The organism is Mesorhizobium monacense (assembly GCF_056781675.1).
In genome coordinates, this window is sequence record NZ_CM165567.1 from 4,671,975 (window position 1) to 4,787,317 (window position 115,343).

Below are 115,343 nucleotides of genomic sequence, written 5' to 3' on the forward strand. Positions count from 1 at the left end.
ATTACAGACCTCTCGCGCAACACAGGTCTGTTCGTGATCGCCCGACACTCGACTTTCGCATACAAAGGAAAGTCAATCGACGTTCGGTTGATCGCACGCGATCTTGGAGTGCGGTATATTCTGGAGGGCAGCGCTCGACGCTCCGCAGGCCGGGTGCGGGTCAACGTTCAATTGATCGATGCAACCGAAGGAGGTCACCTGTGGGCCGAACGGTTTGATAGGGGGCTTGAGGATATTTTTGCTGTCCAGGATGAAGTGACGGGGCGCATCGTCCAGGAACTCGCGGGGCGTCTCGCTCCACGGCCGGAACGAAACCGACCAAAGGATATTTTGGCCTACGACCTCTGTGTGCGAGCCAGAAGCCTGATTGAGTTCAATGCCGGATCTCCGGCAGCCCGCGAGGCAAGTTTGATCGCGTGGCAGGCCACTGTTGTCGATCCCGGATATGCCGAGGCCTATCGATTGTTAGCATTCGCGCTCTGGCAAGCTTGGGCATTCGCGATCGAGCCGAAAGAGCCATCGAGATCGATTGCGCTGGAGATGGCTTCCCGAGCCGTGCAACTCGATCCGGATGACGCCGCAAACCGGTGGGTGCTCGGTTATCTTTTTGCACATGAGGGAAAATGGGTTGAATCGGAATCGGAATTCTCGGCTGCTCTAGCAATCGATCCGAACCACGCCGACGCTCTGGTCCTCTACTCTGAGACGCTTTCCTTCGACGGTCGTCCTCTTGAGGCTATAGAACTTTTGAAGCGCGCCCTGCGTGTCAATCCGCATCCAGCAGCGTGGTACTACTGGGAGTATGGTTTGGCTTACTACGCCGCGCGCCAGTACGAGCTCGCCTTGGAGATGCTGACTGTCCCCTCGACCTACGCAACTGCCTCCCGACGTGTTTTAGCAGCAACCCTTGCGCAACTTGGGAGAACGGAAGAAGCGAAACGCGAGGCGGCGCAGTTCATGGCCGATAACCCAAAATTCACCATCAGCCACTGGGCGGCGAGCCAGCCTGCACGTGACGAGACAATCGTGCAGCATTTCGTCGAGGGGTATCGCAAGGCCGAACTCGCCGAATAGATATGGTCGGCCCAATCAGCAGTCCTTGTATCCATTCGAGCGTCATGCGTGCCTCGGCGTTTTGTCCCGCCGGCGACAAGCTGATGCGCAGCGCCAGCGCCTGGATGATCTCCCGACAATGCGAGGTCTGCGCCGATTGCTCGACGAAACATTTCCGTGCGGCCTGGAATGCTCAGGATCGGAGGCGCGAAGACCGAGATCGCCTTTGGGTGAACCTTGAAATGGGCCGGTGTCGAGGTGACGATCTCACCATCGGTGTTGACCGGCATCGGCTTCTCCGTCTCGATGTCGAACTCGACGCACCTGGCCGTGCGTACCTCACGCCAGGCGCCATGCGTTCCAGAACGGAACGAGCGGAGCATGAGCGCCAGCTTCCAGAGATTCGTCATTTCCAAGCTATAGAGATCGAGATGTCCGTCATCGATCTCGGCCGTCTCTTCCACAACGTTGCCGCCGCCGTAGTGCCGACCGTTTCCAACCGCGATCTGGTAGGTTTCGGCTTCGATCGCCGCGCCTTTCTCGGTAATCTTCGCGTGAAACCTGGCGGCCCGCGTCAACACTTTCATCGCCGCCAGCGCATAGCCAAGCCTGCCGAAACGCTTCTTCAGAGCGGGGTCCAGACTCTGTGCCAGTTCGGTGCTGAGTCCGATACTCGCGACGTTGAAAAAGGCATGACCATTAACCGTGCCGACATCGATCAGCCGGGTTTGGCCTCGCGCGATCACATCGGCGGCCTGCAGGAGATCCATCGGAATATTGAGTGTGCGAGCGAGGTCATTCGCCGTTCCCATAGGAACGATGCCCATCGGCAGGCCGCTTTCCATTACCGCCATCGCCGCCGACGATACCGAACCATCGCCACCGCACACAACCACAAGATCGGCCGTATGGCGTAAGCGAACGATGTCACGAGCGATCTCAGGCAACGCCTCGAACGTCTCGACGGTGACGGAAAGCCGACCTCCCTCCAGCCGCTCCACAACTGGCGCGATCAGCTCCTGGCCGCGCCGCGCCTTGGGATTGAGGAGCAGCAATGCGCGCCTTTTATCTAATTTGCTCATTCAAAGATCGGTCCGATGGTTCATGGGCTCAACGCACATAAGGTGGCTGCTTCCAGATTGCGACCGCAACCGACGCGTTTGACCCCATCCGGACACACCAGCGCCACGCAGGCTTGCTCCGCCGAGTGGGTAGTGAGATAGGCGCACGACCTCCATACTGGGTATAAGCAGGAGCTTTCCCGAGCGGCACTGGTCATCTCGCACAGTTCAAAGCGCTAGGAGGATTGTCAGGAGATGGCGGCCGACGGCATCCGCGGTGACCTTGTCTCCGCCGCGACATCACGAATGTCGGTGGTTGCGGGGACGCGACGTCTGATCACACGGAACGCAAGGCGCGCGATGCTAACAAGAACGGATAGCCGTCGACATCACGAGAGCGATCAACCAGCGTGAGGAAAGCGCGACCAGATGAAGCGACGGGCGAATTTGCGGATCGCCCGGTGAGAAGCAATCGCCAAATGGCTAAGGAAGGCGCCTTAGCTCCCATTCCTGCAGGTCGCACGGGCCGTGGGCAAGGTGCGGGCAAAGCGTGGGCAAAGCCAAAATTTTGTAAATAAAATCAATGGTCATGGTGGACCCGGAGGGCAGCGTTTTCTACACAAAATCAATATGTTAGCGGCTGTTTCGCCAACCCATATCTCTCGTATGATCTCGTATGGTCTGGCGAACCCGATAACAACAATGACTCCGCTTGAATGTCAGCTCCGCGCTTTTCCGGCTTCTCGAAAGCGGACATCGCAGGATCCATCACCAACGTCGTACTCGCGCGCCATCAACGGACATTGATCGATGGAACCCACGGGCATTGCCCTCACAGCCAAAAGACGAGCCTATGTCCTGACCAGAGCAAGCCGGCGATCCAAAACGATGCGCTCTTTAGTCGGGAAGGCCAGCCTTGCGGTAGCCTTCGACGAAGCGCTGGAGCACTTCCTCGTTGTCGAATGGCTGGGATGTTGCCCAGTGCCTGATGCGGAAATGGGGATCGCTCATCATGAAGAATTCCGCCTCCTGACGGGCTTCATCCAGGCGCCCGAGCTGCGCGAGGGCTGCCGCCAGCATGCGCCGCGACGTGGTGCGGTAGGTTTCCGGCTTGCGTAAGGCGTCGACCGCGGATTGATAGTCGCCGAGCGCATAATAGGCTTGGCCTGCCATCCAATAGTACCATCCCGGTGGGCGCGGATTGAGCCGCAACGCCCGCTTCACGAATTCGACGCCCTTGACCGCGTCGCCCCTCAGGGTGATGAGATCCGAGCGCACCGCCCAGGCATCGGCATGATTGGGATCGAGCTTGAAGGTCGCCTCGAACTCGGCATCCGATTCCGCGAAACGCCGTTCGTGACCAAGTATGATGCCCAGCCCCCAGCGGTTCCCGGCATCGTTAGGGTCGAGCGCAACTGCCCGCTGCGCTTCCGCGAGCGAGCGAGGCTGGTTGGTTTCTTTCGGCTCGTTCCAGAACAGCCAGCCGAGCCAAAGATTGAGGGCCAGCCAGCAATGTGCTTCGGCATAGTCGGGATCGAGTCCGATCGCCTTTTCCAGGAGCATGCGTGCTTCCCGCGCGCCTAACCCGGTCTGAAAACTGACGCCGCGGGCTCGCACGCAGAGGTCATAGGCTTCGAGACTCGTCGGCCGTTTGCGCACCGGCTGTCCGGCCAATCGGCCGACAAGGGCTTCGACGATCTTGGCCGTGACCTCGTCCTGCACTGCAAAGATATCCTCGAGGCTGCTGTCGTAGCGCTCGGCCCAGATATGATCGCCGCCGATCGCGTCGATCAGCTGCGCATTGATGCGCACACGCCCCGCGGCGCGCCGGGCGCTGCCTTCAACCACATAGCGCACCCCAAGATCACGCGCGACCAAACGCACATCGACCGACCGCCCCTTGTAAGCAAAGGTTGAGTTGCGCGCGATGACGAAGAGGCCGGCTGAGCGAGACAGGTCGGTGATCAGGTCTTCGGTCAAGCCGTCGACAAAGGTTTCCTGCACCGGATCGTTGCTCATGTTGGTGAAAGGCAAGACCGCGATCGAGGGCTTGTCGGGCAATTCGAGCGATGCCAGTCGGCCGACCGGAGCGGCTCTCGTAACATGCAGGTTCACGCGATAGCAGTATATCGGCTCGGCTATATTCTTCACCCGCTGCTCGCCCATGGGCTCGAACGCAAACGCCAGCTTCTGCCTGACCTCCTTGGACACCTTCTCCGAAACGCAGATGCCACCGGGCTCGGCGAGTTGTTGGAGACGCGACGCCACGTTCACGCCCTCGCCATAGCGATCGTCCCCTTCGACGATCACTTCTCCAAGGTTGATTCCGATCCGGACTTCGAAGCGCTGATCTTCGGCGACGCTCGCGTTACGCTCCGCCATGCCGCGCTGAAGCGTGACCGCGCATTCGACCGCATCCACCACGCTGCCGAACTCCGCCAGCAGGCCGTCTCCCATCAGCTTGAAGATTCGCCCGTGTCGCGTCGCGATTTCCGGGTCGAACAGCTCTTTGCGGCCACGTTTCAGCCGGTCGAAGGTGCCCGCTTCATCCGCCTCCATGAGCGCCGAGTACCCGACAACATCGATGGCAAGGATGGCAGCGAGCTTCCGCTCCATGTTGAGCCTCGGTCAAGATACGCGACACGCAAGCCGCAGGTCTGAGGCAGGCAGGACCGGCGCCTCCGGCCTTACCGGCCTATGATACCACAGATCACGCCTCTTGAGACTATGGCTCGCGCGACGCCCCAGCTCTCCTGCCGCAGCGCCGCTGACGCGCGTCCGACCGCCTTCGATGTCGATGCGGCCCGCGGACACGCATTTGCGGTTCGCGAGGGCCTCGATGCCACCTGTTCCTATGACGACTACAAGGCGATGATCAGTGGAGAGTTGACTCGCGAGGACAGGATAGACGCCGTCGCCATCTGTACGCCGAATTTCACGCACTTCCCCATCAGCAAGGCGTTCTTGGAAGCGGGCTTTGACGTCATTTGCGAAAAGCCGCTGACGGCGACCCTGGAAGACGCCATCGCACTAGAAAAGCTGGTGCGCGACACCGACAGGTTATGGGCGCGACCTACACGTATTCGGGTTATCCGATGGTGCATGAAGCACGGCACATGGTCGCCACCGGTCAACTCGGAAAGATCCGGACCATCCAGGTCGAATATCCGCTTGAGTGGATGGCGACTGCGATCGAGACAGAGGGCAACGTCCAGGCAGGTTGGCGTACCGATCCCAAAAAGAACGGCAGAGGTGGCTCGATCGGCGACATCGGCACGCATGCCTACCACCTTGCGGGGTCCGTCTCTGGAATTAAGCTCGAGTCGCTTACTGCAGATCTCGCCACGTTCGTTCAAGGGCGGGCGCTCGATGACAACGCGCATGTGATGCTTCGCTATCAAGATGGCGCCCGCGGTCTTGCGATACAAATTTAGTCGCCAAAAGGTAAAATTTCGCAACAAATTCAATAACTTAACTGAACGACGATGGTACCGTTGGCTGGGATCGCTTGCGGCCCTATGCTACTGTTTCTATTTGCTTTTTCCGGTTACGAGGACCGATTTGTATCACAATAGGTATCACAATACGTAGCACGTTTACTGCTGCTTCGTGGGCGCAACCAGAGGTACGCGGTCGAAGCCGCCGCTATATAGTGACATCCTCATGCAATGCCGACTCTGCGCGCGATCCTGCTTCTTTCCGCCGCGGAGTTGAACGCCCTCTTGTCCAAAAATGAAACTGGCGGGCCCGGAGGGCGTGGTAAATATATTGATTTCATTAGATTTTTCGTGGGCCAAAATCAGAAATCTTCCCGTATCGTTCCGTATGCTCCCGCGACGCCATACAGTCCAGTCTAGCTAACCTCGTTTGCGAACGTTCGGAGCCATGCTCGAGAATGACCGCATTGAGGCCGGAAGCAGAAGGTCGAGTTTTGCGCGGCCCGGGACGAAAGCGGATACCTATAGGTGGCGCAGCTCCGGACGTTTTTCTCTGGTCACGGCTTGGCGGAACCGCTTTCAGGAAAAAAGGCACTGCCTGCTGGCTAGCGCTATCCGGGAAAATATCAGTGATACGGCCCTCTGAGATTCAATTTTTCAACCCCAAGGCAAAAGCGATTGATCAACCGAACAAGCTCCCCGCCTTGTTCAGCGATGACCTTGCCGCGCTGCTCTGCCAGCGCGATTGAAAGAGCCTTCCACAGCTGGGCCTGGCGCTCACTAAGATAGGCAAGTTCAGTACATTGCTCTGCGGTCAATTTCCTGAGGTCGCGTGCCGTAACCGGTCCGATGCCGGGAGGGGTCGTCGCCCCAAGGGAAAGATAGCCCGGCGGCACGGTGCCTTTCGCATTCGCCACCGATTTGCGGCAGATGACATCGAACAGCTGGTCGACAGCCTGTTTGGCGCCGGCAACGCGCGAAGGATGGTCGGTATCGGCCGCGGCGTGCGGCAAGAGTTCAAGTTTGTCGCCATGCCTTTCGACGAGGTCGAGATAGGGCAGCATCGGGCCCGACAGACGCCCGGTCGATGCATCGCTAAAGAGATCGGCATCGATGGCGGCATGGCGCACCTGCCCTGTATCCAGGGCGTCGCCCAGAGCCGCTACGTCGACAAGCTCGCCACGATCGCAATTGACCAACACCGCGCCCTTGTTTATGCGGGAGAGGACATCCCCGCCGATAAGCCCGGCATTGGCGTAGCGGCCGGTTTGCGCATCCTGCTTGCCCAGGCCGACATGGACGCTCAGCACATCGGCGCCTTCAGCCGCATACTCGAGGTCCCCCGCAAAGGCGAAACCCTCGGCTTCCACCCAGTCGCGGTGCCGCGGCCTTGCGTGGATCACTACGCACATGCCGAAGGCGCGGGCGAGCTTGGCGACCTCGCGGCCAATATTGCCGTAGCCGATGACGGCAATCGTCTTGCCTTCGAGCTTCTCGGTCGGAAAATCGCGCAGCTCCCTGCCGGTGTCGAAGGCGCCGCGCGCCACCCGCTCGTGAAGCGTGTCGACCGGAAGATCCGGCAGCACTTTCAGAATCGCCTTCATCACCATCTGCGCCGTGGCGCGGCTGTTGATGCCGGGCGTGTTCATCAGCACCGCGGTGCCGCCCTCGCCACTGCCGCCGCCCCAGGAGCGCGAGCCCATATTGCCGGTGCCGGCGCCGATCCGCACGCCGGCCAGCGGAAAGACGGTTTCTGCGGGCAGGAAAGTCGCGGCGGCGATGACGGCGTCGTAGCGTCCATCGCCGGCGGCTTCGATCAGCTCTTCGCGCGTGCTGAGGTCCGGCTGGTAAAAGAAATGCACCTGGCCATGTTCGAGGTCCGCTTTGTCTCCAAGCGCGGATAGGTGAAAGCGGCCGCCCTTGGCCTCGATATGGGCGCGCACTTCGCTTGGATCAGGCTTGCCGTCAGGTCCGAAGCGCAGGCCGACCAGATCGCAGATCAGCACGGCGTAGACGCTTTGCGGATCGATCGGCTCCGCGGCCTGTGCGCTGGTGTTTGCGGTCACGTCGTTTCCCTCATGCAAGAACGGCAGGCCCGCTGCAGCAGGCTGTCCTGAATAATCAGAACCTATCCGCCCGGAAAGGCGTCAGATCGATCGCCGGCGGCAAACCAGCGGCAAGCTGCGACACGATCTTGCCGGTGACGGCGCCGCCAATGAGGCCCTGATGGCCGTGGCCGAAGGCGTAGATAACGTTCTTAGCCCGCGACGCCCGGTCGATGACCGGAATGCTGTCGGGGGTTCCCGGCCGATGGCCCATCCAGCGCGTGACCTCACCGACCTCCAGCCTCCTGAACATCGGCCTGGCCTGCTTCAGCAGAACATCCGCCCGGTTCATGTCGGCGGGCGCCGTCAGGCCGGCGAATTCGACATTGCCGGCGATCCGCAGGCCGTCTTCCATCGGCGAGGCGACGAACTTGCGGTCGGCCGAAATGGTCTGGATGCGCAGGCCGGTATCGGCCCCCTTGACCATGATGTGGTAGCCACGCTCGCTCTCCAGCGGAATGCGGTCGCCAAGCTTGCGGGCGAGATCGCCCGACCAGGCGCCGGCGCACAGCACCACGGTTTCGACCGGCATCCGCCCGCCGCCTTCCAGCCGCAGCGCCGAGGGACCATTGGCCGCCATGTCGAAGCCGATCACTTTCGCCCTGATGAAGCGCGCACCCTGGCGTGCCGCATGTTCGGCAAGCCTGGTGACAAGCCGGCCGGGATTGGGACACTGCCCCTGTTCGGGCAGATAGACCGCGCTCTTGAAGATCGGCGCCAGAGCCGGTTCGAGCTGGCGGATTTCGTCGGCATCGAGGATGTCGACCTTGACGCCATGCTCGCGCCGCAGCCCGAGGCCATAGGCGCCTTTCGTCGGGCCATCAGCCGTTTCGTGCACGAAGAGCTGCCCACGTTTCTGCAACAGATCCTCGCAGCCGGCGGCCTTGATCAGCGGCTCGTAGCACTCGAATGTGTAGCGGTGCAGCGAGCGCATCGCCGTCGATATCGCCTCGACGCGCGGCTTGCGGCTGGCGGCGAGGAAGCGCAGCAGCCAGGGCAGCGCGTGCGGCAGATAGGCGAGCCGCACGATCAACGGACCTTCCGGATCCATCAGCCATTTCGGCACGTTGCGAAGCACGCCCGGCATCGCGTTCGGGATGCAGGATCCCGGGCAGATGCCGCCGGCATTGCCGAAGGAGCACTGCTCCTCCGATCCCGGCAAAGCCGGATCGACCACCTCGACGGCAAAACCGTGCTCAAGCAGATAGTTCGCGGTGCAGACGCCAATGATGCCGGCGCCGATGACCGTCACCTTGCCGCGCGACGTGCCTGTCGATGTCATGGCGATCGATCCGTTGTACCAATCAGGGCGCGATCGCGCTCGGCGTGCCGGCGCGGAAGGCCGGCAGCGAACGTGCCACCATCTGCTGCAGCATGCGGAAGTCGGAGAGGTAAGCCATGAAGCGATAGCCCAGCTTGCGCATGTCGACGCCATAGGCGACCGAGCCGCAATGGATGCCGGGAATGACGCCGGCTTCCTTGCACTTGGCGGCGATGTATTCGATCGCCTCGTAGACCGCCGGATAGCGCGGATCGAAACCGGGCGCCTCGCCCATGGTGACCGCAAGGTCCGAAGGGCCGACGAAGATCGCGTCGAGGTTCGGCGTCTTCAGTATGTCTTCCAGGTTCTTCACCGCCTGCTCGCTCTCGATCATCGCCATGGTGATGATGGTGTCGTTGGCGTGCTGGAAATAGTCGGCGCCGGCATAGAGCGAGGCGCGCAGCGGGCCGACGCTGCGGCCGCCCTTGGGGAAGTAGCGGCAGGCCTTGACGAAGGCATCGGCTTCCTCGGCGGTGTTGACCATCGGGCAGATCACGCCATAGGCGCCGGCATCGAGCACCTTGCCGATGATCGCCGGATCATTCCACGGCACACGCACCATCGGCGTCGTGTCCGTCGTCGAGATCGCCTGCAGCATCGGCACCGCGTCGACATAGTCCGTCGCGCCATGCTGGAGGTCGACCGTCAGCGCGTCCCAGCCCTGCTGGGCCATCAGTTCCGCCGAGATCGACGACGGAATGCCGAGCCAGCCCGTCACCACTTCGCCGCCGGCGGCCCAGATATCCTTCACCTTGTTCTTGCGCATAGCCTTGAGGTCCTTTGCTATTGTCGGGAATTCAAAATCAGGTCCGCCGCCTTTTCAGCGATGGCGATGGTGGTGATGTTGGTGTTGGCGGCGATGATCGTGGGCATGATCGAGGCATCGACGACTCGCAGGCCCTGCACGCCGCGCACGCGGCACTCGGCGTCCAGCACCGCCAGCGGGTCGCTGTCGGCGCCCATCTTGCAGGTGCCCGAGACATGCCAGCCCGACCAGACGGATTGCTTGACCCAATCGGCAATCAGCTCTTCATTGCCGAGCATCGCCTGGATACGGTCGGTGGTGCCGAACTTGCGTTTGAGCAAGGTCTCGCGGAAGAACGGCGCGTAGTCGAAGAGGTAGGCCGCGGTCGCGGTCTTGACCCAGTTCGATGGCTTGCGGACGCTGAGCGCGCGCGCCTCGTCGCTGTAGCCGGCCAGGAACCAGGTGTTGACGTGCTGCTGGACATCGGGCGATTGCATGATCCTGCAGATGCGCCTGAAGCCGTCGACCAGGCGCATCAGGTCGCGGCCGTCGGAGGCCATGTTCAGATCGACGATCGGCTCATCGGTCTGCACAGCGGACTTCAACGCCACGGTGCCGCGCGAATAGGATTTGTTGACACAGACATTGAGCGCGCCCATCGCCTTGCCGAGCGGATGCCAGCCGGCGCGGTTGACCGGCATCAGAAGCATGTCGCCCGGATGGCAGCCGGCATAGTTGGAAGAGTATCTGACGCCCAGGAAGATGTGGCGCCGCTGACCGGGCTTGAGCCGCGCGGATTTCTTGAAATGCGCGCCGACGGCAATATGCGGATGATCGGTCAGGTTCTCGCCGACACCGGGGCGGTCGGCGACCACTTCGATGCCCAGCCGCTTCAGCTGTGCCGCCGGACCAATGCCGGCGCGAAGCAGGATGGCCGGCGAATGCAGGGCACCGGCTGATACGATGGTCTCGCCGGCGCTGTAGATCGTCGTGCGGCCAGCGATCGTCACCTCGACACCGGTGATGCGCGTTCCCTTGGTCACCAGTCTCTCAACGAAGGCATTGGCGAAGATGTGCAGGTTCTTGCGGGCGCGCACCTCGGCGTCGAGATAGCCGATCGCAGTCGACACGCGGCGATCGTTCTCGTTCGACAGTGGCAGCGGGAACGAGCCATCCTCGAAACTGCCATTGTAGTCCGGCCGATAGGGGTACTCGCTTTCCGTCTGCTTGAGCACGGATCTGGTGAAACCGGCCCAATCCTTTGGAAAGACGCGGCGGATCGGAATCCGGCCGGTCTTGTTGTGAAGCTCGCCATCGAAATCGAGGTCGCGCTCGAGCTTCTTGAGATAGGGCAGCATGCCGTCCCATCCCCAGCCGGGCAGGCCGAGACCTTCCCATTCATCATAGTCGTGCGGCAGGCCGCGCACGGCGAACTGGCCGTTGATGCTGGAGCCGCCGCCCATCACCTTGGCCTGTTCGAGCTTGGCCGTCTTGACCACTTGCGCATTCTGCTTGGGCGAGCGGTTGAAGACGCGCAGTTCCGTCCAATGGTATTTCGGGTCGAAATAGGAAAGGCCGGGATAGCTGTCGGCGATCACCTCCGGCACGTCGTCCGGAGGCGTGTCGGGCCCAGCTTCGAAAAGCGCCACTTGCTTGGTACCGTTTTCGGAAAGACGGCTGGCAAGCACGGCTCCGGCCGAGCCGCCACCGACGATGATGTAGTCGAATTGCATGTGCTTGCGCTCGCTCAGGCGTAATTGGCCCAGATGGCCTTCTGGCGCAGGAACGCCTCGATGCCGGCACGGCCCATGTCCTTGCCGAAACCGGAGCCCTTGTAGCCGCCGGCCGGATAGGTGAACTCCGGGCCGCGTCCGTGCTGGTTGATCCAGACCATGCCGGCGTCGATCGAATCCGCCGCCTTGAGCGCCTTCTTCAGATCCGTGGTGTGGACGCTGGCGGCGAGCCCGTAGACCGGATGCGCCGCCAAAGCGAGGCCTTCCTCGAGATCGGCAAAGGTGCGTACGGTCAGCACCGGACCAAAAAACTCATCCTTGAAACCGATATTGTCGTCGGAGACGTTTTCGAGAATCGTCGGCGCGAAGAAACTGCCTTCGTTGCGGCCCTCCAGCACCGTGCCGCCGGTGACCACCGAGGCGCCCTCACCGATGCTGGCACGGACCATCGTGTCGATGCGCTCGAGCTGCTTGCGACTGATGATCGGCGCGAAGGTCGTCGTCTCGTCCCAGGTCGGCCCGGCCTTGATCGCCTTGGTGCGAGCGATGACACGTTCGACAAGCTGATCGGCGATCTTGTCCTCGACGATCAGCCGCGAACCGGCCGTGCAGACCTGGCCGGCATTGTCCATGAAGGCCGCCGCGACGCGGCCGGCCACGACATCGATATCGCCAGCATCGGCCAGCACCAGCTGCGGGCTCTTGCCGCCAAGTTCGAGCGTAACGGGTTTGATGCCTGACTGGGCGGCCAGCGTCATGATGGCGACACCCGTCTGCGTCGAGCCGGTAAAGGAGATTTTCAGAATATTGGGATGGCGTACGATCGCCGCGCCCGTCGTGTGACCGTAACCATTGACGACATTGAACAGGCCTGCCGGAACCCCGGCCCTCGCCGCAAGCTCCGCCAGAGCCAGAAGGCTGTGCGGTGTCAGTTCCGAGGTCTTCATCACCACGGCATTGCCGGCGGCCAGCGCCGGGGCGAATTTCCAGGCCGCGGTGATCATCGGGAAATTCCAGGGAACGATCGCGCCGACAATGCCGTAGGGCTCATGCTTGACGATGCTGAGTGCATTCGCCTCGGTCGCGGTGACCGTGCCTTCGATCTTGTCGCAGAACTCGGCATAGTAGCGCACCACGCCGGCGGTACGCACCGCGTCGCGGGCAATCGTCATCGAGATCAGCCGGCTCGATCCCATCGCTTCCAGCTGACCGAGATAGGTCGCGTTCTCCTCGATCAGCGCCGCGAAACGCATCAGCACGGCGGCGCGGTCGCGTGGCGCGATCTTAGCCCAGCGGCTCTGCACCAGCGCCTTTTTGGCGGCATCGACGGTTTGCTGCACCGCCGCTTCGCCGCCATCGGTGATCATCCCCATGGGCTGGAGATCGGAGGGGCGGAGGACCTCGATCTCCGCGCCAGGCAGTTCAATGTACTGCCCGCCAATGTGATGGCCCCTGGGAATGGCGATTGTGGCTGGATCGAAACTCAGTGTCATTGATGTCTTCCTTTTGCGGCCAGCTCGAAAGGGGGGCGCATTCGACGATGTCCGCTTGACTGTTTTGCGTGAAGCGGCGTGCCGTCAGCACGCCTTCTCGGCTTCACGCGCCTCGAGGAACGGGCGAAGCAGATCCGCCAATTCATGAAAGCGTCCGACAAAACTCTTCAGACGCGGATGTTCGGGATGCAACAGCACCTTGGCCGGCGGCCCCTGCTCCGCCACCAGCCCCTGATCGAGAAACACCACCCGATCGGCGACCTCGAAGGCAAAGCCAAGCTCGTGGGTGACGATCACCATGGTCATGCCGCTCTTGGCCAGTTCGACCATCGCCTTCATCACTTCACCGACCAGTTCGGGATCAAGTGCGGAGGTGGGCTCGTCGAACAGCATCACCTTCGGCTGCATGGCCATGGCTCTCGCAATCGCGACGCGCTGCTGCTGGCCGCCGGAAAGCTGGCGCGGATATTTTTCAACATGCTGCGCCAGACCCATGACATCGAGAAGCTTCAGCGCCGTTTGACGCGCCTGCTCCTTCGGCTCCTTCTTGACGATGACCGGGCCTTCCATGACGTTTTCGAGCGCCGTCATGTGCGGGAAGAGATTGAACTGCTGGAAGACCATGCCGGTCTTGGAGCGGATGCGATTGACCTCCTGGGCCGGTATCTGGGCGCCCTTACCATCGGCCTGCCTGCTGAACAGCGTTTCGTCGTCGATGACGATGCTGCCGCTGGTCGGCACGTTGAGCAGGTTGATGCAGCGCAGCAGCGAGGTCTTGCCCGATCCGCTGGCGCCGATCAGCACGACCACCTCGCCTTCGACGACCGAGAGGTCGATGCCGTTCAGCACACGCTTGTCGCCGAACTTGAGGCAGATGCCGTCCAGCCGGAGGACAGGCTTTTCGTTCTTGTCTGTCACGGCGCTTGGTTCCCTGGCGCTCATTTCAGGCTCCCGCTCTTTTCGAGTTTCCGGGACAGCAGCGTCAGCGGCACCAGGATGATCAGGAAGATGACGCCGACAGCGGTGTAAACTTCCATCGGCCGGTAGGTGAAACTCGAGATATAGCTCGCCTGATAGAGAAGGTCCGGAACCGTTATCATCGACAGCAGCGTCGTGTTCTTCATCTGGATGATCGACTGGCCGGCCAGCGGCGGGATCATCTTGCGGAAGGCCTGCGGCAGGATAATGCGGCGCATGCGCTGGCCGTAGGACATGCCGATGGCGGTTGCCGCATCCGTCTGGCCGGGATCGACCGACTGGACGCCGGCGCGCAGGATTTCGGCGTAGAAGGAGCCGACGTAGCAACTGAGCCCGATGAAGCCGGCCCAGAATTTGGTGACATTGATGCCGGCGAAGATCGGGAAGGCGTAATAGACCCAGAGCAGCGTGACGAGCAGTGGAATGTTGCGGAAGAACTCGACATAGATCTGGCCGAGGATGACCAGCGGCTTGAACGTGCTTAGCTGTATAAGCCCGATGAACAGGCCGATTAGCATGCCCGCGCCGATCGTGATGACGGTGAAGTAGATCGTCATCAGGAGGCCCTGCCAAAGCAGCCCGATATTGTTGGTTATGACTGTATAGTCGAACATGGTGTCCTCACTGGTTCGATGCACGTCCAGTGGTGGCCTGACCGCCGCGCTTATGCGGCGGTCAGGCTGTTGCGATCAGAAGGAGAAGCCTGCCGGAAGGATCGACAGATCGATGCCGCGGGCTTCCCAGGAGCGGGCAAGCTTGCCCTGGGCGAGACCGAGCGAACGCTCCTGCAGGATCCAGTTGGTCAGGAAGTTGATGAAGCCTGCATTGCCGGGCTTGCGCGCAACCGCAAGCGTTGCCGGATTGCGCAGGATCGGCTCGGGAAGCGAGACATCGCCGATCTTCTGGTTGGTGATCTGCAGCGCATCGAAGATGGAGAACACGACACCATCGGCGCGGCCAGCCTGCAATTCCATCAGCGCCAGGCCGCGATCTTCCACCGGCGTGATCTTGGCCTTCGGCAACAGGGCCTCGGCGACGACCTGCATCGTGCTGCCCTTCTGCACGACGACGGTCTTGTCCGGCGAATTGAGTTCGGCCCAGGTCTTCACCGGCTTGCCGGGAGGCGTCAGCACGGCCCAGGCGTCGGTGAACAGCGGCTCCCACAGATAGTCGACGACGAGCCCACGCTTGGGGTTCGGATTGACGCCGATGGCGATGTCGATCTTGTTGGACTGGAAGTCGGCGGCCAGGTTGCCCCAGGTCGTCTCGACAGGCTCGAGCTTGACGCCGAGCTGGGTCGCGATCTCGCTGAGGAACTCGTAGTAGAAACCGCTCCACTGGCCCGTGGCCGGGTCCTTGATATAGCCCGGCTCCTCGCCGGTCATCACCGGCACCTTCAGCACGCCACTGCCGCGGATCTGTTCGATGACAGCGGATGGATTGTCGTCGGCCGAAGCCGCGATGGGTGCCGAGAGCAGGCCGAGGCCGATGGTCAAGGCGGCTATGAACGTACGAATAACAGTGAGTTTCATTTCATTCCCCTTTCTGCGTTATTGGTTGTTAGCGGCATAAAAATCCCTGCGAGAGAGGGTCGCTCTTCTCGAAGTAGATGGTCTGGGTCGAGGTGATGAAGGCAGCGCCTTCGATCTCGACAATCATTGCGTCCCGGCCTTCGACCTGGACGCGGCCTTGCAGGCGCGCCTCGAACGGAATGCCGAGGATGTTCCTGGCGTGGTAAGTCTGGTCGGGGCCGATCAGCCCCTTCTGCAGCAGATAAGTCAGCCGTGCAGAGGTCCCGGTACCACAGGGCGAGCGGTCGAACTTGTTCGATTCAAGGACAAGGAAATGCGTCGCCGAGTTTTCGCTGTCGGCATCGTAGAAAAGCACGCTTGGCGCGGCCGCACCCGCCAGCAGCGGGAGATCCTTCGTTGCGGCCTTGATCGCATCCTTGATCCTGGCGCCGGCCTGCATCAAGGAAGACGCGCTGTCGGGGACAAGCTTGAAACCAAGCGAAGCCGCATCGACCAGCGCGTACCACATGCCGGCATAGACGATTGCCGCATCGACGGTGCCGACGCCTTCAACGGCAACGCTCAGCCGTTCCAGCCCGACGTAGCTTGGAACATTGGCAATCCGCACCCGATCGAGCGAGCCGTCTTCGTTCCAGTTCAGATGAACCGTGACGATCCCGGCCGGCGTTTCCAGCGTAAAACTGCTGCCCGTCCCGGCACTGATCTGACCGGTGAAGGCCAGCGTCCTGGCAAAGCCGATCGTGCCGTGACCGCACATGTCGAGATAGACATAGGACGAGATGAAAAACGCGCCGTAGTCGGCGACATCCGAGGCAACCGGCACCAGGCCGACCATCGCCGCGTGACCACGCGGCTCGTGCAGCAGTGCCGGGCGAAGATGGTCAAAGTGCTGGCGGAAATGGTCCCGCTTCTCCCGCACGCTCGAACCGGGGAGCTTCGGGACGCCGCTCAGGATGACTCGCGTCGGGTGACCAGCCGTGTGGGAATCGATGACGCTGAACGCTGACGAGAAGGCAGACACGACCTAGCCCTCTCCGAAGGCATCGCGAATGCCAGCTCGCATGCTTTGCCAGATTTCCCGAATGAGGTGTTCGGTCATCGCCTTGGCGCTTTCGCCGTCGCCTTCGGCGATCGCGTCATAGATGCGGGCCGTGTCATCCAGGGACAGCTGGATGATCTTCGGATCTTTCTCGTAGGCATGATAGCGATACCGCAGGGCCTGCTTTTCGAGACCGCCGAGTAGGCGCGTCAGGGTCCTGTTCCCGGCCAGGCTGTAGGTCAGGAAGGAGCCGCGCACGTCGACGATGAAAAACTGCCGGGCATCGTTTCTGGACTGAGCCTCCTTCAACTCGGACAGCAGGATTTTGAACTCGGCTTTCTTTTCGATATCGGCGGATTCGGCGGCCTGTTTGGCGACCAGCCCTTCCAGCTCGATGCGGCAGGTATAGACCTCATCAAAGTCGCGCTGGGACATCGGCGAGACCCAGATGCCGCGCCTGGCCTCGCGCATCACCAGGCCATCGCGCTCGAGCAGCCGCAACGCCTCACGCACCGGCGACCGGCTGACACCATAGCGCTCGGCGACCATTTCCTCGGTCAATCGCTCCCGGGATTTGATGCGGCCGAAGATGATCTCCTCCTCCAGCATCTCGGCGAGATTCTCCGGGATGGCGACCGACAATTTTTGAATGCGCGCTAAAATCATGTCGACACCATACTGTATACAATGTACAGGTCAAGCCATCGCGGAAACATTCTTGTGACGTGCAATCCGCCGGCGGCCATTCCGCAGACCGCCCGGCTGTAAAAGGGCCAGGACATGTATCCAGAGACGATCGAGCTGCTGATCGACGGCGCGTGGTGCCAGGGATCAAACGGGAAGACCGAAGATTTGATCAATCCCGCCACCGAAGAGGTGCTGGCAACTGTGCCGCACGCCACGGAGGCCGATCTCGATCGTGCTCTTGCGGCCTCGGCCAAGGGCTTCAAGCTGTGGAAGAACATGACCGCGATGCAGCGCTGGGCGATCATGGACAAGGCCGCTGACCTGATTGAGCAGCGCAAGGAGACCATCGCTGGCGTACTGACGATGGAGAATGGCAAGGCGCTGGCCGAGGCCACCGGCGAGGTGCAGTTCGCCGCCGATGCGACCCGCTGGTACGCGGAAGAAGGCAAGCGCGCCTACGGACGCATCGTCCCTGCCCGGCTGCCCGGCGTGCGGCAGATGGTGTTCAAGGAGCCGGTCGGGCCGGTTGTCGCCTTTGCCGCCTGGAACTTTCCGGCCAGCAATGTCATCCGCAAGATCTCGGGCGCGCTCGGTGCTGGCTGCTCGATCATCCTGAAGCCGGCGGAAGAAACGCCCGGAACAGCAGTGGCCATCGCCCGCTGTTTCCAGGACGCCGGACTTCCAGCAGGCGTGCTCAACATCGTGTTCGGCGAGCCTGCCCGGGTCTCGTCTTATTTGATCGCCTCGCCGATCCCGAAGAAGGTCTCGCTGACCGGTTCGACCGCGGTTGGAAAGCTGTTGCAGAAGCAAGCCGCGGACACGCTGAAGCGCTGCACCATGGAGCTCGGCGGACATGCTCCCGTCATCGTCTATGAGGATGCCGACCTCGACAAGACACTCGATACGGTCGTCGCCTTCAAGTTCCGCAACGCCGGCCAGGTGTGCACCTCGCCGACCCGCTTTTATGTGCATGAGGCTGTCTACGACCGCTTCATCGACGGCTTTGCCGTCCGCGCCGAAAAGCTCAGGATTGGCGACGGTCTCGACAGCGCTGTGCAGATGGGACCGATGATCGCGCCACGGCGGCTGGATGCCATGGACGCTTTCGTCAGCGATGCAACGGCGAAAGGCGCGACTGTCGTCACCGGCGGCAAACGTGTCGGCAACAAAGGCTATTTCTATGCCCCGACATTGTTGAAAGACGTACCGGATACGGCGCGCATCATGTCCGAGGAGCCGTTCGGGCCAATCGCCCCGACGACAACCTTCTCGGCCTTCGACAACATGATCGAACGGGCAAACTCGCTGCCTTACGGGCTGGCCTCCTTTGTCTTCACCCGCAATCTCAGTCTTGCCCAAAAGACCGAAGCGGCACTGGAAGCCGGCATGGTCGGCGTCAACCACATGATGGTGTCGACACCGGAAACACCGTTCGGCGGCGTCAATGAATCCGGCTATGGCTCGGAGAGCGGTATCGAAGGCCTCGACGCCTATCTGCGGACGAAGTTCGTGACCGAGATGTAGAGTGCAGCAATCGATGGCAGTCCTCGGAAGCCCACCATAAATCAACGATATCAATGCGATGCACGGAGGTTCGCCAGTCTTTAGTTGGCTAACCAAGTACAAAAATACCGCTAAGTCATTGATAAATAACGATAATTGTGGGCCCGAGGGACGTCGTCTTTTCAACAAAATCAATCAGTTAGCGGGTGGTTCGCCCAACCATATCCTTCGTATGTTCTCGTATGGTCTGGCGAACCCAAGGACCAAGATGAAGACTAGTATTCCATCGACGCGGTGTCTCTTTCACCCCACAAAAGGGGTCGATGAACCTGTGTTGACCATAGGGTACGAGCGCGGCCGGTTTGGGGCCGGTAGCGGATGGTCTTACTCGGATACGAGAGGATAAAAAGCTGCCATACCGCCGCGATCACGCCATCGCGAAACGACGTCGCCGGCCGTTGCCATTAGGTAGATGGCGAGGGTCACCACCTGGCCGTCCCCGCCGGATCGGAAGAACAGCGATCGGGTCGTCCGATTACCCTACGTTCCTGAGCTGGAATTCTTTTGTAGGCACGCGGTTGTTGGTTCGGTCGGTCTCAGGTTCTTCACCACCCGGAATCGACCACTCTGTGCCGGTGCGATGTACACGTGCTGGCCGGGAACCATTTCAGCCGGACCGCCCGGTCCCTCGCTGATCCGAGCGCCCGGATAACGGCGTCGCGTTCCACCGTGCCAGCCTCATTGACGGCAGCTTCCCACATCTTGATTGCCCTGTAGTGGGCCGGTGCGGCCACTTCCCGCCGTTGACATGGCGCTGCCCGGGAACGGTCGCGGTAACGTCGCAAGAACTCGCGCCCAAAGGTGCTTCAGCGATTGAGCACAATGTAGATAGGTATATAATTAATCTGTTTCATTGCCGAGGTTCTATGAGCGAGCAAAATCGCTATTCCTGGCGAGAGCGCATGACGATCCTCGGCGATGTCGAGGCGGCATCCTTCCTTCCGTGGATCGAGCGTCACGCCGCCAAGCTCGGGCTCGCGCAGGCAATATGCGTTGCCGGTCCCGACCGCATCGAACTCGACATTGCCGGTCCGGCCGAGCTCATCGACATGATGGAGATGGGGTGCTCTCTTGGACCAATCGATGTCTGGGTCGAAGCCATCCGCCGGGCGCCGATCGAGAGCGAATCGGCCTAGTTTCCGGCCTGCGGCCTCTGCCGGCCAAAGGCACCATGCACCTTTTTTGGGCATTGTTGCCAGTGAGGAAATGTTGTGCAAACGTAACCCGGTCTATTAGCATATCCTTGACCGCGAAGCTGCGCGCGGGAAGATACTGGTGTTGTTTGAAAGTTGATGTATGCGGCCTTATCCTACCGGCTCATGGATGCCTATTGCCCTCTCTGCGGACTTGCCGGCGGGAACCGTAATGCCGGCGCAATCGCCAGCCGGACCAGTTGCCCTTTGGCGAAGCCGCTCCGGCCGTGCGGCGGCCTTTGCCGACAGATGCCCCCATCGCGGCATGCGCCTTTCCCACGGCTTCGTGCGCGGTGAGACCCTGTCCTGCATTTATCACGGCTGGAGCTATGCCCAGGAGGGAAACTGCCTGCGCATCCCGGCCCATCCGGGACTGACGCCGCCGGACACGATTCGTGTCGCGATGCAGCCAGTTGAGGACGGCGACGGTATCATATGGATTTCCGCTGGCGAACCCGCCGCCGGGCCGCCGCGGTTCGACGGCCTTGCCCCCCTGCGCTCGATGATGGCGGAAACGGACATCGCGGCGCTGGAGGCGGCCGCGGGCACGAAGTCCGGCGCAGGCCTGCTCGACTACACGCACAATGCCCAGACCGTCCAGCTGCTGCTTGCCCCCGAAGGGCAAGCGCGGACGCTGATGCATGTTCTGGTGGACGAAGACAGCAATCCGACCCAGCGTATCGCCGCGTCGAGGGCCGCCGAGGCGCTGCGACGGGCGGCCGAGCATATTTCGCGCAGCGGGATCGCCCAATGACCCGTAACGCGATGATCGACGAATGGTATCCGGTCGGCCTCGCCAGCCAGCTTGATGTGCATGGACGCAAGACGGCCCTGATGGGCGAGCCGATCGTGGTGAGGCGCGGCGAAGACGGAAACGCGAAGGTCACGGGCGGCAACGAACGCGCGCTGCCGGCCTGCATCCGCTATGGTCATGTCTGGTCATCGCTCGGTGATCCGCAAAAGCCGCTGTTTGCGATCCCCGAGGCCGATCAGCCCGGCCGCCGGCTCGTCGATGTCGGGGTGGTTCGCGTGCGCTGCTCGCCATTGCGCGCCGTGGAGAACTTCCTGGACATTGCTCATTTTCCGTTCGTCCATACCGATATATTGGGCTCCGAACCGCACACAGAGGTCCAGAACTACAAGGTCGAGATCCGGGAGGACGAAGACGAGGTTTGGGCGACCCAGGTGAAGTTCTACCAGCCGCAGGCCGCCAAATCGGCGGAAGGCGGCATAACGACGGAATATATGTATCGCGTGCCCGCGCCGACCTGCTCAATCCTCTACAAGACCTGCCCGCCGCGCCCGGGCGAATGGGACGTCATTACGCTTTTCGTGCAGCCGCTTGCCGAAGACCTGTGTAACGTGTGGCCATGGATGGCGCTGTTCGACGACGAGACGCCGATGACAGACCTGATCCATTTCCAGCAGACGATCTTTGTCCAGGACCGGTCGATCCTCGAAAACCAGATACCGGGGCTGCTGCCGCTCGACCCCGGCATGGAGATACCCACGCGAGCCGACCTGACTTCGGTTGCCTACCGGCGCTGGCTGAAGCGCCATGGCTACACCTACGGCGCGCAACTGGTGGCGCAATGAAGCTCTACGATTACGTGCTGTCGCCAAGCTGCTACAAGGTGCGCCTGATGGCCGCGCTGGCAGGAGTGAAGCTCAGCATCCGGCCCGTCGATTTTCATCCCGGCGCCGAGCATCGCGGTCCGGAACTCATGACACTAAATCCGGCGGGTTCGATCCCGATCCTCGAGGACGGCGACCTCGTCCTGACCGAATCTTCGGCCATGCTTGTCTACCTTGCCGCGACGGCGGCACCGCAATGGTTGGGCAACGATACTGCCATGCATGCGGCCCGCGTCCAGCAGTGGATTTCCTTCTCGCATCGGCTGACCGCAAGCCTGGGGGCGGCGCGCCTGCACGAGATGCTGCTGCGCCCGGGCAACATCGATGCCCTTCAGGGACAGGGAACGGTGGCCCTGCGCGAATTGGAAGCTGGTCTCGTCGAACAGAGTATCCGCGGCCAGCGCTTCCTCGCATTGGACCGGCCGACGGTCGCGGACATCGCCTGTTTTCCCTATGTGGCGCTGGCGCCCGACGGGGGCGTTTCGCTCGATCCCTATCCCGCGATCCGGCTCTGGTCGCGGGCGATCCGCGCCATCGAGGGTTTCATCGAGATGCCCGGCATCCATCGGCTGCACGAGCTCAAGCCCGAGCCCGTCCCTGAAGTAGGCGAGGCCTGACGTGGCGGGCTATTTGTTGAAGAACTGCGCCGCGGTGATCGTGGACGATGGCAACGGTCCGCGCATCCGCCGCAACGTCGACGTGTTGACCGACGGCGCGGCTGTACGGGCCATCGGCGAGGGCCTGGACAAGGGGGAACTGCCTGTCGGGACCGTCGCCCACGACTCCACCGGTTGGTTCGTCTATCCTGGCCTCGTCAACACCCATCACCACTTCTTCCAGTGTTTCGTGCGCAACCGCGCCGACCTGGACTGGACGAAGCTGTCGGTCATCGAATGGCTCGACCGCATCTATCCCATCTTTTCTCGGCTGAACGAGGAGTGCTTCTACCACGCATCGGTCACGGCCATGGCGGAGTTGATAAAGCACGGCTGCACCACGGCCTTCGACCATCAGTACTGCTTTCCGCGGCATGCCGGCAAAAGGCTCATCGACCGGCAGTTCGAGGCGGCCGAACTGCTTGGCATGCGCTTCCATGCCGGACGTGGCGGCAACACGCTGCCGAAGTCGGAAGGCTCGACTATTCCCGACGCCATGCTGGAAACGACGGACGAGTTCATCGCCGACTGCGCCCGGCTGATCGATACCTATCACGATGACGGTAGGTTCAGCATGCGCCAGGTCGTCGTCGCGCCGTGCCAGCCGGTCAACTGCTATCGCGAGACATTCGTGGAATCGGTCACACTGGCGCGCGACCGCAAGGTGCGCATGCACACCCATGTCGGCGAAGGCGAAAGCCCGGTGATGCAAGCCCGCCACGGCCTGCGCACGGTGGACTATTGCGCGGAGATAGGTTTCTGCGGGTCGGATGCCTTCTATGCCCATTGCTGGGAGCTGACCCATGACGAACTGCGCAAGTTGGCTGCCACCGGCACCGGCGTCGCGCACTGCCCGGAGCCGGTCTATCTCGTCGGCGCCGAAATCACCGACATACCGGCGATGTCGGCCCTCGGGCTCAGAGTGGGGCTGGGTTGCGACGGTGCAGCCTCGAATGACAATTCCAACCTGATGCACTGCATCCATTCCGCCTACATGCTGCAATGCCTGTCGGCGTCGACACGTGACCACCCGGTTCCGCCGCCTGGCGATTTTCTCGGCTATGCAACGACCGGGGGCGCGGCGCTGCTCGGGCGCAGCGACATCGGCAGGCTGTCGCTTGGCATGGCCGCCGACCTGTTCGCCATCGACACGCGACGCATGGACTATGTCGGCACGCGGCACGATCCGCTGAGCCTGCTGGCCAAGGTAGGCATCGGCGCGCCGACCGACATGACGATGATCAACGGCCGCATCGTCTGGGCACGGGGAGAGTTCCCGGGGCTCGACGAGGCAAGGTTGTTCGCGCAAGCCGAGGCGGCGCTCGCCACCGTGGAATTCTAGCAACCAAAACCAAAAGCAAGGGGAACCGACATGCTGACAAATCTTACCCGCAGAACATTGATGAAGGGTGCTGCCGCTACCGGGCTTGTCGCCGCGGTGGGCAGCCGCGTGCTCGCCGCCGACGGACCACTGGGCATCGTGCTGGTGGTCCCCTCGCCGGTTGGCGACGTTGGCTGGGGCCGTGCGCTGGCCGACGGGCTCGAGCCGGTCAAGGCGGCCTACGGCGACAAGGTGAAGGTCACCATCCTCGAAAACATTCAGGAAGGTCCCGACGCCGACCGCATCATGAACAAGGCGGTCGCGGACGGTAACAAGGTCCTCATCGCCGGCTCCTTCGGCTATCAGAACGGCGCCCTGCAGATCGCGCGCCGCAATCCCGACGTCACCGTGTTGCATGCTTCCGGTTTCGAGGTGGCGCCGAACTTCTCGCCCTTCGCGGCACAATACTCCCAGGGCACCTATCTGATGGGGATGGCGGCAGCCGCGCTTTCGAAGACCGGCAAGCTCGGCTCCGTTTCCGCCTTCGCCATTCCCGAACTGATCACATCAATCAACGCGTTCACACTGGGTGCGCAAGCCGTGAAGCCCGATGTCGAGGTTTCGATCGTATGGGTGAACTCCTGGTTCGACCCGGCCAAGGAGCAGGAAGCCGCCAAGGCGCTGCTGGCGCAGAAATGCGACGTCATCTTCTCCAACGCGCAGGACACGCCTTCGGTCGTTGCGGCTTGCGAGGAGGCCGGCATCCCCGCCTTCAACCTCAACTCGTCAATGAAGAAATACGCGCCCAAGACCTATCTCGGCTGCGTGGCGACCGATTGGTCGCCCTTCTTCAAAGCCTCGGTCGACGCCCACCTTGCCGGTACCTTCAAGGGCGCCAGCGCCTTCTTGGGTGTCGGCGACAAGGTCGTCGAAGTCGTCGACTGGAACCCGGGCATCCCGGCAGACATCATGACCAAGATCAAGGAAGTCGAAGCCAAGATCGCCGACGGCAGTTTCTCGCCCTTTGCCGGTCCGATCGCCAAGGCCGACGGAAGCGAAGGCGTCCCCGCCGGTAAGACGATGACCGTGGCCGAGATCGTCGCCATGGACTGGCATGTCAAGGGTGTCACCACGCCGCTGCCGAAATGACAATGACCGTCCCGCTGCTGTCGCTGCGCGGCATCTCCAAGAGCTACGGCCAGATCCATGCAAATCGAGACATCGATCTGGATGTGGCTCCGCGCTCGATCCATGCGATCCTCGGGGAAAACGGAGCGGGCAAGTCGACGCTGATGAAGCTGATCTACGGCGTCGAGCAGCCAGACGCGGGAACAGCGATCTGGAAAGGAGAGTCCCTTGCGCTCGCGTCCCCGGCGGATGCGAGGCGCAAGGGGATCGGCATGGTCTTCCAGCATTTCTCGTTGTTCGAGACGCTGACGGTTGTGGAGAACGTCCGGCTGGTCGTGCCCGGGAGGAAATCGGACCTTGCGCAAGGCATCCGCAAGCTCGGTCGCGACTTCGGCCTGGAGGTCGATCCGCTCGCTCATGTGCACGCGCTCTCGGTTGGAGAGCGGCAGCGGGTGGAAATCATCCGCTGCCTGATGACCGAACCGCAGCTCCTGATCCTCGACGAACCGACCTCCGTCCTGCCACCGCAATCGGTGGAGAAGCTTTTCGAGACATTGCGGCGGCTGCGCGACGGCGGCGTGTCCATTCTTTTCATCTCTCACAAGCTGGAGGAAATCCGCGCGGTATGCGACCGCGCGACCATCCTGCGCGGCGGTCGCATCACAGGAAATGTGGATCCCCGCGGCCACGACGCACACGACCTCGCCCGCATGATGATCGGCCGCGACATGCCGAAGCCCATGCCGGCTATTGCACATTCCGGCGGGGAAAAGCGCCTTGAAATCGTCGGCCTCGACCATCGGCCCGACGATCCCTTCGCCGCTGAGCTTTCCGACGTCAGCCTGACGGTCCGGGCGGGCGAGATTCTCGGAATCGCTGGCATCTCGGGCAACGGGCAGAGCGAGCTCGCCGCGCTAATCTCAGGCGAGACGATGCTGCCGCGCGAGAAGTCCGATCGCATCTACATGATGGGAAAGGATGTTGGCGCGCTCAATGCGGCGGCCCGCCGCCGGCTGGGCTTCGCTTTCGTTCCGGAGGAAAGGCTCGGCCGCGGCGCGGTGCCGGAAATGTCTCTCGTCCTCAACAGCCTCCTGACCGCCCATCCGTTCGGCTTGTTGAAACGCGGCCTTGTCGACACTGCCCGTGCCAAAGCCTTCACCGAGGACTGCATCCGGCAAAACGACGTGCGCACGCCCGGTTGCGAAGCGGAGGCCGGCGCGCTTTCGGGAGGCAATCTCCAGAAGTTCATCGTGGGACGCGAGATCATGCTGTCCCCTAAATTGCTGTTTGTCGCACAGCCCACCTGGGGCGTGGACGTCGGCGCCGCATCCGCCGTCCGCCAGCGCCTTGTCGCCCTGCGCAACGAAGGCATGGGCATCCTGGTCATCTCGGAGGAACTGGAGGAACTGTTCGAGCTTTGCGATGCGATCCAGGTGATCCATCAGGGCCGGCTGAGCCCGCCGCTGGTGACCCGCGACACCAGAGCCGAGGAGATCGGCCGATACATGATCGGCGCGCATTCGACCGCCGAAAAGGTTCCTGCATGAGCGCCCTGTCCCGGCCGTTCCTTCCCGTTCTGGTACGCCGGGAACACGCCTCGCTTGCAATCAAGCTGGTCGCCCCGCCAGCCGCGCTCGGCGTGGCGACGCTGCTCAATCTCGGGCTCTACCTCCTGATGGGCCGCGATCCGGTCGCCGTTTTCCAAGCGATGCTTCTGGAGCCCTTCCTGTCCTGGGCCTCGTTCTCGGAAGTCCTGCTCAAGATGGGGCCGCTGCTGCTGATTGCGCAGGGGCTTGCCATCGGCTTTCGCGCAAAGATCTTCAACATCGGCGCCGAGGGCCAGTTCATTCTCGGCGCAATCTTCGCGTCGGCCATTCCCATTTGGCTCCCGCAGGCAACCGGCCAGTGGATTTGGCCTGCGATGCTCGTCCTCGGCGCACTGGGCGGCGCGCTTTGGGCCTCGCTCACGGCGTTCTGGCGCGTGCGGCTCAACGCAAACGAGATTCTCGTATCACTCATGCTGGCGCTCGTTGCCGCGCAACTTCTCAACTATCTGCTTCTAGGCCCCTGGAAGGATCCGGCCGGCTTCAACTTCCCACAGTCGGTGATGTTCCAGTACGACGCGACGGTGCCGATCCTGATCCCCGGCACCCGCGTCAACGTCTCGCTGCTCATCGCCTTCGCGTTCTCCCTCGCGGCCTGGGTCTTCATGCAGAGGAGTTTCGCTGGCTACAAGCTGCAGGTCGGCGGCCTTGCTCCGCGCGCGGCCGCATACGCCGGCTTCAACGAAGGACGCGCGATCTGGCTTTCCCTCCTCATCGGTGGCTTCGCGGCGGGCCTCGCCGGGGCAGCGGAGGTGGCCGGGCCACTCGGCCAATTGCAGCGCTCCATCTCGACCGGTTACGGCTATGCCGCCATCATCGTTGCGTATCTCGGCGGCCTTCACCCGATAGGCATCATTTTTTCCGCGCTGCTCATGGCGGCCCTCTATATTGGCGGCGACAACGCCATGGTCTCGGCAAATCTGCCGGTCGCCGCGGTCCGGGTCTTTCAGGGCAGCCTGTTGCTCGCCTATCTCGTCGCGATTGCCTTCGTCCGATACCGGCTCGAACGGCGCCATGCTGCTCACGGAAGCACTCCATGAATGCCCTCGAGTTCATCGTCGCCGGAACGCTGGCGGCGGCCACGCCGTTCCTTTTGGCCGCGCTGGGCGAAATGGTGGCCGAGCGGGCCGGCGTCCTCAATCTCGGCGTAGAGGGAATGATGGCCATAGGGGCGGTCGTCGCCTTCATCATCGTCTATCACGGCGGCGGTCACCTCCTGGGTTTCCTCGCCGCGGGCCTCGCCAGCGCGGCTCTTTCCCTTGTCTTTGCCGTCATCGCGCTGGGGTTCCGCGCGAACCAGGTCGCAGTGGGACTCGCCATAGGCATACTCGGCCAAGGCCTCTCGGCACTGTTCGGCAAGAGCTATGAGAGCCTCACGGTCAAAGGCCTACCGAAGCTTTCATTGCCCTGGCTTTCAGATATCCCGGTCATCGGCGGCCTGTTCGCCCAGGACGTCATCGTGTGGCTCTCGCTGGCCGCGACCGTCGCCATCTGGGCGGTATTCGTCTACAGCAAGACCGGCCTTGTCGTGCGCGCCGTCGGCGAAAATCCCAAGGCGGCCTATGCGCTCGGCTATCCGGTAATCGCCGTGCGTTTCGCCGCCGTCGCTTTCGGCGGCGCGTTTGCAGGGTTCGCCGGTGCCTACGCGGCCGTGGTCTACACGCCGCTGTGGGCCGATGGCATGATTGCCGGGCGCGGTTGGATCGCGATCGCGCTCGTCGTCTTCGGCACCTGGCTCACCAGCCGTATCTTCCTCGGCGCCTGCCTCTTCGGCGCCGTCTCCCTGGCAAGCCTGGCGGCCCAGGCGACCGGACTGGACGTTTCCTCGCAACTTCTATCGAGCCTGCCTTATCTCGTGACAATCGTCGTGCTGGGCATCATTTCTTCGAACCGACGTCTGCTCAAGCTCAACGGCGTGGCATCGCTGGGAGAGCCTTTCGAACAATAGTGTCGCACGCCGCCCGGGCGGCAATAACCCGACATCTGAGCGCAGGCCGCACCGTCCCTGGGGCATGAAGGGCTGCACGCAATCCTCAAGACCATGCCTCGAAGCGGTTGGCAGCTAGGATATGGCAATCGTAAGCGTTGGGCGTTCGCAATCGAGCCAGGTTGTTGAGCGTTGTCAGATCAGCAATGACAACGTCAGCGGCAATCCATGTCGGCTTGCGGGTAATGAGGATTTCGAGTTCAGCGTCCGAAATGCGGCGCATTGTTGCCATTCGGTAGAAGATAAATGCGGTCAGCGAGTGGCTGGGTCAGCTTCTTGAATCAATTTGGGCGAACCGCTTCGTAACCCATTGACAAGTAACGATTATGTTAGTCGCTGAGGGACGTCGTCTTTTCAACAAAAACAATCAGTTAGCGGGTGGTTCGCCCAACCATACCCTTCGTATGTTCTCGTATGGTCTGGCGAACCCAAGGACAACGAGGAGGAATGAACCTCGTGCTGCGGCCATTGTCTGCACGATAGTTGTCCGGACAGATGACCATAGCGATTTGGCTGAACGGCTCTGTAAAAAGACGGTGTCCCTGTCCAGCGCCCTTAAATGCGTCGGCACACAAACCCGACCAGTGAAATAGCCGAGCCAGATTCTCGACATCTGGCCTTTGTCCCTGCGCCATGAGGATCAGTGTTGAAGCGCTGACTCCCGAAAGGTCAGCGACTTGCTTCCAGTTCAGTTTTCTATCCGACTTCTTTCGATCCAGCGCCTTCAAAAACGCCTGTGTGTTGAACTCAGATCGCGTCATCCAGTCCACTCCTTCAAACAAGGTATGAATCTATATCGAGACTCGAGCCCAACGCACGAAGACGAGCCGTATTGGAGAAAAAGACGCATCCTGTTTGCCTGCCCTCGACACTTTTGACGTAACCAAGCACCACGTCGTTCGTCGCGACTGCCTTCGAACCCCGGAAGTAAGGACTGTACAGCGGAGAGGACTCTCTTCGCCTTAGACGCCCAACGGTTCAAGCGAACGGCGAAGCTGCGCTTCCTGATCTGCCGATAGCTTTCTCAATGGGCTGCGAACATTTCCTGTTCCGTAGCCGCGCAGTTGCGCCGCTCGAAGTACCGACGGCGTATAGGGCGACCTCCAGATAACGAGCAACGAGGGCAACATGCGCTGCCAGAGCGCTAGCGCCTGTTCGTATTCCTTGCGGTCAACCAATTTATATAACTCGACCGCTTCGGAGGGCATGTAATTCGCACCACCCCATATGACTCCGCGTGCCCCGGCCATCAATGCGTAGAGCGTGGTGGTGTCGCAGCCATTGAGGACCGTTCCGCCTGTCTGCAGATACTCCTGGTGGACAGTAAAGTCCCCTGCACTGTCCTTGATGTAGTTGAAATTCTTCAACTGGCTCAGGCGCTCAAACAGCTGTGGTGAAACCGAAATACCGGTGGCCTGTGGGATGTTGTAGCCGACCAGGTCGATCCCTACTTCAGCATCGATTGCTTTGTAGAAGTCGAATATTCCCTGCTCATCACTCGGGCCCTCCAGGTAGGGCGGCAGAACCATCAATGCGTCGGCACCGACGGACTCCGCCTGACGCGACCTTCTGATGACTTCGTCCATATTCAAAGCGGAGGTCTGGCAAATGACGTTGCAGCGACCAGCTATTCGCCTTGCACCTACTTCGTAGAGGCGGTTGCACTCGGCCTCGGTAAGATAGGGATGTTGCCCGGTCCCTGCGCCAAGCACCAGCCCGTGAACACCTGCGGCGACGTACTTCTCGATCAGATCCTCGAAAATCGAATAGTTGATCGCACCATTCTCATCGAACGGTGTTTGCATTGCCAGATTTATGCCCTTCAGGTCCGCCATGATCTCTCTCGTTGTATCTAGACTTCAGCTCCGGCCTGTCGGAAACGGACCGCGGTTACGATTCGAACGCCCATCGCTGTGACAGGCTTGGGATAGGGCTTGCTGGGACTTGCGCGCGTCTTGAGGATGTCGACTACCGGCGACGATCGCCCCGACGCCAGATCGGCTATGGCCTTGCCGAAGGCAGTTCCTCGCGCGACGCCTGTGCCGTTGCAGAATGCGGCGCCGTAGACCTTCTCCGCCAACTCGCCGAAGACCATTCCACCATTTTGCGCGAGAGTAAGAAGGCCACCCCAACTGGCCTCGAAGCCGATCGAGGAGAGCTCCGGCCACCGCCGATCGAACGCGATCTGCTGCTGCACCCGAGCCTTCATCACGTCCTGCGTGGTGGTCTTGAAGTCCGTCGCATAGGAATAGACGTTGCGAAGGAAAAGCCGGTTGTCGATCGTGCGACGAACCGTCGTGCCGAAGCTGTTGGCTGGGATAAGCCCGTAGGCTCTCTTGTTCCCCACCTGCGAAAGCTCACTCTCGGTGAGCCGTCGTGTCATGCTCGCAAATGTGTACAGCGGTATGGCGCGGTTGTCGAAGAAACCGAACTTCGTCAGATAGCCTGACGCGCAGATGATGACCTTCGAAGCCCTGATTGTTCCGGCGGGCGTCTCGCAGATGTGCTTCGGCGCCCCGAACTGCACCGCCACGATGGGGGTGTTTTCGTGAACGGTGACGTTCGCGGGCAGGCGCCTTGTCGCATTCTGGAGATACTTCGCAGGCTGAACCAAGACGGTGCCGGGATGATGCAGGGCTTTGATGTAATGCTTGCTTCCTGTGATCGCCTGGATTTCGGGGGTCTCGACCCAGCTGTAGTTCTGCCCAAGCTTATCCAGCGCCTGCGAAAAGCGGTGCAGATCCTCCACACCGTGAGCGGTGGCCGCGCTGTGGTATTTTCCCTGCGCGTCCCAGTCGCAATCGACCCCATGCTCTTCGACAGCGCTTCGGATGTAGGCGATCCCGTCCAGGTTAACGAACAGCTCTTCCTTGTTCCCCTTGATGTCTTCGACGAAATCGAGCTTCCGAGGATTGTGCGCGAGATCGATGACGAAACCCATGCAACGTCCGGATGCATTGTTCCCAATGCGGCCGGCGTCTACCAGGACAACCGAAGACTGCGGGTTGAGTTCGGCAAATCGGCGGGCCGCGTGCAGCCCCATCCAGCCACCGCCAATCACGAGGCAATCACAAGCAATGTCGCCTTGCTGCGGCAGCAGCGCCAACTCCGGTCCGGCCGCAGTGTACCAGCCGGACACAGTCGGCTCGGGATGGGGTGGCTGAACGACTTTGCGCTTTTTCGTCATGGTTTGGTTGAACGAATTCACTGCCAACTCGCTGAGTTAAGGCGACCGATTACGAAGGCTTGGCAACAATCCGGGGTCGCGTTGTTTCCTCATCGAATAGACCAGTTGGCGGGCGTCTCGTAGACGGAAAAGATAGCATCTGATATAGACCTGCTTCATGTCAAAGCTTCGTAGCCTGGTTCCCTCGACGCATTCGCTCTTTGTCTTCGAAGCGGCTGCCCGCACCCTAAGTTTCAAAAGCGCAGCCAGTGAGCTCAACGTGACGCAACCGAGCGTCTCGCACTCGATCAAGTCGTTCGAGAAGCATTGCGGGACCGCGCTCTTTACCCGTGACAATCGAGGGGTGGAGCTGACGGAGGCTGGCAGGCAACTCTACGACGAAGTGCGCACGAGTTTCCGCCGTCTGGAACAGCGACTTGAGACCATCTCAGATCGCGGAACGAAGTACATCACTTTTGCTGCGTCGACATCTCTGGCAGCACATTGGCTAGCGCCTCAGCTCTATCATTTCCAGGAAGAGCATCCCGACGTTAAGATCAAGGTTGTCGCCACCGATCGGGATATCGAGCCCGATCACGAAGTGGACGTCACCGTATGGGTGCGGCCACGGGATTTTGACAGAACCAACAGTTGGTTCGTCTGCGACGAGATCATTTTCCCCGTCTGCTCCCCCGCATATCTTCTGGCGCACCCCGCTCCCCAGAGCGTCGATGAGCTGGTTCGACACCAGCTCATTCATTCGTCCGATGCCTTTCGCCGGCGAATGAGCTGGCCCGAATGGGTCGCGCTTGCAGGCGGAGATCCCAGCGAGACGAAACCGAATATTGTATTCAATGACTATCAGCTGACGCTTCAAGCAGCTCTTGCCGGCGAAGGAATCTCGCTGGGATGGTCCCTGACCGCCCAACACCTGCTCAAAAACCGCCTGCTGGTTCGGCCCATCGCGACCGAGATCAAGACCGACCGCGCCTTCTTCCTGTTGTCCAATGGCGATGCAGGCAAAAACAAGAGGTGCAAGGTACTTGTAGACTGGTTCCTCGCGCAGTCGCAGGAATTGCGCCCTTAGACAGCTACCGGCACCGCTGCCTCGGTTCGCGTACCCACCCCGCCGCGTCGCCTTTCGGGTGTCCCTACCAGGTAACGAGTGCCTGCGCAGTCGACCCAGGTATAAACTGAGTTTAACGCCAGCGAAACCTTTTACGAGTCCTCAGGGCGCTCACAGGACCCTACTATCAACGTCAATAAGCAGGGCCGCGTTCCGTAAGTGGACCGAGGAAAGTTCTGTCGACGGGGACCTTTTGCGCCCCTCTGGGAAAACACGATGATGGACACTGATACTCCCGTAATCCGACGCCGCGGAGGACGCGCGTCGGTGGTAGCTGCCCGGGAAGCAGAGAGGAGGCCTCGCGTCTCGACCATCAAGTACGGCATTCGGCCTGTGGAGGCCGTCACTGCTGAGCAGCTTGAGCGCATTCACCAGGCTTCGTTGGCGATCCTGCGCGAAATCGGAATCGAATTCCGGGATGAAACGGCGATCCGGCAATGGAAGGAGGCTGGCGCCGATGTCCAAGGCCAGCGCGTGCGCCTCGATGGCGAGATGCTGATGCATCTTATCTCGAAGGCGCCATCCCGCTTTGAGATGACCTCTCGCGATCCGTCACAGCGTTTCGAGATCGCGCCAGACACAATGACTTTCAGCGCCATGCAAGGCGCGCCAAACGTCCGGGATCTTGAGGGTGTGCGACGCGCATCCACGATCGAGGACCTCCGGAACATGAACCGGCTGACCCAGATGCTGCCTGGGTTCCATATCGCCGGCGGGTTCACCTGTGAGCCGACCGACATCGCCGTTCCATGGCGCCATCTGCACATCAACCATTCGAGTCTGGTGGAAACGAACATGCCGTTCTTCGGTCTGACGACCGGGAAGCAGCGAGCCGATGACTCGATCGCCATGGGACAGATCGTCCACGGCAAGGCCTTTATGGATCAGAACGCGGTGATGCTCGGTCACGTGTCGGGAAACTCACCGCTGGTCTGGGATTCGACCATGCTGGAAGGGCTACGCGCTTTCGTCGAGGCAAACCAGGTCGTCCTGCTGTCGCCGTTTGTGCTCGGCGCCGCAAACACTCCCGCTGACATCCCGGCCACAATCGCCCAGTTGAACGCCGAGGCACTCGCAGCGCTCGCCTACACCCAGTTGGTCAGGCCCGGCGCCAAAATGATCTATGGGCAATATTCAGTCTCGGTGTCGATGCGCAGCGGCGCCCCGATGTCCGGCATGCCCGAAGTCACCCTGATCAACGCCGTCATCGGCCAACTGGCAAGGCGGTATGGTTTGCCGTGGCGCACGACTGCATCCCAGTCGTCCGCCAAGACCTTTGATGCTCAGTCCGGATACGAGTCGGCGATTGCCTACATGTCGGGGGCGAGCGCATGCGCGAACCTGATGATGCATGCGGGCGGCTGGGACGAGGCCGGTCTCGTATGCTGCATGGGGAAGTTTGTCGCCGATGGCGAACAGAACCTGCTGATCGAAAAATACGCGCAGGGGATTTCGTTCGAGCATTTCGACGACGCTCTCAAGGCCGTGCGGCGCATCGGTCCCGGCGGCCACTATCTCGGAGATTCCTTCACGCTCAAGCGCTTCAAGGACGCATTCTTCGCGCCGGAGATTCTCGATTACCTCAGCTACGAGCAGTGGAAGGTCAAAGGCTCCAAGGATATGGCGCAGCGCTGCCGTGAGAAGGCGAAATCGATCATCGCGAGTTACGAGCAGCCGCATATGGATCCAGCCGTGCGCGAGGAACTCGATGCATTCGTGGCGCAACGCCAGGAGGAAATCTCGCCAAGCCTCGCCTAGGCATCCGCCCAAGAGCCCACGCGATCAATATCCGGGAACAACTAACAAGGGAGAAGAAAATGGGACTGTTCAGAAGCAATGGGAATCACGTTCCGGCTGCCATCGAACAGATGGCGAGCGACGTCAAAGCCGGACAAATGGACCGGCGCGAGTTTCTCGCGCTTGCGAGCACGTTCGGGGCCTCGGCTGCAATGGCCTACGGCTTGATTGGCGTAGCATTGCCCCAGCCCGCACGCGCCGCCGAGCCAAAGAAGGGCGGGACCCTGCGTGTGTCCATGCCCGTCAAGGCGCAGAAAGACCCACGTACCTATGACTGGGTGGAACTTGCCAACATTTCTCGCTGCTGGCTCGAGCCGCTGGTTCGCTACACACACGAATTCACGTTTGAACCTGTCCTGCTGGAAAGCTGGGAGGTCAATGACGAAGCCACCGAATATGTCTTCCATGTCCGAAAGGGTGTTACCTGGAACAATGGCGACGCTTTCGACGCCGATGACGTAGTCCTCAACATCACCCGCTGGTGCGAGAAGGGCGTCTCCGGCAATTCGATGGCCGCGCGCGTCGGAGGGCTGATCGATGCCAAGACCGGCAAGGCAAGAGATGGAGCTATCGTCAATGTCGATGACCATACCGTCAAGCTCAAGCTGAGCGAGCCGGACATCGCCATCATCGCGAACTTCACCGACTACCCCGGACTGATCGTCCATCGCAATTTCGATGCCGGCGGCGCTGACCCGGTCGCAAAGCCGATCGGAACGGGGGCATTCGAACTGGTATCCTATGCGGTTGGCAGCAAGGCTGAAGTCAAACGCCGCGAGAATGGCAAATGGTGGGGCGGCGAAGCTCTGCTGGATGGCGTGCAATTCATCGACTATGGCACCGACTTCCAGGCAACGGTGGCTGCCTTCGACTCCGGTGAGATCGACGTCAATATGGAGACGCCGGCTGACTTCATCGACATCCTGGACAAGATGGACGTGGTCAAATCGGAGGTCGCTACCGCAACAACTCTGGTGTGCCGCACCAACACGACCAACAAACCATATGACAACAAGAAGGTCCGTAACGCGCTGCAGATGGCGGTCGACAACAACACTATCCTTCAACTCGGCTATGCAGGACGGGGAACGGTCGGCGAAAACCATCATGTCAGCCCGATCCACCCGGAATATTTTGCCCTGCCTAAGAAAAGCCGGGACGTCGAGGGCGCGAAGAAACTCATTGCTGAATCCGGAAATGCCGACTTCGAGCACGAGCTGATTTCGATCGACGAAGACTGGCAGAAGAGCACCGGTGACGCCATTGCGGCGCAGCTTCGAGAGGCCGGCATCAAGGTCAAGCGCACGGTGCTTCCGGGTTCGACTTTCTGGAACGACTGGGCGAAGTATCCCTATTCGCTGACCGTCTGGTACATGCGGCCGCTCGGGGTTCAGGTCCTAGCGCTGGCTTATCGCACTGGCGAGGCTTGGAATGAGACTGCTTACGCAAACCCCGACTTCGATGCCAAGCTCAAAAAGGCGTTCTCGGTCAGCGACGCCGCCAAGCGGAAGGAACTGATGAAGGACATCGAAGATGTGCTTCAGGATTCTGGGGTCATCATCCAGCCGTTCTGGCAAAGCCTCTTCGGCCACATGAACAAAAAAGTTCAGAACTATGCAATCCACCAGACTTTCCAGATGGATTTGCAGAAAGTCTGGCTGGCAGCCTAGCAGACTCCCAAGGCTCCAACCGGAAGCCTGGTCGGTGCCCCATCGAGCATGGGGTGCCGACCTCCTTTGAACTATGCTTGAGGCGACCCAACATGGCCGACGACGAGATCATCCTTTCCGAGCTTTCCGACGACGAGTTGGTGCAGCAGATGCACGACGACCTCTATGACGGGTTGAAGGACGAGATCGAGCAAGGCACCAACATCCTGATTGAGCGCGGCTGGGTGCCTTACAATGTGCTGACCGAGGCGCTGGTCGAAGGCATGCGCATCGTCGGCGAGGATTTTCGCGACGGCATCCTGTTCGTTCCCGAGGTGCTGCTGTCGGCCAACGCCATGAAGGCCGGCATGTTCATCCTGCGCCCGTTGCTGGCCGCCACCGGCGCGCCGAAGCAGGGCAAGATGGTGATCGGCACCGTCAAGGGCGACATTCACGACATCGGCAAGAACCTCGTCGGCATGATGATGGAAGGCGCTGGCTTCGACGTCATCGATCTCGGCATCAACAATGCGGTCGAGAAATACATGGCAGCGATTGAAGAGCACCAGCCCGACATCATCGGCATGTCGGCGCTTTTGACCACGACCATGCCCTACATGAAGGTCGTCATCGACACGATGAAGGAAAAGGGCATCCGCGACGACTATGTCGTCCTCGTTGGCGGCGCGCCGCTCAACGAGGAATTCGGGAAGGCCGTCGGCGCCGATGCCTATTGCCGCGACGCCGCGGTGGCGGTCGAGACCGCCAAGGACTTCATGAAGCGCAAGCACAACGTCCGCGGTTGATAGCGGCGGTGTCCATCCTGCAAGACGCTGGTGCCAACGCCCCGCCCGATGTTGATGTCCGTCAACGAGGATGTATCACCTTATGAATGCGCCATTTTCAGCAGGAGACAGTTCGCGAATCGAGGGATGGGATCCCAGCCGGCAGGTAATCGACACTCACGACGTGTATCGCGTTGTCATTCTTGCACTTCCGGGATTTTCCCAGCTCGGCCTTTCATCCTTCGTTGATCCGCTTCGCCTGGCAAATTCGATCTCCGGACGATCCGCCTTCGAGTGGACGATTGCGAGCCCGGATGGCCAGCCAGTCGAATGCGCCAGCGGGTTCATCCTTTCGGTCGGCAGTAATTTTGCCGGCACTGAAGAAGGCATTCAGTCCCGCAAGGGACCAAGCATGGTCATCGTCTGCGCAGGCGAGCCGGTCCAAAAGCAGATGTCGACTTCCCTCACCAAGATTCTTCGGCTTTGTAAGCGGCACGGAGTTCCAATCGCGGCGTTGGGTACCGCGACTTGGCTGCTGGCGGAAAGTGGATTACTCGACGATACCGCTTGCACAATCCATTGGGACAAGAGGGCCGCCCTCTCGGAAAAGTTCGGCCGCCTCCAGGTTACCGACCAACTGTTCGTTCGCGATCCTCACCTCCTGACTTGCGCAGGAGAATTCGCGTCCTTCGACCTCGTTATGGAGCTGATCAGCGAGCGCCTTGGCAGAGACATCGCGTTGGCTGTCTGCCGACATACGACTGCCGGCCATTGGCGTCCCGCTTCAGATAGACAATCGACCGTCAATGCTGGTGAAACCGGCATCTGCAAGTCGCTTGCAGACGTCATTCAAATCATGGAGGAGCATATTGAGGATCCACTGCCGCTCCGCTACATCGCAAAATGCGTCGGCCGCTCTCAGCGTCAGATCGAACGGCTTTTCCAGCAGTCAACTACGTGGTCTCCCATGCGATTCTATCTGCATTTGAGACTTAGCCGCGCCAAGCGTCTCATCGAACCGACAGAATTGCCCGTTGTCGAGATTGCAATCGCATGCGGTTTCGCGTCGGCCTCGCATTTTTCAAAATGCTTCCGCCAGGCCTTCGGCCTCAATCCAAGCGCTTGTCGAGGCTGATAGCTTATAAGTCCAAGATGAATTGACCCGCCTTCAGCAGCGCGGAGTCCCGAGCCAACTCCAGCAATCCGGCAGTACACCGACGCATCTTCAGCAGTAGGAACCATCAATAATGTCGTCGTTTTCGGTCGCGAAGAACAAAATTGATCCGACGCGCCGGGCGACGGCGCTGAAGCCGGATGGAACCATAGACGAAAACGATCGGGTGGAGATCGGACCGACAGATGTCGCTTTCGCCGAGTGGGCAACGCTAGGCCTCATTTCTCCAAACCTGGAACGGATGAGGAAAACCCGTCTAGACCGCATCGTGCAGCAGCTGCGCCAACGGGATTACGCCGGCGTGCTTTGTTTCGATCCGCTGAACATTCGATATGCGAGCAATTCCTCGAACATGCATATCTGGATTATGCACAACCCGTCGCGAGCTGTGTTCGTGTCTGCTGATGGCTATGTCGTTCTCTGGGACTTTCACCGCTGCAGTCATCTCTCGACGTACCTGCCGGTCATCAACGAAATCCGTGACGGGGGGGCGGGCTTCTACTATTTCGTTGCCGGAGATGCCGAAGAAGCAATCGCCAAACAATTCGCAGGGCAGATCGATGAACTCATGCGACGCTGCGCTGGCAAGAACCGCCGTCTTGCCGTCGACAAGATCGAAATTCCCGGTCTGCGCGCGATGGAAGCAGTCGGTATCGAGGTCTGCAACGGCATGCAGCTCATGGAGCACGCTAGGGCCATCAAGGGTGTCGACGAGATCAACGCTATGCGCTGCTCGCTAGCCACATGCGAAATCGCTGTCGGCAAAATGCGCGAGCGTTTGCGACCCGGCATAGCGGAAACTGAATTGTGGTCCGTTCTTCATGCCGAAAACATTGCCCGCGGCGGCGAGTGGATCGAAACGCGCATTTTGACCTCCGGCCCACGCACGAACCCGTGGATGCAAGAGGCCGGTCCTCGACGCATAGTGCCAGGGGATCTGGTCGCCTTCGACACCGACATGGTCGGGCCTTATGGCATGTGTGCGGATTTTTCGCGCACTTGGTATTGCGGCGACGGCAAGCCAACCGACGAACAGCGAAGGCTACACGCCATCGCGTACGAGCACGTAATGACCAACATGGCCATGCTCAAACCTGGAGTATCATTCAACGAACTAACCGAGCGCGGCCACAAGCTCCCTGCCGAGTTCGTGGATCAGCGATATGGCGTCATGATGCATGGCATCGGTCTATGCGATGAGTATCCCGCGATCCTCTATCCTCAAGACTTTATCCCTGGAGCATTTGACTATGTTCTCGAGCCGGGGATGACGTTGTGCGTTGAGGCCTATATCGGTGCCGTTGGTGGCCGTGAAGGCGTGAAGCTCGAAGAGCAGGTTTTGATCACGGACAACGGTTTTGAAAACCTGACAAAATGCCCATTTGATCGAGCTTTGATGATCTAGGATTGTCCGGCTGTGCAACTGTTCGTCGATTAGCCGTTAGCCGCTTTTGGGGCAATCGCGACCGCCCCTCGGTAATTGCCGCTCTTGGGATCTGGCGTCAGTCGGCAATAGGTCCGAAATGAGGTGCAAAGCTGTGGCATGGAAAGGTCTCTGCGCTGTCCTGAGGAACGAAACCCGGATGGCCCGCTCCGCTGTTATCGACCATCTTCAGCCGTTGGAGATGCCGGACGAGATCGTGTGGCCGACGCGGCGCAGTAAGCGCCGCCTCGACTAGTCGTTCCCTAAACGAGAGATACGACCACAGCCACTTCCATAGCCTACCACGCGTAGGCCCCCGGAGCTTCGCCGCCGGGGCCTGGCCAAATTTCGTCCAGCCTCGTCAGCGTGTCCTTCGAGAGATTCAGCGAGGGTGCCTTCAAGTTCTCGCGGAGCTGAACCACCGCCCGGGGGCCGCTGATCACCGCACTGACAATGGGATTGTGAAGCAACCACGCGAGGGCCACGAGGGCCGGCGCTTCGCCCAGTTCATCGCAGAGGGCTTCATAGGCTTCCAGTTGCGGGCGCAGTTCCACGATCCGCGTTTGAAGGTGCGTCGACGAGCCGTGCCCTTGGGCGACGCCGCGGAGCACGCCGCCGAGCAGCCCAGCGCCGATCGGTCCATAGGGGATGAGCCCTACCCCGTAGTGACGAAGCGCCGGAATCACCTCAAGCTCAATGGTACGCTGCGCGAGGTTGTAGAGGCTCTGCTCGGAGGCCAATCCCATCAGATTGCGCGACGCGGCTGTGCACTGGGCGGTGGCGATGTCCCAGCCGGCGAAGTTGCTGCTGCCCACGTAGGTGACCTTGCCCTCGCGGATCAGCTGCTCCATCGCCTGCCAGATTTCCTCCCACGGCGTGGCCCGGTCGACGTGATGCATCTGGTAGAGATCGATGTGATCGGTCTTCAGCCGCCGCAAACTGGCTTCGCAGGCGCGTCGGATGTGATAGGCAGACAAGCGGCGATCGTTGGGACCAGTATCCATCGGCTGGTAGACCTTCGTCGCCAATACAATCCGGTTGCGCCGGCCGCCCTGCGCGAGCCAACGGCCGATGATCTCCTCGGAGATGCCGTAGCCTTTCTCCATTTCGGGCGATTGGGGGCCACCATAAACATCCGCCGTGTCGAAGAGATTGATGCCGGCGTCGAGAGCTTCGTCCATGATCGTGACACTGTCCGACTCATCGATCTGCCAACCGAATTCCATCGTGCCGAGGGCTATTCGGCTGACCTTGATGCCCGTCCGGCCTAGCTGAGTGTAATTCATCGCAAAACGCCTTAGATTTGTTTCAGGATAACGATTTCTGCTCCCGTGTTTGTTCTCGGGCGGGTTTGAAAAAGACAGTTTGCGCTATGCCCCAATAGCGTCGGTCTGCGACGTGCCGATGACCAGGTTGTGTGCCAAGCAGACCGTCTGCTTGTGGAACGAGACTGCCCCTCTCGTCGATCAACTATAGGATGCCGCCGGAGCGCCAAAGCAGGATTCTTCCGGAACAACCCCCAGGCCAGGCCCGCTCGGAAGCCTGATATGTCCCTCTTCAACAGATACACCGCTGCTCTCGTCATAGTGGCCTTCGATATATGGAGCCGCGATCCAGACGCCCTCGTTCAGGCGCGGACTGACAGTCGCACCGATGTGAACACAGGCGGCGGCGAGGATGTCACCACCCCATGCATCGTCGCAAGTGTGCGGCATTGATCGTGCCTCGCAAAGATCACGCACCGTCGCCATTGCATGCAGACCACCAATGCGGGTGACCTTCATCCCAAAGCCGTCACATACTCCCTCTCCAATCGCACGGATCACAGTGGAAAGGTCCTCGGTGTTTTCGTCGAGATACACAGCGTGGTGTAGTTGATTGCGGATGGCCTTGATCTCTTCGAACGTATTGCACGGCTGTTCCAGGATGAACGGAACATCGAGGCATTCGCGACTAAGCCGGAGCGCATCACGCGTCGTCAGCGATCGATTGGCATCGGCCGCGAGCCGGACGCGTCCCCCGACGCGCTCCCAGACCTTGCGCGCTACAGCGATGTCGATCTCGACCGGTCTGCCGCCAATCTTCATCTGGAGGCGTGGGTAGCCTTCCGCCACACGCTCGGCTGCAATACGTGCGGTCTCGTCTGGTTCTCCTATACCCAACGCGTAATATGAAGGAACCCGTTCGGTCACGGCGCCGCCAAGGAGGTCGGCGACGCGCATGCCGAACTGCTTGCCCATGATATCGTATGCCGCCATATCCACGGCTGCCTTTGCATATCGGTGGCCATTAAGGAGGCCATCCATCCGGCGTCGAAGGGATACTGGCTGAAGTGGGTCGGCTCCGATCAGTCCCTGAGCCATCTCATCCAGTGCAGCCCGTGCACCTTTTGCATGATGCGGCTGATAGGTCGGGCCCACGGGGCAGGTTTCGCCCCAACCGATGAGACCATTGTCGGTCACGATCTTAACGATCGTCGTATCGAGCGCATACACCTTGACGCCGCCCATTGTGTAGGGGCCGTTCTTGACCGGCAGATCATGCGCGAAGACGTGAACTTCCTTGATTTTCATGTTCGTTCCGATGTGAAGGTAATGTTTTTTCGCGAGGCAGAGCGTGCGAACGTCGAGTTAAGCGATCGGCCCAAGGCGGTCAGTGATTTGGGTATTGCTATTCCTCACGCGCTCTCCACTCTTTCCAACGGAAATAGAGGTTCGCGCCAATCTCGGCGAAAGGCGACGGTACGAGCTTCGATGGTTCTGGTTCAGCCATGAAATGCGCAGAGATGTTCGAGGGCCGGTTTAACAAGATATCCGCTGCGGCGATGCCGGTAAGCGTACTCCGCACCGTTCCCAGACCGTTGTCGCAGCAGGCCGAGAAAAGACCCGGCTCCAGTTCGCGCATCACCGAGACGCCGTTCCAGGTCAGGCAGAGGTGTCCGGCCCAACTGTATTCCATCGGAACATCGGCGATGGCAGGAAAGCGGTCGGCGAATTTTCGCCGATGAACCTTTGCCGCGCGGGCGACCGCAGCCTCCGACGCCACCATCCCAGGCAGATAGCTGGCGCAGGTCCGGGTGATGACGCGGTTTCCGCCCTGTGCGGTGTCGATGCGGCGCATCGTCGTACCCATCGGGTCGGACGGCGTAATGCCCCAACGAGGCTGCCCTCCCAGCCTGGAAAGGGCGTCAGCGTCGAGCTCGACAGTCATCGAGGCGTACAGGAAAACGTGCATGAGCTGTTTGCGTGCGAAGCCGAAGCTCTCAAGGTGCCCGTTGTTGGCAAGAATGACCTTCGCCGCGGTGACATGGCCATTGGGCGTTGTAAGTGCCCAATCCTGGTTCACTCTTGCGAGCTTTGAGACAGGGGATCCCTCAAACACGAACACGCCGTCGCGTCGAAGACCTGTACCAAGCGACCGGACATAGCCCGCCGGCTGGATCATCACTGTTCCGGGCGTGTAAAGGCCAGACGTGTAGTGGCGACTTCCCGTTACCTCATGCATAGCCTTGGCGTCGAGCATTTCACTGGCTTCGCCCAATTCGGTGAGGTGTTTGGCGTAGCTTGCGTTGAGGTTGCGCGCGGTCTCGCTGGCTGCTCCGTTGATTTTGCCCGCTGGATCGAAATAGGCAGGGTCGATTCCATACTCTTCGACGCACTCCTTCGCGAAGCGAATGGCCGCGCGATTCAGCGCGATCATTTTCTCGTCCTCCTCGACACCCTTTCCGGCATAGTCATCGGACTGCACATCGTGCGGCAGGTCGATCATGAAGCCGGAGTTGCGGCCGGAAGCACCTTCCGCGAGACCGCTGGCCTCAAGAACGGCGATACGAAGGTTCGGGTCTTGTTGGCGCAGGCGTTTGGCCGCTGAAAGACCGGCGAAGCCGCCGCCAACTATGGCGACATCGACACGAATGTTGCCTTCAAGGGGCGCAGAACAGGGTTGGGCCGGGAGGATGGCGTTCCAGGCCGCCGGCCCCCGTTGGACCGGCAGCCTTTCAGCCTTGTGGACGGTCACGCGACCGCCTCGTCTGCGTCATCGGTGAGATCAAGCCAGATGGTCTTGATTCTGGTGTACTGGTCGTGGGCGTGGATGCCGTTGTCGCGGCCGCCGAAGCCGGAAGACTTAAAGCCACCGAAGGGCGTTGTGATGTCACCCTCGCCGTAACTGTTGACGGTCACCGTACCCGCCCGGATCGCTCGCGCTCCTCGTATGGCTCGTTTCGCGTTCGATGTGTAGATCGACGCACACAGTCCGTACTCTGTGTCGTTCGCAAGTGTAATGGCCTCATCGAAGCTCTCGACAGTCAGCACCGTCAGGATCGGTCCGAAGATCTCTTCCCGCACGACCTTCGCGTCGCGGTCACTGACGTCCAGGATGGTGGGTTCCACGAACCCACCCTTGGCCTTTCCGCCGAGAAGGACCTTTTGGCCCTTCTCGAGATAGGAGCTGACTTTGTCGAAGTGTGACTTGGAAACCAGCGCACCCACCCGGTTCTCGGGATTCAGCGGATCGCCCATCGGCCACTCCCGGGCATGCGCGATGACCCGCTTGAGGAGTTCGTCCTTGATGCCGCGTTGAACGATGAGCCGCGACGAGGCAGAGCAGTTTTGCCCCATATTCCAGAACGCGCCGTTGACAATGTGGGCGGCGACACGATCGATATTCTCGGCGTCGTCCAGCACGACGGCCGGGTTCTTGCCGCCCATCTCCAATGTCACTTCCTTGAGATTCGACTCGGCCGAATAGCGCGGAAAGCGTCTTCCGGTCTCCGTGGAGCCCGTGAACGACACCATATCCACGTCCATGTGTCGCCCAAGCGGCTCCCCGACTTCGGAGCCAGCGCCCGGCAGCACGTTGAAGACGCCAGAAGGGATGCCCGCCTCCATCGCAAGCTCGGCGACACGCAGCGCGGTCAAGGTCGTTTCCTTGGCCGGCTTGACGATGATCGAGTTGCCGGCGGCGAGTGCCGGTCCGATCTTCCAGGCGAGCATCAGCAGCGGGAAATTCCAAGGCAGGACCAAGCCCACAACGCCGACAGGTTCGCGAACGATCATCGCGATGTGGTTGTCGGAGGCCGGCGCCACCTGATCGTAGATCTTGTCGATCAATTCCGCATGCCAGGCAAGGCAATGGATGGTTTCAGGGACATCGACGTTCTTGCAGTCGTAGATCGTCTTGCCACTGTCGAGGCTTTCCAAAACGGCCAGTTCATGGGCGTTGCGCTTCATGAGCTTGGTGAGACGGATGAGCGCGTCCTTGCGTGCCGACGGATGAAGGCGCGACCACCGGCCGTCCTCGAACGCGTCGCGTGCCTTTTGTACGGCAAAGTCGACGTCCTCGGGACCGCAGGAGGCAACCTTTGCCAGCACCTTGCCCGTGGCCGGGTTGGTCGTTTCGAATGTTTTCCCCGAGATTGCCGGTCTGAAGCTGCCGTCGATGAAAGCCTGTGTCGGAAACTCCAGCTTGGCGGCAATCGCTACATATTCGTCGTGTGTCAGAAGATTGCCCATGCTCATGCCTCCGCTTCAATTTCCGCAATCGTGCGCTTCAGGACCCGTACGACCTGTTCCAGTTGGCGCATGTCGTCCTTGTTCAATCCCCTTAGCGGTGGTCGTGGGGGGCCGGCATGGAACCCAGCCATTTCACAGCCGTACTTGATGCATTGAATGAATTTCCCACCCTGCTCCAGCACGCGCATCAGCGGCATTAGGGCGGACATGATCCGACGCCCTTTGGCAAAATTGCCCTCGAGCGCGCATGCGCGGTAAAGCGCGGCATGTTCCTTCGGCAGAAAGTTCGAACCCCCGCAGACCCAGCTGCGCGCTCCCCACGCAAAGAACTCCAGGGCCTGGTCGTCCATTCCGCAGGACATCTGGATGTGCGGGTAGTCGCGGGCGAGCAAATGCACCCGGTTGATATCGCCGGAGCTCTCCTTGATGGCGCAGAAATTGCGGCTGCGGGCGACGCGGTCAAGGAAATCCTCGCCCATGTTGATCCCCATGCGGCCCGGGTAATTGTAGAGCATGATCGGGAGGTCCGCCGCCCGGTCGATCGCCAAGGCATTCAGGGCGTTTTCGCGCTCCGTTGGCACCGAATAGGGCGGCGATCCTACGAGAATGGCCAAAGCGCCGATCTTGGCCGCCGTCTCGGCCATCAGGATCGAGTCCTGCACACGGATAGCGACGGTGCCTATGGTAAGAGACACGCGATCGCCAATGATTTCCTTCGCGAACTTGGCCATTTCGACGCGTTCGTCCATCGACTGCGCATAGTATTCGCCCGTCGACCCGCCCATCACGATGCCGTGCACACCTGATGCTATGAGGTGCTCGACGATTTTGACGAACGCGTCGCGATCAATTGAACCATCATTGCGATGTGGCGTGATGACGGGAGTGTATATCCCTTCGAATTTCATTAAATTCTCCTCAACCTATATTGTCAGGAACCCGTCCTAGCGGGACGAAAAAGCTTGCCGGCGAGACGAAACTTTCGACCTGAGCACGGGATAGCTCCCAGTGCACTATTGATAGCTTGGTGCAGCCCTCTGCGTCCCCCGCTTCGATAAGCTCTTCAGGCTGGGCATGAGAAATTGCACGCGCATCGGAAGTCCTGCGGGATGCTGTGGTTCTTCGCGTACATGACTCAGTGTCCGACAACGCCCAACGTATCTGCTTCGCCACTGCCTGCTTGCTTGCGGCCATAGAGAAGCGGCGCGATGTCGACACCGGAATCCTGCCAAGGCTTCGCGCTTCGCACGCAGATTGTGATCCAGTCTGACAAACGAGATCGACGGATATTGCACACCTTGATTCTATGGAGGGAGACAGGCCGACCTTGCCCCTTCGTTCGAGTCCCCTCAACCGCAAAAATATTGCTGTCGGATTACTTCAAGTAATCTGGCGTCACTGATCGGACGACACGGACAAAGCCGATCCTGATGGATCCAGCACCGTCAAATTGATCGTGCCCAAGACAGGAAGACGCCAAGCTCGGCGGGCGATATCACTGCACCCAGGAAGGATTGGTGCGTCGGGACTGCAGGCATTTTCATGTGCAATCTGAATACCTTAACAACTTAACCAAGGTGCGAGACATCTGCAGGCGCGCGTGTGAAAGGTTACTGGCCAGCCTTCAATGGTTTGATCTGCGTTCCCATAGCGACCCGAATTGGATCAAGGCGAGAATTCGAAGCCGTGGGGCCATCTGCACTTAAGTCAACACCCACGTGAGACTTTTGCAGTAGGTCAAATGGGCGGGTTGCAGCAAAGGTGCGCGCGGTCCGGCTGCGGCCCGCATTGTTATTCTTTTTTGGAGGCCTGCATGACCATTGAGGCGCAAGTCTCTCGAAGGGGAGGACGCGATGCGCGCCGAATTCGGACCGCGCCGAAAATGGAGATGCTGCTGACACTCCAGCATGGGCTACCCGGGGTCGAGCCCATCGATGCAAAGCAGGTAGGAAAAGAACATTTAAGGGAACAGGAATGAGTATCCAGGGTGAAGAACCCGTCATTCGATGCGATGGCGTCTGGAAGGTATTCGGAGCCAAGGCCAAGGAGGCGATCCGCGCCGTCAAGGCTGGAGAGCTGAACAAAGCTCAAATCCGCGACAAGCTCGACTGCGTGGTTGGGGTCAGTGACGCTACCTTCAGCGTCGGCCGCGGTGAGATATTCTGCATCATGGGACTGTCGGGATCGGGGAAGTCGACCCTGATCCGACACATCAACCGACTGATCGAGCCTACCGACGGCGCGATTTACATTGAAGGCCGCAACGTCAATGCCATGAGCGCGACGGAACTGCGTCGGATCCGCGCTGAAACCATCGGCATGGTTTTCCAAAACATGGCCTTGATGCCTCACCGCAACGTCCGGGACAACGTAGCGTTCGCGCTGGAGGTGAGAGGCGTCGCTGAAGACAAGCGCCGTGAAGTTGCCCTGCAGGCTATCGAGGCGGTGGAGCTCGCCGGGTGGGACCTCAAATACCCAGACGAGCTGTCCGGTGGCATGCAACAGCGCGTGGGCCTGGCGCGCGCCATAGCGGCCAATCCGTCGATCCTGCTGATGGACGAACCGTTTTCCGCGCTCGATCCGCTTATCCGCCACCAGTTGCAGGGCACCTTCATGGAGCTCTCCGCCGAACTCCACAAGACCACCGTGTTCATCACGCATGATCTGGCCGAGGCGATCCGCATCGGCGACCGCATCGCCATCATGAAGGACGGCGTTCTGGTGCAGATCGGAACGCCGGAGGAAATAGTCACAAACCCGGTGGACGACTACGTCGCGCAATTCGTCGGCGGCATCTCCAAACTCGATCTTGTCACCGCCGCCAAGGTGATGCTGCCACTTGAGCAGTACCGACACTCGAACGGCACGGCCGATACCACAAACTGGCCAGTCGCCCGGCCCGACGACAAGCTCAATACATTGGTAAACCTGTCTATCGGAACTGCCCATCCCATCCTGGTGAGAGACGGCGACGTCGTTGCCGGCGTCGTGACCAAGGACGCTTTGCTGCGGGGCATTCAAGGCCGGGACCACTCCGGCCCGGCTAAACGGGAGATCAATTGATGGCCGACGAAAAGACCTTCAACTGGCTAAATCCGTTCGAGAGCGTCGATCTGAAAATCGCTGATCATTCCGATGGCATAAAGCAGTGGGCGATCGACAACCGCGAAGCAATCCAGCCCTTCAAGATCTTTCTCGATGGTGTGATTCAAAGCATCGAACGAGCTTTCCAGGCGGTCCCGCCGCTCGTCATGCTCGCTATCATTGTGTTGATCGCCTGGCAGGCCGCGGGCCGCCGAACCGCCATCTACGTCGCGGTCGCTCTGACTGTCCTCGGGTTTCTCTCGCCAGAAGCATGGTCACTGGCGATGACGACGCTGGCCATTGTGATGGGTGCGGTGATCCTCTGCGTGATCATCGGGCTTCCTCTGGGAATCCTCGCCGGCAAGAGCAATCGTTTTGAAGCTGTCCTTCGGCCTCTCCTGGACACGATGCAGACCATTCCAGCGTTCGTCTACCTGGTTCCCGTCGTCATGCTTATCGGAATTGGCAATGTCTCGGGCGTCCTGGTCACGGTCATATTCGCGCTCGCTCCGTTGATAAGGCTCACTTCGCTCGGCATCCGCACGGTCAACCCAAGCGTCGTCGAAGCGGCCCGCGCGTTCGGTGCCTCACCGTCACAGATCATGTTCAAGGTCGAGCTGCCGATGGCCACTCCGACCATTTTCGCGGGCCTCAATCAGACCATCATGCTGTCGCTGTCGATGGTGGTCATCGCGTCGATGATTTCGGTCCGCGGCCTTGGCAACGAAGTGCTGCGCGCCATGGGACGACTCGATGCCGGAAAGGCCATCGTCGGCGGGCTTGGCATCGTGATCCTGGCGATCGTCCTCGACCGCATCACCCAAGGCCTGAATCAGTCGAGGCGCGAAAGAGGCCATCGCCACTGGTGGCAGAGCGGGCCTGTCGGGCTGATCGCCAACCTGTTCCACAAGCATGCCTGACGAGAACCAATTTCACACGCAACAAGGGAGAAAGCGCATGAAACTCTTATCTGTGACTACAGCGATCATCCTATCGCTTACCGCAAGTCCGCTCTTTGCCAAGGACAAGCCAGGCGAAGGCGTTACCGTGCGGCCAGTGATCCAGCCAGCGATCGAGGAAATGTTCCAGGCGCGGATCATATTCCGCGCACTGCAGGACCTGGGCTATACCGTTGCCGAACCGCAGGAGGTCATCGCCCAGACCGCGCATCTCGCCGTTGGCACCGGAGATGCCGATTTCTTCACCGATAGCTGGGATCAGCTGCATGCAGCGTTCTTCAAAGAAGCGGGTGGACCGGAGAAGATAAGCAAAGTGGGCACCTTGGTCGAAGGCGCCCTCCAGGGCTATCTGGTCGACAAGAAGAGCTACGACGCCGGGATCAAGAATCTGGGCGATCTCAAAGACCCCAAGATCGCTGCCATTTTCGACGAGGACGGCGATGGCAAGGCGGACCTCGCCGGCTGCGTGCCCGGCTGGGGATGCGAACGCGTGATCGAGCATCAATTGACCGAGTATAAGCTTCGGGACACGGTCACGCACAACCAAGGCGAATACAACGCGATCATCGCCGATACGATCGCACGTGCCAAGAACGGTAAGCCCGTCCTCTACTACACCTGGACGCCCTACTGGGTCTCGGGCGCACTGGTTCCAGGCAAGGACGTGGAATGGCTGAGCGTGCCTTACAGCTCTCTGCCGGATGGTGCCAAAGCGAACACCGAGTTCGATGGCAAGAATCTCGGCTTCGCGGTGGACAGCCTGCGGATTGTTGCTCGCAACGATTTCCTCAAGGACAACCCGGCGGCGGCCAAGCTGTTTGAACTCGCGAAGATCGACATCAAAGACATCTCGGCTGAGAACAAATTGATCGCTGACGGGGAAAAGAACTCCGCCGACATCGACAAACATGTGGACACCTGGATCGCGGCGCACCGCGATGCGTATGACGGCTGGCTCAAAGCGGCCCGCGAAACAGTGAAATGATTGTCCACAGCGGGGCGCGCCCCAAGCAGCGCCCCGCAACCTATTTTGCAGAGCATGTCAGCAACACGCCGGGCAGCAGGTCCTAAATTGAAACTGAGCAGGAAGAACTGATGAGCTATTTCAGGGGGAAGACCGCTCTAGTGACAGGTGCCGCCGGCGGCATCGGAGCGGCGATCGTCAAACAGCTAAGAGCTGAAGGCGTCAGGGTCGCCGTCGCAGATCGCGACGTGACGGGCGTGGACGCTGAGGCGCATCTGCCTGGCGACCTGCTTGATGCAAGCTATGCGGACAATTTGTCCGCAGCCGCATTTGCGGTACTGGGCGGCCTGGACATTTTGGTCAACAATGCGGGCGTGATCACGCGGGGCTCGGTAGCCAACACAACGGACGCCGACTGGGCCTTGTCGCTCGGTGTGAATGTAGAGGCCCCGTTTCGTGTGTGCCGGGGCGCCATCCCTATCATGGTCGATCGGGGCGGTGGCGCGATCGTTAACGTGTCTTCATGCTGGGGCGTTCGACCGGGTCCGAACCACGCCGTGTATTGCATGACGAAGGCTGCAATTGCCTCGTTGACCCAGTGCATGGGCATGGACCACGCCCATCAGAACATTCGGGTCAATGCCGTATGCCCCAACGAGGTCAACACGCCGATGCTTCGAACAGGCTTTATCAAACGCGGCTTCGACCCGGACACGGCCGTTGCCGAACTGGGAAAAACCGTTCCGATTGGCCGGATTGCGGAGCCGGACGATATTGCCGCGGTGGTCCTGTTTCTTGCCTCCGACGCCGCTCGCTACATGTGCGGCTCGCTGGTCGAGGTCAATGGTGGAAAGCCGGTCGGATGAAGAGGTTCGCGGACAAAGTCGCCCTTGTAACAGGCGGTCGCAGCGGTATCGGTCTGGCTATTGCACGCCGGTTACGAGACGAGGGGGCGCGGGTATTCACGGCACAACGTGGCGAGGACCAGGAGTTCGAAGGGATAGCCGTTGATTTCACCGACCCGTCCGCCGCGTCCGGCGCAGTGCAGTCAGTAGCCGACCGTGCCGGACGGCTCGACGTTTTGATAAACAATGCCGGCATGATGCAAGAAGCCCTCGTGGAGGACATGAGCCTCGAGGACTGGCAGCGGACGATATCGGTAAATCTGACAACACCATTTGCCATGATCAAGGCAGCACTTCCGCATCTGCGAGCGGTTGGCGGGACGATCGTCAATATTGGCTCGATCGAGGGGCTGGGCTCCAACCCGAAACACGCAGCCTATTGCGCTTCCAAGGCTGGAATTCACGGTCTGACCCGCGCGGTTGCGATCGACCACAGTGCCGAAGGTGTGCGATGCAATGCCGTGGCACCAGGGTGGATCGACACCGATCTGAATGTTGAGTTCATCGAAAGCATGCCCGATCCGGCAGGGTTCCGCCGCGATATCGGCAAAATTCATCCGGTAGGACGCACCGGAAAGCCCGAAGAGGTCGCAAGTCTGGTTGTCTGGTTGGCATCGGACGAATCGTCATTCGTGACAGGTCAGGTCTGGACCGTCGACGGCGGTCGAATGGCGAAGCTTAGCCTACCACAATGACCAGTCAGGTGGCGGAACGCGCACCGACTGCCGTCTTCCGGATTTTACCCCATAAGGATAACGAGCATGAACACAGTGGCAGCAAGATTGTCCCCATCAACCGGCATTCCAACGACGATGTCCGGCGTGGTGCTGACCGGACATGGCGGCTTCGACAAGCTGCAGTTCAAGACCGACCTCTTGGTTCCACAACCGGGACCGGGCGAAGTTCTCATAAAGGTCGCTGCGGCTGGCATCAACAACACCGACATCAACACCCGGATCGGCTGGTATTCCAAAGGCGTGAGGAGCGGCACGTCCGAAGGGGGCTCCTCCGGATTTGAATCGTCGGAGGATGACGACGCGAGTTGGACAGGCATGGCGTTGTCCTTCCCTCGCATTCAAGGCGCTGATTGCTGTGGCCACATCGTTTCTGTTGGAGAGGGTGTCGATGATGGGCGGATCGGCGAACGGGTGATCGTACGGAATTTGCTTCGAACCTATGTGGACTATCGACCTTGGGAATGCTGGACATTTGGATCCGAATGCGACGGCGCCTTCGCGCAATACGCGAAGGCGCCATCGCGTGAGACGTTCAAGGTCGACTGCGCCTGGAGCGACGTCGAATTGGCTGCGCTGCCTTGTGCCTATTCGACCGCCGAAGGCATGTTGCATCGGGCAGACGTGAGGGCCGGCGAGACCGTGCTCATTACGGGCGCGTCCGGCGGCGTCGGGTCCGCTGCGGTCCAATTGGCAAAGCGGCGTGGGGCCATCGTCATCGCGGTCGCAGGCCAAAGCAAGGCCGCCACCGTACGTGAACTCGGTGCTGATCACGTGGTGTCGCGTGGCGAGAGCCTCGTCGACGCCATAGGAAGGGATTCGGTCGACGTTGTCATCGACGTCGCGGCAGGCCCACAGTTTCCGCAGCTCTTGGATGTACTGAGGCGTGGCGGGCGCTATGCGGTCGCTGGTGCAATTGCCGGACCAATTGTCGAGCTTGATGTGCGCACGCTCTATCTCAAGGATCTGAGCTTCTTTGGCTGCACATTCCAGGAGGACATAGTCTTCGAAAACCTCGTGTCCTACGTCGAGAGCGGTGAAATCAGGTCGCACATCGGCAAGACCTATCCATTGGAAGACATCGTCCAGGCGCAGGAGGATTTTCTGTCCAAGAAGATCAGCGGCAAGCTTGTTCTCGTCATACCCAAGTCAAAGTGAAAAAAATGCGCGACCTGAAAATCCAGAAAATCGACGTCTTTCAAGTCAACCTCCCCTATTCTGGCGGCGTTTACCTCCTTTCGGGTGGACGAGAATACCGCAGCTTCGATGCGACGATCGTCCGCGTGACCACGAACAACGGCATCGAGGGATGGGGCGAAAGTACGCCATGGGGATCCACCTATGTCGCCGCCCACGCGCTTGGTGTCCGCTCAGGGATCGCTGAGATCGCTCCCAGTCTCATCGGTCTCGATCCGCGGCGAGTCGACCGCATCAACGAGGCCATGGACTTTGCGCTGGTCGGCCACGAACATGCCAAGACAGCTCTCGACATTGCCTGCTGGGACATCTTCGGAAAGTCAGTCGACATGCCAGTTTGCGAACTGCTGGGCGGCCGGACGAACGTCCGCATGCCGATCATCTCGTCGATCTATGTAGGCGATCCCGAGGAGATGCGGAGCCGTGTCGCGAAACACCGAGCGATGGGCTATATCGGGCACTCGGTGAAGGTCGGCGACGATCCGGCGATCGACGCTGAACGCATTGCGGCATCCATGGCTGACAAGAAACCAGGCGAATTCTTTCTCGTGGACGCTAATGGCGGCATGACGGTGGAGTCAGCCCTGAGAATGCTGCGATTGCTACCGCAAGGTCTCGACTTTGTCTTGGAGGCACCTTGCGCGACATGGCGCGAGTGTGTCTCGCTACGTCGAAGGACTGACGTTCCGATAATTTTCGATGAGCTCGCGACGAACGACGCGTCAATCGTCCAGATAATTGCCGACGATGCAGCAGACGGCATCGGCCTCAAGATTTCCAAGAATGGTGGTCTCACCAAGGGTCGTCGCCACAGAGACATCTGCCTCGCAGCGGGCTACACAGTCAGCGTTCAAGACACTGTAGGATCGGATATCGCGTTCGCGGGCATAGTGCACCTTGGACAGACCGTTCCTGAGAAGAATCTTCGATGCATTCTGGAATGTCGAGATATGGTGACAACAAAGGTGGCGGACGGCGACTTCGTTGTAACTGAAGGACGTGTCAGCGCGCCTGACTCACCTGGACTGGGCATTACGCCGCGCCTGGATGTCCTGGGCGCTCCAGTTGCAACTTATTCTTGATCGAACGGCGTAGGTCACGCCCGTTGCAAACACGTGCATGATAAGCATCGCGTTTTGCAACCACGGTGATTGAGGCCTCTGGCCAAGCGTTACAGCATCGCTCGCGCGATTGTCGCGCGCGGTTGCGCAAACAGCTGTTTGGTCGACAGCGACCAGGTAAGTTCGATGTGTTCCTGACATTTCGCGTGCAGGACGGTCATGCGGCGGCTGAGCTTCTCAACCTAGTCCCGGCCCGACCCAAGCCGGCACCATTGTCCGGCACTGCTGTGGCGAAAAGCCATTGATGATGCGGAAGCATTTGGCAAAATGCGACGCTGACAGAAACCCGCAGGCAACAGCAATGTCTATGATGGGCATGCGCGTGCCTTCGATCAGGCGCTTGGCGTGGTCGACCCTGATCCCGAGGTAGTGACGAGCCGGCGGTTGACCTACGTGGATTGCGAACAGGCGTTCAAGCTGCCGGCGGGAAATCCCAACCCGATCTGAAACGTCGCCCATCGACAGCGGAACTTCCACATTCTCTTCCATAATGCGCATCGCCATCGCCAGCTTGTCACTGACTCCAGCAAACGCCAGGCCTGAAGGACCCGTCTGCCGGTTCGAACCGGAGCGCTGGCCTTCCACCGTCGCATGACGGCACACTTCTTGGGCGATGAAGGCGCCCGCGTGACTTGCAATGAGATCTACCGCGAGGTCGAACGCCGCCAATTCACCACCGCATGTTGAATATTGGCCATCCCTGACGAACAGGGAATCACGGATGCGTGGCTTATGAAAAACCTCTGAGAAAGCCGCGAGCCGCGACCAATGAATGGTGCACCGGGTATCTCCGAGAAGCCCCGTCTGAGCGAGCAGCCACGTCGCCGTGCCGATCGCCGATATCGATACCCCTCGCCGCGCCACTAGCCGCAGGAACGAGTGCAACAGAGCCGTCAACTGCCTTTCGACCGGTTCGCCCGCCACGACGACGAGTTGGTTCAGCCTGCAACTGTGGGACCCGTCCGCTGTCAACTCCTCGAGTGTCACATCCACCGGTATCGAGATCCCGTTGGCGCCCACAACCGCTTGGCCGTCGACCCCCGCAATCCGCCAGCGGAAAAGAGGAAGCCGCGAAACCGTATTGGCTATGCGGAAGGGTTCGATATAGGCGTGAAGCGCCAGATGCGAAAATCCAGGCAACACAAGCACGGCAATGTCATGCGGCTTGCCCGACACCTGAAACGCAACGTCAGCGTGGACGAGGCTGCTTGTTTCGTGGATGCGGGGCGGAGCGTTCATCATCAACCATAGCTCGCTACCGGGGCGCCAAAGACGCCGGCTTCGGGCTTCACCCCGAGGCCTGCTCCCTGTGGAACCGCGATATGACCATTTTCTATGACGACAGGGTTCGTATTGTCGTAGTGCCCATCGATATATTCTTGCGCGATCCACGCCCCTTCAAAGCGACGTGGCTCGACCGTGGAAGCAAGATGAACGCAGGCGGCCGCGATAACGTCGCCGCCCCATGCATCGTCGCAGGTGTGCGGTAGCGACCGGATCGAACACATGTCGCGAGCGGTCATCATCTTGGTCAGACCGCCAAGACGCGTGACTTTGAAGCCAAAGCCATCGGCAATGCCCAATGAAATCGCCCGCAATACTGCATTCAGGTCCTCGGTGTTTTCGTCCAGATAGATGGGATGGGTAAACCTTCCCCGCAGAGCCGCGACCTCTTCCATGCTGTTGCAGGGCTGCTCGAACACACACGGGATGTTTTGGCAAAGCCGACTTAGTTGCAGGGCAGATGCTACGGACATGCCACGATTGCCGTCCACCACTATGCTTGCCTTGCGGCCCACAGCCTCCCAGACCTTATGCACGGTCGCTGCGTCCTTTTCCAGATTGCGACCACCAATCTTGATCTGGATACGCGGGTAGCCCGCCTTGACCTTGTCGGCCGCGATGCGCGCGGTTTCGTCCGGAGAGCCCACGATCGTGGAGTAGTAAGACGGCACGCGGTCCGTAAGCGCGCCGCCCAGCAGCGTCGACACCGGCACACCAAGACGCTGGCCGATGAGGTCGAGGAACGCTATGTCAAGCGCCGCCTTGGCATAGTTGTGTCCATTGAGTCTCTCATCCATCCGCTTGGCAAGATGTCGCGGCGACTGGGTCGGCTCTCCAATCAGGCCTGGCGCGATCTCAGCTATCGCCGCCCGAGCGCCTAGCGCGTGATGGGGTTGATAGACTGGTCCGACGGGGCAGGTTTCGCCCCATCCAGTGATGCCGTCATCCGTCACAACCTCGACAAGGGTGCTGTCCAAGGAGTGGACTTCGGTGCTCGCCATCTTATAGGCGCCACCCTTGGTGGGAAGCTGGACCGTGTAGACATTGATTCTATTGATGCGCATGGTGTCGCTCAATGATCTTCGTTGAGCGCATCGACAGCCGGGATCTCGCGCGAACGTCGATCGATATAAGCCCGCAGTTCTTCATCTTTGGCCTGGTCCAGCGTGGGCTCCTGGTATTCTCCCAAAAGATGTTTTGCGTGGTCGAGCGCCCTTTGCTTTATGTCCTTGGAGCCGTCGACCTTCCACTGCTCGATCGAATTGTTGTCGAAGAGCTTTGGTATGAAAAACGCGCGTTCGAAGTTGGCCTGGGTATGCGGGTGTCCGAGATAGTGGCCACCGGGTCCAACGTCACGGATGGCGGCCAAGGCCTCATCAAAATCATCCCAGTGGATGCCTTGGGTCATGCGATAGCCCATGGCACAAACCTCGGCATCGACGACGAACTTCGCGATGGAACAATGCATCCCGGCTTCGTTCCAGCCCGCCGAATGCCAGATGTAGTTGGCGCCCGACATCAGCACCGCCATCATTGTCATGGCGCTTTCGTAGCCGGCCTGAGCATCGAAAATCTTGGCGCCGCCAAGCAGGTTCGATGTGCGCCACGGGACGTTGTAGCGTCGCGCCATCTGACCGATCATGAAGTTCATCAGCGATATCTCGGGCGTTCCAGCCATCGGGGCGCCGGACTGCATGGATACCGTCGACAGGTAGTGCCCGTAGATGGCCGGGCAGCCCTTCCGGATTACTTGGGTGTAGGCGAGTGCGGACAGTGCCTCGGCATTCAGCTGGGCCACCGCAGCCGCCGTCGACGCGGGCGTGTTTGCGCCGCCCAGCACGAATGGCGAGCACAGCACTGGCTGGTTGCGCCGGCAGAACGCCCGCATGGCGCCGAGCATGACCTGGTCCCACACGAGCGGAGAATTGCCGTTGCAGTTTCCGGTCGTGACCGCATGCGTTTCCATGAAGCCTTTGCCAAAGAGAATCTCGCACATGTCGAGCACGTCCTCGGCGTTCTTGGGCGAGGTGGTCATGCCCATGAAAATCTTGTCGGAATGCTTCATCGACGAGTAGGTGATGTGCAGATGTCGGTGCGCTACGACGATATCCATCGGCTCGACGATGTGGTGCGCCGATGAGTGCAGCGCCGGCATCATGTGCGCCAGCTTGTGGAAGGTCCCCAAGTCCGCAATGGTCGGGCCGCGACGCACGTCGTCAAGATCGCGCATGTAAGGCGCGCCGGTCATCGGCACGAAGATCGAATTCGGACCGCCCAGCTGGACGTTTTTCGCCGGGTTGCGAGCGAAATACTCAATGTCGGGCGGGATTGTTTTGATCAGCTCCATCACCAACGCGCGATCCAGATAGACTCGCTCACCGCGAACGTCGGCCCCTGCTCTTTTCCAGTCCTCTAGAGCGATCGGGTCGCGGAACACCACCCCGACCTCTTCCAGGATCGCCAGCGACGCTTCGTGAATACGTTCAACCTGCTCTGCATCCATGGGCTCGATTACGGGTAGGCCGCGCTTGAGCGTCGGCAGCATCTCCACTTTGGGCGCGGTCCGAATAATTCGGCGCGCATCGCGTCCTCCCCTTCGAGAGATTTGCGCTTCAATGGTCATGCGGGCCTCCAAAAAGAACACGCGAGCCGCAGCCGGCCGCGCGCGACTATTGCTGCAACCCGCCGATTTGACCTACTGCAAAAGTCTCACGCGCGTGTTGACTTATGTGCGGACGTCCGTGACTTCGCCTCGTCGCTTACGATTGATCCAATCAGCATCATCGCGGCTCAATCACTGAAGGCCGGCCCGTAAATCATTCCCGCGCGCCCTCAGCAGAAGTCTCATCTTTGCTGAGTTGCAACGGTCGCCATATTCGGCATGAAAATGCCTGAAGTCCCGACAGAGCCAGCTTTCGGCAGATGCGATCTGGTGTATGCATGGCCGCGACCACAATGTCGTGCCGACGTCTCGCTTACGTCTTGCCGAAATCGCTACGGCGCTCGGTTTTGGAATACTTGGAGCCTAAGATGGTTCGCCGATATTATGACCTGCCCTCCCTGACAGCCCTCGCGATCTTCGAAGCATCCGCCAGGCACTTATCGTTCAAGCTGGCGGCGGGAGAGCTGAATGTGACTCCCGGGGCGGTCAGCAGACAGGTCAAGGCGGTCGAGGACGAACTTGGCGTCCAGCTGTTTGTAAGGCTGGGCTCAGGGGTGATCCTGACGAGTGCCGGCGAGGACCTTTATGGCGTTCTGGCGAGCGGCTTCTCGCGCGCAGCCGAAATTGTCCGCACCGTCAAACGCGGCGATCGCTCGAAGAACGTCACGCTCGCCTGTTCTGACGCCTTTGCTACAATGTGGCTGATACCGCGTATGCCCGATTTCTGGACACGCTACAGCGAGATCGCAGTCGATCATCTGATCTCCGACAATCCGCGAGACTACCGGAGGGCCGAGGTGGAGTTGCGCATCCGATACGGGTTCGGCTCTTGGCCTGACGAGAATGCCGAGCTTCTTTTCAGCGAAACCATCTATCCGGTCTGCGGCGCGGAGTTTGCCAAAGTGCATCGGGACGCGACGACAGCATCCTTGCCGGATCTTCCGTTGCTGCATGTTGACTGGGTTGATCCGAACTGGGCGGGCTGGGACGAGGTATTGCGTCGTGCGGCCGTGCCCCACGGTCCGAGCCGCGGCCGCCGTTTCGGCAAATTCTTTGTAGCCATGCAGGCGGCCCAGGCCGACCAGGGCGTTGCAGTAGGCTGGCATCACCTCGTGAAGTCACAGATCGAGGAAGGCAAACTGGTCAGGCTGACCGAACTCGAGCTCCCAGCGCCAGGCAGCTACTATCTAACCTGGAACGACAACCGCACGCTTTCGCCCGCTGCAGAAATCCTGCGAAGCTGGATACGAGAAATCGCTGCGCAGGAGCGAGACAGCTAGAGTTCTTGCGCCGCGAAGCGCTCCTCGTGCCGCCGTATTGCTCGCCGAACTTGGCGTCCTCGTCGCCAACCGGTCTCAGGCACGATCAGTTTGAGATGCCGGAATCCGTCAGGATCGGATGGTCCGTGCCGTCCGCACCGGTGACGCCAGATTACTACAAGTAATCCAACAGCAATATTATTGCAGTTGAGGAGGCTGGAACGAATGGGCCAAGGTCGGCCCGTCTCCCACCATCAAACAAGGTGTTCAATGTCCATAGATCTCGTTGCCCGACTGGACGACAAGTTGCGTGCGAAGCGCGAAAGCTTTGACAAGATCCCGGTGGTCGATATCGCGCCCCTTCTCGATGGCAGCAACAAGCAGGCGGTGGCGAAGCAGATACGTTGGGCGCTGTCGAACACTGGCTTCCTGTACGTCAAGAACCACGGCATCCCCCAGGAGTTCGTCGACTCCGTGTTCGATGTGAGTCGCCGGTTTTTTGATTTGCCCATGCCACAGAAGATGGAATTGCATGTATGCAAATCCGATGTGGCGCTGCGCGGATACATCGAGCCATTCGGGGAAAACACCGATCCAGGCAAGACGAAGGATCTCAAAGAATGCTTTGACATCGGCCCTGAACGCTCGACCCTGGAGGGTCCGTTTTTTGGCTCCAACCAGTGGCCCTCAGCCCTGCCCGAGTTTTCCGAGCTGACATACGCATACCATCAGAAAATGGTCGTCCTCGCGAAAACACTGTTGAAGGGCATCGCTCTCAGTCTGGACTTGGGAGAAAATCATTTCGAGAATCTGATGCGCGACCCCATCAGCATCCAGCGCCTTCTCCACTACCCTCCGCAGGGTGGCTATGTCGGGGAAAACATCATCGGTATCGGTGCGCACACCGACTATGGCAATCTGACCATCCTGGCGCAGGACGACGTGGGCGGTCTGCAGGTGATGAACCGAGACGGCGACTGGGTAGAGGGCACACCCATCCACGGCACCTTCGTCATCAATATTGGCGATCTGATCCAGCGGCTCACCAATGATGTCTATCTGGCGAATATGCATCGCGTGGTCAACACCACTGGGCGGGAGCGCTATTCGATCCCGTTCTTTATCGACGCTGATTTCGATGCAATCATAGAACCGCTGGCGTCCTGCGTCACGGATGGCAACCCGCGTCGCTATAAGCCGGTGACTTGTGGCGAGCACAAATTCGGGCGTTTCGCAGCAAGTTACGCCCACTTAGCCAAGGCATAGCGAGTGGTCGTGTGAAGCCGGCACACGACGTCCGCGAGCAAGAGACCAGCCTTTCAAGAGCTTTTGGCAAGCCAACTCGCAAAGAGCCGAGCTTTCGAACCTGCTCGCGGATGGATCTTCAGATAAAATGCCTTGGGTGAGGGAATATTGTCTGGCACCAGTGTGACCAGCCGTCCCTGTTCCATCAGGCTTTTGACCAATCCATCCCACCCCAGTACCGCCCCGATATCATCCTGGGCGGCTTGGAGGGCAATCATGTAGTTGTTCACGGAAAACCTGCGGCCCTTTGGGATGGTGTGTCCAAGCGCTTGAAACCAGTCCGGCCAGTTCGTCCAGTCGGTTTCCTCGTTGTTCGTATGAATCAAGGGTGCCTTGAGCAGATCCTCAACACGCCCAATGCTGTGCTCGGCGGCGAATTTTGGGGTCCCGAGCGCGACAATGCGATCTTGAAAGAGCTTGTGACACTCCTCCTGATTCTCCTGCTCATCCCCGTATTGAATACTTAGATCGCAGCGGATAGCTGTTCCAGGCACGTCGCTGACGATCTGTGAGACAGTGATGGTGGGATGGCTTTTCCAGAAGGTTGATATCTTTGGCGTAAGCCAAAGCGAACTGACGGCCGTCGTTGTCCGGATGGTCACGTCAGCGGTTTCCGGGCGATCGCGCATGTGAGTAACGGCGTCGGAAATCGTCTCAAGGCCGCGCTGCACCGCAACGAACAAGAACGCCCCTTTCTCGGTCAATGCGACACCGCGGCTCATGCGCAGGAACAGGCTGCATCCCAAGTCACCCTCAAGCGCCTTGATTTGGTGGCTGATAGCCGCGGGTGTCACGTTCAATTCCTGGGCGGCCTTCTTGAAACTCGCATTTCGGGCCCCGGCCTCGAAGCAGATGAGAGCGGTCACCGAGGAGAGATCGTACGGTCTTCTCATCAAAGCCTCTTTGGACCCGTCTTTTGGCTCATGGTTGGCACGGGCGGGGCGCAAGAGATTAGCTGAACTAAATCGTGCTGAAAATTACTGCTATTGCGAAAAAGGCGTTCAAGCAAGAAAAATACATCTCACATATGCACGCCATCTATGGAATTTCCGCATGAACGCCGCCTCGCCGTCCATCCAAGAGCTGCTAGCTCGCCGCGTTTCGGGCTATGCCCTTGAGCAGCCGTTTTACACATCGCCGGCGATTTACCAACTCGATCTCGAGCACATCTTCTACCAGGAATGGCTCTACGCGGCCCCAGCGTGCCAGCTAGCGAGATCTGGTAGCTACGTGACGATGCGCGTGGGTGCCTATGAGGTGGTCATCGTGCGCGCCCGCGATGGCGAAATCCGCGCCTTCCACAATTCCTGCCGCCATCGAGGCTCGATGATTTGCAAGGCGCGCGAAGGCCAGGTGGCCAAACTCGTCTGCCCCTATCACCAGTGGACCTATGAGCTTGACGGCAAGCTCATCTGGGCAAATGACATGGGGCGCGACTTCGACATGGCCAAACACGGCCTGAAGCCGGTGCATCTGCGCAATCTAGCCGGCATGATCTACGTCTGTCTGTCCGCAACGCCCCCCGACTTCGAACCGTTTGCCCACCTAGCCCTTCCCTACCTTGAGGTCCATGACCTCAACAATGCGAAGGTCGCGCATACGTCCACCATCATTGAGAAGGCCAACTGGAAGCTAGTGTGGGAGAACAACCGCGAATGCTACCACTGTAGCAGCAACCACCCGTCGCTGTGCCACTCCTTCTCGCTCGACCCGGAAGTGGCAGGCGTGTCTGCCGACGGATCAGTCTCGGCGACCCTTCAGGCGCATTTTGACCGCTGCGAAGCCTCAGGTGCCCCTGCGCAGTTCCGGCTTGGCGGCAACGGCCAGTTCCGTCTGGCGCGGATGCCGCTGCAACAGAAGGCCCTGAGCTACACGCTCGACGGCAAGGCTGCCGTTCGCAAGAATCTTGGCCAGGTTGCTCTGCCCGATGCAGGCACGCTGTTGAAGTTCCATTATCCGACGACCTGGAGCCACTTCCTGCCGGATCACTCCTTGACCTTCCGAGTCACGCCAATCAGCGCCATGGAAACCGAGGTCACCACCACCTGGCTCGTGAACAAAGATGCCGTCGAAGGGGTCGACTACGACCTCAAGCGCCTGACCGAAGTCTGGATTTCTACCAATGATGAAGACCGCGAGATCGTCGAGACCAACCAGCTGGGAATCCTTTCGCCAGCTTATACTCCTGGTCCCTATTCGCCCGGGCAGGAAAGTGGCGTGACGCAGTTTGTCGATTGGTATGCAGCCTGGCTTGGCCACACCCTTGCGCCGCTTCAAGTTGCAGCGGAATGATCCGATGAGCGCTTTCAATAAACTCGCCTTCTGGACCGACGCGGAAGCGTTGGAATGCGTCACCCGTACGCCGGAAGCGCCGAATGTCGTAACCTTCAGCTTTCAGAGTCCGTCCGGCGCGCTGTTCAATCATGAACCGGGACAGTTCGTCACGCTGGAATTGCCCGTTCCTGAGGGGCCGGTCTATCGCACATATACGATCTCCTCTTCGCCCTCGCGTCCGACTGCCCTGACCGTCACGGTCAAGGCGCAGGAAGGGTCCATCGGCACCAGATGGATGCTCGACAATTTGCGCAAAGGCGCGCGCATCAAGGCCATAGGGCCGACCGGGAAATTCTCGATTGTCCATCATCCGGTCCAGAAATACCTTTTCATCTCGGCCGGTTCAGGCATCACACCGATGGTGGCGATGACCACTTGGCTCTACGATTCCGGGCGCGAGCCGGACATTGTTTTCATCAACTGCGCGCGCCGCCCGTCTGACATCATTTTGCGCGACAGGATGGAACTCATGGCCTCGCGCATCATCGGCATCGATCTCAAATGGGTCGTCGAAGAGGCCGATCCCTTCCGGTCCTGGACCGGCTATCGGGGAATGTTCAACCAGATCATGCTGGGCCTGATGGCGCAGGATTATCTCGATCGCGAGGTGTTCTGCTGCGGGCCTGAGCCCTTCATGCGGGCCGTGCGCGAGGCGCTCGCCGGTCTCGGCTACGACATGAGTCGCTACCATCAGGAAAGCTTCGCGGCAGAGCCGGAGCGGGCGGAGGACGTTCCAGACGACGTGGTGCCGAACGAAGAGAACCAGGCTGAGATCATCTTCGCCTCGTCTGGTGTCACAGCGAAATGCGCCGAGACTGATACCCTTCTTGCAGCAGCGCGCGCTGCTGGTCTGGTGATCCCTTCAGGATGCTCGATGGGAATCTGCGGAACCTGCAAGGTCCTCAAGACCGAAGGGCAGGTGCACATGGTGCACAATGGCGGCATCACGGATGAGGACATCGCCGATGGCTATGTCCTTGCCTGCTGCTCTCGCCCGATCGGTCGTGTGACAGTCGCCGCATAGAAGCATTCGATCGTTCCTCGGTCCGGTGCATCTTCGCGGCGCTCCGCGATCAATCGAAGATGGATGGCGCTAAGGCGTCGATGAACAGTTCCATGGAGCTGCTGGAAAGTCGTTCAATGATGGGTCTGTTCCACCAGCAGCGCCCAGAAAGCGAAAAGCGGCGACTCCAGCGATCTCATCGTGTGCTTGATGCCTGGCGGATTGTAGAATGAACCGCCGATGCCCGGCGAAAACCAGTCGTTGTCAGCCTGCTTGAACTCGCCATGCGAGAGCACGAGGTAGGTTTCTTCCGGGGTATGTTCGTGGTCGGGATACCGGAGGTGAGGAGCCATCAAAGTGACGCCGAGCCACAGATCGTTTCTGTCCTCGATGCCACCCGGACCAAGGATCATGGCGTTGGCGTGACCGTCATGGAAATTGCTGCTGGCAGACTGGGCGGGATTTGATTTCGGCCGCCATTCGAGCAGCGGCTCGATCGCCTTGAAGCGTTCGATCAAGTTGCGGAGCGTGGACGGGATCGCTTCTTCTGCCAACGCCGAGCCAAGATAAGAGCAGACCGGCAAACGGCTCCCGGCCGTAGTCCTTTCCAACCCGGGAACCTCCGATTGGGCGAATAGTTGGATGATGGATCTGCGCGATCGCAGGTCGTGTGCGAACTGGTCGAAGGCCACGAACGCGGTGTCTACAAAATATTGCAGGGCGTCACTTCTGTTCATCTTGCAGCCCTTGTTGTGCGCGTCCGTTGCCGGACGTCAGATATCTTTCGCCAGTCGCAGTGCGTCGTAGATCGCAGCATGGGTGTTGCGAGCCGAAACAGCATCACCGATCCGGAAGAGCTGGAATTGGCCTTGCGGATTCCGCACCACCGACTGCGGTTGTCCGGCGATCAGCTCATCTTGCGAAATCTCGCCGTGATTGGTCGATTTCGGTTTCAGTTCGAAATAGATGTCGTCGAGCGGAATGGTGCCGTGGTTGACGACAACCTGGTCCACGACGCGCTGCCTGGATATGCCGCCGTAATCGCTGCCGACGTTTGCAATGAGCTGATTGCCATTTTTTTCAACAAACTCGAGCCGATAGGTAACGGTGAAGGTCACATCGAGTTTTTGAAGAGACCGCATGTAGGGCACGAGGTTCATCGCCATGACCTCGGGTGAGAACGACCGGTCCGGCGTCATGATCTCGACCTTCGCTCCCCCACCCGCGATGAATTCCGCGGCCTGGAGTGCCGCATGGTCGCCGGCGTCGTCGAAGATCAGGACATTGCTTCCCGGCTTTACGTCTCCTGAGATGATGTCCCATGAAGACACCACCAACTCGTTGCCCTTGGAAAGGACGTCGGTGTGCGCCACCCCGCCCGTCGCAATGATGACGACATCAGGATTTTCCGCCTCGATGATTTCCGCTTCCGCCCAGGCATTGAACTTGATGGTTACTCCATGTTTTTCGCACTGGGCAATGCGCCAATCGATGATACTCATCATCTCCTTGCGGCGCGGGCTCAGCGCTGTCAGGCGGATCTGCCCGCCAGGGTCGCTGGCGGCCTCGAAGACCACGACCTCGTGTCCCCGCTCGCCCGCCACGCGGGCGGCCTCGAGGCCAGCAGGACCTGCACCGACGATGACAATTTTCTTGCGGGTTTCTGCCTTGGGGACGATGTGCGGCATGGTCAGTTCGCGGCCGGTCGCGGCGTTGTGAATGCAGTACGCCGCCCCGCCCTGATAGATGCGGTCAAGGCAATAGTTGGCACCCACGCAGGGCCTGATTTCGTCTTCGCGCTTTTCGATGATCTTGCGCACGATGTGTGGGTCGGTCATGTGAGCGCGCGTCATGCCGATCATGTCGACCTTACCCGATGCAATGGCGTGACGCGCTGTCGCCACATCCGGTATTTTCGCGGCATGGAAGGTTGGGAAGTTGGTTGCCGCACGAATCTCGCCGGCAAAATCAAGGTGCGGCGCATTCGCCATTCCCTGAATCGGAATGACGTCCGTCAGCCCCGCATCGGTGTCGATATGGCCGCGGATCACGTTAAGGTAATCGATAAGGCCGCTTTCCTTGAGGCGTTTGGAGATCTCAATGCCCTCCGACTTGCCAGTGCCGCCGGGGAGACATTCGTCCGCCGTATAGCGGACGCCCAGGATGAAGTCCTCGCCGACCCTTGACCGGATCGCCTTCAAGACGTCCATGCAGAAGCGCATGCGATTATCAAGGGAACCACCATAAGGGCCGTCAAGATCGTTCGTGAGAGGCGACGTGAACTGTTCGAGCAGGTGGCCGTAGGCCTCGAGCTCGACGCCATCCATCCCGCCCGCCTTCATCCGCTCGGCGGCGTCCGCGAAGTCCTTGATGATGCGCTCGATATCCCAGTCTTCAATTTTCTTGGGAAACGCGCGATGTGAGGCTTCACGATGGTGAGACGGCGCCACAACGGGAAGCCAGTCGCCTTTGTCCCAGCGTGTACGCCGTCCAAGGTGGGTTAGCTGGATCATGATGGCGGCGCCCTCTTCGTGCACCGCATCGGTCATCTGCCTGATCCACGGCACGATCTCGTCCTTGTAGGCGAGCAGGTTGTTGAAAACCGGAGGACTGTCCTTCGAGACGGCCGCGGACCCGGCCGTCATCGTCATCGCCACACCGCCCTTTGCCCGTTCCACAGTATAGGCAAGATAGCGCTCCTTCGGCATCCCGTCCTCCGGATAAGCCGGCTCATGGGACGTCACGATGATGCGATTGCGCAGGGTCAAATGCTTGAGTTTGTACGGCTGCAGAAGGGGATCGCTCGACATCAGACGGACTCCGGACTGGGATGGCAGGTGCGAACGCTATCTGGAAATGTACATGCATGTCAAGTTTAGCTTCTAGGAAGTCGACAGAGTCGACATAGGTGTACATTTTTCTGGTTTTCGCTTTGACATTTTGTTAGGCTGGCCGCTCATGGAGCAGATTTCGAACGATAGCGGATGGCGCGGATCCCCGGAGGGATGGCTTGAGGCCGCCTACGATTTGCTTCTGGAATCCGGCGTCGACACGGTGAGGATTTCGCCACTGGCCAAGAAGTTGGGCCTGTCGCGCACCAGCTTCTATTGGTTCTTCAAGGATAGGGAAGAACTGTTGGCCGCCCTCTTGACCCGCTGGCGGGACAAGAACACCGGCAACCTCGTCAAGCAGGCCGAGGCCTATGCCGAGACGGTGGCCGAGGCGATGCTGAACGTTTTCGACTGCTGGCTCGACAAGTCCTTGTTCGATGCCCAGTTCGAGTTCGCAGTCAGAAGCTGGGCGATTCAATCCCCTGACATTCTGGCGGAGGTCCAGAAAGCCGACCAGACGCGTCTCGACGCCATGAGCCAAATGTTCGTCCGCTTCGGTTACAAGGAGGGCTCGGCCGACGTTCGGGCGCGGACCATCTACCTCGTGCAGATTGGCTACATCTCAATGCAGACCAGGGAAGATCTCTCGGCCCGCATGAAACGCATTCCGGGGTACGTGGAGATTTTTACAGGCGAGGCCCCGCAGCAGCGCGAACTGGATCGGTTCTTCGCCAGACATGACTATTTGGCGGACTGAGGAAGAGTTGCGACAATGAGCGAACCCATGAGGATCGGGATAATTGGTGGAGGGGGCTGGCTTGGACGCGCCTTCGCCGAGGCCATTGTCGATGCACAAATAGTTGTCGCAGAGCACCTCACACTTTCTTACAGAAGCGGGCAGCCCGGCTTTCTGCCAAACGCTATCTGGACCAGGGACAATCAGGAACTGGTGGATCGATCTGATGTCATCATCGTCTCGGTCCGGCCCCAGGATTGGCCTGCCATCGAGATTTCTGCGTCCGGCAAGCTTGTGATGTCGGTCATGGCCGGAATCCCCTTGAACCAATTGGCTGCACGTCTCAAGACCGACCGCGTCGTCCGCACGCTTCCGAATGCAGCCGCGGAGGTGCGCAATTCCTACACGCCCTGGATCGGCACTCGAGGCGTCACCGACGATGACCGCAATGTCGTTCGCCGGATTCTGGAAGCCTGTGGCACCGCCGACGAAGTCAAAACCGAAGCAGATATCGACTACATGACCGGTCTTACCGGATCCGGCCCGGCGTTTCCGGCGCTTTTGGCGGCAGCGATGATGGACGATGCCGTCAGCCGAGGAATTAACCCAGATACTGCCCGACGGGGCGTCAGCGCGCTGCTCGTAGGAACCGGAAAACTCCTCGCGGCGCGCGCAGACAATCCCAAAGATATCGTCCAGACCTTCCTCGATTACCGCGGCACCACTGCGGCAGCAATCGAAGCCATGCGTGCAGCCGGGTTTGAATCTGCCGTGGCAGACGGCCTTGCCGCAGCGCTTCAGAAATCCGTGACTATGGGACAAGCCACCTGACTGCCGCATCGCCCGGGCCTGCCTCCGACCACTGGTGAGATAAATGTCAAAACTCTTTCCGCATCTGTTCTCGCCAGTAAAGCTGGGCAGTCGCACGCTGCGGAACCGGATCGTGTTCGGGGCTCATACCGCCAACATGGCCGAAAATGGCGTGCCGACCGAACGACACGTTGCCTACTATGCGGAGCGAGCCATCGGCGGGGCCGGCATGATTGTTGTCGAACCCATGCCCGTTCATCAGGCCGCCGTTCTGACACGCGGCAATTTTCGGCCTGGCGACGATAGCGTCATTCCGCACTTTCAGCCGGTTGCGCGCGCGATCAAGCACCACGGGGCGGTCGCCATCCAGCAGCTCTATCACGTCGGTGCGCATGGGGATTCGGACAACTCGTTTCATGCGCATTGGTCGCCCTCGGGCCTGCCAAGCTACCATGACAGCGACGGTTCCCACGCTATGTCCGAGGATGAGATCTGGGAGACGATCGACGGCTTTGTCCAGGCCGCGCGCCGTTGCCGGGAAGCCGGCTTCGACGGTGTCGAAGTCTGGGCCGCCTATCTCGGACTGGTCGATCAGTTCTGGACACCTTGGACAAACCAACGTGAAGACCAGTGGGGAGGCTCGCTCGAAAATCGCACGCGGATCTCCCGCGAGATCCTGACCCGCATTCGCGAAACTTGCGGCCGGGATTTTATCGTCGGGCTCTCGGTCAGCGACGAACACGACTACACGGTCGCGCTCGGTCGCCAGGAACTGGCGGAGATCGTTCGGCTGCATGATGAGCAGGGGCTGATCGATTACGTGACCTGCGGCACCGGCAGCTACCTCGATTTCTACAAGATAATGCCGACCTTTCTCTATCCGGAGAAGCTTGGCACCGATCTCGCGACGGTCCTGAAGGGTGTGGTCAAGACGGCCCTCGTGGTCGCCGAAAGCCATATCAGGACGCCTGAAAACGCCGAAACTGTACTCGGCGAGAAGGCTGCAGACCTGGTCTCGATCGTCCGGGGCCAGATCGCCGACCCGCATCTGGCCCGCAAGGCCGCGGCAGACCGGCCGGAAGATGTGCGCGGATGCATATCCTGCAACCAGATGTGCTGGGGCCGCCGTTCCCGGGACTACTGGATCAGCTGCCTTATCAATCCCTCGGCAGGGCGCGAGTTTGAATGGGGTGGTGACCGGTTCACGTCAGCCGCCATCAAAAAGCGGGTGCTTGTCGTCGGCGGCGGTCCCGCCGGCCTCGAGACGGCTCGCGTTGCCGCCGAGCGGGGTCACGAGGTGGTACTGGCCGAAGCTTCCAGCAGGCTGGGCGGGAACTTTCTGCTCGCCGGGCTGCAGCCGCGCCGCGGCCAAATCCTCGACCTCCTTGGGTGGTATGAGCGCCAGCTCGGCAAACTGAACGTCGACGTACGACTGAACACCTATGTCGAAGCTTCGGAAATCGCCTCATTCGAAGCTGATACCGTCATCCTTGCTACGGGGTCCGTGTCTCCTGAAACCGGGTTTCAGAAGGCTCTGCCGGCAATGCCGAGCCTGCCGGGCATTGAAAAGGGCAATGTCTTCTCCATCGAATCCGTCATGGCCCGCGTTTCGCGGCCGGGTAAGCGCGTGCTTTTGCTCGATGACGGCGGCGGTTGGCGAGGCGGTGGCACAGCCTGGAAGCTTGCCGAGGAAGGTCACCAAGTCACCATTCTGACGCCCGATCCGCTGGTCGGCAAGGAACTGCAGCGGACGGCTGCCGATTTCCCGCTGCGGCGGACATTGCGCCAGCTTGGCGTCACATGGCTGGTGGATGTCAGCGTGCTGGCGTGGCAAGGGGACGGCGCAACCATCGTTGATCACAACACCGGTGAAGAAAGCTTCGTGCCGGGCGATTGCCTTGTCCTCGCAACCACCAATGTGGCAGCGAATTGGCTGGCGAAAGAGTTGGAAAATACATCCCAGCCTTTCATGGAGGTCGGCGATGGCGTCGCCCCGCGCCAGGCGCCCTATGCCTTCCACGAAGGACGGAAGATTGCCTTGGGGCTATGAAGCGCGGACGTTGTGCTTGCGCTTCATGTAGTCCTTGGCGGTTTCCACTGCCACGGCCGCATCGCGGCAATAGGCATCGGCGCCGACGGCCTTGCCGAATTCCTCGTTGAGCGGCGCGCCGCCAACCAGCACGACATAGTCGTCGCGAATGCCCTTTTCCTTCATCGTGTCTATGACGACCTTCATGTAGGGCATGGTCGTGGTCAGCAGCGCCAGGGCGGGGCTCCCCTTCGCGCCTTGCTTCGGGATGCCGCCCGCTGCCGACACGCGATATCCAGAACGACAGCGAGCTGTGCCGCCAGCTTGTTGCGAAATGAGCGTCCGCTTCGGGTCACGACCCCGCCCAATTACACGTCGTTGCCGCCGATTGCCGCACGCATCGTTGCAAGGCCTTTCGGAACCAGAAGGCTTGAGCTACGTGTGATGGGTGCCATCAAGGCGGAGAAGAGGGCGAACCTATCTGATAAGTATCACAATAGGTAACACACAGATGAGTAGAATAGTGCGAGAAACACGGCCAGATATCTGAAAGTCGTTATAAAAATCAATGACTTACAGGATAGGCCAAGTGGTACCGTTGGCTGGGATCGCTTGCGACCCTATGCTGCTGTTTCTATTTGCTTTTTTCCGGTCTTAAGGACCGATTTGTATCACAATAGGTATCACAATACGTAGCACATTTACTGCTGCTTCGTGGGCGCAACTAGAGGTGCGGTCGAAGCCGCCGCTATATAGTGACATCCTCATGCAATGTCGGCTCTTCTTTCCGCCGCCCCGGGCTGAACGCCCTCATGTCCGAGAATGAAATTGGTGGACCCGGAAGACGTACCAAGATCATTGATTTTATTGTGTTTTTCGTGATCCAAACCAGAAATCTTCCTGTACCGTTCCGCGATAGACAAACAGTCGATCAACGGCCAGGGTGCGCGACGGCAGGCTGGAATTCTAAAGGGGGTGGCTGCAACTCCGTAGTCCTCATACCCCGATTGAGGTGCTGTTCGGCGGCAGAGGACATGCGCAGCAGAAACATGGTGCCCCGCTATATCCAACTTAGCTATCGTGACCTTGTGAAACGCAGTTTACGACCGAAATGAAATCTGCGACCAGCTTGTTCGGTGTACCTCGATAACCGATGGCGATGATGCATTCCCGCATGTCACGAATCGGCCTGAAGACCACGCCTGGCCGAGCGTAGTATTGCGCGGTGCTGTCAGCGGTGATGCTTATGCCGCGGCCGGATGCGACCGCCTGAAGCTCGGATTCGACGGTGGCCGCCTCGAACACGACTTTCGCTGGCCTGTCGACGCGGTAGTCATTTGCCAGCCAGTAGTCGCGCCATATGCCCGGCACCGGCGCGGCAATGATCGGCTCGTCGAGTATATCGTCGAGCACAACCGTTTCCTGCCGACTAAGGCGGTGTCCCGTAGGCAGACATGCGACGCATTTCTCGCGTGCGATTTCGACAAGGTCGATGTCGTCGAGGTCGATCGGTGGCCGAATGATGCCACAATCGACCTTGCCATCTCTCAGGCCGGCACTCGGATCCGAGAAATCAAATTCTTGCAGATGGAGGGAGGCACCCGGACGAACTCGCTCAAACGCTCGAACGATCGCTGGGATAAACTGCACGGCGGTACCAATCATATAGCCAACGCGCAATTCGTTCCTGAGTGCGAGTTGCAGCGACCTTGCCTCACCGTACAGTGCTTCGAGCGATTGGCTAAATGCCCGCGCCCTAGCCAACAGCTTTTCGCCCGACAGCGTCAGGCTGACACTTCGGGTTGTGCGCTCAAACACTGGAAAGCCCAGAGTCTGTTCCAATTGGATGATGGTCTGCGATAGGGCTGGTTGAGAAACATTCAGCTTCTCGGCAGCCCGCGCGAAGCTTTTCTCATTCGCGACGGCGATGAAGGAATGAATATGGCGAACTTGGATATTCATAAGCGTCACGAATTAATCGTTCAGCTATTCGTCCTTGTTGTCAAGCGGTCTAGGCCGATAATCAGTCACATCCCAATAGGTTGAGGTGAGCCATGAATATCGGCCAGACAGACACGTCTCATTCCAGAAACATTGTGGAACAGGGTAAGCGGTCGCTGATCCACGATCCATTGGGTGGCGACGAAGCCAAGATTACGCTGGTGCGCGCCAAAGGCTCCCATGTCTGGGACGACCAGGGCCGCCAATATCTCGACTGCACCTCGCAGGCCTGGTCGAACAATCTCGGCGCCAACGACCCCAGGGTCGTGGAGGCCGCAATCGCCCAGCTGCGCGAGATCACGCATGCCCGCCCGAACTTCAATACGGTGGCGATGCTGCAGCTCACCGCGAAGCTGCGCGAAATCTCGCCGGGCGACCTCAACCGTATCGGCTACTGCCTGCATGGCAGCCTGGCAGTCGAAATGGCGATGAAGCTCGCCTTCAAGAACAAGCCTGGACGCCACAACATCATCGTGCTGCAGGACGCCTACCACGGCCGTTCGCTGACCACGATGGCGGCGAGCTGGCCGCATCCGAACAACCCGTTCCTGCCGATCCAGCCGCGCTTCACCCGCGTGCCGCATCCCGACCCCTACCGGCCGCGGCTAGGCATGGACGTGGAGATGGAATCGAGGCTGTGCCTGCAATTGCTGGAGGAGACGATCCACAAGGGCGTCGACGGCGGCGTGGTGGCCATCATGATGGAGCCAATCCCCGGCAATGGTGGCCATATCGACCTGCCGCTGTCTTTCCTCAGGGGCGTACGCGAGATCTGCGACCGCCACGACATCATCCTGATATGGGACGAGATCCAGAGCTGCTTCGGCCGCACCGGGGCGATGTTCGCCTCCGACTATTTCGGTGTCGTCCCCGACATCATGACGTTCGGCAAAGGTGTCAGCGGCGGCTTCCCGCTGGCCGGCATCATGGCCAGCGAGCGGCTGACGGGCTTCGATTCCGGCGAAGATGCGCTGACCTTCGGCCAGTTCCCGGTCGCCATGGCTGCCGCCGTCGCCACCATCGAGGCGATCATCGCCGACGATTTGTGCGGCAAGGCGCGCGACCGTGGCGCCTACGCGACGCAGCGGCTGACGGAAATGGCCGAGCGGCGCAAGCTGATCGGCGACATCAGGGGACCGGGACTGTTCGTCTCGCTCGAACTGGTCAAGGACCGGGCGACCAAGGAGCCGGCGCCGAAGGCGGCATCGGAAGTCTATCGCCGCGGCCTCGAGAAAGGCGTGCTGTTCGGCGAGAGCCGCTACGCCGGCCTCGGCAACCTCATCAAGGTCAAGCCTCCACTCGACTGCACGCATGAGGACATGGCGCATGCGCTCGATGTGCTTGACGAGGTGCTGGGCTCGATCGAGGCCGAGGGCATCGCATGACCGAACCCGCCCGACGGCGACGGCGCCGTCGCGGCGAGACCAACGCAAATTAGTACGAAGATACTAATGTTCGAAAGGGGAACACAATGCAAAGAACCACCATCAACAGGCGCTCCGTCCTCGCAGCCGGTGCCGGCGCGGCGCTGTCCATGCCGTTCATCCGGCCATCCTGGGCACAGGCGCAAACGGTGCGCGCGCTCATGTGGGAGGCCTATGTGCTGCCCGACGTGGTGTCGAAGTTCGAGCAGGACAACAACGTCAAGTTCGTCGCCACCTTCTTCGATGGCAACTCCGAGGCCTATAACAAGCTGCGCGTCGGCGGCGCCAAGGAGTTCGACCTCGTCCAGGCCGACGGCTTCTGGCCGCAGCTCTACTTCCGCGAGGGGCTCATCCGCTCCGTCGACTACGTGCAGGTGCCGAGCGCAACCGGCTACCTGCCGGAGTTCAAGCCGGAAAAGTTCAAGGTGCTGACTGACGCCGCCTCGGGCGCCAAGATCGGCTATCCGTTCTGCTGGGGCGCCTATGGCATCACCTACGACGCCGCCGCGGTGGCGCCGGAAAAGACCCAGACAATCGCATGCATGTTCGATCCCGCGTTCTCCGGCCGGCTGTCGACCAGCGCGCGCTTCGAAGAAAACATTGCGCTTGCGGCGCTGCTGGTCACGGATCGCCTCGGCTCGCGCGACAAGCCGCGTCCGGACGGAAAGCCATTCAATCCCTACGTGCTGACCGACGAGGAACTTGGTGAGATCCAAAAACTGCTGGTTGAGCAGAAGACGCTGCTGCTCACCCGCTACCAGGACAACCCGACGCTCTTCCAGTTGCTGCAGAGCGGCGCCGTGGTGGCGGCAACCGAGTTCGCGCAGGTGTTCCGCCAGTTGCTGACCGCCAAGGACGGCAATCCCAAGGAGGATTTCCGACACACGCTGAAGATGAAGGAAGGCGGCCTCGGCTGGGTGGACACCTGGCTGGTGACGTCAGGCGTCGAGGACGGACCCAGGCTCGAGCTGTGCAACCGCTTCATCGACCGCATGATATCAGCCGAGGTGATGAAGCGCATCGGCGAAACCGCCGGCTGCTCGACCACCATCGATCTCCGGTCTATCTCCAGCGAGGAAGACCGCAAGCTCTACCTGATGGACCGGTCGAACGAGATCGCCGACCTGTTCATGTTCGACCAACCCTCGTCTCCCGAGAAGTGGGAACGGGTGTGGTCGAATGTCCAGGCAGCCTGATCGACAGTACGTTCCCACCTCCCAGGCGACGGCTGTATCCTCTGGCGGGGCATGATCCCCGCCAGAGGGACCGATGCCCAGATATTCAGGTCAGCATCCATGAACGCGAGCCTTGACGGCGTTGCTACGCCCTATATCCGCATTGCCGGCGTGTCGCGCCAATACGGCCAGGTCCGTGCTTTGCACGACCTGTCCATCGACATCGCCAAGCACGAATTCATCGCCATCCTTGGTCCCAGCGGTTCCGGCAAGAGCACGCTGCTTCGGCTGATCGCCGGGCTCGACCGGCCGAGCACGGGCCGCATCTTCTTTGAGGGTGCCGACGTCACCGATCTGCCGCCGTACAAGCGCGGCATCGGCATGGTTTTCCAGGAATTCCTGCTGTTTCCGCACCGAACCGTGCGCGAAAACCTCGCCTTTCCGCTGCGCATGACCAACCAGCCGCAGCAGAAGATTCTCGAACGCCTCGACTGGGCGGAGGCGATACTGTCGCTGCGCGGGCTCATGGATCGCTATCCCAATCAATTGTCCGGCGGGCAGCAGCAGCGTGTCGCACTCGGCCGGGGTCTCGTCACCCACCCAACGCTGCTGCTGCTCGACGAGCCGCTCGCCAATCTCGACCGCGAGCTGCGCAACGAGATGGAGGTCGAGATCCGCCGCTATCAGAAGCAGCTCGGCATCCCCTTCGTCTACGTCACCCACAATCAGGAAGAGGCATTGTCGATGAGCGATCGTGTCGCCGTCATCAATGGCGGCAGGCTGGAAGCGCTCGGCGAGCGGCAGGTAATCTACGACAATCCCCCGACGCCTTTCGTTGCACGGTTCGTCGGCAAATCAACGCGCTTCGACGGCGCATTCAATCCGGCGACGGGGCAGATCGAGCTGCAGCGCTACGACTACGCGTTCCCCTATCACCACCCCTTCGAGCGCAAGGGCGACGCCCGCGCCGAAATCTTCGTCAAGAACGAACGCTTTCAGCTTTCGCCCTGGGCGGCAGGCGCAACCGGCATTCCCTGCACCGTGGCCGACATCGTGCTGCGCGGACCTTTCGTCGAATACATCCTCGAGACCGAGGCGGCCGAGCGCATCATTGCGGTCAAGCCGAAGACGTCGGGCCCCTCGGCACTCGGCACCAAGCTGTCGCTGTCCTGGGACCCTGCGGCGTGCCACGTCTTTCCGGCAGGGAGGTGAACGTGGCTGAGACTGACAACCGGTGGAACAGGCGGCTGTTCCTGCATGTGCCCGCCATCTTCCTGGTGCTGTTCTTCGTCCTGCCTTTGATCGCGCTGGTCATCCTCAGCTTCTGGCAGACCGAAAACTACAAGATCGTGCGCGAATGGTCCGCGATAAACTATGTGACGCTGGCGACCGAGCCTGCCTACTTCGTCTTCTTTGTGCGGTCGCTGTTCCTGGCGATCGGCGTCTCGATCTTTTCGGTCGCCGTCTCCTGGCCGATCGCCTTCTTCATCGTACGCCACGGTGGCCGCTACAAGCTGATCCTTTCCCTGTTGCTTGCCGTGCCCTTCCTCTCTGGCGAGGTGCTGCGCCTTATCGCCCTGCAAGGCATGCTGGGACCAACGGGCCTGGTCAACGGGGTGCTTTTGAAACTTGGCTCCGCCCCGCTGCGATTCATCATGTATTCGAACTGGGCAACCTTCATTGCCCTCATCTATCTCTACCTGCCGATGGTCGTGACGACAGTCTATCTGTCGCTCTTGAATTTCGATTTCCGCCTGACCAGCGCGGCGAGCTCCTGTGGCGCAAACCGCTTCCGGATATTTTATGAGATCGTTTGGCCACTCAACCTGTCAGGAACGATCGTAGGGTTCCTGCTCTGCTTCATCCCCACGCTGTCGGCATCGCTCGCCCCCCGCTTTCTCGGCGGACCGAGCGGCACACTTTACGGCATGTCGATCGCGCAGCAGTTCGGCGAGTCCGGCACATGGGCTCTCGGCGCGGCCATGGGCGTTGTGCTCTTCCTGTTTTCGATAGCGGTGCTTGGCGTGTTCAGCCTCGGCATCGATCTGCGCCGGACGGGCTTCACAGGAATGGGACGGCAGTGATGTACGCACAGGCGAGCAACGACAGGCTGACCAAATGGCTGATGGGAGCGATCCTGGTGGCGGCCTATGCCTTCCTCTACATGCCGATCGTCCACATCCTGTTCGCGTCGATGTCGAGCCGGCCGAACTTTCCCTATCCTCCGGAGTTCGACTTTGGGAGCTACATCAGGCTCTACACCAATACCGTCTATCAGAGCGCCTTCATCAACAGCCTGATCATCGCGACCTGCACGTCGCTCCTTTCGACGGCGCTGGGCTTCCTGGCGACGGTCGGGGTGCTGCGCTTTGCCGGCCGTAAGGCGCTCGTCTATGCCGCCTTCTTTGCTGGGCCGCTGTTCGTGTCCGAGATCCTGCTCGGCATCTCGTCCATGTCGCTCTACTACTTGGCCTTGGAGCTGCAGGGAAACATGGTCACCGCCATCATCGCCAATTCGGTGCACTGCTTCTCGTTCTGCTTCCTCATCATGGCCGCCCTGCTCTACCGGTACGACTGGCGGATGAACGAGGCCGCGGTTGTTTGTGGCGCCTCGCCGATCCGCGCCTTTTTCGAGGTGATGCTGCCGCTGACCTGGTCCGGAATCCTGAGCAGTCTGATTGTTGCCTTCGTGCTGTCGCTCAATGGCCTGGACATCTCATTCTACCTGCTGGGCGCCACCCCAACGATGCCATCGGTCGCCTGGGGCGCGCTGCGCTACGGCGTCAAACCGGAGCTTTACGCGCTGTCCTCGATCATCAACGTCTTGGTGTTTGCCGCGATCATCGCGCTTTACTTCGTCGCCCGCTCGGACAGGAAAACGACTGTGGAGTGACAGTCCTGCTTGTGCTGCCTTCGAAATTCGGGGGGTCCGCTCCGTCGAACTTTCGGTAGCCTGATTCTGGCATGTGTCTTGTCGCTAACGGATTGGACATCGCGTTGTATCTTGTTGGGCGGCGCATCCGCCAAGTAGCAGACAAGCCGTTCCGCGGGGACGCTAGGAAGGAAGACGAGTGTTCGGAACCCAGGGTTGAAGGGGACGTCACAGTACTGAGCAATGCGATCATGCCCAAGCATGAAAGATCACAAATGGTCACTCGTACAGGCCCTAGCTCACGGCCCCAATTCTCCGGGTTGGGCGCGTCTTGAGCAGCTCATCAAGGAAGCCCCTCATATCCAAATTTTTCCATTTTTTATTTCAATGGGATGATATCGATATTTTTGGACTGATCTCTAATGATCCAATTGCATCGACCGGGCAGCCACTGGAAGCATCCTCTAGACTAGCGCCTGCTGCGCAGCGGCCGCCGTCTCCGCTCCGCCCTCGACGTGAACGGTGGGCACAGCGATCTTGATGCTGTTCGTCGAGCCGGTGAACCGACGCGCTGCCGTTGAGCGCAGCCGATCCTGATGGCCGACACGCCGCGATCAAGCGCGGCGACGCGGCGTGGTAGAGCGTTTTTGGCTATACGCTAGACTAAAAGATGAAGGCGCCTTTGCCGCCCGACTGGGCGTCAAGGATCCGGTAGACCTCTTCTGCCTGATCCAAACGTCAACGGTGCGTGAACAGGCGATCAAGGTCGAGGTTGCGCGACAACGAAGTCTGCACAGGCTTTCTCCTGGCGGGTGGCGATTTCCCTGTTGGCTAGGCCCTGGGCAGTCAACGTCAGGACCTCGATTGCGCGTCTTTGCGCAACCAGCTCGCTGACCGCGCCCCTGGATCCTTGTTCATTTCGTTGCCTTCTTGGATGAAGCCCTCGACGGTCCCGGCGCCGGTTTCGGCTTTGGGTCCGTCGGAGGTTGTGTAGTCGGAGCCGGCGCCGATTTCAGTGCCTCGAGTTCCTTTTTGTAGCCTTCTACAGCGGCTTCGTAGCGCGCGGTGGTCTCGTCGCGGCGCTGCGAGAGCGCTTCGATGGCTGCCGCGATTTCCTCGGCACGCCGGTCGCGCAGTTCCTGCGGGAAGTTGACATCCTTTTCAGTGACTTTGGCGAAAACAGGCTGCTTGGCGGCTTTGTCGAGCCAGGCCGAATGTTCCTTCAGAATTTCGTCGAGCGTCATGGCACGGTCCTTTCCGTCTATGTCTGAATCATGTTGAAGGCAGATTCCGGGGCCGGGAACTGTGTGTGCTGTAGGCTGCCGCCGGTCGTAACATTGCCGATGAACGGCCCCGGTACGCCGTTGAAATTCACCGAAAAATAGTTCGGCGTGGTGGCCTTGACGTGATTGCCGGTGACGATCGCTGAACGGCCAGTCAACGACACCGTGGCGCGGCTGTCGTCCCGATCCGGCGGTGAGCGATGCATGCAATAATTCTGGTCGAAAGACACCCGCTCGAACCTGATGAAGCCATTGTTGACTTCGGTCTCGCGCAACTCGACAAGCGCGGTGCGGCCTGTACCGATGAATTTGTTGCCGTGGATCTGAACGGCAAAGCCGAAAGTGAGAATGTCGTTGAGCTGGAAGTCGAGCAGGCCGCGCATGACCAGCGCCCGATCCTCGCGTGACGGATCACGGGCGAACGCGTCCGAATAGGTGACGAGATTGTTGGATACACGCGCTTCCATGATGAGGTCGCCCGAAATGCCGTAGTCGGCCGTGGTGGTCGGCGCCGCGCCCGCCAGCGATCCGGTATCCATGACCTCATTGCCGACGATGTGGGCCTCTCCAGCGACGGCGATCAACCCGATCGCCGTTGCAACGGAACTCATGGCGCGGCCGCACGCAACGATGCGATTGTCGGTGATCTCGCAGCGCGCGAAGAGCAACAGCCCGAGCACACCCCACTGTTCGAGATTGTCGAGCCTGTTGCCGTGGATGGCAGGTCCCCATTCCCTGAACAGGGATATGCCGGCGACGCCCCCGCGAATGTCATTTTCCGAAATCCGGTTTTGATGGCCGTCGGCCAGAAGAAAACCGCTCAGCGCGGAACGGACGCGGTTACCGCCAAAGTGCGAGCCGCGCACATGCGTGCCGAGAATGGCGAAGCTTCCTTGCCCCATCCCTTCGACAACATTGCCGTCGACAACAAGATCGTCGGCGCTGAGGATCATGATGCCATTCTGCGGTCCGGCCAGGAAGTTCTGGGTTATCACACCGCCGAGAACCGGTGGCGCCTCGGCATCCTCGGCCTGGCCGATAAGGATCGCTAGCGGCCCGCGGATATCACGTTCCTTCTGGCCGGAAAAAAGCGTGTTGCCGGTAATGCCGCAGAGAGATCCGGTCACGCGAATGCCGACGAACAGCCTGTGCAGATAGCGCACCTTGTTGCCGGAGATGGTGCAGAAATCGGCGGCGCAGTCGATCCCGTAAAACCGGGCGGTCGAATCGAGCCCTTCTGACAAATTTGGCAAATCGACAAGATTGTCGGCCACGATCGAACGATCGGCAAGCGACGCCGCAGTTGCGGCATCGGGGTGGTCGTCAACGACGATTCCGAAGAGCGCGCCGGTGACCAGATTGCGGGTGATCCGGCAGGCAAATGATGATTCCTGGACAAGGATGCCGGCCAGCGGGGGGAGGCCGTCCTCGCCGCGTTGGCGCCTGAGTTCGATTGCGTTGCCATCTGCCACGAAATCCTCGCAGCGTTGCCTGACCCATATGCCGAGGGCGACAGAATCGATGCGGCATTGCAAGACCGATACCCGATCCGAGGTAACGATCGACAGCCCGGCGAATTGCCGCGATTGGACGGCCCGCATGGTGCAGTTGGCAATCCGCACGTTTGCCGACATGGCAACGATGACGACGCCGTCCGCCTCTTGCCTCAACTGGTTCGCCTCAAAGGCAATGCCAAGGACATCCACGCCTTCAACGCGCCCCCCGCCGTTGCCGACAATGAGAACCGGGCCGGCTCCTGTCGAACGGACGGTGGTTCCCGGACTTTCCGCCTTGAGCACGATGCTTCCGCGCGCAATGCGCAGCAATTCGCGGACGAGGTGCAGTCCGGTCTTGAGGCAAACGCAGCCGCCCTGCTCGGGCAGCGCGTCGATGCCGGCCTGGATGTCCTCGCCGACGCGCACGATGATGGTGCAGCAGCAATCGGCTTGGCCTTGTTGCGGAGGCGGCGGACGGCAATCCATCACCACAGGGTCGGCTCCGCCAAGACCGACGACGGCTGCAAGCTGCAGATAGCGGTGCTTTATGCCGCGCGGCGGCGCGGCGACAAGTTCCTCGATTTCCGCCGTGGCGGTACGCGCCCAGAATACCCAATAGTCGCCGACGCGGAACGACCCGCCGACGGGCACGACCGAGAAACTCACCTCGATCCCTGCCTCGATGGCGATCGGCCCGGCAGCCGTCAGGATCAACCCGGAGACGGGATTGAGGCCCGGATTGGCCGCGGCGGTCTGGTCCCATTTCTGGATGCGGGTGTGCCTTGCTCCGACTTCCGCGTCGTTGGCGCCAAAGGCCCTGCCCGTACCAGTCGGGATCAACCGGTCGATGACGATGCGAAGATTGGCCATATCGAGGTCGGCAACCATCGCCATTTCGCCCGCTTCGCCCATCAGTTCGCGATGATCATCGGTCACCGTCACCCAATCTCCGATCTTGAAACGCATGAATTCGTCGCGGCCGATGCGGTTGACGGTCAGCGTGGTCTGCGTGCCGCTGACGGCGATCGACCTGACCGCCGAAACGATGGTGCCGTTATCGCGCGACCATTTGAAGGTCGCGGTGCCCAGCGCCCCGCCCGTATGAACCTCGATCCGGTAGAGCCGGTTTTCCAGTCCGCGGTAGCCGCTGGCCGGCGGCAGGATGCATGGGTCGTCGGGCGTTGGCGGCGCTACCGCCGCCGTCGTCAGGCGGCCGGCTGACGGCGGCTGGCCGACATCGAGGCCACAGGTCGCGCCGTCCCGCCCCTCGACACGCAATTGCCAGACCGTCTGCACTCGCGTCGTGGTATCGGCACCGCCGAGCGCCACGTCGAGAAGCTCCGGATCCTCGATATAGGTAACCTCGCGATCCCAAATGTCGAGAAAGACGACGGAATCGCCGGCAGGCAGTGGCGCGGGGAGCGGTGCCGGCAGGAATTTCTGATTGAGATAGGTGAAATTCTCTTCGGCGAAGGCCTCGACCTGCACGCCGTCCACATAAAGACGTCCCGGGCCGATCGACAGATCAGCCGGCGGACCCGGGATCAGGCCGACGTTGAAAGCACCGGGGTTGGAAAGATAAGGCACGCCGACCGGCCCGAAAACATCCAGTGCCGTGGTTCGCAGACGCCGCTTGAGGATGGCGACCTCTTCGTTCCAGTCGGAATCGAGCTGTACCCGCCCCTGCTGCATGAGGACGCCGGAGTACCGCTTGAGGGGATCGAAGGTGAACCTCGTATGGTCGCCGCTCATCGCTGTGTTCCTCCTGTTGGGCCGCCGCTTTTGCCCGTTACGTCACATAGATCAGGCCGTAGTCGAGGCCGAAGGGCAGGTATTCCTTCAACCGCAGCCTGAGATTGGCCTCGCGCTGCGGCTGCTTGAGGTGGCAGTAAACGCCCATTTCCGAGCCATCGGCGGCGCCTTGCGCTATTTCGACCGGCCCGTGCAGCGAAAGCTGCACATAGGCAGGCAGCCCGTAGGCTTCTGCGGTGTATTCCGGCTTGACCCTCAGCCGCACTCTGGCGCGGACGGCGGCACGTTGCGGGTCGGTCAGCGGCCCGACGCGGGCCTCCTCCTCGGCAATCGCCTTACGCTCGGCCAGGTCGGGCTGGCAGCGGTAGCGCCGTGGCGCGCGCGATCCTGGCGGCAGATAGCTGAAGCGCACGCAGCCGGTCTGGATGCGCTCGGCTGTGGCGAGCCCGTCGAATATGACCTCCGTGGCGAAGTCGATCTGGCGGACGCGTGTCGGCCCGCGAACCGTCGTGCGCTCGAGCCGCACCGGCGGACCCGGAAGATTTGGGCCCGCAACACCGGCAATCGCGTCGATTCCTGCGCCGTCGACGATGCTGTCCAGCGCGATCAGCGACTCCGAATGAACAGGCAGGCGGATCGGCCCGCAGATCGAAAAGGCCAGCTCGACGCCGAGTTCGGTATTTGCCGGCGCGCCGGTCGGCAGAGCGGCCGCAGCGGCTATACTCGGTTCGGGCGGCTGCGGCGCCGGCGGATCCTGCTCGGCAATCGAAACGCCCGGCACCAGGGTCGTGTGCAGCAGCCGCAGCCGGTTGAGCGAACCGGTGACCGCGATGCGTCCCTCGATGAGCAGGCCACCCAGGGTGACGGAATAGTCCGGCCGGTCTCCCGACAGGGTCAGCGGGCCATCGAGCAGGATGTGCGGGCGCATTCCGTCCGCTGCCTCGATCGCCAGCGACGTGCCCGGGTCGACAGCCACAGCGGTCATGTCGATGGCAAGCGTTTCCCGATAGGTGCGGTTGTCGCGCACGCGAATGATGGCATCGCGCTTACCGTCCGCAACCCACTGTCCGAGCGCCGCGGCGATCGTCGGGAAAATTCCCGGCGCGCCAGTGCCGTCGACAAACAGCATCTGCACATTGTCGGTGTAGGTGGGCCGCGTCAGCCATGCCCGGCGGCGATAGGGACCACCGCCAAGATCGGCCGGAAAGCCGCAGTGGTAGTAGACCTCGACGCGATTTGCCGGCATCAGCGCCGGTCCGAGCGCCAGCCGCCCCCGCACGACATCGACGGCGATCCTGTTGGTCGACGGCTGCGACCAGACCGAAAGGTTGCGGCAAACCACACGATCGGTGGTGACCGGGACACCGTCGACGAAAACCATGATGCTTGGCGCGGTCGCGGCCGGCAATGGCGGGATGGCGTCGAAAAGGCCATAGAAGTCGTCGATGCCCACGAAAAAACGGGCCGGCCTTATCGGCTGAGGAACATGAAGCTCCGTTGCCAGTCCAGCCTCGTCGCCTTCGCGGCGGCTGCGGCTGAACAATGGCGCCGAGTTGCCGAGCGGGCTGAAATGATAGCGAAAACCACCGGCCGCACCCAGTCGCCGGGCCTCGACAAGCTCAAGCCGATAGGCGCCGAGCCGCCACAGGAAAAAGCCGATGTTCGGGACATTGTGCCAGCCTTCATCCTGCGAGATCGGCCGGACATCGACCGTGTGCGAAATCTCGTCGAAGGCGCCATCGAGGCGGTCCATGCGCTCGACGCGCCTTATGTCTGGCGTTCTCAAGGAATGCGCACGCACATGGTTGCGCAGCCACTGCGTCCAGCCGAGCAGTTCGAAGAATTCGACGGCGTGGGACGACCAGCCGGTAACATCGCGCGCCAGTTCCTCGAGCATGGGCAGCGTGCCTTTGCGGCGGCGATAGTAGATGGTCTTGGCGACATCGGCCCGGCCGCGTAGCGCGATCGACGGCTTGAGGCTGGGGCCGGTCAAAGACTTGAAGAGTTCGGCAGCGGTATCGCCGTCCTTGACGTGGCTCTCGTCAAAGAGCGGGATGGTGCCGACGAGGTCGCCGATATACGGCACGACCCATGGCTCGCACGTCTCGATGAAAGCGTTTTCGTAGAGCTGGCGGATGTCGCCTTCGATGTTGTCAGCTTGCCGGTCAATGATCGACAGCAGCGCGCGCAGCGGTTTTCCTTCCGCGTCGTCCTTGTCGCGGATGAAAGCCGGAAGCAGCCCATAAAGCTTGTCGCGCTCGGCGTTGGAGAAGCTCATGTCAGAGTGCCTCCACCACGGTCAGCTTGATGTCGGTCGCCGGGTTCTCGATGAAGGCCTGTTCCGCGGCAAGGACAAGAGGCGGAACGGGGCCTTCGAAGCCGGCCCTGGCGAAGCGGTCGATCATTGGTGCCGGCGGCGTCGGCCGGGCCGGGAAAATCCTGATATGCGGCTGAACCGGGTCGGCCGTGACAGCACGGATAGCCCGCTCCGTCGCTGTCAGGTCGGCATAGTCCTTGAGCTGGAAAAGGTCGATATCGACGGCGGCGACCCCCTTGCCGCCGTGCAAGGCGGCGTAGACCCCGCTGAGGAAAGCAGCTTCGCCAAGGCACGTAGTCTCGAAGGCGAGGAGCGCCAGCAGTTGGGTACGCGCTGCTTCGAGGACACTGTCGGCCTCGTAAGCGGGGTCGCGCAGGATGCGCGCCGAGACAACGACAGGCACGCGCACCAGATTGGCGAGAAACAGCGGCCGGTTGGTGTCGCGCGCGGTTTCAAGCGAGGCATGCAGCGTGCTCAGCGAAAGGCTGGACAGTTTTATTCCGCCGGGCCCGGCGACGGTCACATGCACTGCGCGTTCGAGTTCGCGCCACACCCAGGTCACGAACGCTCGCTGCGCCAGCCCCGAACTGGTGGCGATGTATTCGAAGTCGGCAAGCGAGACCGCGCGGCCGAAGGTCCGCACCGTGTTCGGGGCGGAGGCGCGCGCATTGTCACGGCTTTCGGGATCGGCCGCGCCATCGGCCGGCAATGGATTGGATACCGTGCGCAGCCCGACCGGACGCTCGAGCGGGATCGACAATTGGCCGGCCTTCATCAGACCCTCGAGGCCGAGCCCGGTACGATAGCGCGCGATCACGTTGACCGCGCCGGATGCAGCGCGCGCACCGGTCTTGCCGTCGCCGATCGTGATCTGGGTTTCGCCGGTAACGCTTTGCCGGGCGGTGTAGACGCGTTCGCCGGATTTGCGGCCGTAGAGGCTCGGAACCTCTTTCCACAATTCGCTGTTGACGCGCAGCTCGAGCGCGGCTTCGCCCTCCAGCTTGCTCGAGTTCTGCAAGTAGGTCAGGGCCGGGCGTGACAGCCGGAATTTCTGGAAAGCCTTCGCCGCCTCGCCATGCCCGAGCGGCTCGTCGGGCTGCGTTTCGCCGTGGCTCGCCGCAGCGATATTGCCGACAAGGCGGGCGTTTTCGAACGGCTCCGACAGCACGGGCGTGAAGTCGACGAACAGGTGATCAGGAAGATTGCCGGGAATGGCTGCCCTCAACGTGGCCGCACTCACCGTCGCCAGATGATTGCGGTCGCCGGAGCGCAGCATGATGCGGCGACCCTTTGCAAGCTTCTCCAGACCGCCGAGATCGTCAGCCTTCTGCTTTTGCGAAAGACGCAGCACGAACTGCCCTTGCGAGGCAGCCGTTGGATATTCGTAGTCGCGGAACACCACGTCCTCGGCGGATATGCGGTATATCGCGGTCTTGCGCCGGTCCGGCACCGAGCCGATGCCCTCGCCAAGGCTCGCCCACTCCCCCCACCCGCCGGCGAGCAGCGCCCGATAGGCGACCGCACCATCGCCCCCGCGGGCGTAGACGTGGACGCCAGTGCCGTCGCGAGCCGCCGCGGGTGCAGCGGTCAGGACGCCGCCGTGCGCTGTCCAGCCGGACCAGGCGGCGCCATTGCGCGAAATGTGCCAAAGCCCGCCGTCCACGCCCTTGGCGAAGACATCGATACGGTCGGGGTTGCCGCCGACGATGGCGAGATCGCCTTCCAGCTTGCCGCCGAGATTGCGCCAGTCGGACCAGTCGCTGCTGTCGTGGAGGCGATGGATGAGGCTACCAGCATCGTCGAGCGCTACGACGTCGATGCGGCCGGCACCTGTCGAAGCCGCTGCCGGAACTGTCGCCAGCACCCCCTTGAGCGGCGCCCAGTCGGCCCAGGCGATGCCGTTCCAGCTGCGGTACCAGAGCGCGCGATCGAGACCACGGACGAAAACGGCAAGAGCTGAACCGCCGCTGGCGACCGGTGCTGGCGCCGAGGTCAGGATGCCACCGAGCGAAACCCAGCTTCCCGGGGTGCCGGAGGTCGCATCAAGGCTCCACAGGCCAAGATCGAGACCGCGCGCGAAAACGGTGACATTGCCACCTGGCCGCATCACCGGGCGCGGTTCCGACGTCAGTATACCACCATGGTTGACCCAAGGCAGAACAGCTCCTGCCAGCAGGACCCTCTGGCGAAGCCGAGCGGCATTGTCGCGCACGAAGATATCCGTTCTGCCGACCGCCGTTCCGGTGCCGGTGACGCCGGACGAGGCGCCGTCGAGATTGTGGTAGGTCCATTGCCTCGGCCCCGTCGCGCCAAGTGCGAGAACGGTACTTGTGCCGGAGCGGGCGAAAACAGCGTGCCCGCCGGTCGGTTGCGAAACCACGGCGGGGCAGCCGCGAATGGTCTGGCGCAGATGCAGATGAGTAACCGTGTCTTCCAGCGTTTTCAGGCTCGTTGGCAGATCCTCGGTCTTGGAAACGGTGGCGCTGCGCAAACGCGGAGATGAACCGGGACCGGCGTCGATCAGCAACTGGGAACCGGGAGCTATATCGGTGTAGCGCCCATCCAGCGGATAGACTGTATCTGCCGCGCCGAAACTGGCATTGACGGTCTCCGACGTCCACTTCGGCCAGAGCACGGTCGGCGGCGAAGCGGGAACATAGATATTGACCTTGGCGGGCGCGTTGTGGCCGAAGAAGCGTAGCCGCCCCTCCAGCTTTGCCGCGCGCGTCACCTCCAGCCACCAGGCCTGTGCCTGAACCGGCGGATCGAAGGCGATGGCTTCGCCGTCGGCGCGCGCCGAGAGCGCCGCAACGGTCTTCTCCTCGATGGCGCTCAGACCAAACAGCACGAGCCGGTCGCTCACGGCGAGTTTGGCCGGCCGCGAGATCAGCGGCCCGCCGATCCCGCCCGTGCGCAGCGCGTTGAAAAGCGACGGCTGGCCGAAAGCACCGAGGTCATTGATATCCGCATGCGCCAGTATCTGTTCCACCGTCTCGAAGGTCTGCGGTCGCTCATCCTGACCCGGCACGCTCATCACCTTGAGACCCTTGCGGATGCGCGTCTCGGCGCCGGCATCGAGGGTGAACGCCAGCATGGTTTGCGCTGCCAGGCCCGGCCGCATTCGATAGCCGAGGAGCCGGATCAGCCGCAGCACGGAGTCGCGCTCGCGCGCCGTGCGCAGATACAGTTCGTTGGCGATCCGTTCGTTGTAGAAGGTCAGGACATCGCCGACGGCGGCAAATAGCTCGATGAGGGTGATCGCATAGTCGCTGCTTTCACGCGTCGTCAGCACGGAAAGCGCGGGCTCGTCGGAGATCGCCTCGAGCATGGTTTCGCGGAAGGTGGCGAAGGTTCCAATGCGGAAAGAGAGCGCCGACAAGCCGGGGCGGTTCCATATCTGCGCCGGCACCGGCAGGGACGGAGAATTGCAGCAGGCGCAGAAAGCCGAGTGCGGCAGCGTCATGTCACAGGCCCCCCACCGCGCTGAGGCGCAAAACACCGTTCTCTGGAAAGCTGCGATCGTTGTCGAGGCGCGCGATCTCGAAGGGTCCCATCCCGACCAGCCCGCGTTCGAGTTCGCCGTGCGGCAGTTCCCAGAACCGTTTGAACAGAGTGATTTCGGCCGAGTTTACGCCCTCGATCGCCTCGACCGCGGCGTAAAGCGTGGACAGGTAAACAGCCGTGCCAAAACCAAAACTCAGCGGATTGAAGAAACCGCGCGAGCTGTCGGCAAAGCTGCGGTTGGACAGGACGCGCTCCGCCTCCGCTAGAACGTCACCGCGGAAGTGTCCGGTACCAACGCAGAGCCTGATATCGATTTCCAGTGGCACGTAGATCGAGGCGCGAACATTGAGGTCGTAGCCGGCAAGCTTGAACCTGGTCAGGTGTGCCTTGATCTCGGCGGCAAAGGCCGGCTGCAATTCCGCGCCGCCGCCCGGCAGCCGGCGAAGGTCGGCGGCGTCGCGCGGATGGATGGCGACGAACACCGTATACCAGCTTCCGGTCCAGCGGAAACTCGCCTTGGCTGCAGCGACATCGGGATGCCTCAGCGCAACCTCCTCCCAATCGCGCACGGTGACAGCGCGAAACTGCACGGCGCGAAACGCCTCGGGCGCAATTTGGCGGACATGTTCGACGGTCTCCAGATCCTCTCCGAAGCGCGCCGGTAATGGTTGACGCACCTTGTCTATCGAGGCCGCGGCAGCGCCGCTCGCGACTGCATGAACGAGCATGCTCCAGCCGCTGTTGCCGGCAACGCCGTTGCCTATCCTGTAGCGGGCAACCACGTGCTCCACGTCGAGCGGACGGCGGCCATACTGGTCGTCGCCGAACCGCAGCACAGCCTCCCCGCTGTTGTCGATCTCGGCGACGAAATGCTGGTCGAAGGCGCCGCTGTCGAGAAGGTTGGGAACGACAGTCCAGGTCTCGGCGGCCGGATTCCCGGGAAAACGGAGCTGAAGCTCGGCGGCAGGGCCAGACTGCGCATGGGTCAATGGCGCGTCGGGCAGTGCAAGCGAAGGCAGCGGCCAGCGTCCGGCACCCATGTCTGGAAAGCCGAGCGTGCCGAGCGCGGTGTCCCGCTCCACAGTGCGGCCATGATCGGCAGGCGCGACATTGCCGCGCGCGACCGAAACTGGATCGACCGGCACGTCCTGGTCGGTAAGCGCCGATACGCAAAGCGGGAAGGCGAGTGCATCCGCTTCCTTCCAGCTTATGCGCAGCAGCGGCAAAGCCGGATCAGCAATGTTGAGGCGCGGCGTTAGCGCGCCGCCGGCAATGACGTTGGTGAAGGCGGCATCTTCGGTCAGGTGGACATGATCGATCTGCACGACTTGGCGATGCCTTGGGTCGGCATCGGGCGCGGCACCTGTGTCGGGACTGCGGATCTCTTCGAACAAAAGATATTCACCGGCATCGACGTCGGGCCGGACCGCTGTTCCACCTGCGGTGACGACGTAGAAATAGGCCGAAGTCGTGCCCTTGGCGAGACAACATTGGGCGTCCGCCCAAGTGTGGATGCGGATTTCGTTGTTGGTGGCGATGACGCGCACAGGCGCCATCGTCTCGAATACGGTGACGGCAGCCAATGCCGGATCGCTGTCGAAGTCGGCGGTGACAGAAATGATCGTGGAAGGCGGGTTGATCTCGCCGACCAGCGGCACGCCGACAAGGCTGGTCAGCTTGAGGCCCGCGGCCACAAGTACGTTGGATGCCGGCGTGGCGACGAAGTGCACGAACGTCGCCGCATTGCGGCCATTCAGCATCGTGTAGTCGATCAGCCTCGCATGCCGAGCGGCCGAAATGCGGTGAAGGCAGGTGTCGAGGAACCCTTCGGTTCCCGGACCGGCATCCTGGTAGTAGCTCAGATAGTCCCCGGCATAGGCCATGAGTTCGACCAGTGTCATGCCGAGATCGGCAGGAAGGCGCTCCTGCCAGGCCGGATTGCGCTCGGCGATCAAATCCGTCATCAGGCGGCGGAAGCTCTGATAGTCCTTCGCCAGATAGTCGAGCGCCGGTTCCTCGAGCACGACGGGCGGGCAATCGTGAACCGGCTTGCAGTCGAGTTCTGTCGGACAGCTTGCCTTGAAGCCGAACTCGGCCTGCGACCGCTCGACGTCGATCGAAGCATGGTCCATGTCGAGCACATAGGCGGAAAAATCGCCTTCGCGATCGAGGAAAACCCTGAGCCGTAGCGCGTCGCCCGGATCGGGCTCGACGTCGAGAACTTTGAGATCGACGATCCTGACGCCGCCGATGACAGTGAAATTCGCGACGGTCACAGCGGGCGGCGCCGGCGGCGCCTTCAGGAAGGTCACTTCCAGCACATGCCGCCGCGCCGGCACAGCGAGCTGGTCGCGGCGGTATTCGATGAAGTCGATGCCGTTCAGCGGATGGGCGGGGTTGAGCAATATGCCGGAGCGCCGCTCGTCCTCGCACAAAACAAATCCGTCTGATGACAAGACCGTCATGTTCTCCTCATGCAGCAACAGGGTGCCTGAACACGTCTTCGCGCCGCTCGCCTGTATCCCTTCGGACATAGACGATGGTGATTTCGAGTGTCGCTTCCAGCACCGCGACGGCTACCTTCTCGACCGACACGACCGGATCGAGCCAGCGGATCAGGGCGCCGTGGATGAGCTGTTCGGTCGCAGCCGCCAAGGCATCCGAGGCCGGCGCGAAGACGAGTTGCTTGACGCCGCAGCCAAATTCCGGTCGGTTGACCCGCTCTCCGGGTGCGGTGAACAGCAGGAGGTAGATGAGGTCACGGATATGGTCGTCCTCACCGGTGAGCGCGCTAAGCCCGCGTTCGTCGATGGCGAATGGGAAATCGAAAAAGGGTCGCGTTATGTTCATCAGCCGTAATCCACGTTGATCGCGGTGACCGGCTTGGTTTCATTGTCCTCGCAGAAGACTTTTATGGCCGACTTGTTCTGCTGGAGGTGGCGCACGACGCCGCGCGCGATGGCGATGAATAGCCGCCGGCGGTCGCGCACGGTGGAGTCCGAGGCGTCGGTGTCAAGTTCGGGTAGGCCGTCATTGGTCATCAGCGTATTGAGTTCATCCTCGATTACTTCCGCCATCGAGTTGGCAAACAGCGGATCATTGACCCAATGCTGGTTCTTCGGGCTCAGATTTCCGGGTCTCAGTTTGTTACCCATCGCCGCGCCTACTCCAGCAGAACCTTGATCGACAGCAGGCTCGGGGTCGGCGGCGGCATTGGCGCCACCGGCGGCGCCGGTGTGACCGGCAGGATGCCGAGCGCCAACTCGCCGGGATGCACATGCGCGTTGAAGAGCGTGACGAGCTGGGTGAGATAGGCGAACAACTGATCGCCGAGCACGGCCGGATGCGCCGCAGCGGCGCTGCCTTCCTGGATCAGCGGCGCACTGGAGACGACGCGCACCGCGCCGGTGATCGTCACTGTGCCGGTAGCGACGCTTACCTCGACGGAATTCAGGCCGAGCGCGTCGGTCAACGTGATCGTCTGCATCAAGTCGTCGAGGACGGCGGTCAGGCCGAGTTCGCTGCGCCAGATCTTCGTCGTCGGTTGGCTCGGGCCGCCGGGCGGCTTCATCGGCAGCTCGCCAGCACCCCAGAAGCATCCCGCCCAGATCGGCCGCGAGACATCGCCTGCCTCGAACTCGATCCAGACGCCCGCACCGATCGGCGGAACCGAGAAGAAGCCGGAGGTAGGCCCGGCATAGGGCGTGCACGGCTTTGCCCAGCCGGTCGGGATCTCGCCTAAAATTTCTGGAACGAACGCCTGCAGCCGCCCTTGAAAGAGCGGGTCCATGTTGTTCATTACGGTGCCGGCGAATTTGCCATAGACGCGGTTGCGGTTGCCGCCCTGATCCTCTCCCATCGCCATGTTGGTATTGAGCATCGATCTCTCCTCAGGCTACCGCCGCCAGCGGATCGAAAAAGACCTCCGCGCCGGTGAGACCGACCGCGTTGCGCCAAGCGGAGAAGGTCTGCGTGTAATTGTCGCGCGAAATCCGGTGGGTCACTGACTGCACGTAGTAGAGACCGCTGTTCTGGCGGCCTGCTCCGCGCACCAGAACCGGCAGCCCGGCAAGCAGCGCCCGCGAATATTTGAGCCCATCGACTTCGCCGTTCGCGGTGATGGCACGGCTCGATGAACTCGCACGTGCAAATGCCTGTGCCTGGGCTTCCGCCGGGCTTGCCGCGTCGGTGGCGGCCGGGCGCGTGATGGGTGGCGGTATGATGCGATTGAGCGCCGGTTCCAGCCCCATGGGCAATTCCGTCGAGACCGGAGCAACTGACGGGATCGGCGCGCGGGTGTGCGGGTCAGTGGTGACGCCGACGACCGAGGTTGGCCGCAGCATGTCGTTGGAGGCCGAGAAATTATTGAGATTGGTCTGCGTGCCGAAATCGATCGACAGGACCCCTTGCGGAGGCATGAACGTCAAAGGCGGGTGGAAATGGCCTATATCGAGACCGATGACAGGATCCGGCTGGACATAGAGTTCGTAGTTGTTGCGGGCCGCGAGCTGGAAAAGGTAGGTCGCGTCATAGTCTCGCTGATTGGAAGTCGTGTCCAGAATGGTCCGCAGCGGCGGCGTCGGGAAAACATTTGGCACCATGGCATATTTGCCGAAGATGGCGGTCGCGGCGACGCTGTCGGGCAAGTTCGGCCAGGTGAACGGCTGCTGGATATGCGCCATGATCGTGCCAAGCGCATCCATGCCGACGACTTCCAGCCGCGAGGCGCCGGGCTGGTTCGCCGCGCTCAGCTGGGCGTCCTTGACATAGCCGTTGATCAGCGCCTGCGGGATGCCGAAGCCGGCCGAAATGCGAATGGTGATCGGTATCAGCGGGCGGAAAATATCGAAGGCGAGCGCATCGAAATCGCCGAAAATATTGCGGCTTAGATCGAAATGCAGCCGGAACATCGAAGCACGTCCGACTGAGGTTTCTACCTCGATCTCGCGCAACGCCTGGAAAAACATGACCGGCATAGGCGCCATCGCCACCTGGACGGTAAAAAAGGAGGGAAGCAGACCCATGCTCAAAAGCCTCCTTCGGGTCCCGGCACGCCCAGCCGGCGACCCGCTTGCGCCGTCAGGTCGACCGGACGCCGCACGAGGTTCACATCGCATAGCCGCCAGAACTGTTCCGGGTCGCCGATCGCGCGCCATGTTGCGAGATCGGGACGGTCGCCTTCGTTCACCGTCATCGAGAGACGTGCGGTAACCGCCGGGATGAAACGCATCCGCTTGTAGCGGATGGTGCGCTCGCCGGGTCCTGCGATGGACGCGTCCGCAATGTGCTCGTAGCGACTGCCTCTGAAGAACATGGTGCCTCCTAGATCGGCGTGATCGCCTCTAGTCCTGTCCGGTCGCCGAGCAGATTGAGGGCCGACATCACTTCTTTCTGCGTGAAGGAAGCGAGATAGACCCAGTAACCGGGATTGGTGACGTCGAGGTCGCGATAGGTCTGCACCTTCAGCGACAGATCGGCCTTGGCCCGGATCGGATTGAGCTTCTGATCGAAAGCTTCTTCCTTGATCGAAAGGCTCTGAATCTGCACCGGCAGGACGCGGCGTGGACCCCAGATGAGAAGCGCAAGCGGCGCCTGTTCGCTGAGGATGAACGCGCTGCCGGCAAAGGCGAGCGCCTCGTTGGCGATGACCACGGGATAGGATGGATAGATCAGCCTTTCGAGCGCCGCGATGACCGGATGCAGGCCGTTCTCGACCGTGATCGCGTTCTCGGATGGCCGCTCGAGCTGGTCGGCGGCGTCGATCTCGACGGAAAACGTCAGCGTTTCCTGCGGCGGGCCATTGACCCTGTTGGCGTCACCCCGACCACCGCTGCTTGCGCCAGCCTGGAGAGATCTGGACACCTCGTCCGGATTGTACTGGAACACGATGACAGTCGGAAACAGATCGGGTAACCGATAGGCCACGATGCCGCCCTTGAGCACACGCGGACTGCGTGGAAACTCGGACCCCATCTGCTGGCCTCCTTGGTATAGCCCCCCAAGGAACGAAACTGAACCTAGCATTGTTCTTCGGCATTGATAACTGAAAACGTTGGATGAACCGTCGTTTTTGCTCGATTCCGGCAGGTCTTTTCAATATGCTTCAAATATTCGATATAATTCCTACTTCGCCTGGCCGACGTTTTTGAAACTCACGCGGAATTGTTTCGAATTTGATTCGAATGCAATTGGAAATTTGCGCCATTTATACTTTGGTAAAAGTACAAAGACACTCAACCAACGGTGGAATTTTAGCATCCACCGCGACATGCAGGCCGGACACTGCTCGCCGCTTGATCGGTAAGCGGCTGGGACGATCCAGGAACGCCCGCAAGTCAATTTGACGAGCCGGTACCGTTCCACCGGCGCTTTGTCAGAAATAAACACCTCCCGTGAACAAAACTGTTGTCGGAACAAGCACTTTTTCCTTCTCCCCGATTTGCACGGCTCGCTGCTCGGGAATGTCCCCTGCCCCGGTATTGACCTGACCCGCGACGAAATATTTGTCGACGCTGCCCTTCACCTGCACACCGGTCATCAGCGGCGAATTTGGATTCCACCAGTCGAGCCGACTGACCGAACCTGACAGATCGAGTTTGAAGACCGGCAGCTTGTCCTCGGAACGGTCGCCCATATAGGTGTAGGAGAAGTCGCCGCGAAAATCCGACACTTCATCAAGGGCGCGAAACACATCATTCGATCATCAGCCTTGTACCGACCGCGGTAGCCCGCGCGGCAGGTGTCAACCGCCGGCATCACAGCAATCCCGTCATCGGTATTTCTCGCTTTGGGTCGACTTCCGCTGCATCGGCCGCACCGCGGCCGTGCCAGCTAGCGACCGCGCCTTTCCAGCCAGCCAACGATTTGTAGGTGACATTGTCGCTGAAATGTCCCCAAAATTGTCCCGAGCCCGTATAGATGATGTTCTCGCCGAGAAGGCCTATGTCGGCACCTTGCTGGAACTTGGTGTTGGTGATGTAACCGGCGTCGCCAGCCACCCAGTCGGTTTCGTCGGCGCTCGGCTTGTCCTCGAACTTGGCGCCCTTGCTGCCGCCCCCCTGGGTCAGCACCGTCGCGGCAGCACAGCCGATCGCGTAAAGCGTCGGGTTGGCATTGAGGTCGTCCCAGGCAGCCTGTCTATCGACGCCTTGTTTCATGCTCCATTTGAGCTTGGCCGGGTTAACGTCGTAGTATTTCGGATTCATCTTGAAGTTGGTTACCGAGGCGAATGTGTATTTCTTTTGTGCGGCGAAGGTAACGATGCCCGTTCGCGCGGCGAGATGCGCATTGAGTGATTTTGCTGCCGTCAATGGATCGCCGCCGTCGACATCGAACACTCGAGGCGACCCCAGCATGTCGAACAGAAGTTCCTGCTCGAAATAGGTGGCGCCGCCTTTCGTCGCCCCGTAGACATTGTCCTTGACGGTGAGGCCCTGGATCCCCTTGCCCGAGAGATAGGTGTCCAGCGGTGCCTGTGCGTCGCTCCTGATCTTTCGCCGGATCGACGCATCGCCGGTCTGTTGTCCGACATGAGCAAGTTCATGCGCCAACAGATGGGTGCCGGCTTGCGTGCCGGGCGCGAATTCGCCCGAAGCGAAGGCGATATCCGTGCCGAAAGTGTAGGCGCGGGCGTTGATGCCCTCCGCCGCAGTTGCAGCTTCGCCACCAAGATGAAGGCGCACGTTCGAAAAATCCCGGCCGAAGCGTGGCTCGAAATAGGCCCGCTGCTGTGCGGTCAGCGGTGTGCCGCCGGTGCTTGCCGCGCGCGCAGCCGCGTCGACCGGTTTGCGTTGGATTTTCTCTTCGCCGCACGCCGCGCATTTGCGTTGCGCTGTTTTGCTCGGAGGCGAACTGGCCGGGGCGATGGGGCCGCCCACAGCAGTGCTGGCAATACGATCTGCTTCCCGCTCCAGCGGATCGTCGACGGGACCAAGTCGCGTCTTCGTCTGAATGGGCGGTGCCCCGGCGGGAGGTGCCAGTGTGCTTAAGGCCGCGACGCGCATAGGGGCCAACGCGCGGCTCATGGGCTGTCCTCGACCGCAAAGGCGCCGGCGAATACAATCTGCGCAGCCAATCGCTCCGGCTCGACCGTCACTGTCAGCGTTTCGCCCGGATGGTTCCAGCGCCCTGCGAGGGGACTGTCGCTCTCGACGAGGATTCGCAGCCGCTGGCCCGCCTGCTCGCCACCGACGATCTCGGCGGTGGCGACATCGAAAGCCTCAGACGATCCGTCGTCGAACTGGTCGAACTGTGCTTGGATCTCATAGGTGCGGATGACAAGCGTGAGCTTCATGCGAAGACCCTCTCTCGCGAGGGCTCGGGGAAATCGCCGATGGGCGGGCAGACGAGCGGTCCGGGGATCGGCGTCTCACCCTCGTAGCGTCGCCCGATCCGTTGCCGGCCGACAGGGCTGTAGTGCGATGAACTGGCCATCGCGCGGCGAATCGCGGCTTCGTCGACGCGCCCATCGGCGGTTCGGTAGCCCGGGCCGGTCGGCGGCCGTCCCCGTTCGATCGCAAGTTGCTCGGTCGCGATGCGCGCTTGAATCTCGCTTTCGAGACCGCGTGGGCCAGCCGGATCCCGATTATGCGCCCAGTGCTGCAATTCGTGGAATAGGGTTTCAGCCATGGTCTGTGCGGGCAGCGCTTCGTTAAGCCGGATCGTTCGGTTGGCAACGTCCGTATTGCCGCGCAGGCCGGTGATCGGAACCTCTTCGACCCTTCCATCATCATACCGCCACGTATCAAGGCCGGTCTTGAAGCCAACCAGTTGGACTCCGTCCCGGTCGATCATCTCGAACGCCTCGCGCATTCGCGAGTTCCTGCACATGATGAGCATCACTCGCTGAATTGTGAGCAAGATGCTGCTGACGGCGGGCGCTGCGACCGGAGATCCGGTCGGCGCGCGTTGGATGGTTTGTCCGTACCGAACTTGCTGCGCGACATGGACCAACTCATGCGCAAGCAGCCTCCGTCCCGACTGCGACTGGGGCAAGAACTCGCCCGGCGCAAAGGCGATGTTGCTGCCAAGCGTATAGGCGCGCGCATGGATGGCATTTGCTGCGGATGCTGCGCGACCGTGCGTATGGACCCGCACGTCCGAAAAATCCCGGCCGAAGCGCGGTTCGAAATAGGTGCGCGCTTCCGGCGCGAGCGGCGCGCCGCCATCGCCAACTGCACTGGCGGCCGCCTCAGCGGGCTTTCGCTGGATGTGCTCTCCGACTTCACATGGGGCAGATTTGCGCTGGATCTTCTCTTCCTCGGCCTCGCAAGCCGCGCATGTGCGCTGTGCGATTGCGGCCGGAGCAGCACCGAAAGCGCCAGCCGAGCCGCCGCCCATCACGGCATCGGCGACACGGTCGGCCTCGCGCTCGAGCGGATCGTCGATTGGGCCGATGGTCGCCTTTCTCTGGATGGCATGGCTCGGCGCCGCCAGAAAAGACGCAGGCGCAGGCGCCGCCTTCAACGTTTGAATCGCGACCCTCATCTGTCGCGGCCTCGCCGTTTCGCGTCGATCGCATGACGGATGGCGCGGGCGATCTCCGCTCCGCAGGCCCCTGCCGTCAGCTTCAGTTTCAGCGTGTCGACATGCAGCGGGGCACCACCCAGTTCCATGCCTTGCACGGCGTCGCCTAGACCGGCGGCAAGGTCGCGCGCGGCGCGCGCCGCCGAATGGCCAGGTCCGTCGCCGCGAACGGTCATGCTGCCGAAAGATACCGAGGCAGAAGGATTCTGGCGGTCGCTCATCACAGCGCCTCCGTCCAGGGTGCGCGGAATTCCTTGTCCAGCTTGCGGAATTCGGCGCGAGCGGCGCGAGCTATGTGGCGCATTGCAAGCGCGTTGCCCTCTGCCGCCGCGAGAAAAGCTGCGTTGACCGCGATCACCGCAATGTTACCGCCGGCGATGTCGAGACGCGCCAATGCGTCGACATTGAGTACCTCCCTCGGCATTTCGTCCGGAAAAGCCTTCAGCCAGATCGCGCGCCGCAGCGACGCGTCGGGGAACGGAATGTCTATGGCGAAGCGCAGTCGCCGAAGAAAGGCATTGTCGAGGTGCCCCTTCATGTTGGTGGCCAGAATGGCGAGGCCGCCATAGTTCTCCATGCGCTGCAAAAGATAGCTGATCTCGATATTGGCGTAGCGGTCGTGGCTGTCCTTGACCTCGCTGCGCTTCCCGAACAGCGCATCCGCCTCGTCGAAGAACAGCACTGCGCCGCTTGCCTCGGCGGCGTCGAAGACGGCTTTCAGGTTCTTCTCGGTTTCGCCGATATATTTTGAAATGACCCCGGACAGATCAATACGGTAGAGATCGAGATCGAGATCGCGGGCGATCACTTCAGCGGCCATGGTCTTGCCTGTGCCGCTCGCACCCGACAGCAGCACAGAAACACCGCGGCCACGCACCAGTTTACGGCCAAAGCCGTGACGATTGTAGACCAGCGAGCGATGCCGGACCTGCTCAGTCACCGCCTTGAGGTCGTGCAGCACATCGGCCGGCATGACCATATCGTCCCAGCCATAGCGCGGCACGACCCGCTCGGCGAGTTCGTCAAGGTTGCGGCCGGCATGTTCTCGGCACGATTGCCACAGATCGCCGCCGGCGGCAGCGATCGCGGCGATCTCGGCCGGGTCGAATCTGAACTGGTCGGCGATGGCCTCTATCCGCTTGTCCGTTTCCACGCTGTGCAGGCCGAGCGCTTCACGCCACAGCGCCATGTGATCGGCCTGATCCAGCGCTTCGAGACGCAAATGCGGAACACCGAAGGGCAAATCGGGGCGCGTCTCCGCAGTGACGATCACCAGCGCGTTTATCTGGTCATCGAGAAAGCGTCTATTGTCGGGCTGGGCGCTGTCGACCAGCAAGGCAAAGCCGCCGAGCGCAGCCTCACGCGACAGCAACGCCAGTAGATCCTGGATCGGCTCGAAAGGCCGCGGTTTCAACACCGCAAGCTCCAGGCCGAACTGGCTGGCCAATGCGCGCGCCGCAGCGGCATGGCCGCTGCGCTTCGGACCAACAATGGCGGCAAGCGGGCGGCGTGCAGTCCTGATGCGCGCGGCTAATTTCTCGACACCAGCACGATGGCGCTCCGGAAAGACCGTGGGCTCTGGCTCCGAAAGCATGGACCGCGTGCGCGGCTCCTCCGTCTGATCGCCCAACAGAAGTCGTGTCATGCGTTCGTCGAGCATGATCGGCGACAGCGGCAGAAGAGTGCGGTCCGGACTTTCGATCAGCAGGAAGCGGCGTAGCGGCGCATCTGGTGAAAGGCGCTCCCAGGCCCGTGCTTCGGTTTCCGCGCCGGCGGCGAAGACGGTCATGGCGAGATGCGGCGTTGCATGGCTGATCGCCGCGCGACCATGCAAATGACCGTAGATCGACGCGAAATGCGCCCGCATCTGCGGGGCGAGCGAAAGCAGCAGGACGTCTTCGTCGAAAGGCGAGAGCTGAAACAGCGCTGCCAGGCGGTCAATCGCGGAGGGTTCTTCAGACGCCAGCAAATCCGCACGCGCGCGGTCATAGGCTTCACGCGTGGCAAGCGTTTCGGGCGACGGAGCGATTGCAGCGCGACAGGCGTTGTCCAGGAGCCAGTCGGCCTCGGCATCTGACAGTCCGCCACGGCTGCGCGGCAGAGCGCGTAGCGCCTTAACATGATCGGTCAGCAAGGCGTTGAGCCAGGCAAGCCCGAAGTCCACCAGCCGTCGGTTGCGGTCGCGCCATGGCAGTTGCTCCGCTGCGCGATCCTTGTCCAGCTTCGGATTGGGTGCAACGTTCATCGGAATCACGGCCCTAGCGTGAAGGATATGCCGGGGTCGCGGCTTCGCGCCCCATCAACCTGCATCGCCACGAGATAAGGCGTCGGTGATACGACGAGGATGTCCATGGCCGCGCTCATCGGAACTTCGACGGCGGTCGGCGTGGGCGCAGCCCAGGGATCCCCCGCAGCCGGCGCACGAACAGCAATGGCCGCGTCACCGACGATCACTTCGGCGACGCGGGCGCGCGCGTGCCACAGGCGCTGGCCATTGACCCTGAGCACCGTCGTCGCGTTTCCTGCCACCGGTACGACCGATGTCACGGTTGGGCAAAGCTGGAGCATCGCGAGGTTGGACGAGTAGCGCCGCGTGCCTGCGATCGCCGCGCCATGTCCCAGACCGCCCTCAACGCCCTCGATGGGGTGGCCTGCGATGACCTGCACTTCGAGCGGGCCCGGCTGCAAGCGTTGCTGGGGCGGAATCGGACGCGGCAGCGGATTGTCGAGATCGGCGGGATACTGCGCATCGGGCAGCGCGATGCGTATTCGGCCGTCGGCGGTCGAGCTGACACGAATAGGATCGAGCATGCCCAGCCGCACATAAAGACGGTCGGCCAGCGCACCTTCCGACAAAATGGTGATTTCGTCGCCGATGCGCGCCCGAATCTCCCCGATCGGACCGTTCAATGCCGGCGTCACGTAGGCATCGAGAATTTCGGGGCGCCGGCGTACAGTCATGAATATGCGGCGCGTCTCCACCGGCTGCGGGCGAACCCTTGGTTCGATCGTCTCGATCTGGATCACGGTGACCTCGTAGACGACCGACCTGCGGAAGTTGGTGCCCGACACTGCCGACCAGACCTTGGTGATGTCGTCGAGGCTGGCGGGATGCAGCACGATTTTCACCCGCTCGAACTCATCGGCCAGCACCGGGTCCAGCAGCGGATCGCCAACCGTACCGGCCGCGGGGTTGACAATGGCAAGCTGATCGACGCGGTTGCCGAAGTCGTTGAACACGCGCATCGCATCGCCCAGCAGCGTTTGCGCATTGAGATCCGCGTCGGGCTGGGTCTCGATGGCGCTGTGCGTTGTCATCAAATAGCGGAGATTGAGCGATAGAGGCGGATGCCCATACGCCGCGGGACTGCCTTTTCCGGGAATCTCCTGGTTCTTGAGATTGGCGTTCTCGATCAGCTGAATCAGGTAGAGATTGACGCGGGCGCCATCGATACCGGCAACTGTGACGTCGGGTGGCGCAAGCGTCACCGAAACCGGCATCACCATGCGGTCGAGCAGCACGGTCCGAAGCGTCCGGCTGACCGCAGCGATGGCGGCGTGCGTCGCCATGCGCCCTCCTAACGCGGTTCGCCGCGTCTGGCGCGGGCGTAAGTTTCGAAGCCACGCGAACGCTGCGGCTGCGGCGCGGCAACGGGGCGTTGCGGAGGCTGCACGAATTGCACATCGATCCGGCCGACCGTAACGGCGAGCGACGGAGCACGGTTCGCCTCGGCTGCATCGATCCGCGGATCGACGGGACGCTTGCCGATGTCGGCAAACGTCAGCGCGGCCTGCTCCGCAGTGGCGACACTTCCAACTGAATCGAGGGCGGGCTGACGAGGCCGCGACGTCACCTCGGCAACAGCCGCGATATCCAACGGTTCGGCGGATTCGCGTGATCGCGAGGCGCTGACGATCGTATCCCTGGAAATCGAGACCGTGACAGCGTCCTCCGGCGATTCCATTGGTGCGATGGAACGCGATTCGGGTTCGAAGACTTGTATCGGCGCCGCTGCATCTTGCGAATGCGGCCCCCTGCGCGAGGGTATCGTCATCGGACTTGGCCGTTGGTCAAAAATGTTCTGTTCGGCAATCTCGGAAACCCCTCGTTCCAGCGGACCGGCACGCGCCGCAGAATCCGTCGCGACCATCCGGAAACTGTCTGGATGGGTTGCCTTTCTCTCGGGGCCGGCAGCCGAGATATGTTGAGCGCTTGCAGCCAGTGCGCGAGCGTGGACGGCCCCGCCGTCCGGGCCGTCCGGGCCGTCAGCGGCGGTTGCGGGTACGGCCTCGAAGCGCGAAAGCGGCCTTGGCTGAAGCGTGGCAAAACCTGGGACGGAAGCGACACGCGCGCCACGGGAAACCAGCCGCTCCGCGAAACTGCTCATGCTCCACCCTCCACGCCCGAGGCGAGTTCGAGATAGCGTTTGCGCCTAGCTAAGGGCAGCGCGAGAATATCGCGCTCGTTCCAGTGATAGGCGCGCGCCATCCGGTAGACGTCGGCATAGATGCCGGCACCCCGGTTCAACCCGGCATGGAGGACCGAGAAGGCGTCGAGGACCACCTTGGTTTCGGTTCGGCACACTGGGCAGACGATCGCGGTGGTCGACTCCGCGAAGGGGTCGAGACGCTGGAATGCGTCGGACAGCGCCGTTTCAAACGCCGCAGGCAATTCGCCCGGCGGCACCGCCGCTCCGGAGGGGTCTGTGATAGCGACAACGCAGCCGATGATGAGCGCGCGTGCCGCATCGGCCGGATTGGACAGTGCAGCTTGGGCTGCCCGCTCCTGATCGCAGCCTGACGGGAGCCTGAAGCGAATCTGCCATTCGCCTTTCGGCGTAGCCGGCCTGATCTCGTGTTCGATTTCCGCGACAGCCTCTTGGCGCCCGATGATGTCGCCGATCCACACCGGGACTTCCGAGACCGCGCCGCACCCTTCTTTCGGACAGGTCGTGACCAGATCGAGTTCCGGACCGAACGTCATCTCGCATAGCGTCAGCAGCAGGCGTTCGCGATCACCGACGACAAGTTCAGCGACCATCTCCGGGGTCACGGATTCAAGCTTGCCGATGCGCCGTGTCACCGCCGCAAGCACGGCCGTAGTGCATTCGGCCGGAGTGATCCGTACCGGGCAATCGCCGATCATGGCCTCCTCATGGCCGGTCAGTCCGCGCAATTGCGCGTCGAGGTGACGGACGCCCGCCTCCGGCAGACCATGTGCCAATAGGACGGTGGCACTTTCTCGCATCGCCGATCTCTCTCTGGCCGTTCACGAGAACGGCGCCGGAATTACGCTGGCACGATACTGGGCTCGACGGGCTCCACCACGGCGATGTCGCGTTGCCAGCCCTCGTTCTCGAGCTTGAGCGTCTGTATCGCCACGGCGTTCGCATTCGCGTCGAGATCGGGCAGCGCCTGGTACTCCGACACCCAGCAGCGAAAGACCTGGTAGGACAAAACCTTCTGTCCGGCCTCGTTGAAGACATCGATGATGACGTCCTTGCGGAAATCGGCGAGCGAGACTTCAGAGCCGAGACCGGCGCCGAAATTCCACACCTTGTTTGCCCATTGCTCGAATTCGAGATCGTGGGTGACGCCGCGCTCCAGCGAGATCGCCTCGTATTTGGTTCGCCCAGGCGATTTACGGCCAGTCGACGGGTCGCCGCCTTCGCGGTGCTCGACAACTTCCGTCGTGCGTTTCAACGCGCCGAGCTTGCTGATGCCGGCCACATAGCGGCCATCCCATTTAACCCGGAACTTGAAATTCTTGTACGGGTCGAAACGGCGCGGGTTCGCTGTGAAGGGTGCCATGACCGTTCCTCCTTACTCTGCCGTTTGCCGGGCGATCTGCTGGATCTTCAGGATGACGAATTCGGCCGGCTTCAGCGGAGCAAAACCGACCTCGATATTGACGATGCCTAGATCGATGTCGCTTTGCGTAGTCGTTTCGCTGTCGCATTTGACGAAATAGGCTTCGCGCGTTGTCGTCCCCTGGAAGGCGCCCTTGCGGAAGAGATCATGCATGAAGGCGCCGACATTAAGCCGGATCTGCGCCCATAACGGTTCATCGTTCGGTTCGAAGACAACCCATTTGGTGCCGCGATAGAGGCTTTCCTCGATGAACAGCGTGGTTCGCCGGACCGGCACATATTTCCAGTCCGACGCGATCGCATCGGCCCCGTCGAGCGTTCGGGCGCCCCAGCAGATGTTGCTGTAGACGGGGAAGTTGCGCAGGCAGTTGACGCCGAGCGGATTGAGCGTGCCGTTTTCCAGATCCGTCAACAAATAGCCGAGACTTTCGACATTCCGCAGGCGCGCGTCGGTCCCGGCTGGCGCCTTCCAGACGCCGCGCTGCGAATCGGTGCGTGCCCACAATCCGGAGATGGTGCCGCTCGACGCCATCGAGCGCGGCCGGTTGCTGTTTAGCGTGTCTACGATGTTGGTTCGGGGAAAATAGACTGCAGCATTGGGATGGCGCAGGCCCTCATTCTCCGTCAGCCATGTCTGCATCTGATCGAGTCGACGGACATCGTCCGGGATATCGACGATCAGCATCGCACGACGGGATTCGACATAGGATTCCGCCGCCGCATAGAAAGTACGCATCGTCGAGTCCGGCTGCAGCGTCGTTGCTTCCGGAACGCACAGAATGTTGAAAAGATCGATGTCCTCAAGGGCCTGGAGACCGGTGCGCGGCACCGCCGTGCCGATGAAGAAATTGATCGGTATCGGCCGGAAAGTGTCGCCGGGCGCCGGCGGCGTGCCGTCGTGACCCAGCCCCGATGTCACGGGCCTCTGCTGCTGGTCGTTTGGAACAGCGCCATTGGCAGTGGCAAGGCGGATGCCGTTGGCGCCACCGACGGTCGCTGCACCGGTAAAGACGATGCTGGTCGCCGGATCGAAAGGACGGGCGCTGCGCCCCAGCTGCACGAAGAAGCGCGCGCCATTGTTGACGGTCGAGTCGCCAACCAGCTTGACCACTGCCCCACTGAGCAATGGCTTCAGGCCGTCGGCAACGCCGATATCGTCCGCCGCACGCCGGATCGCTGCCTGCACAAAGGGCAAGAGGCCCGCGTAGCTTGTCGGCACCGGGCTGGCGCCATACTGGATAGTGCCGTTTATGACACCTGGGCCGATATTCACGTTGAAGGCGGCGTTGTTGGCCGGGATGGCTACCGGCACTGGCAACGGTCCACCCAGCGTGCCGTTCGACGCAGGCCGAAATGTCGTGACAAAGGGGTTCGGAATCGCAGCCGGGTTCAAGCCGGCGCGATCGAGCTGGACCAGCCGCGATCCCTGGTTGACCGCTTCGAGTGCGTTGTTGGCCGTGTCGGGGCGCATCGTCAGATTGCGAAACGTCTCCGTCTGCAGCACCAAGGTACGGTCCCCATCGACCCTCACCTCGCTGATCGTCAGATTGAACTGCTCTGCTGGATCGGCCGTGTCATAGTCCACGTCGAGCCGAAGCGCATTGGCCCAGGCTCCGGGGTTTTCGGCGCTCTGGCCGCGGATGCGATGTCCGGCGCGCGCCCGAAAGATCTGAACGGCGCCGCCGGGTACCGTCGTGAGGATTATCTCCGCCGAGCGTGCGTTCGTCGGCGGCACAGCGGCATTGCCGGTGACAGTGTCGGCGATGCGAACCGCCCAGGCTTCCGTACCGCCGTTGAGGAAGAATTGCTGGATCGCATAGGATGTTTCGCTGTTTCGATCGAGCCCGCCATATTCGCGCTCGAGATCAGCCATGCTCAGAAGCTGGACTGCCTCGTCCAGCAGGCCTTTTCGGAACGTCCCGACGAATGCGGCAATCGAAGTCGCCACCCCGGCTACCGGTCTGACGCCGCTTGGAATTTCCTCAATATATACGCCGGGATAAGTCGGATGAACGGGCATGACATCCTCCAGGAAACGAGGTTTGCCATCCGCCTGCGCTCGAATGAGCAGCACAACAACTGCGCCCCCCTTACAGTGCGCAGGCTGGGGGTCAATATTCGTCTGCCGACGATCTATTGGATATATGCCGATACATTACACGCCGACTGCGGAATGTCCAGCATCCAATGCATGCGATCAATGATGAGTTATATGCGGCACACAATTCTGTTCGATCAACGACGATCTAAATTTTAACCTATCCTTAACCACGTTGTTTTCTTACACGATAACAACTTTCGAACGCTCCACCCATCCACCAAAAGCCGCTCCCATAGAAAGTAACCACGCCTATTCCCGTGGCAGTATGAGAGGCCAAATATAGGGACCTATATACGAGTGTATGGCCTTTTGCCGGCTCCGTGGACTCCGGGTTTAGGACTGAAGAGGGAACCGGAATTTAAGGGGCCCACTGGCAGTTTGCGCGAAAATGGGATGACAACCGGCCAGCCTTTCAGTAGCGACCCTTCTCCCACTCCCAATCCCCTGCCCCAGTCTGGGCCGCACAGCAACTCCCTTGAGTGTCTTGGCGTTCACCAGCGCGAGGTGATATGGCAGCACCTTGCTTCACTGTGCGTTGTCGTGATCCAGCGTGACTGAGCGTGATGCACAACCATCCCACTCGACCTCTTTCGATCACGCTAGATCACGCCACTACCCATTGAATCATATAAATTTTCTGACTTGTCGTATTGCGGGATATCATGGCATATTGGGGTCGGTTTTTAGGGGGATCGCGAGCCCTTTTGACCCCAGTCGCCGACCCCTGCTACCCGTCTTGCGACCCCACTTGGAAGCCAATGGGAGAGCCCAGTGCCGAGCCTTACCGATGGAGAAATTCGCCGTGCTCTCAAGCAGGTGGAGCAAACCGACAAACAGCTAAGCCTTGTCGATGGCGAAGGCCACGGCACCGGCCGTCTCGTGTTGGTCCTGAAGCCTATGCCAACGCGAGTCACTGCTGATTGGATGGCGCAACAGTGGCGCGATCAAAAGCGCCTCAAGAAGAAGCTTGGTTCATACCCATCGATGCCACTGAGCAAGGCGCGCGAGATCTTCAATCGGGATTTTGCGGACATGATCCAGAGGGGTCGCAGCATCAAGATCGCTGGCGACACACGGCCTGGCACGGTCGTGGATCTCTTCGAGGCATATGTCAGACACCTGAGAGAGGCCGGCAAACCTTCGTGGAAGGAAGCTGAAAAGGGGCTCAACAAGATAGCCGACACGCTCGGACGAAACCGTCAGGCTCGCGAAATTGAACCAGACGAAATCACGGATGCGATCAGACCTATCTACGAACGTGGCGCACGTGTCATGGCTGACCATGTTCGCAGCTATGTCCGCTCCGCCTACAGTTGAGGCCTAAAGTCCGAACACGACTACCGGAGGACGTCACTCCGGCGATTTCGTCTCGCGTACAACCCTGCGGCAGGCATCCCGACCGAGCCAAAGAATGTTGGAACCCGTTGGCTGGACGAAGAGGAGTTTGTCATCCTCTACCGCTGGCTCGAATGCCCCGATGCGCCGGTTCACCCGCCCTATACTCGTGCCGTTCGCGTTCTGATGCTGACCGGGCAGTGCGTTGAAGAGATCGCGCGCCTGCATGAGAAGCAGTGGGACGCTCGCGAACAGATCATCGACTGGTCCGAGACCAAGAACGGTAAGCCGCATGCCATTCCGGTACCCCAACTCGCCGCCAAACTCATCAATTCGATCAAACCAAACGCACATGGCTGGTTTTTTCCGTCAGCCATGGACCCGTCGAAACCGGTGAGCGCCGCAACTCTGTACAGCTTCATCTGGCGTCAGCGCGATGCGGTTCTAGAGACCGGACGACAACGCCATCGCAGGAACGAAAATGGAAGAAGAGGAGAACTTCCGTTTGCAATGTTTGCACACGGACTGTCATAGGTAGCTGATTTTATTTACCTATCCGTCCCATCCATCATTGTCACCGGCAGACGTGCGACCTGCCGGGGCTTCGCCCGAAGAATGAGGTTCGAGTGCACGTCGTCCTCAACGTGCGCCTTCGCCACGTTGCCCGCGACGGCGCTCCACCGTGACCTCAGCAAGGATGGACAGGGCGATCTCTTCGGGCGTGATGGCGCCCAGATCGATTCCGGCCGGCGCCTTGACAGTGTCTAGGGCAGACGCTTCGACCCGTTCCGAAAGCAGCTTCTCGCGCAGCGATGCCATCTTACGGCGGCTGCCGACGAAAGCCCGATAGTCGGCCTCGACGCCGAGCGCCGCCTTCAGCGCCGCCTCGTCGCCTTTGCCCTGCGTGGACACGACGATGAAGCGCCGCGCGTTGTGAAGGCCTTCGAGCATGAAGCCGTCGATCAGAACGTCGGCGTCGGGCGTCGCCGGCATGTCGCCCGCCGGCACGGCGACCGTGACATGGTAGCCCAGCGGCCGCGCCAATTCGGCAAGCGCCATCGCCACCGGACTGGCGCCGAGGATGACCAGCGAGGGATGCGGCAGCACCGGCTCGACGAAGATGTCCATCGTGCCCTGGCTCGGGCACATGTTCTTGGCGAATTTCACGCCCAAGCGGCTTTCGCCCGGCTTGACGCCGAGCTCGGCTAGAAGGTTCTCAGGCTGGATCGACACCAGCCGCGACTCGCCGTCCGCGAGCGACTCGCGCGCGGCCTTCAGCACCGCACCCTTGGCACAACCGCCGCCGATCCAGCCTGCGGCGATGGTGCCGTCCGGGCGGATCACCGCCTTGGCGCCGGCCTTGGCCGCCGTCACCGAAACGGTGCGCACGACGGTCGCCAGCACGAAAGCCTCCTCGGCGGCCTTGAGCCGAGAGACGATATCCATCACATCGACATGGGCGGTCATGGCACCCTCATATCTTCGCAAGATAGGGTTCGAGGTCGGCGAGGCTCGTCAGCGTGTGTGCCGGCGCGTAGAGGTCGACATGCGGCAGCGCCGCCTTGATGCCGGCGGCTTCGGGCGCGTAGCCCTCCCAGCCCATCATCGGGTTCAGCCAGACGATGCGCCTGCAGCGTCTTTCTAGCTGCGCCATCTCGCGGCCGAGCAGGGTCGCGTCGCCCGTCTCGTAGCCGTCGGAAACGATCATCACGCAGGTGCGCGAATGGATGGTGCGCGCGGCATGCCAGCGGTTGAAATTTGCCAGGCACGCGCCGATCTTCGTGCCGCCGCCCGCCCCTTGCGCCATCATCGACAGCCGGTCGAGCGCGCGTTGCGCGTCGCGCTCCTTCATCGCGGCGGAGACATGTACCAGCCGCGTGTGGAACAGGAAGGCTTCAGCCTCGCGGAACTCGTCGAGGACACCATGGATGAAGCGTAGGAACACCGCCGTGTACATGCTCATCGAGCCCGATGCGTCGAGCAGCATGACGAGCCGCAGCGGTTTTTGCTTGCGGCGGCGCTTGACCAGGCTGACCGGCACGCCGCCATGGCTGATGTTGCGATGGATGGTGCGCCTGAGATCGAGCCGGTAGCCGCGACGGCGGGCAAGGTCGCGGCGCGTTAGTTTCGTGCGCATCGCCCGCGCCAGCCGCGCGGCCACGGCATGCGCTTCCTCCATCTGCGCAGGATCGGTGATCTTGCGGAAATCCGTCTCGGCGAGATTTTCCGCCCGCGAGGCGCCTTCCATGCGGCCTTCGCCCTGACGGTCGCCGTCGCCGGCTTCCTCGTCGGCGGGAACCTGGTCGAACGCCGCTTGCCCGCCGGCATCGGCCGGCTTCTCCTGCAGGCTTTTGACCGCGGGATTGTTCTGCGGCGCGGCCGACCCCGTCACCACTGAGCGCGAACGCACACGCTTGCCGAGCCAGAAGGCATCGAACAGCCCGTCGAAAATCTCCCAGTCGGCCTTGCGCGCCGAGAAGAGGTGCTTGAAGGCCGAGCGCAGCAGGCCGGGTTTCCGGCCATAGCCGGCGGCCATCAGCGCCGCCGCATCCTGACCCTCGCGCAAGCCGACGGCAAAGGCGTTGTCGCGCAAGGTGCGCAGGAAGGCGGCGAGCTTAGACGAGACGAGTTTCGAGACTTCATCGAGTTCCTCATAGCCTGGAGGTGTGCCGCAGCAGCTCATGCTACCTTCCCCAGCAGGCGTTGCGTGACTTCCGGCTTGAACCGCGCTTTGTCCTCGCGCGTCTTCAAGAGGCACATCAGCGTCTCGTGCACGGCCTCGGGCGCCTCGCGCAGGTCGCGCACATCGAGCCCGACCAAGGCTGCCGCCCAGTCCAGCGTCTCGGCGACGCCCGGCACCTTGCGCAATTCCTCCTTGCGGATCTTTTCGACCATGCGGGCGATCTGGAGCGATAATGACGCGCCGGCGGCCGGAAGGTGTGCGGTGATGATGCGTGCTTCACGGTCGACATCGGGATAATCGACATAGTGGTAGAGGCAGCGCCGCCGCAGCGCGTCGGACAGTTCGCGCGTGCCGTTGGAGGTCAGCACAACATACGGGATGCTTACCGCCGTTATCGTGCCGAGTTCGGGGATCGACACCTGCCAGTCGGACAGAAGCTCGAGCAGGAAGGCTTCGAACTCCTCGTCGGCGCGGTCGACCTCGTCGATCAAGAGCACGGGCGGCCTCTCACGGCAGATGGCCGCCAGCAGCGGCCTTTCGAGCAGGTATTTTTCCGAAAATATCTGATCCTCGATGTCGGCCATGCGCACGCCGCCTGCCTCCACCTTGTGCGCCTCGATCGCCAGCAGCTGGCGCTGGTAGTTCCACTCGTATAGGGCGGCCGCCTGGTCGAGGCCCTCATAGCATTGCAGGCGGATCAGTTCGGTTGAATGCACGCTGGCCAGCGCCTTGGCGACCTCGGTCTTGCCGACGCCCGCCTCGCCTTCCAGCAGCAGCGGGCGCTTCAGCAACTGCATCAGCGAGACCGCGGTGGCGAGTTCGCCATCGGCGATATAGCCGGCCTCGGCGAGCCGCGCGGCGATCTGGTCACGGGACAGGGTCATGAGGACCCTACCCCACCGCCCCCAGCCGTTTCGCCGCTTGCCAGTTGCGCCAGAAATCATGCGGCATCTGGATGTGCGTCGAACCGAGGAAGGAGAAGGCGTCGTTGACGGCGTTCGAGAAGGCCGGCACGCCGCCGACATTCGGGCTTTCGCCGACGCCCTTGGCTCCGATCGGATGATGCGGCGACGGGGTGACGGTGAAGTCGGTCTCCCAATGCGGCGTCTCGACCGCGGTTGGCATGAAGAAGTCCATGAACGAGCCGGTCACCACATTGCCGGTTTCGTCGTAGCGGATCTCCTGCCCCATCGCGATGGCGAAGGCCTCGGTCAGCCCGCCATGTACCTGGCCCTCGATGATCATCGGGTTGATGCGGGTGCCGCAATCGTCCAGCGCATAGAAGCGCCGCACGTTGTAGACGCCGGTGTCGACGTCGATGTCCATGACGCAGATATAGGCACCGAACGGATAGGTCATGTTGGGCGGGTCGTAATAGCTCACCGCTTCCAGCCCAGGCTCCATGCCCGGCGGCACCGAATTGTAGGCCGCCCAGCAGATGTCCTTCATCGACATCGTCTTTTCCGGCAGGCCCTTCACCCGGAAACCATCGATGTCCCATTCGAGGTCGTCCTCGTGGACTTCCAGCCGGTAGGCGGCGATCATCTGCGCCTTGGCCTTGATCTTGCGCGCCGCCATGGCGATGGCCGCACCGGCTACCGGCGTCGAACGAGACCCGTAGGTGCCCAGCCCATAGGGCGCCGTGTCGGTGTTGCCCTCCTCGACCTTGATGTTGTCAGCGGGAAGGCCGATCTCGGTGGCGATGATCTGCGCCCAAGTCGTCTCATGGCCCTGGCCGGTGCTCTTGGAGCCGACTCGGGCAATGCCGGCGCCAGTCGGATGCAACCGGATCTCGCAGCTGTCGAACATTGCGATCCCCAATATATCGCAATTCTTCGACGGGCCGGCGCCGACGATCTCGGTGAAGAAGGAGACGCCGAGCCCCATGATGTCGCGTGTTTCGCCGCGCCTGAAGGCTTCGCGTTTCGCCGCCTGCTCCTTGCGAAGTTCGGCGTATTTGACCGTCTCCATCATCTTCTTCATGGCGGTGTGATAGTCGCCGGAATCATACTCCCAGCCGAGCGCCGAATGGTATGGAAACTGCTCAGCCTTGATGAAGTTCTTCAACCTCAGTTCGGCCGGGTCCATGCCGAGCTTCTGTGCGAGGATGTCCATGCCGCGCTCGATGCAATAGGCCGCTTCCGTCACCCTAAACGAGCAGCGATAGGCGACGCCGCCCGGCGCTTTGTTGGTGTAGATGCCATCGACCGACAGATGCGCGGTCGGGAAATCATACGAGCCGGTAACAATGTTGAAGAAGCCGGCCGGCCATTTCGACGGGTCGGCGCAAGCGTCGAAGGCGCCGTGATCTGCCAGCACATGGACGCGCAGGCCGGTCACCTTGCCTTCCTTGGTCGCCGCGATCTCCGTCGTCATGTGATAGTCGCGGGCAAACGAGGTCGCGGTCAGGTTCTCGATGCGGTCCTCGACCCATTTGACCGGCTTGCCGGTGACGATCGAGGCCACCGCCGCGCAGATATAGCCGGGATAGGCGCCGACCTTGTTGCCGAAGCCGCCGCCGACATCGGGCGAGATGACATGGATCTTCTGCTCCGGCAGGCTGGCGATCAGCGCCACCACGGTGCGGATGACATGCGGCGCCTGGAACGTGCCCCATATGGTCAGGTCGCCGTTGATCTTGTCGAAGGACGCCACGCACTGGCAGGTTTCTAGCGGAGACGGATGCGTGCGGTGATAGGAGATCAGTTCCTTGATCGTCACGTCAGCCTTGCGGAAGGCGGCGTCGGTCAGGTCCTTGTCGCCCACCGTCCATTCGAAGATGTGGTTGTGGTGCTTGCGCGGCCCATGCGCGCCGCTGGTCTTGCCGACGAGATCCTCGCGCAGCACCGGCGCATCCGTGTCCATCGCCTTGAACGGATCGATGACCACAGGCAGCGCCTCGTATTCGACCTCGACGGCGTTGATGCCGTCATCAGCGGCGTAGCGATCGGTGGCGACGACGAAGGCGACTTCCTGGTTCTGGAACAGCACCTTGCCGTCGGCCAGCACCATCTGCACGTCGCCGGCCAGCGTCGGCATCCAGGCGAGGTTGACGGTCTTCAGCGTCTCGGCGGTGATCACCGCCAGCACGCCCTGCACCTTCAGCGCCTTTTCCGAATTGATCGAAATGACCCGCGCATGGGCGTGCGGCGAGCGGACGAAATCGCCATGCAGCATGCCCGGCAGCTTCAGGTCGTCGACATAATTGCCCTTGCCCTGCGTGAAGCGCGCATCCTCGACACGCTTCCTCTTGCAGCCCATACCTTCGAGTTTTGCTTCGCGCTGTTCGCGCGTCGGGGCCATGTCGTTCATTCGGCTGCCTCCTTGAATTCGGTGCCGTTGATCTTGGCCGCGGCGTACTGGATCGCCTTGACGATGTTCTGATAGCCGGTGCAGCGGCAGATGTTGCCTGAGATCCCCATGCGGATTTCTTCCTCGCTGGGTGAAGCATTCTCCTGCAGCAGCCTTTGTGCCCGCAGGATCATGCCCGGCGTGCAGAAGCCGCATTGCAGACCGTGCATCATGCGAAAGCCTTCCTGCAGCGCCGACAGCGTGCCGTCGGCATTGGCAACGCCCTCGATCGTCATGATCTCGGATCCCTGCGCCTGCACTGCGAACATGGTGCAGCTCTTCACCGACATGCCGTCGATATCGATTGTGCAGGCGCCGCAATGCGTTGTCTCGCAGCCGATATGGGTGCCGGTTAGTTGCAAATTCTCGCGGATGAAATGCACCAGCAAGGTGCGCGGCTCGACGAGGCCTTCGACCTCGGCGCCGTTGACCTTCATAGTGATGTGGGTCTTGGCCATTTTCGCTCCTCCTCAGCCGGCACGCGCGGCGGCGCGCTTCAAGGCACGCATCACCATGATGCCGCCGACGCTCTTGCGGTATTCGATCGGGCCGCGCCCATCCGCCGCAGGCGACATGATTTTTTCCGCAGCCGCCGCAGCCTTTTTCAGTGTTGCCTCGTCGAGGCCGGTGCCGATCACGATCTTGGCCGCCTCCTCGGCAAGCAGCGGCGTCTCGGATAGGTTGGTGAGCCCGATCGCGCAGGTCGCGACCTTGCCGCCGGACATCGTCAGCACGACGGCGGCAGCGGCCGTTGCATAGTCGCCGACCTTGCGCTTCAGCTTCTCATAGGCGTAGCCATGGCCCGATGCGGGTGCCGGAATTACGATGGCGGTCAGGATCTCGCCCGGCTCCAGCGCGGTGAAATAGGCGCCCTGGTAGAAATCCACGGCCGCCACCGACCGGGTGCCGCCCGGCCCTTGCAGCGTGTAGCTGGCGCCAAGCGTCATCATCAGCGCCGGCATGTCGTTGCCGGGGTCGCCATTGGCCACATTGCCGCCGACCGTGCCACGGTAGCGCACCTGCGGGTCGGCGATTACCAGCGCGGTCTCATGCAGGATCGGCAGCGACTTCGAGATCATTTCTGACGCCAACAGATCGTGCTGCGTCGTCATGGCGCCGATGACTATGGTGCTGCCATCGCGGCGCACGCCCTTGATCCCGGCGATGCCGTGCAGGTCGACCAGTTGTTCCGGCGTGGCCAGACGCAATTTCATCATCGGGATCAGGCTGTGGCCGCCCGCCAGCGGCCGGGCTTCGTCGCCGAGCGACACCAGCAGCTTGACCGCATCGGCGACGCTCGACGGCCTGTGATAGCTGAACGGACCCGGGATCATCATCTCCTCCATTCGCCCTTCGTCGCCAACTTTCCTGTGGGCCAAATCTTGCATTGGGCGAGGACGTTGCGGCAGGCTGCGACGCGTTGGGCGCGCGCGCAACGAGACGCCCTTTCGGGCGTCACGAGGGGCGGAAATTCACACGAAACGCGGTTTTGCGCGCACGAACTGCGTCAGTATTCGCGACCTGTCGGCGGGTGCGCCTTGCGCCCGGCAAGGCCGAGCCGGGCCTTGAGTTCCGCGATCTTGACGCGGCTCACCGGCACCCGGTGTGGCGCCGGACCGTCGAGTTCGACAACGGCGCCGTCGCCTTCCTTGCGCACCAGGCTGACATGCGGAATTGCGACGATATGGCTGCGATGCACCCGCAGGAATAGATCGGGGTCGAGCTGCGCTTCCGCCTCCGAGATAGACCATGGCGACATACGTTCGCGCGTGCCGTCATGAACCAGCGTATAGTGCGCATCGGCACGCACACCCCTTACATCGGCGACATCGATGAAGTGGATGCCGTCCGCGCCCTCGACCGGCATGCGCGACACCGGAACCGGGCGCGGCTGGCCCAGCCCGCCAAGCGGTGCGGCGGCAACGCGCTGGCCTGAGCGGAGCGGGTGCCCGTTCCAGGTCGCAAAAGCGCCTTCAACCAGCATGTCGGTCGCCGACATCGGCAATTCGCCATCGTCCGCGGCGGTAATGTCCGGCGCCTCGCGCCGGCGCGGCTCGGGGACAAGGAATAGCAGGAAGCCCGCTGCCAGCACGAAGCACAGCAGCGACACGACGAGCGCCAGCATTTGCGGTGACGCGACCAGCCCACCAGCAGCATGGGCAAGCTCGGGTGCCGAGCGAAAATGCATGCCGAACATCGCCGTATAGTGCATGCCCGACACCGCGAGCCCGAAGGCGACCGCGCTGAGCGCAAGCCGCCGGCCGACATGCCGCGCCAGGAAGATGCGCAGGCCGCCATAGGCGGCGCCGACGGCAATGAGGGCGGCCAGCACCACCATGGCGTGCTCATGCTCGATGTTGAAGGAACCGGCGAGGCCGTGGATGCCGACATAATGCATCGAGACGATGCCGCCGCCCATCAAAAGTGCCGAGGCCGTGACGCGCCCGTCGGACGGTTCGCCAACGCTGACGAAGAACAGCGACACGCCGACGACCAGCGCGCAGATCAGGAATGAGACGATGGTCGGCAGCAC

The 115,343-nt window shown here is 61.2% G+C and carries 94 protein-coding genes and 4 pseudogenes (2 of these 98 cut by a window edge); 40 read left to right on the plus strand and 58 right to left on the minus strand.

The window, feature by feature from the left end; translation table 11 throughout:
• Window positions 1-1,074, plus strand: the 3' portion of a protein-coding gene (locus AC1RUK_RS22545) for an adenylate/guanylate cyclase domain-containing protein (RefSeq protein ID WP_481838881.1). Its footprint begins 666 nt before the window's first position; the window shows 1,074 of its 1,740 coding nt (coding positions 667-1,740); its start codon lies off the left edge, out of view; its stop codon occupies window positions 1,072-1,074.
• 239 nt (window positions 1,075-1,313) lie between these two features.
• Here AC1RUK_RS22545 and AC1RUK_RS22550 read toward each other — a convergent pair.
• Together AC1RUK_RS22550 and AC1RUK_RS22555 are read right to left on the minus strand one after the other, a co-directional pair.
• A pseudogene (locus AC1RUK_RS22550) lies at window positions 1,314-2,135 on the minus strand (lipid kinase); the annotation flags it as partial.
• Between the two features lie 876 nt (window positions 2,136-3,011).
• A complete protein-coding gene (locus AC1RUK_RS22555) occupies window positions 3,012-4,730 on the minus strand; it encodes an adenylate/guanylate cyclase domain-containing protein (RefSeq protein ID WP_481838880.1) in 1,719 nt (572 codons plus the stop codon).
• Window positions 4,731-4,841: 111 nt separating this feature from the next.
• Here AC1RUK_RS22555 and AC1RUK_RS22560 point away from each other — a divergent pair.
• Window positions 4,842-5,114: pseudogene (locus AC1RUK_RS22560) on the plus strand (Gfo/Idh/MocA family oxidoreductase); the annotation flags it as partial.
• A gap of 62 nt (window positions 5,115-5,176) precedes the next feature.
• On the plus strand, window positions 5,177-5,548 hold the full coding sequence (locus AC1RUK_RS22565; RefSeq protein WP_481838879.1) for a Gfo/Idh/MocA family protein: 372 nt from the start codon (window positions 5,177-5,179) through the stop codon (window positions 5,546-5,548).
• Between the two features lie 629 nt (window positions 5,549-6,177).
• On the opposite strand, the gene AC1RUK_RS22570 is transcribed toward AC1RUK_RS22565, so the two are convergent.
• The 10 genes from AC1RUK_RS22570 to AC1RUK_RS22615 form a co-directional block, all read right to left on the minus strand.
• The gene (locus AC1RUK_RS22570) at window positions 6,178-7,617 is read right to left on the minus strand and encodes an NAD(P)-dependent oxidoreductase (RefSeq protein ID WP_481838878.1); all 1,440 of its coding nucleotides are present in this window, start codon (window positions 7,615-7,617) and stop codon (window positions 6,178-6,180) included.
• Between the two features lie 55 nt (window positions 7,618-7,672).
• Window positions 7,673-8,938 carry an NAD(P)/FAD-dependent oxidoreductase gene (locus tag AC1RUK_RS22575; protein WP_481838877.1) on the minus strand — a complete coding sequence of 422 codons (1,266 nt, stop codon included), beginning with the start codon at window positions 8,936-8,938 and terminating at the stop codon, window positions 7,673-7,675.
• A gap of 22 nt (window positions 8,939-8,960) precedes the next feature.
• Window positions 8,961-9,743 carry an HpcH/HpaI aldolase family protein gene (locus tag AC1RUK_RS22580; protein WP_064987889.1) on the minus strand — a complete coding sequence of 261 codons (783 nt, stop codon included), beginning with the start codon at window positions 9,741-9,743 and terminating at the stop codon, window positions 8,961-8,963.
• Between the two features lie 17 nt (window positions 9,744-9,760).
• The gene (locus AC1RUK_RS22585) at window positions 9,761-11,455 is read right to left on the minus strand and encodes a GMC family oxidoreductase (RefSeq protein WP_481838876.1); all 1,695 of its coding nucleotides are present in this window, start codon (window positions 11,453-11,455) and stop codon (window positions 9,761-9,763) included.
• A gap of 14 nt (window positions 11,456-11,469) precedes the next feature.
• Window positions 11,470-12,948 (minus strand): aldehyde dehydrogenase family protein, encoded by a 1,479-nt coding sequence (locus AC1RUK_RS22590; protein WP_481838875.1) that lies wholly within the window; start codon window positions 12,946-12,948, stop codon window positions 11,470-11,472.
• A gap of 84 nt (window positions 12,949-13,032) precedes the next feature.
• Window positions 13,033-13,890, minus strand: coding sequence for an amino acid ABC transporter ATP-binding protein (locus tag AC1RUK_RS22595; protein WP_481840110.1), 858 nt, complete (start codon window positions 13,888-13,890; stop codon window positions 13,033-13,035).
• On the minus strand, window positions 13,887-14,540 hold the full coding sequence (locus tag AC1RUK_RS22600; protein WP_481838873.1) for an amino acid ABC transporter permease: 654 nt from the start codon (window positions 14,538-14,540) through the stop codon (window positions 13,887-13,889). The genes AC1RUK_RS22595 and AC1RUK_RS22600 overlap by 4 nt, the downstream gene beginning before the upstream one ends.
• 75 nt (window positions 14,541-14,615) lie before the next feature.
• Window positions 14,616-15,458, minus strand: coding sequence for a transporter substrate-binding domain-containing protein (locus tag AC1RUK_RS22605; protein WP_481838872.1), 843 nt, complete (start codon window positions 15,456-15,458; stop codon window positions 14,616-14,618).
• Window positions 15,459-15,486: 28 nt separating this feature from the next.
• Window positions 15,487-16,479: a proline racemase family protein gene (locus AC1RUK_RS22610; RefSeq protein ID WP_481838871.1), complete on the minus strand. Its 993-nt coding sequence runs from the start codon at window positions 16,477-16,479 to the stop codon at window positions 15,487-15,489.
• A gap of 3 nt (window positions 16,480-16,482) precedes the next feature.
• Window positions 16,483-17,163, minus strand: a complete 681-nt coding sequence (locus AC1RUK_RS22615; protein WP_481840111.1) for a GntR family transcriptional regulator — start codon at window positions 17,161-17,163, stop codon at window positions 16,483-16,485.
• Between the two features lie 114 nt (window positions 17,164-17,277).
• On the opposite strand from AC1RUK_RS22615, the gene AC1RUK_RS22620 reads away from it, so the two are divergent.
• The 10 genes from AC1RUK_RS22620 to AC1RUK_RS22665 all read left to right on the plus strand — a co-directional run bounded on the left by AC1RUK_RS22620 (window position 17,278) and on the right by AC1RUK_RS22665 (window position 28,232).
• Complete coding sequence (locus AC1RUK_RS22620; RefSeq protein WP_481838870.1) at window positions 17,278-18,708, plus strand: NAD-dependent succinate-semialdehyde dehydrogenase; 1,431 nt, start codon at window positions 17,278-17,280, stop codon at window positions 18,706-18,708.
• A 905-nt stretch (window positions 18,709-19,613) separates the two neighbouring features.
• Window positions 19,614-19,883 carry an acylphosphatase gene (locus tag AC1RUK_RS22625; RefSeq protein WP_353019029.1) on the plus strand — a complete coding sequence of 90 codons (270 nt, stop codon included), beginning with the start codon at window positions 19,614-19,616 and terminating at the stop codon, window positions 19,881-19,883.
• A 160-nt stretch (window positions 19,884-20,043) separates the two neighbouring features.
• Window positions 20,044-20,694, plus strand: a complete 651-nt coding sequence (locus tag AC1RUK_RS22630) for an aromatic ring-hydroxylating oxygenase subunit alpha (protein WP_481838869.1) — start codon at window positions 20,044-20,046, stop codon at window positions 20,692-20,694.
• Window positions 20,691-21,536, plus strand: a complete 846-nt coding sequence (locus AC1RUK_RS22635) for an aromatic ring-hydroxylating oxygenase subunit alpha (protein WP_353019024.1) — start codon at window positions 20,691-20,693, stop codon at window positions 21,534-21,536. Before AC1RUK_RS22630 ends, AC1RUK_RS22635 begins: the two co-directional genes overlap by 4 nt.
• The gene (locus AC1RUK_RS22640) at window positions 21,533-22,192 is read left to right on the plus strand and encodes a glutathione S-transferase family protein (protein ID WP_481838868.1); all 660 of its coding nucleotides are present in this window, start codon (window positions 21,533-21,535) and stop codon (window positions 22,190-22,192) included. The genes AC1RUK_RS22635 and AC1RUK_RS22640 overlap by 4 nt, the downstream gene beginning before the upstream one ends.
• A gap of 1 nt (window position 22,193) precedes the next feature.
• Window positions 22,194-23,573, plus strand: coding sequence for an amidohydrolase (locus tag AC1RUK_RS22645; RefSeq protein ID WP_481838867.1), 1,380 nt, complete (start codon window positions 22,194-22,196; stop codon window positions 23,571-23,573).
• A 33-nt stretch (window positions 23,574-23,606) separates the two neighbouring features.
• Window positions 23,607-24,701 carry a BMP family ABC transporter substrate-binding protein gene (locus AC1RUK_RS22650; protein WP_481839423.1) on the plus strand — a complete coding sequence of 365 codons (1,095 nt, stop codon included), beginning with the start codon at window positions 23,607-23,609 and terminating at the stop codon, window positions 24,699-24,701.
• A 2-nt stretch (window positions 24,702-24,703) separates the two neighbouring features.
• Window positions 24,704-26,227, plus strand: a complete 1,524-nt coding sequence (locus tag AC1RUK_RS22655) for an ABC transporter ATP-binding protein (RefSeq protein ID WP_481838866.1) — start codon at window positions 24,704-24,706, stop codon at window positions 26,225-26,227.
• Window positions 26,224-27,324: an ABC transporter permease gene (locus tag AC1RUK_RS22660; protein WP_481838865.1), complete on the plus strand. Its 1,101-nt coding sequence runs from the start codon at window positions 26,224-26,226 to the stop codon at window positions 27,322-27,324. The genes AC1RUK_RS22655 and AC1RUK_RS22660 overlap by 4 nt, the downstream gene beginning before the upstream one ends.
• Window positions 27,321-28,232, plus strand: coding sequence for an ABC transporter permease (locus AC1RUK_RS22665; RefSeq protein ID WP_481838864.1), 912 nt, complete (start codon window positions 27,321-27,323; stop codon window positions 28,230-28,232). Before AC1RUK_RS22660 ends, AC1RUK_RS22665 begins: the two co-directional genes overlap by 4 nt.
• Window positions 28,233-28,317: 85 nt before the next feature.
• On the opposite strand, the gene AC1RUK_RS22670 is transcribed toward AC1RUK_RS22665, so the two are convergent.
• From AC1RUK_RS22670 to AC1RUK_RS22685, 4 genes are all read right to left on the minus strand, one after another.
• The gene (locus tag AC1RUK_RS22670; protein WP_481838863.1) at window positions 28,318-28,494 is read right to left on the minus strand and encodes a hypothetical protein; all 177 of its coding nucleotides are present in this window, start codon (window positions 28,492-28,494) and stop codon (window positions 28,318-28,320) included.
• A gap of 148 nt (window positions 28,495-28,642) precedes the next feature.
• Window positions 28,643-29,032: a helix-turn-helix domain-containing protein gene (locus AC1RUK_RS22675; RefSeq protein WP_481838862.1), complete on the minus strand. Its 390-nt coding sequence runs from the start codon at window positions 29,030-29,032 to the stop codon at window positions 28,643-28,645.
• 201 nt (window positions 29,033-29,233) lie between these two features.
• Window positions 29,234-30,106 carry a dihydrodipicolinate synthase family protein gene (locus AC1RUK_RS22680; protein WP_481838861.1) on the minus strand — a complete coding sequence of 291 codons (873 nt, stop codon included), beginning with the start codon at window positions 30,104-30,106 and terminating at the stop codon, window positions 29,234-29,236.
• Window positions 30,107-30,123: 17 nt separating this feature from the next.
• Window positions 30,124-31,479, minus strand: coding sequence for an NAD(P)/FAD-dependent oxidoreductase (locus tag AC1RUK_RS22685; RefSeq protein ID WP_481838860.1), 1,356 nt, complete (start codon window positions 31,477-31,479; stop codon window positions 30,124-30,126).
• A 136-nt stretch (window positions 31,480-31,615) separates the two neighbouring features.
• Between AC1RUK_RS22685 and AC1RUK_RS22690 the strand changes: the two genes are divergently transcribed.
• The 6 genes from AC1RUK_RS22690 (at window position 31,616) to dddP (ending at window position 39,373) form a co-directional block, all read left to right on the plus strand.
• On the plus strand, window positions 31,616-32,524 hold the full coding sequence (locus AC1RUK_RS22690) for a LysR substrate-binding domain-containing protein (protein WP_481840112.1): 909 nt from the start codon (window positions 31,616-31,618) through the stop codon (window positions 32,522-32,524).
• Window positions 32,525-32,779: 255 nt separating this feature from the next.
• Window positions 32,780-34,321 (plus strand): trimethylamine methyltransferase family protein, encoded by a 1,542-nt coding sequence (locus AC1RUK_RS22695; RefSeq protein ID WP_481838858.1) that lies wholly within the window; start codon window positions 32,780-32,782, stop codon window positions 34,319-34,321.
• A 59-nt stretch (window positions 34,322-34,380) separates the two neighbouring features.
• The gene (locus tag AC1RUK_RS22700) at window positions 34,381-36,030 is read left to right on the plus strand and encodes an ABC transporter substrate-binding protein (protein ID WP_481838857.1); all 1,650 of its coding nucleotides are present in this window, start codon (window positions 34,381-34,383) and stop codon (window positions 36,028-36,030) included.
• A gap of 92 nt (window positions 36,031-36,122) precedes the next feature.
• Window positions 36,123-36,815: a corrinoid protein gene (locus AC1RUK_RS22705; RefSeq protein WP_481838856.1), complete on the plus strand. Its 693-nt coding sequence runs from the start codon at window positions 36,123-36,125 to the stop codon at window positions 36,813-36,815.
• Between the two features lie 82 nt (window positions 36,816-36,897).
• Complete coding sequence (locus tag AC1RUK_RS22710; protein ID WP_481838855.1) at window positions 36,898-37,929, plus strand: GlxA family transcriptional regulator; 1,032 nt, start codon at window positions 36,898-36,900, stop codon at window positions 37,927-37,929.
• A gap of 112 nt (window positions 37,930-38,041) precedes the next feature.
• Window positions 38,042-39,373: a dimethylsulfonioproprionate lyase DddP gene (gene dddP / locus AC1RUK_RS22715; protein ID WP_481840113.1), complete on the plus strand. Its 1,332-nt coding sequence runs from the start codon at window positions 38,042-38,044 to the stop codon at window positions 39,371-39,373.
• A 317-nt stretch (window positions 39,374-39,690) separates the two neighbouring features.
• On the opposite strand, the gene AC1RUK_RS22720 is transcribed toward dddP, so the two are convergent.
• The 5 genes from AC1RUK_RS22720 to AC1RUK_RS22740 form a co-directional block, all read right to left on the minus strand.
• Complete coding sequence (locus AC1RUK_RS22720; RefSeq protein WP_481838853.1) at window positions 39,691-40,677, minus strand: aldo/keto reductase; 987 nt, start codon at window positions 40,675-40,677, stop codon at window positions 39,691-39,693.
• A gap of 180 nt (window positions 40,678-40,857) precedes the next feature.
• Window positions 40,858-41,964: a mandelate racemase/muconate lactonizing enzyme family protein gene (locus AC1RUK_RS22725; RefSeq protein ID WP_481838852.1), complete on the minus strand. Its 1,107-nt coding sequence runs from the start codon at window positions 41,962-41,964 to the stop codon at window positions 40,858-40,860.
• Between the two features lie 97 nt (window positions 41,965-42,061).
• The gene (locus AC1RUK_RS22730) at window positions 42,062-43,408 is read right to left on the minus strand and encodes an NAD(P)/FAD-dependent oxidoreductase (protein WP_481838851.1); all 1,347 of its coding nucleotides are present in this window, start codon (window positions 43,406-43,408) and stop codon (window positions 42,062-42,064) included.
• Window positions 43,405-44,904 carry an aldehyde dehydrogenase gene (locus AC1RUK_RS22735; protein WP_481838850.1) on the minus strand — a complete coding sequence of 500 codons (1,500 nt, stop codon included), beginning with the start codon at window positions 44,902-44,904 and terminating at the stop codon, window positions 43,405-43,407. The genes AC1RUK_RS22730 and AC1RUK_RS22735 overlap by 4 nt, the downstream gene beginning before the upstream one ends.
• 2 nt (window positions 44,905-44,906) lie before the next feature.
• Window positions 44,907-45,812: a dihydrodipicolinate synthase family protein gene (locus tag AC1RUK_RS22740; protein ID WP_481838849.1), complete on the minus strand. Its 906-nt coding sequence runs from the start codon at window positions 45,810-45,812 to the stop codon at window positions 44,907-44,909.
• A gap of 905 nt (window positions 45,813-46,717) precedes the next feature.
• On the opposite strand from AC1RUK_RS22740, the gene AC1RUK_RS22745 reads away from it, so the two are divergent.
• From AC1RUK_RS22745 to AC1RUK_RS22780, 8 genes are all read left to right on the plus strand, one after another.
• Complete coding sequence (locus tag AC1RUK_RS22745; RefSeq protein ID WP_481838848.1) at window positions 46,718-46,882, plus strand: hypothetical protein; 165 nt, start codon at window positions 46,718-46,720, stop codon at window positions 46,880-46,882.
• Window positions 46,879-47,967 carry a quaternary amine ABC transporter ATP-binding protein gene (locus tag AC1RUK_RS22750; RefSeq protein WP_481838847.1) on the plus strand — a complete coding sequence of 363 codons (1,089 nt, stop codon included), beginning with the start codon at window positions 46,879-46,881 and terminating at the stop codon, window positions 47,965-47,967. Before AC1RUK_RS22745 ends, AC1RUK_RS22750 begins: the two co-directional genes overlap by 4 nt.
• Entirely contained in the window at window positions 47,967-48,908 is a 942-nt protein-coding gene (locus AC1RUK_RS22755) for an ABC transporter permease (RefSeq protein ID WP_481838846.1), read from the plus strand. Before AC1RUK_RS22750 ends, AC1RUK_RS22755 begins: the two co-directional genes overlap by 1 nt.
• Window positions 48,909-48,945: 37 nt before the next feature.
• Window positions 48,946-49,932: a glycine betaine/L-proline ABC transporter substrate-binding protein ProX gene (gene proX / locus AC1RUK_RS22760; RefSeq protein ID WP_481838845.1), complete on the plus strand. Its 987-nt coding sequence runs from the start codon at window positions 48,946-48,948 to the stop codon at window positions 49,930-49,932.
• A 110-nt stretch (window positions 49,933-50,042) separates the two neighbouring features.
• A complete protein-coding gene (locus AC1RUK_RS22765) occupies window positions 50,043-50,777 on the plus strand; it encodes an SDR family NAD(P)-dependent oxidoreductase (protein WP_481838844.1) in 735 nt (244 codons plus the stop codon).
• Window positions 50,774-51,511, plus strand: a complete 738-nt coding sequence (locus tag AC1RUK_RS22770) for an SDR family NAD(P)-dependent oxidoreductase (protein WP_481838843.1) — start codon at window positions 50,774-50,776, stop codon at window positions 51,509-51,511. The genes AC1RUK_RS22765 and AC1RUK_RS22770 overlap by 4 nt, the downstream gene beginning before the upstream one ends.
• Before the next feature lie 66 nt (window positions 51,512-51,577).
• Window positions 51,578-52,708, plus strand: a complete 1,131-nt coding sequence (locus AC1RUK_RS22775; RefSeq protein ID WP_481838842.1) for an alcohol dehydrogenase family protein — start codon at window positions 51,578-51,580, stop codon at window positions 52,706-52,708.
• A 5-nt stretch (window positions 52,709-52,713) separates the two neighbouring features.
• The gene (locus AC1RUK_RS22780; RefSeq protein WP_481838841.1) at window positions 52,714-53,829 is read left to right on the plus strand and encodes a mandelate racemase/muconate lactonizing enzyme family protein; all 1,116 of its coding nucleotides are present in this window, start codon (window positions 52,714-52,716) and stop codon (window positions 53,827-53,829) included.
• A gap of 216 nt (window positions 53,830-54,045) precedes the next feature.
• Here the strand turns inward: AC1RUK_RS22780 and AC1RUK_RS22785 are convergent, their stop codons facing one another.
• Genes AC1RUK_RS22785 through AC1RUK_RS22795 form a run of 3 tightly spaced genes read right to left on the minus strand, consistent with a single transcriptional unit; the run spans window position 54,046 to window position 57,775 of the window.
• Window positions 54,046-55,110, minus strand: coding sequence for a GlxA family transcriptional regulator (locus AC1RUK_RS22785; RefSeq protein ID WP_481838840.1), 1,065 nt, complete (start codon window positions 55,108-55,110; stop codon window positions 54,046-54,048).
• Window positions 55,110-56,216: a mandelate racemase/muconate lactonizing enzyme family protein gene (locus tag AC1RUK_RS22790; protein ID WP_481839422.1), complete on the minus strand. Its 1,107-nt coding sequence runs from the start codon at window positions 56,214-56,216 to the stop codon at window positions 55,110-55,112. The genes AC1RUK_RS22785 and AC1RUK_RS22790 overlap by 1 nt, the downstream gene beginning before the upstream one ends.
• An 8-nt stretch (window positions 56,217-56,224) precedes the next feature.
• Window positions 56,225-57,775 (minus strand): trimethylamine methyltransferase family protein, encoded by a 1,551-nt coding sequence (locus AC1RUK_RS22795; RefSeq protein ID WP_481838839.1) that lies wholly within the window; start codon window positions 57,773-57,775, stop codon window positions 56,225-56,227.
• Window positions 57,776-58,182: 407 nt separating this feature from the next.
• Between AC1RUK_RS22795 and AC1RUK_RS22800 the strand changes: the two genes are divergently transcribed.
• Window positions 58,183-59,094: a LysR substrate-binding domain-containing protein gene (locus AC1RUK_RS22800; RefSeq protein WP_481840114.1), complete on the plus strand. Its 912-nt coding sequence runs from the start codon at window positions 58,183-58,185 to the stop codon at window positions 59,092-59,094.
• A gap of 249 nt (window positions 59,095-59,343) precedes the next feature.
• Window positions 59,344-60,339, plus strand: a complete 996-nt coding sequence (locus tag AC1RUK_RS22805) for an isopenicillin N synthase family dioxygenase (RefSeq protein WP_481838837.1) — start codon at window positions 59,344-59,346, stop codon at window positions 60,337-60,339.
• 53 nt (window positions 60,340-60,392) lie between these two features.
• Here the strand turns inward: AC1RUK_RS22805 and AC1RUK_RS22810 are convergent, their stop codons facing one another.
• Window positions 60,393-61,271 carry a LysR family transcriptional regulator gene (locus AC1RUK_RS22810; RefSeq protein WP_481838836.1) on the minus strand — a complete coding sequence of 293 codons (879 nt, stop codon included), beginning with the start codon at window positions 61,269-61,271 and terminating at the stop codon, window positions 60,393-60,395.
• 160 nt (window positions 61,272-61,431) lie between these two features.
• Between AC1RUK_RS22810 and AC1RUK_RS22815 the strand changes: the two genes are divergently transcribed.
• Together AC1RUK_RS22815 and AC1RUK_RS22820 are read left to right on the plus strand one after the other, a co-directional pair.
• Complete coding sequence (locus AC1RUK_RS22815; protein WP_481838835.1) at window positions 61,432-62,670, plus strand: aromatic ring-hydroxylating oxygenase subunit alpha; 1,239 nt, start codon at window positions 61,432-61,434, stop codon at window positions 62,668-62,670.
• A gap of 4 nt (window positions 62,671-62,674) precedes the next feature.
• Window positions 62,675-63,736: an FAD-binding oxidoreductase gene (locus AC1RUK_RS22820; protein ID WP_481838834.1), complete on the plus strand. Its 1,062-nt coding sequence runs from the start codon at window positions 62,675-62,677 to the stop codon at window positions 63,734-63,736.
• Between the two features lie 113 nt (window positions 63,737-63,849).
• Here the strand turns inward: AC1RUK_RS22820 and AC1RUK_RS22825 are convergent, their stop codons facing one another.
• Both AC1RUK_RS22825 and AC1RUK_RS22830 read right to left on the minus strand, forming a co-directional pair.
• Window positions 63,850-64,452 carry a dimethylsulfoniopropionate lyase gene (locus tag AC1RUK_RS22825; RefSeq protein WP_481838833.1) on the minus strand — a complete coding sequence of 201 codons (603 nt, stop codon included), beginning with the start codon at window positions 64,450-64,452 and terminating at the stop codon, window positions 63,850-63,852.
• Between the two features lie 36 nt (window positions 64,453-64,488).
• The gene (locus tag AC1RUK_RS22830; protein WP_481840115.1) at window positions 64,489-66,525 is read right to left on the minus strand and encodes an oxidoreductase; all 2,037 of its coding nucleotides are present in this window, start codon (window positions 66,523-66,525) and stop codon (window positions 64,489-64,491) included.
• Between the two features lie 148 nt (window positions 66,526-66,673).
• Between AC1RUK_RS22830 and AC1RUK_RS22835 the strand changes: the two genes are divergently transcribed.
• Genes AC1RUK_RS22835 through AC1RUK_RS22845 form a run of 3 tightly spaced genes read left to right on the plus strand, consistent with a single transcriptional unit; the run spans window position 66,674 to window position 70,142 of the window.
• On the plus strand, window positions 66,674-67,303 hold the full coding sequence (locus AC1RUK_RS22835; protein WP_481838831.1) for a TetR/AcrR family transcriptional regulator: 630 nt from the start codon (window positions 66,674-66,676) through the stop codon (window positions 67,301-67,303).
• Between the two features lie 15 nt (window positions 67,304-67,318).
• Entirely contained in the window at window positions 67,319-68,113 is a 795-nt protein-coding gene (locus AC1RUK_RS22840) for a pyrroline-5-carboxylate reductase family protein (RefSeq protein WP_481838830.1), read from the plus strand.
• A gap of 43 nt (window positions 68,114-68,156) precedes the next feature.
• Window positions 68,157-70,142 (plus strand): oxidoreductase, encoded by a 1,986-nt coding sequence (locus tag AC1RUK_RS22845; RefSeq protein WP_481838829.1) that lies wholly within the window; start codon window positions 68,157-68,159, stop codon window positions 70,140-70,142.
• Here AC1RUK_RS22845 and AC1RUK_RS22850 read toward each other — a convergent pair.
• Together AC1RUK_RS22850 and AC1RUK_RS22855 are read right to left on the minus strand one after the other, a co-directional pair.
• Window positions 70,137-70,355: pseudogene (locus AC1RUK_RS22850) on the minus strand (cobalamin-binding protein); the annotation flags it as partial. The gene AC1RUK_RS22845 and the pseudogene AC1RUK_RS22850 sit on opposite strands and share 6 nt — an antisense overlap.
• An 837-nt stretch (window positions 70,356-71,192) precedes the next feature.
• A complete protein-coding gene (locus AC1RUK_RS22855) occupies window positions 71,193-72,083 on the minus strand; it encodes a LysR family transcriptional regulator (RefSeq protein ID WP_481839421.1) in 891 nt (296 codons plus the stop codon).
• A gap of 92 nt (window positions 72,084-72,175) precedes the next feature.
• On the opposite strand from AC1RUK_RS22855, the gene AC1RUK_RS22860 reads away from it, so the two are divergent.
• The 5 genes from AC1RUK_RS22860 to AC1RUK_RS22880 all read left to right on the plus strand — a co-directional run bounded on the left by AC1RUK_RS22860 (window position 72,176) and on the right by AC1RUK_RS22880 (window position 77,614).
• Complete coding sequence (locus AC1RUK_RS22860) at window positions 72,176-73,507, plus strand: aspartate aminotransferase family protein (RefSeq protein WP_481840116.1); 1,332 nt, start codon at window positions 72,176-72,178, stop codon at window positions 73,505-73,507.
• Window positions 73,508-73,593: 86 nt separating this feature from the next.
• A complete protein-coding gene (locus tag AC1RUK_RS22865) occupies window positions 73,594-74,742 on the plus strand; it encodes an ABC transporter substrate-binding protein (RefSeq protein WP_481838827.1) in 1,149 nt (382 codons plus the stop codon).
• Between the two features lie 99 nt (window positions 74,743-74,841).
• Window positions 74,842-75,933: an ABC transporter ATP-binding protein gene (locus AC1RUK_RS22870; protein ID WP_481838826.1), complete on the plus strand. Its 1,092-nt coding sequence runs from the start codon at window positions 74,842-74,844 to the stop codon at window positions 75,931-75,933.
• 2 nt (window positions 75,934-75,935) lie between these two features.
• The gene (locus tag AC1RUK_RS22875; RefSeq protein ID WP_481838825.1) at window positions 75,936-76,805 is read left to right on the plus strand and encodes an ABC transporter permease; all 870 of its coding nucleotides are present in this window, start codon (window positions 75,936-75,938) and stop codon (window positions 76,803-76,805) included.
• Window positions 76,805-77,614 carry an ABC transporter permease gene (locus tag AC1RUK_RS22880; RefSeq protein ID WP_481838824.1) on the plus strand — a complete coding sequence of 270 codons (810 nt, stop codon included), beginning with the start codon at window positions 76,805-76,807 and terminating at the stop codon, window positions 77,612-77,614. The genes AC1RUK_RS22875 and AC1RUK_RS22880 overlap by 1 nt, the downstream gene beginning before the upstream one ends.
• 893 nt (window positions 77,615-78,507) lie before the next feature.
• On the opposite strand, the gene AC1RUK_RS22885 is transcribed toward AC1RUK_RS22880, so the two are convergent.
• The 22 genes from AC1RUK_RS22885 to AC1RUK_RS22990 form a co-directional block, all read right to left on the minus strand.
• Window positions 78,508-78,837 (minus strand): hypothetical protein, encoded by a 330-nt coding sequence (locus AC1RUK_RS22885; RefSeq protein WP_436172877.1) that lies wholly within the window; start codon window positions 78,835-78,837, stop codon window positions 78,508-78,510.
• Between the two features lie 17 nt (window positions 78,838-78,854).
• Complete coding sequence (locus AC1RUK_RS22890) at window positions 78,855-82,124, minus strand: DUF6519 domain-containing protein (RefSeq protein WP_481840117.1); 3,270 nt, start codon at window positions 82,122-82,124, stop codon at window positions 78,855-78,857.
• Window positions 82,125-82,161: 37 nt separating this feature from the next.
• On the minus strand, window positions 82,162-84,402 hold the full coding sequence (locus AC1RUK_RS22895) for a hypothetical protein (RefSeq protein WP_481838822.1): 2,241 nt from the start codon (window positions 84,400-84,402) through the stop codon (window positions 82,162-82,164).
• 1 nt (window position 84,403) lies between these two features.
• Window positions 84,404-87,904 carry a DUF8189 domain-containing protein gene (locus AC1RUK_RS22900; protein WP_481838821.1) on the minus strand — a complete coding sequence of 1,167 codons (3,501 nt, stop codon included), beginning with the start codon at window positions 87,902-87,904 and terminating at the stop codon, window positions 84,404-84,406.
• A gap of 1 nt (window position 87,905) precedes the next feature.
• A complete protein-coding gene (locus AC1RUK_RS22905) occupies window positions 87,906-90,410 on the minus strand; it encodes a baseplate J/gp47 family protein (protein ID WP_481838820.1) in 2,505 nt (834 codons plus the stop codon).
• Window positions 90,411-90,417: 7 nt separating this feature from the next.
• A complete protein-coding gene (locus AC1RUK_RS22910) occupies window positions 90,418-90,795 on the minus strand; it encodes a GPW/gp25 family protein (protein ID WP_436172882.1) in 378 nt (125 codons plus the stop codon).
• On the minus strand, window positions 90,795-91,100 hold the full coding sequence (locus AC1RUK_RS22915) for a hypothetical protein (protein WP_436172883.1): 306 nt from the start codon (window positions 91,098-91,100) through the stop codon (window positions 90,795-90,797). Before AC1RUK_RS22915 ends, AC1RUK_RS22910 begins: the two co-directional genes overlap by 1 nt.
• Before the next feature lie 8 nt (window positions 91,101-91,108).
• Window positions 91,109-91,825 carry a phage baseplate assembly protein V gene (locus tag AC1RUK_RS22920; RefSeq protein ID WP_481838819.1) on the minus strand — a complete coding sequence of 239 codons (717 nt, stop codon included), beginning with the start codon at window positions 91,823-91,825 and terminating at the stop codon, window positions 91,109-91,111.
• Window positions 91,826-91,835: 10 nt separating this feature from the next.
• Window positions 91,836-92,969, minus strand: a complete 1,134-nt coding sequence (locus AC1RUK_RS22925; protein ID WP_436172885.1) for a phage late control D family protein — start codon at window positions 92,967-92,969, stop codon at window positions 91,836-91,838.
• A gap of 2 nt (window positions 92,970-92,971) precedes the next feature.
• Window positions 92,972-93,259, minus strand: coding sequence for a hypothetical protein (locus AC1RUK_RS22930; RefSeq protein WP_436172886.1), 288 nt, complete (start codon window positions 93,257-93,259; stop codon window positions 92,972-92,974).
• An 8-nt stretch (window positions 93,260-93,267) separates the two neighbouring features.
• A complete protein-coding gene (locus tag AC1RUK_RS22935; protein WP_481838818.1) occupies window positions 93,268-93,918 on the minus strand; it encodes a hypothetical protein in 651 nt (216 codons plus the stop codon).
• A 400-nt stretch (window positions 93,919-94,318) separates the two neighbouring features.
• The gene (locus tag AC1RUK_RS22940) at window positions 94,319-94,636 is read right to left on the minus strand and encodes a hypothetical protein (RefSeq protein WP_481838817.1); all 318 of its coding nucleotides are present in this window, start codon (window positions 94,634-94,636) and stop codon (window positions 94,319-94,321) included.
• A gap of 64 nt (window positions 94,637-94,700) precedes the next feature.
• The gene (locus AC1RUK_RS22945; protein WP_481838816.1) at window positions 94,701-95,948 is read right to left on the minus strand and encodes an eCIS core domain-containing protein; all 1,248 of its coding nucleotides are present in this window, start codon (window positions 95,946-95,948) and stop codon (window positions 94,701-94,703) included.
• A 17-nt stretch (window positions 95,949-95,965) separates the two neighbouring features.
• Window positions 95,966-96,238, minus strand: coding sequence for a hypothetical protein (locus AC1RUK_RS22950; RefSeq protein WP_436172890.1), 273 nt, complete (start codon window positions 96,236-96,238; stop codon window positions 95,966-95,968).
• A complete protein-coding gene (locus AC1RUK_RS22955) occupies window positions 96,235-97,431 on the minus strand; it encodes an eCIS core domain-containing protein (protein WP_436172891.1) in 1,197 nt (398 codons plus the stop codon). The genes AC1RUK_RS22950 and AC1RUK_RS22955 overlap by 4 nt, the downstream gene beginning before the upstream one ends.
• Window positions 97,428-97,691, minus strand: coding sequence for a hypothetical protein (locus AC1RUK_RS22960; protein ID WP_436172892.1), 264 nt, complete (start codon window positions 97,689-97,691; stop codon window positions 97,428-97,430). The genes AC1RUK_RS22955 and AC1RUK_RS22960 overlap by 4 nt, the downstream gene beginning before the upstream one ends.
• Window positions 97,691-99,715, minus strand: coding sequence for an ATP-binding protein (locus tag AC1RUK_RS22965; RefSeq protein ID WP_481838815.1), 2,025 nt, complete (start codon window positions 99,713-99,715; stop codon window positions 97,691-97,693). Before AC1RUK_RS22965 ends, AC1RUK_RS22960 begins: the two co-directional genes overlap by 1 nt.
• Before the next feature lie 5 nt (window positions 99,716-99,720).
• Entirely contained in the window at window positions 99,721-101,040 is a 1,320-nt protein-coding gene (locus tag AC1RUK_RS22970; RefSeq protein WP_481838814.1) for a Pvc16 family protein, read from the minus strand.
• 8 nt (window positions 101,041-101,048) lie between these two features.
• Window positions 101,049-101,621, minus strand: coding sequence for a hypothetical protein (locus AC1RUK_RS22975; protein WP_481838813.1), 573 nt, complete (start codon window positions 101,619-101,621; stop codon window positions 101,049-101,051).
• Window positions 101,622-101,854: 233 nt separating this feature from the next.
• Window positions 101,855-102,646 carry a T4 family baseplate hub assembly chaperone gene (locus AC1RUK_RS22980; protein WP_481840118.1) on the minus strand — a complete coding sequence of 264 codons (792 nt, stop codon included), beginning with the start codon at window positions 102,644-102,646 and terminating at the stop codon, window positions 101,855-101,857.
• Window positions 102,647-102,759: 113 nt separating this feature from the next.
• Complete coding sequence (locus AC1RUK_RS22985; protein ID WP_436172897.1) at window positions 102,760-103,281, minus strand: phage tail protein; 522 nt, start codon at window positions 103,279-103,281, stop codon at window positions 102,760-102,762.
• 12 nt (window positions 103,282-103,293) lie between these two features.
• Window positions 103,294-105,360: a phage tail sheath C-terminal domain-containing protein gene (locus tag AC1RUK_RS22990; protein WP_481838812.1), complete on the minus strand. Its 2,067-nt coding sequence runs from the start codon at window positions 105,358-105,360 to the stop codon at window positions 103,294-103,296.
• An 852-nt stretch (window positions 105,361-106,212) separates the two neighbouring features.
• Here AC1RUK_RS22990 and AC1RUK_RS22995 point away from each other — a divergent pair.
• A pseudogene (locus AC1RUK_RS22995) lies at window positions 106,213-107,214 on the plus strand (tyrosine-type recombinase/integrase); the annotation flags it as partial.
• 201 nt (window positions 107,215-107,415) lie between these two features.
• Here AC1RUK_RS22995 and AC1RUK_RS23000 read toward each other — a convergent pair.
• From AC1RUK_RS23000 to AC1RUK_RS23030, 7 genes are all read right to left on the minus strand, one after another.
• Window positions 107,416-108,243 (minus strand): XdhC family protein, encoded by an 828-nt coding sequence (locus AC1RUK_RS23000; protein ID WP_481838811.1) that lies wholly within the window; start codon window positions 108,241-108,243, stop codon window positions 107,416-107,418.
• A 7-nt stretch (window positions 108,244-108,250) separates the two neighbouring features.
• Window positions 108,251-109,459, minus strand: a complete 1,209-nt coding sequence (locus AC1RUK_RS23005) for a vWA domain-containing protein (RefSeq protein WP_481838810.1) — start codon at window positions 109,457-109,459, stop codon at window positions 108,251-108,253.
• A complete protein-coding gene (locus AC1RUK_RS23010; protein ID WP_481838809.1) occupies window positions 109,456-110,343 on the minus strand; it encodes an AAA family ATPase in 888 nt (295 codons plus the stop codon). Before AC1RUK_RS23010 ends, AC1RUK_RS23005 begins: the two co-directional genes overlap by 4 nt.
• Window positions 110,344-110,350: 7 nt before the next feature.
• Window positions 110,351-112,771 (minus strand): aerobic carbon-monoxide dehydrogenase large subunit, encoded by a 2,421-nt coding sequence (locus tag AC1RUK_RS23015; protein WP_481838808.1) that lies wholly within the window; start codon window positions 112,769-112,771, stop codon window positions 110,351-110,353.
• Entirely contained in the window at window positions 112,768-113,268 is a 501-nt protein-coding gene (locus tag AC1RUK_RS23020) for a (2Fe-2S)-binding protein (protein ID WP_481838807.1), read from the minus strand. The genes AC1RUK_RS23015 and AC1RUK_RS23020 overlap by 4 nt, the downstream gene beginning before the upstream one ends.
• Before the next feature lie 12 nt (window positions 113,269-113,280).
• Window positions 113,281-114,144 carry an FAD binding domain-containing protein gene (locus AC1RUK_RS23025; protein WP_481839420.1) on the minus strand — a complete coding sequence of 288 codons (864 nt, stop codon included), beginning with the start codon at window positions 114,142-114,144 and terminating at the stop codon, window positions 113,281-113,283.
• A gap of 173 nt (window positions 114,145-114,317) precedes the next feature.
• A protein-coding gene (locus AC1RUK_RS23030) for an MHYT domain-containing protein (protein ID WP_481838806.1) crosses the window boundary here: on the minus strand, window positions 114,318-115,343 show its 3' portion. The gene runs 222 nt beyond the window's last position; 1,026 of the gene's 1,248 nt are visible here — the last part of the coding sequence; its start codon lies off the right edge, out of view; the stop codon is at window positions 114,318-114,320.

Bases quoted from the DNA above. Each gene is read 5' to 3' on its own strand.
- AC1RUK_RS22555 (WP_481838880.1), bottom strand. From the start codon at position 4,730: ATGGAGCGGAAGCTCGCTGCCATCCTTGCCATCGATGTTGTCGGGTAC.
- AC1RUK_RS22565 (WP_481838879.1), top strand. From the start codon at position 5,177: ATGGGCGCGACCTACACGTATTCGGGTTATCCGATGGTGCATGAAGCA.
- AC1RUK_RS22575 (WP_481838877.1), bottom strand. From the start codon at position 8,938: ATGACATCGACAGGCACGTCGCGCGGCAAGGTGACGGTCATCGGCGCC.
- AC1RUK_RS22580 (WP_064987889.1), bottom strand. From the start codon at position 9,743: ATGCGCAAGAACAAGGTGAAGGATATCTGGGCCGCCGGCGGCGAAGTG.
- AC1RUK_RS22585 (WP_481838876.1), bottom strand. From the start codon at position 11,455: ATGCAATTCGACTACATCATCGTCGGTGGCGGCTCGGCCGGAGCCGTG.
- AC1RUK_RS22590 (WP_481838875.1), bottom strand. From the start codon at position 12,948: ATGACACTGAGTTTCGATCCAGCCACAATCGCCATTCCCAGGGGCCAT.
- AC1RUK_RS22595 (WP_481840110.1), bottom strand. From the start codon at position 13,890: ATGAGCGCCAGGGAACCAAGCGCCGTGACAGACAAGAACGAAAAGCCT.
- AC1RUK_RS22600 (WP_481838873.1), bottom strand. From the start codon at position 14,540: ATGTTCGACTATACAGTCATAACCAACAATATCGGGCTGCTTTGGCAG.
- AC1RUK_RS22605 (WP_481838872.1), bottom strand. From the start codon at position 15,458: ATGAAACTCACTGTTATTCGTACGTTCATAGCCGCCTTGACCATCGGC.
- AC1RUK_RS22615 (WP_481840111.1), bottom strand. From the start codon at position 17,163: ATGATTTTAGCGCGCATTCAAAAATTGTCGGTCGCCATCCCGGAGAAT.
- AC1RUK_RS22620 (WP_481838870.1), top strand. From the start codon at position 17,278: ATGTATCCAGAGACGATCGAGCTGCTGATCGACGGCGCGTGGTGCCAG.
- AC1RUK_RS22625 (WP_353019029.1), top strand. From the start codon at position 19,614: ATGAGCGAGCAAAATCGCTATTCCTGGCGAGAGCGCATGACGATCCTC.
- AC1RUK_RS22630 (WP_481838869.1), top strand. From the start codon at position 20,044: ATGCGGCCTTATCCTACCGGCTCATGGATGCCTATTGCCCTCTCTGCG.
- AC1RUK_RS22635 (WP_353019024.1), top strand. From the start codon at position 20,691: ATGACCCGTAACGCGATGATCGACGAATGGTATCCGGTCGGCCTCGCC.
- AC1RUK_RS22640 (WP_481838868.1), top strand. From the start codon at position 21,533: ATGAAGCTCTACGATTACGTGCTGTCGCCAAGCTGCTACAAGGTGCGC.
- AC1RUK_RS22655 (WP_481838866.1), top strand. From the start codon at position 24,704: ATGACCGTCCCGCTGCTGTCGCTGCGCGGCATCTCCAAGAGCTACGGC.
- AC1RUK_RS22660 (WP_481838865.1), top strand. From the start codon at position 26,224: ATGAGCGCCCTGTCCCGGCCGTTCCTTCCCGTTCTGGTACGCCGGGAA.
- AC1RUK_RS22665 (WP_481838864.1), top strand. From the start codon at position 27,321: ATGAATGCCCTCGAGTTCATCGTCGCCGGAACGCTGGCGGCGGCCACG.
- AC1RUK_RS22670 (WP_481838863.1), bottom strand. From the start codon at position 28,494: ATGCGCCGCATTTCGGACGCTGAACTCGAAATCCTCATTACCCGCAAG.
- AC1RUK_RS22675 (WP_481838862.1), bottom strand. From the start codon at position 29,032: ATGACGCGATCTGAGTTCAACACACAGGCGTTTTTGAAGGCGCTGGAT.
- AC1RUK_RS22680 (WP_481838861.1), bottom strand. From the start codon at position 30,106: ATGGCGGACCTGAAGGGCATAAATCTGGCAATGCAAACACCGTTCGAT.
- AC1RUK_RS22690 (WP_481840112.1), top strand. From the start codon at position 31,616: ATGTCAAAGCTTCGTAGCCTGGTTCCCTCGACGCATTCGCTCTTTGTC.
- AC1RUK_RS22695 (WP_481838858.1), top strand. From the start codon at position 32,780: ATGATGGACACTGATACTCCCGTAATCCGACGCCGCGGAGGACGCGCG.
- AC1RUK_RS22700 (WP_481838857.1), top strand. From the start codon at position 34,381: ATGGGACTGTTCAGAAGCAATGGGAATCACGTTCCGGCTGCCATCGAA.
- AC1RUK_RS22705 (WP_481838856.1), top strand. From the start codon at position 36,123: ATGGCCGACGACGAGATCATCCTTTCCGAGCTTTCCGACGACGAGTTG.
- AC1RUK_RS22710 (WP_481838855.1), top strand. From the start codon at position 36,898: ATGAATGCGCCATTTTCAGCAGGAGACAGTTCGCGAATCGAGGGATGG.
- dddP (WP_481840113.1), top strand. From the start codon at position 38,042: ATGTCGTCGTTTTCGGTCGCGAAGAACAAAATTGATCCGACGCGCCGG.
- AC1RUK_RS22720 (WP_481838853.1), bottom strand. From the start codon at position 40,677: ATGAATTACACTCAGCTAGGCCGGACGGGCATCAAGGTCAGCCGAATA.
- AC1RUK_RS22725 (WP_481838852.1), bottom strand. From the start codon at position 41,964: ATGAAAATCAAGGAAGTTCACGTCTTCGCGCATGATCTGCCGGTCAAG.
- AC1RUK_RS22735 (WP_481838850.1), bottom strand. From the start codon at position 44,904: ATGGGCAATCTTCTGACACACGACGAATATGTAGCGATTGCCGCCAAG.
- AC1RUK_RS22740 (WP_481838849.1), bottom strand. From the start codon at position 45,812: ATGAAATTCGAAGGGATATACACTCCCGTCATCACGCCACATCGCAAT.
- AC1RUK_RS22745 (WP_481838848.1), top strand. From the start codon at position 46,718: ATGACCATTGAGGCGCAAGTCTCTCGAAGGGGAGGACGCGATGCGCGC.
- AC1RUK_RS22750 (WP_481838847.1), top strand. From the start codon at position 46,879: ATGAGTATCCAGGGTGAAGAACCCGTCATTCGATGCGATGGCGTCTGG.
- AC1RUK_RS22755 (WP_481838846.1), top strand. From the start codon at position 47,967: ATGGCCGACGAAAAGACCTTCAACTGGCTAAATCCGTTCGAGAGCGTC.
- proX (WP_481838845.1), top strand. From the start codon at position 48,946: ATGAAACTCTTATCTGTGACTACAGCGATCATCCTATCGCTTACCGCA.
- AC1RUK_RS22765 (WP_481838844.1), top strand. From the start codon at position 50,043: ATGAGCTATTTCAGGGGGAAGACCGCTCTAGTGACAGGTGCCGCCGGC.
- AC1RUK_RS22770 (WP_481838843.1), top strand. From the start codon at position 50,774: ATGAAGAGGTTCGCGGACAAAGTCGCCCTTGTAACAGGCGGTCGCAGC.
- AC1RUK_RS22775 (WP_481838842.1), top strand. From the start codon at position 51,578: ATGAACACAGTGGCAGCAAGATTGTCCCCATCAACCGGCATTCCAACG.
- AC1RUK_RS22780 (WP_481838841.1), top strand. From the start codon at position 52,714: ATGCGCGACCTGAAAATCCAGAAAATCGACGTCTTTCAAGTCAACCTC.
- AC1RUK_RS22785 (WP_481838840.1), bottom strand. From the start codon at position 55,110: ATGATGAACGCTCCGCCCCGCATCCACGAAACAAGCAGCCTCGTCCAC.
- AC1RUK_RS22790 (WP_481839422.1), bottom strand. From the start codon at position 56,216: ATGCGCATCAATAGAATCAATGTCTACACGGTCCAGCTTCCCACCAAG.
- AC1RUK_RS22795 (WP_481838839.1), bottom strand. From the start codon at position 57,775: ATGACCATTGAAGCGCAAATCTCTCGAAGGGGAGGACGCGATGCGCGC.
- AC1RUK_RS22800 (WP_481840114.1), top strand. From the start codon at position 58,183: ATGGTTCGCCGATATTATGACCTGCCCTCCCTGACAGCCCTCGCGATC.
- AC1RUK_RS22805 (WP_481838837.1), top strand. From the start codon at position 59,344: ATGTCCATAGATCTCGTTGCCCGACTGGACGACAAGTTGCGTGCGAAG.
- AC1RUK_RS22810 (WP_481838836.1), bottom strand. From the start codon at position 61,271: ATGAGAAGACCGTACGATCTCTCCTCGGTGACCGCTCTCATCTGCTTC.
- AC1RUK_RS22815 (WP_481838835.1), top strand. From the start codon at position 61,432: ATGAACGCCGCCTCGCCGTCCATCCAAGAGCTGCTAGCTCGCCGCGTT.
- AC1RUK_RS22820 (WP_481838834.1), top strand. From the start codon at position 62,675: ATGAGCGCTTTCAATAAACTCGCCTTCTGGACCGACGCGGAAGCGTTG.
- AC1RUK_RS22825 (WP_481838833.1), bottom strand. From the start codon at position 64,452: ATGAACAGAAGTGACGCCCTGCAATATTTTGTAGACACCGCGTTCGTG.
- AC1RUK_RS22830 (WP_481840115.1), bottom strand. From the start codon at position 66,525: ATGTCGAGCGATCCCCTTCTGCAGCCGTACAAACTCAAGCATTTGACC.
- AC1RUK_RS22835 (WP_481838831.1), top strand. From the start codon at position 66,674: ATGGAGCAGATTTCGAACGATAGCGGATGGCGCGGATCCCCGGAGGGA.
- AC1RUK_RS22840 (WP_481838830.1), top strand. From the start codon at position 67,319: ATGAGCGAACCCATGAGGATCGGGATAATTGGTGGAGGGGGCTGGCTT.
- AC1RUK_RS22845 (WP_481838829.1), top strand. From the start codon at position 68,157: ATGTCAAAACTCTTTCCGCATCTGTTCTCGCCAGTAAAGCTGGGCAGT.
- AC1RUK_RS22855 (WP_481839421.1), bottom strand. From the start codon at position 72,083: ATGAATATCCAAGTTCGCCATATTCATTCCTTCATCGCCGTCGCGAAT.
- AC1RUK_RS22860 (WP_481840116.1), top strand. From the start codon at position 72,176: ATGAATATCGGCCAGACAGACACGTCTCATTCCAGAAACATTGTGGAA.
- AC1RUK_RS22865 (WP_481838827.1), top strand. From the start codon at position 73,594: ATGCAAAGAACCACCATCAACAGGCGCTCCGTCCTCGCAGCCGGTGCC.
- AC1RUK_RS22870 (WP_481838826.1), top strand. From the start codon at position 74,842: ATGAACGCGAGCCTTGACGGCGTTGCTACGCCCTATATCCGCATTGCC.
- AC1RUK_RS22880 (WP_481838824.1), top strand. From the start codon at position 76,805: ATGTACGCACAGGCGAGCAACGACAGGCTGACCAAATGGCTGATGGGA.
- AC1RUK_RS22885 (WP_436172877.1), bottom strand. From the start codon at position 78,837: ATGACGCTCGACGAAATTCTGAAGGAACATTCGGCCTGGCTCGACAAA.
- AC1RUK_RS22890 (WP_481840117.1), bottom strand. From the start codon at position 82,124: ATGAGCGGCGACCATACGAGGTTCACCTTCGATCCCCTCAAGCGGTAC.
- AC1RUK_RS22895 (WP_481838822.1), bottom strand. From the start codon at position 84,402: ATGAGCTTCTCCAACGCCGAGCGCGACAAGCTTTATGGGCTGCTTCCG.
- AC1RUK_RS22900 (WP_481838821.1), bottom strand. From the start codon at position 87,904: ATGACGCTGCCGCACTCGGCTTTCTGCGCCTGCTGCAATTCTCCGTCC.
- AC1RUK_RS22905 (WP_481838820.1), bottom strand. From the start codon at position 90,410: ATGACGGTCTTGTCATCAGACGGATTTGTTTTGTGCGAGGACGAGCGG.
- AC1RUK_RS22910 (WP_436172882.1), bottom strand. From the start codon at position 90,795: ATGAACATAACGCGACCCTTTTTCGATTTCCCATTCGCCATCGACGAA.
- AC1RUK_RS22915 (WP_436172883.1), bottom strand. From the start codon at position 91,100: ATGGGTAACAAACTGAGACCCGGAAATCTGAGCCCGAAGAACCAGCAT.
- AC1RUK_RS22920 (WP_481838819.1), bottom strand. From the start codon at position 91,825: ATGCTCAATACCAACATGGCGATGGGAGAGGATCAGGGCGGCAACCGC.
- AC1RUK_RS22925 (WP_436172885.1), bottom strand. From the start codon at position 92,969: ATGGGTCTGCTTCCCTCCTTTTTTACCGTCCAGGTGGCGATGGCGCCT.
- AC1RUK_RS22930 (WP_436172886.1), bottom strand. From the start codon at position 93,259: ATGTTCTTCAGAGGCAGTCGCTACGAGCACATTGCGGACGCGTCCATC.
- AC1RUK_RS22935 (WP_481838818.1), bottom strand. From the start codon at position 93,918: ATGGGGTCCGAGTTTCCACGCAGTCCGCGTGTGCTCAAGGGCGGCATC.
- AC1RUK_RS22945 (WP_481838816.1), bottom strand. From the start codon at position 95,948: ATGCGCGTCGCGGCCTTAAGCACACTGGCACCTCCCGCCGGGGCACCG.
- AC1RUK_RS22950 (WP_436172890.1), bottom strand. From the start codon at position 96,238: ATGAAGCTCACGCTTGTCATCCGCACCTATGAGATCCAAGCACAGTTC.
- AC1RUK_RS22955 (WP_436172891.1), bottom strand. From the start codon at position 97,431: ATGAGGGTCGCGATTCAAACGTTGAAGGCGGCGCCTGCGCCTGCGTCT.
- AC1RUK_RS22960 (WP_436172892.1), bottom strand. From the start codon at position 97,691: ATGAGCGACCGCCAGAATCCTTCTGCCTCGGTATCTTTCGGCAGCATG.
- AC1RUK_RS22965 (WP_481838815.1), bottom strand. From the start codon at position 99,715: ATGAACGTTGCACCCAATCCGAAGCTGGACAAGGATCGCGCAGCGGAG.
- AC1RUK_RS22970 (WP_481838814.1), bottom strand. From the start codon at position 101,040: ATGGCGACGCACGCCGCCATCGCTGCGGTCAGCCGGACGCTTCGGACC.
- AC1RUK_RS22975 (WP_481838813.1), bottom strand. From the start codon at position 101,621: ATGGTCGCGACGGATTCTGCGGCGCGTGCCGGTCCGCTGGAACGAGGG.
- AC1RUK_RS22985 (WP_436172897.1), bottom strand. From the start codon at position 103,281: ATGGCACCCTTCACAGCGAACCCGCGCCGTTTCGACCCGTACAAGAAT.
- AC1RUK_RS22990 (WP_481838812.1), bottom strand. From the start codon at position 105,360: ATGCCCGTTCATCCGACTTATCCCGGCGTATATATTGAGGAAATTCCA.
- AC1RUK_RS23000 (WP_481838811.1), bottom strand. From the start codon at position 108,243: ATGACCGCCCATGTCGATGTGATGGATATCGTCTCTCGGCTCAAGGCC.
- AC1RUK_RS23005 (WP_481838810.1), bottom strand. From the start codon at position 109,459: ATGAGCTGCTGCGGCACACCTCCAGGCTATGAGGAACTCGATGAAGTC.
- AC1RUK_RS23010 (WP_481838809.1), bottom strand. From the start codon at position 110,343: ATGACCCTGTCCCGTGACCAGATCGCCGCGCGGCTCGCCGAGGCCGGC.
- AC1RUK_RS23015 (WP_481838808.1), bottom strand. From the start codon at position 112,771: ATGAACGACATGGCCCCGACGCGCGAACAGCGCGAAGCAAAACTCGAA.
- AC1RUK_RS23020 (WP_481838807.1), bottom strand. From the start codon at position 113,268: ATGGCCAAGACCCACATCACTATGAAGGTCAACGGCGCCGAGGTCGAA.
- AC1RUK_RS23025 (WP_481839420.1), bottom strand. From the start codon at position 114,144: ATGATCCCGGGTCCGTTCAGCTATCACAGGCCGTCGAGCGTCGCCGAT.